This window comes from Lysobacterales bacterium (genome assembly GCA_014946745.1).
In the GTDB taxonomy this organism is placed as follows: domain Bacteria; phylum Pseudomonadota; class Gammaproteobacteria; order Xanthomonadales; family Xanthomonadaceae; genus Aquimonas.
Genome location: JADCRD010000001.1, coordinates 1953353 through 2068695 on the forward strand (window position 1 = coordinate 1953353; position 115343 = coordinate 2068695).

Here is a 115343-nt window from a genome sequence, read left to right on the forward strand (position 1 = left end):
GCGGTGCGGGCCTTCAGCTCGCGCTGTTGAGCGGCTACACCCATCAGCCCGGGCGGGCCATGCCGCTGATCATCAACGATGGCAGCGACCCGGTCGCGGGCAGCTTCGCCAACTTGCCCGAAGGAGGAGAGCTGAGCATCGGCGCGCTTTCCTTCCGCATCCGCTATGCGGCCATCAGCGGAAACGATGTGGCGCTTTTCGCGCTCGATCCCTCGACCACCGTCAGTCTGTCTCCCGTCGGCGGCGCACCCAATGAAGGTGAGGCAGTGACCTTGACGGCAACGGTTACGGGCACGGCCCCCAGCGGAACGGTCCGCTTCACCGACGGTGGCATTGGCATCGCCGGCTGCAGCGAGCGTCCACTCTCGAACAACGGCGGCTCCGCCTCCGCGAGCTGCGTGACCAGCGCACTGCCCGGCGGCACACGCAGTCTTCGGGCGCATTACATCGGCGACAACGCGAACCCGGCGCGCGACTCCATGCCTATTGCTGTGGTCGTGAACGCGAGTCCCAGCCTGACCGCTGCTGCATCAGTGGACATGCTGGAGGACACGGTGGGCGGGCCCCTGGAAATCGAAGTCGGCGACGTCGAGTCCGGAGCCGCGTCGGTGGGACTCGCTGCGCGCTCCGCGGATCCAGCCTTGATCAGCGATGCCGCCCTGAAGGCAGGCCTCGGCGGCGCAGACGCCAGCCGGCTGCTGGTTCTCGTTCCGAACGCCGATGCGCACGGCAGTACCAATCTTGAACTGCTGGCAACCGACCCTGCTGGCGCACGCCGAAGCGCGACGGTCACGCTGAACGTGCTCGCAGTCAACGATCCGCCCGACTTCGCATTGGGCGGCAATCCCTCGCATCCCAGCGGAACGAGCGGCATCAGGCAACGACCGGGCTTTCTGACGCAGCTCACTCCGGGGCCATTGGAGGCCGAGCAGAGCGTCGCGCTGACGGTTGTCGAGCTGCTGGACCCGGCCACCGTGGTGTCGGATGTCTCCCTGAGTCCGGACGGCACGCTGCATTACCGTCTCAGCGGCAATGCCGGCAGCGCCCGACTGGAGGCACTCGCGATCGACACGGGCGGAACCGCCAACGGCGGTCGTGATCGCACAGCGCGCGCTTTCCGCATCGTCGTGGGCGACGGCTCGGACCTGCAGGTCAATATCGAACGCCTCCAACCGGATCCGGGCGCGAACAGGCGCACTTACCGCGTCCTCGTGCGCAACAATGGCCCGGTGGATCTGGCCGCTGTAACGCTGCGCGCCGTTGCGACGTCGGGGCTGTTGGAACTGGACTGGACGTGCACGGGCAGTTGCCCGGCGCAGGGTGGGTCGGGGTCACCGACACTCATGAGCGGCCTCGCAGCCGGCGCTCAGGCGGAGATCCTTCTGCGCGGCCGGGTCGACCTCACGTCGGCCTTCGTCCAGATCGAGGCGAGTGCAACGGCCGCTCCAGGTTCGGTCGTTCTCAATCCCGAGGACGACCGCGCAATCTTCAGCGAGGCCGCGGGCGAAGCCGGCGTGCTTCGCGACGGCTTCGAACCCCGCTGAGTCCAGGGAAAGCAAGAACGGGGTCGGTCAAGAACGGGGTCAGGTTCACTTACCCGGTCGCGTTCCTTGATCTGGCCGGCCGATGCGCCGGCCGCACGCTGGCGAAGCGCTGGGTCTTGGCTTCGACCATCGCACGAAAGTCGTCGCGGCCGTAGGCGCGTTGTTGCTGCAGGTAGAGCCGGATCGCGGCCAGGTCTTCGTCGCTGATCGCCTCGGCGAGCAGGGCGCGATAGTGGTCTGCACCGATCGCTTGCTGGAAGGGGTGCGGGGTCAGCAGCGGATCCTCGCGGAGCCCGCACAGGCCCGCGCAGCTCGACCACGGGAATGCGGTAGGGTCGTCCGTCATGCGCGCGCGGACCGGGTTCGGGTCGATGTAGCGGCTGCAGCGTAGAAAATTGTGTTCGCTATCGACCAGGCAGGCCTTGTACCGACCTTCCCAGAGCGTTCCGCTGCGTGCGTGGCACGCGTTGAACTGCCCGATATAGCGCCGGCCGAGCTGTTGCGTCAGGCAACCTGTGGCGAGAGCGCCGTCGCAGCCGGATGGCGTCTGCCGCGCAGGCTCCACGCTCGCGGTGGTGGCTGGGCGCGTTGTGGAGCGCCTGCAGCTTGAGGCCGATCAGTCCCTCGGCACCCACAACACGCACCCGGCCCAGCGGCGAACCGCGTGCTTCCGCACGACTCAGCAGGTCGGCGAAGAGCAGGCGGCGCGCGTAGAGAAAGGTCAAAGCCTTCATCACCGAGGTTGCAGTTCGACGAGCCGCGGCGGCGGGACCGCTCAGCGCCTATTCGAAGCCATTCGATGCATGGGGCCAGGCCCAGCGCGCTTTCACGCGAACCCAGCGACTCGACTGCAAGCCAAGCGCTGCTACGAGGCCAGACCAGCCGGTCTTCTCATGTTTCCCTTGGCCTGGTGAGCCCTCCGATCGAGTTCTCGCGTGTACATGGCCAGGTGCTGCCATGTGGGGCAGCCGAGCGCTCGCTGGGACGTCGGCCATGCCAACAGAACGCCTTCAGCGTCGCCACCGGGGCCGTGCGCGCATGTCCAGACCGGTGCTCGTGAGCACTGCGCCACGCGCCATCGATGCTTCGGATTCGACGTGCCGGTCGGGAGGGCTGCTCGCAGCCGCCGCGCTGGTCGCGCTGATCATCGCGGGGCTATCCCCGCCAAGCGCGGCGCAGTCGAGCGCGAGCTATCAGATGCCGCGCCAGTCGATCGACGGCGGCGCGGCACGGTCGACCAGCGCGAGCTATGCGCTTAACGGCTCCATCGGCCAGCCCGATGCCGGCGCGACGAGCAGCAGCGCCAGCTACACGCTCAGCGGTGCGTTCCATCGGAACGCTGCTGCACCGCTGCCCGATGCGCTGTTCGCAAACGGGTTCGAGTCGCCGTAAGCGCGGCGAGTCGCCCATCCCATCAGTCGGAGAACGCAGCATGGCTATCCATCGACACCTGGTTCGCACGCTCCTCGCGGCGGGCCTGATCATCGGCAGCAACGACCTGCTGTATGCCCAGGCACTGACCCCCGCCTTCACCTACCAGGGCGAGCTGCGACTCAGCACGGGGCCCGCCACCGGCAACTACGACATGCAGTTCCGGCTCTACAACGCGGAAGCGGGTGGCTCGCAGCTTGGCGCCACGGTCTCTGCGACCAGCGTGTCCGCGACCGGCGGCCTGTTCGCGGTGCCGCTGGACTTCGGGCCGGCGCAGTTCGCCGGAGATCGGCAGTGGCTGGAGATCGCGATCCGCCCGGCCGGCGGCAGTGCCTACGAGACCTTGAGCCCACGCACCGAAATGACGGCAGCCCCCTATGCCTGGGGTGCAGCGGTGGCGCTGGCCAACGCGGTCACGACGACCAGCATCGTCGACGGCACGATCGGCTCGGCGGACATCAACACCGCGCAGGTGCAGGCGCGGGTGGCGTCGAGTTGTCCGAGCGGACAGTCGATCCGGCAGGTCAATGCCAATGGCACGGTCACCTGCGAATCCGCGGGCGCGGGGCCGGTGGGACCGCAGGGGCCTGCAGGCCCGCAAGGGCCGATTGGCAACACGGGCGCTGCGGGGGCTACAGGTGCGACAGGACCGCAGGGGCCGGCGGGGTCAGCGGACGCCTGGGGTCGCTTGGGCAATGCAGGCACCAGCGCGTCCAACTTCATCGGCACCACCGACGCGCAGCCTTTCGTGGTGCGCACGGCCAATGCCCGCAGCCTGCGAATTGAACCGTCCAGCATCACCTTCGTCGGCTTCCCGATCACCACCAACACGATTGCCGGGTCCAGTTTCAACCTGGTCAACGCCGGCGTTCGCGGCGCCACCATCGCCGGCGGCGGGGTGCCGGGTGGCGACACGGACCCTGATTTGACCTCCGAGAATCCGAATCGCGTCAGGGACCACTACGGCACGGTCAGTGGCGGCTATGGCAATGACGCCGGAGATGGCCTTGGCACGCCGGGCGATCGCGCCTTCGCGACCGTCGGCGGCGGTCGCAACAACAACGCCTTCGGCGCCGCCAGCACCGTCGGCGGCGGCACTGACAATACCGCCGGCGGCGCCAGCAGTATCGTGGGCGGTGGCGACGGCAACACCGCCAGCGGCTCCGAGAGTTCCGTGGGTGGCGGCACCAGCAACACCGCCAGCGGCATCACCAGCACCGTCGGTGGCGGCGGCCTTAACTTCGCGAGCGGCAACAGCAGTACTGTCGGCGGGGGACTCTTCAACGGCGCCAGCGGTGGACTCAGTACGGTTGGGGGCGGCACCGACAACGCCGCGCGCGGCTGGGCCAGCACCGTAAGCGGCGGAGATCGCAACTGCGCGGGAGGCGACTATTCGTGGGCAGGCGGGCGGGACGCGAAGGTCCGACCGGGGACCGAGGGGCCGGGCTGCGAGGGTGTTCCAAGATCAGGGACGATCGGTGACGCGGGCACCTTCGTCTGGGCCGATGGTACGGGTGGGAACTTCATCTCGACCGGTGAGAACCAATTCCTCGTGCGTGCAGCCGGCGGCGTTGCAGTTAACAGCAACGACCCGGCGGGCAACGCGCTGCGCGTCAACGGTACGCTACGGGTCGATACGCTCGGCAATGCAGGCGCCACTGCACTCTGCCGCAACCTTGGGGCCCAGGTCGCCACCTGCTCCTCCAGCGCCCGCTACAAGCGCGACATCGGCGATCTGGAGCTCGGCCTCGCGGCAGTGGTGCGCCTGCGCGCGGTCAGCTATCGCTGGAAGGACTCACTGGAAGCCGACATCGGCTTCGTCGCCGAGGAGATCGCCACGATCGACGAGCGCTTGATCACGCGTAACGCGAAGGGCGAGATCGAAGGCGTCAAGTACGACCGGCTGACCGCGGTGCTCGCGAATGCGGTGCAGGAACTCGCAGCACGCGACAGCCTGGCTGCGGAGCGACTCGGCCGCGTGGAGGCCGACAACGCAGCGCTGCGGGCAAGGCTGCAAGCCATCGAAGCGCGACTCGGCCTTACCGATTCGAGCGCCCACTGATCGCGGCCTGCCTGCAGACCCGCTTGACCGCTATGCCTGCATCAGGGTGCTTTCGATGGCCCGCGGCGGCGGGACAGTTCAGCGCCTATTCGAAGCCGTTGGCGAACAGCGCTGCCGAGCGCTGGAAGAGCGAGCACTTGCTGAACTCGGAGGTTCCCGACAGCGGCCCTGAGGGCGATGCACCCGAGAAGCGTGTTGCTGTCGCCAGCACGTAGCGCGGCTGGTCGAAGAAGGTGGGAGCGTTGGCACGGCTGATCGGAACCCCGCTGAACGAAACGCTGCCGTCACTGCCGCTGCTCGCGTTGGTGATCTGCACCGTGGTCGAGGTCAGCCGATAGCGCCCCTGGCCGGCCTCCGCGGCGATCAGATTGGGGCAAGTGTCGGCGGCGAAGAAATCCAGTCGATACCAGCCGTTGCGCGAGCTGTAGCTACCGCTGATCGTGCCAGCCCCTGCCCCTCCGGCTGCGGCTCCCAGCACCGGCGCATTGATGTTCTCGTTGCCCGCCTGCACCGGCAGGGTGATCGAGCTGTCGTTGTTGTTGGCGGTGAATCCGTCGTCGCCCAGATCAATGCCTTCGCCCGCGTTGCTGTAGATCGCGTTGGCGTAGAAGGGATTGCCCGCCGCGGCGACCACCGCGATGCCGTCCCCATCGTTATGGGCGATGTCGTTGTTGCGCACGGTGTTGCGGGACGCACCGTCGCGGATCAGCACGCCGTGCGCGCCATTGCCATTCGAATCGCAGGGCCCGAGCACGCACAGCGGCGGCAGTCCGATGGTGTTGTACTCGATGATGTTGCCGGTCGCCAGGCTGCCATCCAGCTCTATCGCGCTCTGCAGGTTGTTGGAGATCAGGTTGTTGCGGATGCGGTTGTTGAACCCGCGCACCACGATGCCGCGCTGATTGGACTCCGCGCCGGCGCCGCCCGGTGTGGTGCCGATGTAGTTGTTCTCGACCAGCACCTCGGAGGGCTGCACGCTGGCCGAGCCCGCAATCGAGATCGCCGCCACGGTGGCATCGGCGAACACGTTGCGGTCCGACAGCAGCGGCCCACCGATATGCACGCCAGTCATGTCGCGACCCACCTGCACGCCGTAGCCACTGGGATCCAGCACCGTGGCGCCCAGACTGCCGCCGAAGCGCGAGCCACTGACCGCGTGATCGCTGCCGCCCGAGAACGTGATGGCCGCGAGGTCGAAGCCGCTGAAGGCAAGGCCGTCGACACGCACGCTGGTGCCCGCGGCAACCCCCTGCGGCACCACCATCGCCGACAGGCTGCCCGAGCCGGAAAAGCCGTTCAGCACGATGCACACGCTGGCGTTGCTGCCGATCTCGCTGCTGTTCTTCACCGCGCCGGGCTGGCTGTAGCCGTTGATGTGCACCGGGCCGGTGATGTCGGGCAAGGTCCCGCTGAGGTTGATGATGTGCGGCCCGCAGGTGCTGCCGATCGCGAACTCGATGGTGTTCAAGTTGCTGGACGCGTTGGCATCCAGCAGGGCCTGCCGCAAAGAGCCCAGACCGCTGTTGTTGCTGTTGGTCACCGTCAAGGTCGTCGCGGTGCTGCCAATGGGCGACTCCAGCGCGCCGCGATCCGCAAGCGAACCGAAGATCCGCGCATCGCCCTTCAAGTCTCTGTCGCCCCAGCTGTTGGCGAGCAGCAAAGCGGAGTTGATCGAGCTGGAGCTGCCACCGAGCTCGTAGTCGCCGATGGCCGGGTTGACGAACTGCGGATCGCTGTTCAAGGTCGCGGTTGGCGCGGCCAGCATCGGCCGATTGTTCACCAGGGTTGCGTAGGTGCTGTGGGTGATTGCGGCGTTGATCGTCCCGCCGGCACTGACCCTGAGCACGATGTCGTCGCCCTGGTTGCCCCAGACGATGCTGTTCTCCATCACCAGACGCCAGTCGTCGGCCAGGGTATCGCCGACGCACAGGCCATCCCCCGAGCCGTTGGCAACGGTGAGCTGACGCAGCGCGACGTACTCGAGCTCCTCATCATCGATGATGCGCAGGGCACAGGAAGCAGCCGCGTCCGACACCATGACGTGTGCAGCGAAGACTTCCGAGGTGTCGAGGGTCAAGTGGGTTGAATCAAACCAGACTCTCGACAGGCTCACCGACTGGTCTGGCAGTGCGAAGTTGCCGATCGTGCTCAGATAGACGCCGCCTGGCGTGTCGCGGAACGTGAGGTTGTGGATTCCGATATCACCGTTGCCCTCGAAAGCGTTCCCCGCGTTCCATAGGTACACACCACCAGCGGGAAGCGTCAGCACGGTCAGGCGGGCATCGAGCACCTGCGACGCGCAGTTGGCCGTGTAGCCGCCCTTGATGACGAGATCATCGTCGGTGCTGCAGCGCGTCGCCTCGTCCAGACACGAGTTGGTGAGGTCGTAGGTGCCTTGCACCAGCCGAATCTCCACGTCCACTTCATCGGCGCGCGTGACCGCGGTGTTCAGCTCGGCGATGGTGTCGACACAACGCACCTCGGCGTTCGCAGCGAGCGCAGGCAAGAGAAGCGCGAGCACGGCAACAACCTGGCGCGGGTGGAAACAAGGAAGAACGTACATGGCGACTCCAGTGGAGGGATCCGGTCGACCGCGGAAGCGGCGCGCGGCCGTCGGTCACTCCTATGGAATGCCGCACACTGGCAAAACCGAACCGGCGCCGGCACGCGAGCGGATACTCACGGGCAGCATCGTCAGCATCGTCAGCCGCGTCAGCAGCGAGGCTTGGGCCGGAAGACGGGCACTGAACCGCTGAACCCCCCTCCCCGCCTAGACGCGGACAGGCGCTTCGCGGGGATCACCAATCCAGTTGGATCCCCGCTCTCGCAGCCACGAAGAACCCGCTTTTCTTCAAGAGCACGCGACGCGCCGCGCGGGACTGTAAAGCTCTCTCAAGACGCAGAAGGCCTGCGACGCTGTTCGTCGTCTCACCAAGCCCGGCTGCGTGTCGGAGCGAGCTTGCTCGGGACGCGCAGGCTTTGCGCAGGGCGCAGGCTGAGGCGGTCTCTTCGCGGCGGCACACGGGCCCGGCGCCCAGCAGCAGTACTGCCAGGGCTGCGCGCAGAGGCCATGCGTGGATGCGGCGCGGCCCCGGGCGCTGTCGGCATGGCGGCGGGCTCTGCGGCGGGCCATTGGCCTTGGCCGTTCGGCGAGGCCTGACAGCCAGCGTATACGCGGGCTGCTGCATGCCAATCGGGGGGCGGGCGCAAGGGCGAATGCCGGCGCCATGAGCCAGCTTTTGCCCAACCGCGCAACACAGCCAGATCGAACGAAATTCCCGCTTGCGATTCGCCGCTCGGACAGGAAGAATCGCGCCGCGCCGATTGGGGGATCGGCGCGCGAGTCATCGGCGCTGAGCCCTCTGTTGCGTTCCCCTTACTGCCCTACCCCGCCCGAATCCCTCGTGCGGGCAATTCTTTACGAGTGAGTATTTCCATGCGATTGAGCGCCCGCGTCACCACACTGCTTCTGCTCAGCCTGGCCCTGTTGGGTGGCTGTGTTTCCGCCCCCAAGAGCCGGCCCTTCAACGCGGCGGCGCATGCTGATCTGACGCATGTTGAGGTGCTGCCCATGCGGCAAACGGCGCTTGACGTGTACATCGTGAACAACCCCGGAGCCAGCTTCGGTCTGATCGGCGGGCTGATCGCAGAAGCACACCTAGCCTCGCGCCGGAGCTGGCTGAAGGAGCAGATCGAGGCCAAGCAGTTCGACCACGTTGAAACCTTCCGCACTGCGTTCGCCGAGGCAATGGCGCGCGAGGGCTACACGCTGAGCTGGCCCAACGGGAACGTGGAGGCTGCGAAGCCGAAGATCGCGCGAAACATCTGGGGCGTCCGCAAGGCCTACCCCGCCCCCAGCGAGCCCGCCGCACAGGCGCTGCTGGACGTGAACTTCGGGTTTGTGGGATTGGCCTCTGCCGGTTCCAGCGACGGCGCCCCCTACCGCCCCACCGTCGTGCTGACCGCGCGCCTGATGGATGCCAGCGGCAAGACCGAGCTGTTCCAGGAAGTGATCACCTACAACAACGTGTTTCCCAACACGGGCAACACCGTGCTGATCACCCCGGACCCGGCCTATGCCTATCCCGATTTCGATGCGCTGAAGGCCGCTGGTACCGCTCCAATCGACGGCCTGGACCAGGCCTTCCGCCGCGTCGCTGAACGCTTGGCACAGCTGCTCAGCCGCTCATGAGGCGCGCGCATCCTGCGCTGGCCTGCGCAAGCCTGCTGCTGTTGGCGGGCTGCGCTGCCAAAGCACCCAAGCCGCCTGCCGAACCGCCGCCGTGGACGGCCTCCGGGCCGTGCGTATCCTCGCTGACTGAGCTGACAGCCACGGCCCTGGCGCCGAACAGGCGGGGGCTGTGGCACGGCGATTTCCGCGACGCCGCGGCCTGCATGAAGCGGGACGACGCCGCCGAGCCGGTGCTGCTGCTGCAGTTGGACGAGAGCAGTGCGCAGCAGGAACTCGACCTGTTCCTGCACATCGGCAAGGAACATCTGCTGGGGGCATCCGTGAGTGTGCTCGATGCTTCCCGCCAGCCGCTGCGCCGCTACGCCTTCGACGACTTCACTGGCCGCGGCCAGCACTTCTCGCTGCGGCTGTTCCCGCAGGCCGACAGCAGCGCGGGCTACCTGCTGATCGAGATCGACCGCGAGGCGTATGGCAGCGACATCGATCGCATCAGCGGTCAGCGCGTGCAGTCAATGTGGATGGCCGCCGGCTACATGGGCACGATCGCTGATGGCATTGAAGTGCAGCAGCGCATCGCCATTCGGGACACGGGCCAACTCAGCCTGCACCCGGTGATCGAAGCACCGCCCGAAGAGAACAACAAACGTCGGGGGCGTTGAGACCGAACGGCGCGACGCGATGGCGCCGCGCGGGGCGAAAGCCGGCAGACGCCTGCCGACCCTCCGTCTGCCTCAAGAAGCCCTCGCATCGTCGACCTCTGCTGCCCCGCCGTGGCCTGCGCGTCCGCGCGGTGTCGAGGCCGTGGAGCCGGAACGTGGTTCTAGCGTCAGAGCTCCCGTCAAGCGGACAAGCAATCTCTGAAACCTCCGACCGCTTGAACTGAGCGCTCGGCCGGGTGTCATCCCGCCGAGCGCGTCAGGGGGTACTGCCTCGGCAGCACCGAGGCACGGTTGTGGCCGCGATACCGGATACGGGAGACCGCATCGGCCTTCATGCGGCTCCGCAGGCCTCGCCGCGGCTGCGGCCCAGGGCTGCAGTCGCGGCAAGACCATGATGAAAACGATCACGCCCAAAGCAAGTCAGGGAGAAGGGCGCGAAGCCCGGAACACGCGAGCCGCTTGGGTTCCCCTGTTGACGCGAGGGGAGCGTCTGCGAGCCCAGCTCTGGCCGGACGTGTGGCGGCGTCCGCTGCACCACGCCAAGTGCAAGCGCTACCGATTCGGAGCACGGCGCGGGCGGCGCCGAAGCTCAGTACCAGATCGCCGTCTGCAGCCCAGCGCTATCGACAGCCGGCAGCGAGGGCAACGAGCCCGCGCGGCCAGCGGCGATGCGCTCGGCACTCCAGAGCGCGGCCAGCGCGTCGGCCAGATCGACACGCGCTGCCAGACGACCCGGCCTCGAGGCGACCACATCTTGGACGGCGGCAAGCGCGACGTGTTCGCCGAGCAGCGCAACGCAACAGCCGTGACCTTCGTGGGTGGGGTGCATGTCTGCGGCCGCTTCCCTCGTGGAACGACTGGGTAGCAACTCGCGTGTCCAACCCTGAGGATTCCGGCGCCAGTCGGTGGGACGGTCGGCTCTCTGGTGTCACTTAGCTGATCGGTGGCGTGCGTCTGGTCGTCAGCATGCTCGCCATCTAGCTGTTCAACGACACACAGTTGTGAGCCATTTCCTTCATCGAGGAGTCATTTCATGCCCGTTCAAGCCCTGCCGGTCATGTACACGCAGAGCGGTCAGACCATCGAGATCTCGACCAACACACCACTGATCACGCAAATCGATTCGTTGCTCAAGTCGGGTCTTGACCTGAAATCTGCGATCGAGCAACTGATGCGGGCTTGTGGTCTTCTCAAGGGAAAGGTTGCGGATGAGTTGCGAGCTCACATCCTCGGCATTCCCGAAATTCGCATCGCTCTGGAGCGATTGCAAGGGCTCGGACTGATTGTTCAAGACGCCAGCGAACAGCATGTGGCACTGACCCGCCTGAGCGCTGCGACCAAGCCGTTCACCCTGCTGCTTGAGGCGAGCGGCGGGAAACTGATCAACCCAGGCCAAGCGGTCATCGGCTTGAAGGGCAAAGCCGAGCTCGCCCTAATCACCACCGCCCGCAGCCCTGCTGAGGCAGCCGATCTCAAGCTGCCGATCGCCGCATCAGACGTGCTGCACAGTTGCCAGCTCGGCGGCAACCTGTCCCTCAAGGGCAGCATCGCGCCCAGCGCGCTCAGCCGCGGAGCGGGGGCCAGCCTCGGTCTGAGCGCCGAAGCTCGACTGGGCCTCAGCTGGCATTTCCAGCGTCACGCCGACGATACCGTGCTGAACTCGCTGGTGTATGCAGCGCTAGACGTCGGGCAAGGCGCGCGTCCCTGGGACTTGGAGGACGTGATGCGCGTGCTGGATGAACCCAGCGAGGCCAATGCCCATCTTGATGCGCTGAAGGCGATCGACGTGCTTGCCGAGCGAAGTCTCGGCTTCAGTGCGGGTATCGGGATCAAGCGCGGCTTTAGCAAAGCCTGGACTGCGAGAGGTGCCAGCGGTCCGCAAGAGATCAGCGCAGCTGCCAGTCTCGGGGTTGGGCTGCGCGTCGGCTTGCGGCGCAAGGGGCTCTACCTGTTGCGTCTGCGAAAACAGGGCGGCGATGTGATCCTCGATCTCGACGCAATGCAACAGTTCGAGCGTTCTCGCGGCCTTGATCTGGGCCTGGATATCGGAATCAGCGGTGTCGATGCGTTGGCGACTGGCTGGATCAACAAGCTGCTGCCCGAGCCGACGAAGGACTTCGAAGGACTGATCGAGCAGTGGTCGCAGCCTGGCACCTTGCTCAAGGCCAAGATAGACGACGAACTGCGCCTTCGCTTCAGCCAAGCCCTGCAGCCGCTGGTGCCGCTGCTGACCGGCGACGTCAGCGCACAGGACGTTGCAGCGAATGAGGTCGAGCGCCTTTTCAATCATTGGGAAGAGGCGCTCAACACCCGGATCGCCTTCATCGGAAGCTCCTCGGCGGCGATCCTTGATCAGCTGCTGGAAGAAGCAAGGGAAGCCTTTGGCGAACACTACGCCCTGGTCGAAGCCGCTTTGCAGGAGCAGATCGGCGTGGTTGCCGCATGCATCGACGCGTTGCAGGCCGAGCTGCAGACTTCGATCGATGGCGTAGTCGACGCGCTCAAAGCCAAGGCCGAAGCTGCCTTGCTAATTGCGCTCAAGCCACTGGCGAAAATCGGTGAACGGATCGACCAGCTTGCGAAGAACCTTGACACCTCGGCCGCGCCGCTTGCGGCGGCGATCAAACGTCTGCTCGCGCGCTACGAAAGCCTGCGGAAGGCGCTGCTGGACGGCGCCAAGCAGGCGGTCAGGCTGAAGCTGGGACTTGCATTCAACGGCACGGTAGAAATGAGCCGGGGCGAAGAGCGAGCGCTGAGCCTTCGCTTCAGTCGCATCTCGGACACTACAAAGCGCTGGTTCAGCGACATCATGCTGGGGCGTGTCGAGATCGATATCGACGAGCTGCAGAAAGCGGCGCACGCCTCGCGTGGCGCATTTTCCTTGGAGTCTGGCAGTTTCGTAGCCCTGGCGGCGCGGGCGAGCAGCGCTTCGCTGACCCTCGACGCATTCGGCGTGCCGTTTGGTGATGAGCGCCTGCTCTCCAGCGCCGTGCGCATTGAAGTCGATCTCGCTGGACGGATCAGCTTGCTCGCCCTGGGGGCCAGTGGTAGCGACGAGTCATGGACCGCCAAGGAATCGCGTGCAGCCCGCTTCTCGGCCGACTTCGATTCGGTGACGACGCTGCAGGCTCCCGGGCTGGGCATGATCAGTCTCAGCTTTGAGCTGACAGACAATCGCCTCAAGCCAAAGGAACTGACACAGTTCTTCGCAGGTTTCGTTGAAGCTGGCGTACTGCCGCCAGCCGTTGCCGAGCGGGCTCGGATGCAGCTTGGCGAAGGGGCGGTGAGCAACGTCCAACTTGGCGTGAGCCTCCCGCGCTTGGCCAAGGCCTTGCGCGGCGCGGCGGGCAAAACACGTGAGTCGCTACAACGCGAAGCGTGGGAGAACTGCATCCGCTTCATGCGCCCCCGCGCCGATATCGCGCGCTTGATCAAGCTCGATCCAGAGCGGGCGTATCGCAAAGTGGTGGCCATCCGCCGCAACGGCGACGCTGTGCCCTTGGCGAAGGAGTTCCTCATCGAAGTCGGTGGCAGCATCAGCGGCAACGCGCCCAAGCATTTGGCGAGGGAGCTGCTGACTCTCCACCAAGCCATCAACGCCATCCCCGACGCGCTGGCCGCGCTCAGCGAGATCACGCGAATCGCCGCAGAGTTGAGCAGCGAGGTGGTCAGCGACGAACGCGCACGCGCCGCCCGCGATGCGCTGGATGAAGTGCTTTATCGCGCCAATCGTGCCTTGTCACCAGTCATCGACATAAACGACGGCATCTACGGACTTTTCAGCGAGCGCCTGGCTGACGTGGCTGTCGCCCTGCTCGCCTCGCTGAACCACTTTGCCGGTGGGGGCGGGCTCGGCGCCGCACCGGCACTGCGCCACTTTGCTCTGGATGCCAGCGGCAAGCGCGTCTTTGGACCACCAGTACTGATCGGCTGAGCGCCGCATCCTTGCCCTCGTCGCGTCATTGCCGGCGCGACGAGGGCAATGCGCTCGCGCAGCATGGAATCGCATGACGAACGCGTGACTCGCTTCATGTGCCGAACCTGGAAGGCAAGCTTCCGCCCATCTCACCTTCCCTCCTGACCTGAATCTCCCGACCTTCGCCGGTTTCCCCAACGGAGGACCTGCTGATGGACCGTCCGGAGGCATGACCGTGGCGAGCGAATGTGCGTCCGCAGATGTGCAGCGGATTGACCCAGGCGGCGTACTGATGTCCGTGGGGGGGGCATCCCGCGGCGGGAGCTCGCAAGTTAGCGGCGGCGGATGTGGATGCAGGAGGTGTCGCCGCTACGGCTGGTGCCGATCGCGCTGAGGGCGGGAGCTGATGCTAGCTCTGGCTCTAGCGCTGTACAGCCGACCGACATCGTCTTCGGCGAGGCCGTGTGGCGGAGCGGTACTTGGCCTCATCTTCGTTGCCATGCGCGCTCTGCCTTGTCACCCGCGCCTCAAGAAACACGATCTCGCGGTGGAAGTCGAACTAGCGGCGCTGACCGCTGCTGAAGGTGCCTGCGCACTTCAGCACCGTTGGCTCGATGCCGATGCGGACCCGCGAGAGTACGTGGGAGACGGGTGAGACGAGCAAGCTGCCGCGGTCGTCGAAGTTGATGACGTCGCGGTCGAACGGGTGGTCGGCATCCGGTCTGAGCTGCAGGCCGTTCTCGCCGTCGAGGCGCTCTTCGTTGCTGGCGTCGCGACAGGATTTGCAGTGGCTGGCGATGAGGTGTTCGAGTCGGTCGACGCCAACGCGGGATACCGGGTCGGGGGCAACCTACTTCCTCCGTCGTACCGCGTGGCCGTGCCACTCAGCCTGATCTGCCCCTCGGTTCTTGGGACCGTCCGTCTCCGCGCTGATCTGGCCGCGCGATTACGCGATCCAAAGCGCATCCCGCACCACCACCTGCCAGGCGCCTTCCGGCGTGCGCATGAGCAGGTAGATCAACCCTCGACCGCAGGTTCCGCCGCAAGTGTGCTCTACGAGGACGACCGCCCAGGTGCCATCCTCGGAGAGGACGGGAAGCGACGTCCGCACATAGCCGGCCGTGCCTGGGAAGGCGCGATAGAACTCCGGCCACCACCCGCGCCCCTCCCCGAACACGGCATCGATCGCCGCTTGAGGCGTGAAGCGCACGTACGGGCCCGTGACCTCGGGCAGCGTGCTTGGCTGACGGTTGGCCTGTGACAGCGCCAGGCGCAGGGCGCGCGGAATCCGGAAGTCGGCGCCCGGCAAAGTCAGCGCTTCGTCCGAGAGCATCGTGGGGCACCCCGCTGCGTCCGCCTCCCAGATGGTGCCTGCGCACATCTCCACCGTGCGATCAGACAGCAGCACAGGCCAGCGACGCCGCATGCCGCCTTGAGCAATGTCGTCCTCTGGAGAGAGCGGCGCAGGCTCGAATCGCTCGTGCTCCAACACGGCCTGCACGATGGCGACGGTGTCTGCCGCGCGCGCAAGCCTTGGGCTCGGAGGCTCGATCAGGTGAGTACGCAGTTGATCTGCCGCCCACGCCTTCAGCAGATCACCGAAAACCCACACGCCAAAGAACGCGCTCAGACTGACGAAGATCAGAATGACTCGGCGGGCACGCACGGCATCGAGAGAGGTCAGCATCATCAAGCTCAGTCCTGAAGCATCGGGTTGGATGTTCGCCCGTAGGATGCAGGCCGAGAATGAGGCGCTTCAACCGCCACCCGCAAAGCGAAGCACATCGTTCTCGTGCTGTTCGCGCTGCTGCCTGTTCGGTCGCGGCTCAAGAAACGCATGCTCGCGGTGGCAGTCGAGCTAGCGGCGCTGATCGGTGTTGAACGCGCGCGCACTTCAGCGTCGTTGGGTTGAGGCCCATGCGGAGGAGTGACCAGCAGGCTCCGCCGCGCCAGAGCATCGGCTACCCTGGCAGCGTTCACGAAGGGAGCCCGGGCGTGCCCGAAGGTCAAGACTGGTTGCGGGAAGAAGTCGAAGCCTGCGTCGCCGACTATCTCCGCATGCTCACGTTGGAGCTCAATGGGCAGCGCTACAGCAAGGCCGACCACGCGCGGCGACTGCTCGCGCAGCTTGACGGGCGCAGCCGCGCTTCGGTCGAGTTCAAGCACTGCAATATCAGCGCGGTGATGCTGGCACTGGACTACCCGTATATCCCGGGATACAAGCCGCGCGGCAACTTCTAGGCCCTTCTGGTCGACGTCGTGGAGGCGCAACTGCAGAGTGCCCCCGCGCTTCAGGAAGCAGCGCAGGCGGCGGTGCTGCGTCCTGCCGCGGCGGCCATGCTGGAGTCGCCCGAATCCGTCTGGGTTCCACCGCCGCGCGCACAGCGCATCGCCGAAGTGCCACCTGCCTATGCGCCGCGCTTCCTTGCGGCGCGGCGCGACTACATCGCGCAGGAATCGCGCAACCGGTCCCTGGGGCGCGCCGGCGAGCTGTTTGTCGCCGAACTCGAAGCCCGTCGCCTGCATGCGGCGGGCCAGCCTCGGCTTGCCGATCGCGTCGAGCACGTGGCCGCGACGCGCGGCGATGGCCTGGGCTACGACGTGCTCTCCTTCGAGGAAGGTGGACGCGAACGGCTGATCGAGGTCAAGACCACGGCCTTCGGCGAGCTCACCCCGTTCTACGTGAGCCGCAACGAGGTCACGCGTTCGGAGGCCGACGCGGCCCACTACCATCTGTACCGCCTGTTCGACTTCCGCGACCGCCCGCGGCTGTTTGATCTGCCCGGAAGCATCCGCTCACGCTGCGATCTTGAGGCGGTGACCTTCCTTGCGCGGATTGCCTGACGAACCCGACAGGGAGCAGAGTCACCGTCGGCTTGCAGAGCTGACCAAGCTCAGTCTGCGCGAGGTCGGAAGAGCCGACTCGCACCCGTGCCTTAAAGCTACAGCCTGAACTCAAGCCACGCGCGCACTGAGCGTTGCGGCCACTCCGGACACAGCGCTTCCACCACCTCCATCAGATCCAGCCAGGCGGCGACGGGGTCTTGCGGTGCAGCCGCCGTGCTCTGCGGCAACACATCCGCACCCGAGAAGTGCGCAAGGCCCGCGGGTTCAGTCGAAGTCGGCAAGCAGTTCATCCAGAAGCGCCTCGCGTTCGAACAGCTGGAAGTAGCGCCGCACCTCGGTCAGGTCCAGCTGCCCGCGGTTGGCGCGCAGCAGCTGCCGGATGTCATCGAGGTCGCGGTGGCGGCTGGGGTCGTTGTGCAGCGCCTACAGCTTGAAGCCGATCAGGCCTTCCGCACTGACCACGCGCATGCGCCCCAGCGGCGTCTCACGTGGGTGCGCACGTCGCAGCAGGTCGGCGGCGACCGGACGGTGCGCGTACAGCAGGTCAAACCCCTCATCACCTCGCACGTAGTTCGCCGCGTCCGCGCTGCGGTGCACGCAGCGGTAGCCGAGCGTCAGCAGCAGCCCGTGCACGCGATCCGCATCCACCGCCGCGACGAGAAAGTCGACGTCACGCGTTGCGCGGATGACCTTGTGCACCGCCAGCGCGAGGCCGTCGATCAAGGCAGGCGGCGTCTCCAGTTCGGAGAACACCGGCAGCACCTGCTGGATTTGCTCGGCGAGTCGAGACATGGGGAACCGAGCGGTCGACGGCGAAGGCGCCCTACCCTGCGCACGGACCGGCGGCCTGCGGGGATTCGCGCGAACGCACGCGCAGCGGCCTGTGACGGTGGGCGGACCCACCGAAGACTAGCGGCTTTGGTGTGTGCGTTCCACGCGGGCGATGCCCACGGCATCCGGCGCTTTCGGCGCGTCGAAAACGGACACCCACCTCGGCCTCGAAAGCGACGAACGTCTCAAACATGCTCCAAATCTAACCCTGAGCCTGCGCTCGCCCGAGCCTTCCATCCGGCACATCGGTCGGCCTGATCAAGGAGCGCGACGCGGTAAGTGAACCTGACCCCTTTCTTGCTTACCGGCTTGCCTCCCACACCCGCCCCAAAACCGTACCGTTCTTCTCCGCCAGAAACACCTCGACCGCGAGAACCTGGTAGGTGGGGTCGTCGCTGGCGTCGAAGTTGTCCAGATCGGGGAGCTTCCAGCCGTTGGCTTCCCAGGCTTTCACGTGGTCAGCAAAAACGATCGTGTGATCGACACCCAGCGGCATCTGCGCTTGGGGCGTGCTCCAGTACTGGTAGAAGGTCTCGGTGCTGTTGATGGAGGGCTTCTGCCTACGCACGGTGCGCCAGGTGGTGTACTCCACGCCGTTGCTCACGAAGGAAACGCCCTGCTCGCCGCCCTGGGCTGGCGTGCGGACCCAGCGCTGGATGACGTAGTACTCGACCAGGTGGGCGGGGTCAGCCGGATCCATGTCTTTGTCGTAGCCCCAGCCATACAGGGTCACGTAGCTGGCGCCTGCGTCCTCGTCCAGGCGGTAGCCAATGACACGATCACGCTCGCCATGCTCCCAGCCTGCACCGCCGACGTAGTTGTAGTCGCCACCGACCCAGTCGATCTTGAAGCGGCCCTGCGCGTCCAGCGTCAGCGAGGCTTCGCCGCCGTCCTTCCAGTGGGTGAAGAACAGATCGCCCACGTGGCCCGTCGCATGGCTCTGTGTGAGCTGCGCCTCGCCGGCAAAGCGCTGGGTGTAGGCCTTGAACTTGGTGATCGGCAAAGTGCCCTGCGCTGCGTCGGCGGCCTGCGGAGGCGGCACATCAGCGCCCCCTGCCGAGGCGCAGCCGGCACTGCACAGGATCAGGACGGACGTCAGCAGGGAAGTCGCGAGGCAGTAGTTCATGAGGAGACGTCGCACACCTTTGGTTTCCGCACGGGATGGCCGCCCGTAGCATCCGCCAAAGGACGATCATTCGGGAAGGTGCGCATTGACCGGAACCGGGGTCGGAAACGGGGTCAGGTTCACTCCCGAAAGCCCCGCGCGCCGCACTACTACGCCATCGCCAGCGTTCTGCCCATGCAGCGACGCCACCGCTGCAGTGATGCTGTGCGCACGGCCCGCCAACCTCGACTCAACCTGCCAGGCATTCCGCAGCACATCGTGCAGCGGGGCAATAATCGTCTTCCCTGCGTCCTGGACGACACGGATCGCACCCGCTGTCGCCAACTGCTGCCGGAGGCGCTGCTCGCCACGGGCTGCACGCTGCACGCTGCACGCTGCACGCTGCACGCCAATGTACTGATGGACAACCACGTCTACCTGTTGGCGACGCCACCCGAAGTGGGTGCCACAGGTCGCCTGATGCGGCCTACGCGCGCATCCGCTGCTGAGCCCGCACCCCGTTCAGCACTCGCTCGATTCGGCTCACTACCGCGCCATGCTGGCTGAGACGATCAGCGACGAAGCACCTGGCAGCAATCCGGCTCTACCTGCGACAAGAGCGCGCCTACGGCCGCGATGACTTTCCAGCAATGGTCGAAGCCAAGACCCAGCGCTTCGCCAGCGTGCGGCCGGCGCATCGGCCGGCCAAACCAATCAACGCCAACGGGCCAGCGAACCTGAGCTTGCGTTCTTGGCCCCGTTCTTGCCAAGCTCGACCCGGCATCGAGCTTGCACTTTCCTGCCAGGCTCAGCCGTCGGATTGTCCGGCGATTTTCGTCGGATCAAAGCTGGTCGATTCGAGGTGCACTGCGAGTCTGTCGAGCAGGGCGGCGGGGTCGTCCCAGCCCTGTCCGCGAACCCGGAGACTGTTGATCGAGCGCAAGGCTTGCAGCCAGTCCGGATAGTTCGCGCGATCGAACCAGCGCGCAAGGACGAGCAGTCCAAAGGCCTCGACCATCGACGGGTCGCGACCGGTTTCAAGGCGCCAGCGCAAGCGATCGCCAAGCAGTCTCTCAGCGAGCGCGCGCGGCGTGCCGAGTCGATCAAGCACCGGCAGCTCGCGGTCTATCACATGATCGCCGTAAGCGGAAAACCAGCGCGCCAGAGGCTCGCGCGTACGCCAGATCGGAAAGGCTGAATGGCCGAAAGCCTTGCCGCCCTCACCAATCAAGTCCTCGCTGTAGAGCCAGAAGGCATCCACACGCCCACCCATGGGCGTCTGGAGCGCCTTGGAATAGCGCGCGAACTCGGCCGCCAAGGGCGGCACCCATTGCGCGGTGATCTCCGGTACGTACAGTGCCCAGCGGCCATCGGTGGCCACGCCCTCGTTGCGGTGGGTGGCGGTGACCTGAAGGTTCTGGATGACCCGATCAACATGGCGCATCACGCCGCGCTGGCCGATGCCTTCCTCGTTAGGCTCTCGAGGGCGAAATCCAAAGGGAGCGAGGCGTCTCTGCAGCGCTTGCTGCAGCGGTCTCACGACAGCGGCGGTCTGATCCCAGGTGATCAGCGCCGAGCGCGCGATCGCAGGAACAGCCATCGGTGGCGGCGCGCTCTGCGTGCCGAGGCGATCGACCACCAAGCGATCCGGCCGGTATAGGCGCCCCGTCTGCGGGTCGAGCATGTGCAGCCCATGCAGCGCCACCGACTCGGCAATCAGGCCGAGCAGTCCAATCTCCAGCATCTGCACGTTGGGCGAAAAGCTGTAGACCGCGCTCTCGAAGCGCTCTGAGAGGCCGAAGGGCCAAGCGTTGTCGGGGCGGTCGGCATGAGGATCGTCTTCGCTCAGGTCCGGGCAGTTCAACACCATGCCCCCTTGGAACGACTGGTAGCGGCCGATCAGATGCCCCCGCGGTTTCTCCGAGGCCGCTCGGTCGACGAGCGCCTCGGCCTCGGCCACGGAACCCACCGGATCATCGGAAAAGAAGAGATGAAGGACGTACGGCATGGCGGCGGTGCTTGGTCGGAGAGGGGCCGCAGGAACGATAGCGGAAACCAGGTCAGGTCCACTCCCGACAGCCCCGCGCGCCGAACTCCTACGCCATCGCCAGCGTTCTGCCCAGGCAGCGACGCCACCGCTGGAGTGATGCTGTGCACACGGCCCTCCAACCTCGACTCGACCTGCCAGGCATTCCGCAGCACATCGTGCAGCGGGGCAATACTCGTCTTCCCTGCTTCCTCGACGACACGGATCGCGCCTGCTGTCGCCAACTGCTGCTGGAGGCGCTGCTCGCCACAGGCTGCACGCTGCACGCCTATGTACGGATGGACAACCACGTCCACCTGTTGGCGACGCCACCCGAAGTGGGTGCGAAAGGTCGCCTGATGCAACAGCTTGGCCGACGCTACGTCGGACAGTTCAACACGCGGCACGCACGCACCGGCACGCTCTGGGAGGGTTGGCACAAGGCATGTCGGGTCGATAGCGAAGACTACCTTCTGCGCTGCAGCCGCCACATCGACCAGAACCCGGTCCGCGCCCGCATGACGGACGATCCTGCTGCCTACCCGTGGTCGAGTTGCGCGGGCCTTTGCGGCCTGCGCGCGCATCCGCTGCTGACCCCGCACCCCGTCCAGCACGCGCTCGGTGCAGATCACTACCGCGCCATGCTCGCTGAGACGATCAGCGACGAAGACCTGGCCGCGATCCGGCTCTACCTGCAGCAACAACGCGCCTACGGCCGCGACGACTTTCAAGCGATGGTCGAAGCCAAGACCCAGCGCTTCGCCGGCGCGCGGCCGGCGCATCGGCCGGCCAGATCAAGAACGCCACCAGGTAAGAGAACCTGAAGACTCATCGCGCCGCCCCCGACTGCTGACAGGACAGTCCAAGGTGCGGAACCTAGCTGGCTCATGTCCAGCAGCAGTAGGAGGCGGCGATGACACTGTACGCAGCGATTGATCTTCATTCCAACAACGGGGTGCTGTCCGTCATCGACGAGCAGGACGAAGTGGTGTTCGAGCGACGTTTGCCGAACAGCTTGGAGCACGTGCTGCAGGCGCTTGGGCCCTTCCTCAATGCGCTGAAGGCGCTGGCGGTGGAGTCGACCTACAACTGGTACTGGCTGGTCGATGGCCTGATGGATGCCGGCGTTGATGTTCGTCTGGTGAACACGGCCGCGATTCCGCAGTACGCAGGCCTGAAGCATGGCAATGACCACACGGATGCGCGGCATCTTGCCCATCTGCTGCGCCTGAACCTGCTGCCCGAGGGCTACATCTACCCGCGTGAGCGACGCGGCGTGCGCGATCTGCTGCGACGACGCTTTCTGCTGGTTCGCCAGAGCGTGACGCTGACCAATTCGCTGCAGAGTGCGTGGTCGCGGCGTATGGGCCACGGCATCCGCACCAACGACCTGCGGCAGCTGACCGGCGAGGCGATCGAGAGCACGTTCATGGACGTTCATGAGCGCCTGGCGGTGCTGTCAGAACTCAAGCTGTTGCAGTGTTTGCACAGCCAGGTCGACCAGATGGAACGCTGGGTGCTGGAGTCGATCCGTTGCACGCCCGAACTGCAAGCGCTGCGCAGCGTGCCGGGTATCGGTGTTGTGCTCGGTAGCACCATCCTCCTGGAGACGGGCGAGATCTCACGCTTCGAAAGCGTCGGCGACTACGCCTCGTACTGCCGCATGGTCGAGAGCACGCGGCTCTCCAACGGCAAGAAGAAGGGCAGCGGCAACGCCAAGTGCGGCAACCGCTACCTGAGCTGGGCGTGGATCGAAGCCGCGAACTTCGCGATCCGCTTCAGCCCCGAGATCCGCCGCTGGTTCGATCGCAAGGCGAGCAAGAAGCCGCGCCCGGTGGCGATCAAATCCGTGGCCCACAAGCTGGCACGCGCCGGCTACCACCTGATCAAAGACGGAGGCCACTTCGATGTGAAGCGGGCGTTCGGCTAAGCACACCGGCGGCGCCTGAGGTCGGAACATGGGGTTGGTTTGCAACCACCAGATCTGAATGATCCAGGCGTCGTCGGACCCGATTCAAAGGCAGGGGCCGCCTGCCCGGCGAGCCAACGAAGGGTTGGACGCGCACCGCGCGAACCACGTTACCTGTGCAGCCAAAACCGGCCACATGGACGCCAGGGCAGAACCGATGAGTGTTTGGGGCAGCGATGCCTGGGGCTCCCGAAGGAGCCTAGATCCAAAATGGTGACTGGTGCGGCCAAGAGCCGCAGCCACACGTGAACACAGGCGGGGACGGTCAAGCCAAGAGCGGGTCAGCAGGAATAGAGAGAAGCCCGGGAAGCGGGAGGAGTTTTGTCAGCCCTGTTGACACGGGCGGCGCAATGGTGACCCCTTTCTTACACTTGTTGGTCGCCGGACCCTCATATTAGACATGCTCCCTACTTCGCCTCTACCTTCCAAACTCTCGAAGAAGAGCGCGGGGCCCGGCACCCTCGCCTGCATGTGGCGACGGTACACACCCAGTAGTCGGGACGAAGCGGGCCGGAGTAGGCAGGACGGGCTCAGGTGGGGGAACAACGACGTTGGGCTCCCTCAGGAGCCTAAACGCTCCAGTGCGCTGCCCGAAAAACTGATTCCCAATTGAAGCGGCAAGAACCTCTGCCAACAACGAAGGAACTGCGTTTCCCAACAGACGGGTAGCCTCTCGATAGCTGCAGTCAAATTGAATGTCGTCGGGGAAGGACTGCAGTCGCTTCATCTCATCAACGGAAAGCCGCCGGTTCTCCCAATGGAATGGACCGCAAGCAGACCCGGGACTGGCAGATAGAGTCCAAGATGCTCGTGCTTTCGCAAGTTTGAGCAAGAAACTCCAGTAGCGCGTGCGCCAGCCAAATATCGGAAGCCCACCGCCACGCGACGTATGCCACAAATAGTTCTGCCCCTCGGGGATTGTTGGGAGCAAATCGGCCCATCTGCCCCCAACGGACAAGTCATCTGAACCTTGATACGGCAAATCGGTGAATGCCGCCCATGCGCTAACGTGAGGTCTTTCCACGGAACCATGAGTCGCGAGCGGAAACTCAAACTTATGCCCCGCACGATGAGCAACGATGAACACACGTTTACGACTCTGGGGGACCCCGTAGTCCGCGGCATCCAAAAGCCCAACCACGGGTACGTAATTGGACCGGCAAGAACGATTAATTGCGTTGAATCTTGTGAGAATTCTCTGCAGGCCTTCATCCTTTCCTTTGAACGCGAGCCCAGGCACATTCTCAATCAGCACGACTTGCGGCAAGAGGTCTTCTACTACGTTGAACAAGCCATCAATTGTACCTGCGCGGGCGTCTTTGAGCCTCGCAGCATCGCCAGTAACCCAGTAACCGGCTTTTGAAAACGGTTGACAAGGCGGCCCGGCAACAACCATATCAACCTGACCAGTTCGCAGACCGGAAAACTTCTTAATCTTCTGCCCCGTCCAAAGAGAGACGTCACCCTCGCTCGGAACCGTCCAATCACGATTCTTTCTCAAGACTCGCTGACATATTGGGTCGAAGTCAAGTGCAAATCGGGTAGAGAAGCCCGCACACTCGAACCCATAATCGATACCGCCAGCGCCGGAAAACAGACTAACCAGGTTCACTTCAAAGCACCGCCTGGCGAACTACAGGCCCTCCTACTGTGATCATGCGGCCACCTCTTGTAGTGTTGTTTCGATCCATGTCGCGATTTCTTCCGCAAAATCGGACGGAAGCCGGCTTCGCTCGGTACCACGAAGTAGCCTTGGCCGATCCAGAAGCACACCAGCTTCCGCACTTGTTTCATGCCATTCTTCATCCGGGGGAAAAACGCCAGGAACAGCAAACGCGGTAATGGGAGCTGCAGCCCAATGAATGTATTGCTTCCAGGAGGTCAGCGGAATACCGCTTGTCTTGCCACGCCAGTTTTCCCCTATAGCGCATTGCAACAGACCAACGACCTGACTCGATCGACCGTCATGGGGCAACCAGAAAACCACATCGACACCCCTATCCTTATACTTCGCCGCAGGTGATTCAACAAATCTTTCGTTTAGCTTCTCACAGAGGACTCTTAACCGATCGGCAATTGCAACCGGCGTATCGGGCAGAACGGGCCACCCGAAGCAATAACTTTGCGCACCGAAGACTCCCTGTACAGCGAAAGTCGTGAACCGCTCAAAAAGCTTGGCGTTAATGGAAGCACTGCGAGTACCGAAGAGAGCGAAAAGCAGCAATGCCTTGTACTCCAATGGAGAATCCCCCTCAAGCCTCCGAACCAAGCTTGATGAGACTTCGTAGTATGGAGTCGAATACAGACTCTCACGCCGACGAAGTTCCAACATTACTGAACTGATAAACGCCTCTGGCGGCTCATTCCCCTGGAGCGCTTCAATCGTGTTGGATATCAGACTCTTTGAGACAACATCTTCCTCTCCGCTCGCGAGAACCAACTCAACCCAATCTGCCACATCATAAATGGAATCGAGGCTTGGCAACTCAATCACGAGACGGCTCCAAGGTTCTTGCAAGATTCGCGACTGAGCTTGCCAACTTCTTGACTTGAGCCTTTACATCATCAGTTGCGTGCCGATGAGCGACCGCAAGTGCGTTTTCCACACTGCGATTAGCTCTAGCCAATGCACGAAGAACCAATTGCTCTTCGCCGTTTGTGTACTCGTAGGCATCCTGCAGGGGTCGACCACTTCTCAATGCTGAGGTGGCCTCTTCGCTTGCCAAGACTGGCGCGAGATAGTTCGTAATGTCGCGAGACTCTCGAATTATTGGTATCGATCTATTGGATTCCCCAAACATCCACCTTAGGAGTTCCCCGAGCCGCTCGAGTTTGTCATCTGCAATCGGACTTAGAACATTCTCCACCTTAGACGCCGCGGGCAGGCCGAGATACTGGCGTACCGGCCTCTGGTTCAGACCCAGAAGCAAGAATGAGAAATTGTCCTTTGCGAGGCTAATGTCGTAATCCAACTCCACTGCAGCCTGATTGAGAGCAGAGAAAGCGACGGCACTCTGGCGAATAGCCCTGTTTCTATCGCCCAACTCCCGCTCAACCTCTTGGACTGTCCCTCCAGAATTAAGCAGATTCCAGATGTACCGAGCCTTGGCATACGAATCCCATTTCCGGGTACCGGTGATGTGCCGAACACCGAGATAGGGGACAACTTCCGAACGCGTCGGATAAATAATTACTGGAAGAACTGCCAGATCACTAGCAACAGCGCCATCGATGCTAAGGTTCGTCAGCCTCAACCGCTGACGCAAAGAAGCATCAGTTAGGATCTTGGCGGCGGTGAGCCGACGGTTCCCTTCTGCGACCACGAACGTGCGATGCGGCTCTGCAAGAGCGTCTTCCAGCCGCTGGCGATCCTTATGCAGCGGGTTTGAATATGCCGCGAGGTCTACAGCTGAGACTGGCTCAGATGGGAACGCGACTAACGGCTCTTCATCGAAATAACCGTTCTGGCCCATCGAGTGCAAGAGTTCGTCAACGTCGAAGCTCTCATAGAGAACTTCAATCAGTTTTTGTTCCGACTGCCCCACCGCCTCATCCGGCAGTCTAGGATTATTAGGATCTAGCGTGAGGCGACCAATCTCTACATCGAGTAGAGGGCGCTTTTTTCCGCCGCCGGGAATTTCGTTAACGGGCATCGTTATTGACCTTCGTGATGACCAAACTACATATTCCGCCGATACTCCCCACCCACCTCATACAGCGAATGGCTGATCTGCCCAAGGCTGTGGGTCTTCACCGCTTCGATCAGCGCGGCGAACAGGTTTTCGCGCTTGCGGGCGGTGGATTGGAGGTAGGCCAGGGCTGAGGCTGGTTGCCCCCTCTCCCCCTGCCCCTCTCCCACGAGGGGAGAGGGGAGAACGGCGGCGTTGCGGTTCTCCTGGTAGCTGCGCACGTTGGCGATCTGCTGGCCCTTTTCTTCTTCGGTGCTGCGGATCAGTTCGATGGTGGTGGTGATCTCGCCGCCGTGGTCCTTGCCGAGGTAGGTGTTGACGCCCACCAGGGGCAGGCTGCCGTCGTGCTTCTTGTGTTCGTAGTACAGGCTTTCTTCCTGGATCTTGCCGCGCTGGTACATGGTGTCCATGGCGCCCAGCACGCCGCCGCGCTCGCTGATGGCTTCGAACTCCTTGTAGACGGCCTCTTCCACCAGGTCGGTGAGCTGGTCGACCACGAAGCTGCCCTGCCAGGGGTTCTCATTGAAGTTCAGCCCCAGCTCTTTGTTGATGATCATCTGGATGGCCACGGCGCGGCGCACGCTCTCTTCGGTCGGCGTGGTGATGGCCTCGTCGTAGGCATTGGTGTGCAGGCTGTTGCAGTTGTCAAACAGGGCGTACAGGGCCTGCAGCGTGGTGCGGATGTCGTTGAACTGGATCTCCTGCGCGTGCAGTGATCGGCCTGAGGTCTGGATGTGGTACTTCAGCATCTGGCTGCGCTCGTTGGCGCCGTAGCGCTCGCGCATGGCGCGGGCCCAGATGCGGCGGGCCACGCGGCCGATGACGGTGTACTCCGGGTCCATGCCGTTGCTGAAGAAGAAGCTTAGGTTGGGCGCGAAGTCGTCGATCTTCATGCCGCGCGCGAGGTAGTACTCGACAATCGTAAAGCCATTACTGAGCGTGAAGGCCAGCTGCGAGATCGGGTTCGCCCCGGCCTCGGCGATGTGGTAGCCGGAGATGCTCACCGAATAGAAGTTGCGCACCCGTCGGTCGACGAAGTACTGCTGGATGTCGCCCATCATCCGCAGCGCGAACTCGGTGCTGAAGATGCAGGTGTTCTGCGCCTGGTCCTCTTTCAGGATGTCGGCCTGCACGGTGCCTCGCACGGTGCTGAGCGTCTCGGCCTTGATGCGGGCGTAGGTTTCCGCGTCCAGCACCTGGTCGCCGGTGACGCCCAGCAAGCCCAGGCCGAGGCCGTTGTTGCCTTCGGGCAGGCCGCCGGAATACACCGGGCGCATGCGACCTTCGTAGAGCTTGGCGATGGTCTTCTGTGCTTCGGCCCATCGAGCTTCGTCGGCCTTCAGGTACTTCTCCACCTGCTGGTCGATGGCGGTGTTCATGAACATCGCGAGGATGATCGGCGCGGGGCCGTTGATGGTCATGCTCACGCTGGTGGTGGGCGCGCACAGGTCGAAGCCGGAGTACAGCTTCTTCATGTCGTCCAGAGTTGCGATGGACACACCGCTGTTGCCGATCTTGCCGTAGATGTCCGGGCGCTCGGCCGGGTCTTCGCCGTACAGGGTGACGCTGTCGAAGGCGGTGGACAGGCGTGCGGCCGGCTGGCCGAGGCTCAGGTAATGGAAGCGGCGGTTGGTGCGCTCCGGCGTGCCCTCGCCCGCGAACATGCGGATGGGGTCTTCGCCGCTGCGGCGGTAGGGGTAGACGCCGCCGGTGTAGGGGTAGTGGCCGGGCAGGTTTTCCTTGCCCAGGAACACCAGCAGCTCGCCCCAGCTCTTCCACTTGGGTGCGGCGATCTTCGGGATCTTCTGGTGGCTCAGCGATTCGCGGTAGTTCTCGACGCGGATGACCTTGTCGCGAACGGTGTATTCGTTGAACTCGTCGGTGACGGACTTGAGCCGCTCGGGCCAGGCGCGGAGCAGCTTCAAGTTCTCGCTGCTGAGGGATTGGACGGCGTCGTTGTAGCGCTGGCGGAGGGTTAGGAGGGTGCGGTCGGGCTCAATGCGAGCCCCTCCCCCAATGGGGGAGGGGTTGGGGAGAGGGTTCGGGTGTTGGACGGTCTCTGGGCTTGCCGGACCCTCTCCCCCAACCCCAACCTTCGCTTCGCTCGGGCTCAGCGCGCCATGAGCTCCCACCGGGAGCTCATCAGCGGCACGCTTCGCTCCATTGGGAGAGGCGAGCAAAGCAGAGGCGTCGTACAGCTCCAACGGCCTCGGCAGCAGCGGGTCCTCCAGCTCGCGCAGCGCCTCGTACACGCTCTGCGCGCGGCTGGCGATTTCGCTCTGCTTTTCGATGCCGTGGTTGATCGCCCTGCCCTGCTCGGCGATCTCCGCCAGATAGCGGATGCGTGCGCCGGGGATCAGCACGGTGGCGCGGGGTTCCTTGAGGCTGACATCCACCTTCGGATGGAAGTCGCAGCGCGAGCTCGCCGCACCCTGCTCTGCCACTCCCGACTCCCGAGCAACGAATCCCATCTTTGCCGCCAACAGGCGGCAAAGATTCGCAAACATCCAGCTCACGCCCGGGTCGTTGAACTGCGAGGCAATCGTCGGGTAGACGGGCACCTCTTCATCCGGCATCTGGAAGGCCACGCGGTTGCGCTTCCACTGCTTGCGCACGTCGCGCAGGGCGTCTTCGGCGCCGCGGCGGTCAAATTTGTTCAAGATCACCAGCTCGGCGAAGTCGAGCATGTCGATCTTCTCGAGTTGGCTGGCCGCGCCATAGTCGCTGGTCATCACGTAGACCGGGAAGTCGACCAGGTCGACGATCTCGGAATCGCTCTGGCCGATGCCGGCGGTCTCCACCAGCACGAGGTCGTAGCTCAGGCCGCGCAGGAAGGCGATGCAGTCCTTCAGCACGGCATTGGTGGCGACGTGCTGACGGCGCGTGGCCATCGAGCGCATGAACACGCGCTTCGAGCGCAGCGAGTTCATGCGGATGCGGTCGCCCAAGAGTGCACCACCGGTGCGGCGGCGCGTGGGGTCGACCGAGATCACCGCGATGCGCATCGCCGGGAAGTGCTGCAGGAAGCGGTTGATGATCTCGTCGGTGACCGAGCTCTTGCCCGCACCGCCGGTGCCGGTGAGGCCGACCACCGGGGTCTTGCCGCCGGCCAGCTGCCAGCCCTTGCGCAGGGCGGCCAGCTCGGCCTCGGGGATGGCGCCTTCTTCAATCGCGGAGAGCATGCGGCCGACGGCGATCTCGTCGTCCGGTGTCACCGCGGCGGGCTTCTGCGTGCTCAGCCTGGCTTTGGTCGTGCGGGCGACCAGGTCTTCGATCATGCCGACCAGGCCCATCGCCATGCCGTCGTTCGGGTGGTAGATGCGCTCCACGCCGTAGGCCTGCAGCTCGGCGATTTCCTCAGGCGTGATGGTGCCGCCGCCGCCGCCGAACACGCGGATGTGGCTGGCGCCGCGTTCTTTCAGCATGTCCACCATGTACTTGAAGTACTCGGTGTGGCCGCCCTGGTAGCTGCTGAGCGCGATGCCGTCGGCGTCTTCCTGCAGGGCCGCGCGCACCACGTCCTCGACCGAGCGGTTGTGCCCGAGGTGGATGACTTCAGCGCCCTGCGACTGGATCAGCCGGCGCATCACATTGATGGCGGCGTCGTGGCCGTCGAACAGGCTGGCGGCGGTGACGAAGCGCAAGGGCGATGCGGCGGACGCGCTGTCGTCGGCGGGCAAGCGGCTGGCGGGAGTGCTCATCGGGGGGCCTCGATGCGGGGTTCGCGAAGCCCGCCATTGTACGCGGGCGGCTGTGAGGCACCCCTGCCGAGCGTTGACTTGCCGGCCTTTGCACCCTGCGCAGAGGTACGGGCTTTCAGCCGACGCGAACGCGGGTGGGAACCCCACCGACACAAACACCCCGCGATGGGCGGCACATCGTCGCGATGCGCCGCCCATCCACACTCACATGACGGTGCAGCTGTAGGTCCAGCCGTCGTTGGCGCAGTACCAGGTTTCGGTCAGCAGCCAGCCGTCGGGGTAGCAGGTGAATACAAAACGGACACCGTTGCCGTTGGCATCCATGTTCTCGGTGGCGGTCACCGCGCCCTGATTCTCCGGCCCGCAGGCATAGGGGGGCTCGAAGGGGTTGGCCTGAGCGGCACCGCCGACGCCAGCGGCAAGAACGAGGGAAGCAACGGTCAACACGAGGGATTTCATGAGCGAGATCTCCAAGGAATGGGATGGGCGGGCGGCGATGTGTGCCTCCGACGCGGGCAGTCGCGTCGGAGCCCAGAACCTTCGTGGCTTTCTCAAGTGCGGGCAAGCTGTCATATCTGACAATGCCCGCGGCCCACTGACACGCCTGGAACAAGGCTGAAGTTTCAGCCTTGCCCTACAGCCATCTGGGCAGCACGAAGGCCAGGGCCAGCGCTGCCGGCAAGGCCTGGATGAAGTAGATCTTCCGGCTCGCCGTCGCCCCGCCGTACAGGCCCGCGACCAGTACGCAGGCCAGGAAGAACACCTGCACATCCAAGCCAGCGTCGCCCTGCCACAGGCCCCAGAACAGGCCCGCGGCCAGAAAGCCGTTGTACAGCCCCTGGTTGGCGGCCAGCACCTTGGTCGCAGCGGCCTTCTCGGCGCTCATGCCGAAGGCGCGGCGCCCGCGCGGCGTGTCCCAAAGAAACATCTCCAGCACGAGGATGTAGACGTGCAGCAGGGCGATCAGCCCGACCAATGTGGTTCCGACCCATTGCATTGCGCTCTCCCTTCCTGCGTGGACACTGCAGGGATGATCGCCGATCGCGTTGCCTGCGTGTCATGGCGAAAGCGATCCCGCGCGTCACGCCGGGGCTTCGTATCCATCGTAGGGCTGCCCTGGGCGACACTGTCGCCTCCCGCCAGCCCGTGAATCCGACGAGACGCGCATGAGCACAGCACTGCCGATCACCGCCCCTCGCCCGCCCGAGGATCGCCTGCACCTGATGGACGCCCTGCGCGGCTTTGCGCTGCTCGGGATCCTGCTGATGAACATCGAGTTCTTCAACCGCTCGGTGCACGACTTCATGAGCGGCATCGACACCTCGCCCGGCGCCGCGGGCACCGCCGCGTGGCTCGTCTACGTGTTCGTGCAGGGCAAGTTCTGGGTGCTGTTCTCGCTGCTGTTCGGCATGGGCTTCGCGCTGATGCAGGATCGCCTCGAGGGCTCGGGCCGCCCGTTCGGTTGGCTGTACTTCCGACGCACGCTCGCACTGATGGCCTTCGGGCTGCTGCACATCGTGCTGCTGTGGCCGGGCGACATCCTGTTCGCCTACAGCCTCACCGCGCTGATGCTGATGGCCTTTCTGCAGGTGCGCGGGGTGGCGGTGCTGGTCACGGGGCTGGGCCTGTACTTCGGCGTCTCGGCCCTGTGGGTGCTGCTGGGCTGGGCCATGGGCTTCATGCCCGAGGAGGCGAAGGCGCAGATGGCGGCCGAAATGGGCGATTCGGTCGCGCTGGGGGCGGCCTCCGATCGCCTCTATGCCATCGGCAGCTACCTTGAAGTCAGCCTGCACCGCGCCGAGGAGTACTTCACCGTGATGCTGCAGACGGTGCTGATGTTCCAGGTGCCGATGGCCTTGGGCGTGTTCCTGCTCGGCGCCTGGCTGCTGCGCTCGGGTCGCATCCAGAACGCGCAGAACCATCGGCGCTTCTGGTGGCTGACCCTGGTCATCGGCGCCCTGCTCGGCGCCGTGTTCATCCGCGCCAGCCTTGCCGTGGGCGTGAGCTTCGACCTCGAGACCGGCCTGGGCGAGGCGCTGCTCGCCGCAGGCCTGATGAGCCTGGGCAGCTTGCCGCTGTCGATGGCCTACCTCGCCGCGTTCGTGCTGCTGTTCCAGACCGGCCTCGGCGCGCGCGCGCTCAGCGTGCTGGCGCCCGCTGGCCGCATGGCGCTGACCAACTACCTGCTGCAGTCCCTGGTCTGCAGCCTGCTGTTCTACGGCTACGGCCTGGGCTGGTACGGCGAGGTCGATCGCTGGGGCCAGGTGCAGATCGCCCTGTGTCTCTTTGCGGCCCAGGTCGCTGTGTCGCCGCTGTGGCTGCGCTACTTCCGCTATGGCCCCTTGGAATGGCTGTGGCGCGGACTCACGTACGGGCACCTGCCACCCTTACGACGGATCTGAGAATGCCGCCATCGACGCTTTTCCGGGTGTTCGCGCGAGCGCTTCTGCTGCTGTTGACGGGGATGGGCGTGCTCGTCGCGCCGGAGAGTCGAGCGCAGTTCGCAGACCCCGACTACCGCGCCGCCCTGCTGGAACTGGGACAGCGCGACCAAACGTTTCGAACCGGCCTGCAGAGCTGCAACGCAGGGCGGACCGAGGACGCTCGCGCCTGCGGGCAGCGCATGCGCGCCGGCGATGTCGAGAACATGGCCCGATTGCACGCGCTGCAATGGCAGCACGGTTGGCCGCTGACGAGTCGCGTGGGCGAGGACGCGGCGTTCAACGCCTTCCTGGTGATCCAACACGCGCATCCCGGCATCCAGGCCGCGGCCCTGCCCGCGGTGAGCTTGAGCGTTCTGCAAGGCGAGCTGAGGCCCGCCGCGCTCGCTCTGCTGACGGATCGCGTGCGGGTGCGTGCAGGCTTGCCGCAGCTCTACGGCACGCAGTCGTTCAGGATGTCGCAGTGGTCGGTCTGGCTCCGCGCGCCGGTTCATGCGCCGGAGCAGCTCAACGAGCGGCGGCGCGCACTCGGGCTGCCGCCGCTGCGCTGAAGCTCGACCCACACCGCTGCCAACGCGCGGCCACGGCACCTGCCCCGCGCTTGAGCCCGCAAACGCGGGCTGGGCGACACGCACCAGCGGCAGCGCGCGACGATCCGCAAGCTCGCGGCATGGATACGGCGATGCCGCGGGCACGGCGGCGCGCCGGGGGCCCGTCGATTCCAGAGCGCTGCAAACGCGTCTCGCCCGCCGGCAACGGAGCCCGGCGATACACCTGCCTGGGCCCTACGCTGTCGTGGAGCGGCGGCGCAAAACTTGCAGAGCGGCTGCGTCGACGCGGACAGGGGACGGACGGTCGTGCAGCGGCCCTCCAAACACGAGACGGTGATTTCAACGCGAATGAGCCACTGGCGCTCGGGCGTCGGTCGGCGCTTGGCCTTGAACGTGGTGCTGTTCAGCCTGCTGGTGGCCGTTTGTTTGTCCGCGCTGCAGGGCTTTGTCGAGCGGCGCGCCGAGCTGCGCCTGCTGGAGACCCGCGTCGCCGAGATCATGGACAGCTCCGGCAATGCGCTGGCCCTGGCGGTGTGGAATCTCGATCGCGATCAAGTCGAGCTGCTGCTCAAGGGCATCGCTTCGCTGCCGGACGTGATGCGAGTAGAGCTGGAACAGGGCGATGCGGGCTGGTTCGGTGACGGCCGGCCGATCGAGATCGGCGTCGCCACCGACGACAAGGCGCTGCACTGGGATCGCTCCATCCAGTACGAGCGCGACGGCAGCTCGCGGCTGCTGGCGCGGCTTCGGATCAGCTTCGATCTGGCGGCCATCGAGGAGCGACTGCTGGAGCGGGCACTGCGCGGCATGGCGGCCCAGGTGGCGCTGTCGCTGCTGATCGCCGCCTTTCTGCTGTGGGTGGTGAATCAGACGGTGACTCGGCACCTGGTGCGCCTGGCCGAGCTGGCGGGCAGCTACGACCTGCGAAGCGCGCCGACCAGCTTCGACATCGGCCGCCCGCGGCGCGGGCCTGAGGACGAGCTGGATCGGGTGGTCAGCGCGTTGGAGGGCATGCGCCGCAATCTGGAGGAGGCCTATCGCGATCTGGCCCTGGTGAACCAGACCCTGGTGAGTGACATGACCGCGCGCAAAGAGGCCGAGCGCGCTGCCGCCCACATGGCGCGCCACGATGCCCTGACCGGCCTGCCCAACCGTCGTCTGTTGATCGAGCGGCTGCAGGTGGCCTTGGATGTCTCGGAGTCGACCCACCAGCAGGGCGCCCTGCTCTTCATCGATCTCGACAACTTCAAGCAGCTCAACGACGCTCGCGGCCACTCGATCGGTGATGCCGTCCTGATCGAGATCGCGCATCGCTTGAGCGCGCACCTGCCGGAAGGAGCCACCGTCGCGCGCATGGGTGGCGACGAGTTCCTCGTGCTGCTGACCGGGCTGGACGAACAGGCCAGCCTGTCGGCCTTGCGCGCCTCCGCTGAAGCCCAACGCGTCAAGCTGCGCATCGCCGAACCGGTGGCCCTCGGCGGCGAGCTGTTCCGGCTGCGGGCGAGCATCGGCATCGCGCTGTTTCCCTCCGACGGCAGCGACATCGAGAGCCTGATCCGACACGCCGACAGCGCGATGTACCAGGCCAAGTCTGAAGGCCGCAACCAGGTGCGGCTGTTCCAGCCCAGCCTGGTCTCGCAGGTCGAGCAGCGCCACGCGATGGAATCCGATCTCAGGGAAGCGCTCGAACTGGGGCAGTTCCAGCTGCACTACCAGCCGATCGTCGATGCGCAGAAGCAGCTGGTCGGCGCCGAAGCTCTGCTGCGCTGGACTCACCCCAGGCGCGGGCGTGTCCCGCCGGGGGAATTCATCCCGCTGTGCGAAGAGTCGGGTCTGATCGTCGACGTGGGCAACTGGGTGATCGGCGAAGCCGTCTCGCACCTGGTGCGCTGGCGGCAGCTGGGCCTGCTGGCGGACGACCAGTACCTCAGCATCAACATCAGCCCGCGCCAGTTCCGCCAGAGCGACTTTGTCGAGCTGCTGGCGCAGCGCCTGGAGGCCGCCGGCGTCGCTCCCGGCCAACTGGCGCTGGAGATCACCGAGGGCTCGGTGATCGGTGACTCCGACGAGGCCCTGCTGAACCTGCAGCGGCTGCGTGCCGCCGGCTTCCGTCTGCTGATCGATGACTTCGGCGTGGGCTACTCATCGCTGTCGTACCTCAAGCGACTGCCGGTGCACGGCATCAAGATCGATCAGAGCTTCGTGCGCGATATCAGCACAGACCCCAGCGACGCCGCCCTGGTGCAGTCGCTGATCGCCATTGGCACCCACTTCCATCTCGGTGTGATCGCGGAAGGCGTGGAGTCGGAAGCGCACTTCGCCCCGCTCCGGGAGATGGGCTGCGGCCATTTCCAGGGCTACTTCTTCGGTCGACCGCAGGCGACGGAGGAGTTCGAAGCGACTTGGCTCGCTTGCAGCCGACAGCGCGTTTAGGCGCGCCGAGCCCCGAGCGACCCGCCCTGACCGCGCTGCGCGCGCCTTGAACCCGTCGAACCCTCACTCGCTGCAGGCGGCACCCTGCGCCGCGCGGCTGGCGGCCAACGACAGCACGCGCAAAGCGGATCGCTTCGCCCATGCGCTCTGGTGAGCGCGGGCCGTCGGCTGCTGGCCCGACAACGCGCCGACGGCACAGACCTTGCCTGTCAGATCTTGCAGGGTGGTACCAGAGAGGCGCGCACGACGGCAGGGCCACGGCCGCGCATCACGAGCGAAGCATCAGGGGTATGCGGCTTACTGGGGGCTCGACATGCGCAGTGTTCTAAACCGCCTGGCGGTCCGCATGGGCATCGCGACGCTGGCTGTGTTTCTGCTGGTGTTCGGACTGGCCAGCGTGTATAGCTCACGCAGCATCCGCGCCGAGTTCGAAGAGCGCAACGCGCAGCAGCTGCAGGCGCTGGAGCAGCGCCTGGCGCTCACCCTGGTCGAGCCGCTCTGGAACCTCGACATCGAATTCGCTCGCCAGATCACCTCGGTCGAACTCAGCGACCCGGCCCTGGTATCGCTGAAGCTGGAGGACGCCGGCGGCCAGGCTCTGTTCGAGCTCTCCAACCCTGAGGCCGACCCGGGACAGAACACCGAGACGCGGAGCATCGAGATCAAGCGCGAAGGCGAGCCGATTGGCCGCGTCGTGCTTCAGGTCGGCGATGGGCCGATGCAGATCGAGCTGCGCAACCAGGCCCGCGAGGACCTGCTCAAGCTGGGTGCGGTCGGATTCTCGATCGCCATCGCTCTGCTCGCGCTGCTGAGCCGCTTGGTGACGGGGCCGGTCAGCCGGATGGTCAAGTTGCTCACAACGCTGTCCGACCCCGGTTCGAGCAGCGCTGCACGTCGCGATGCCGATCAACGCGTGCGTGCGCTGCAGCAGCGCTATGCGCGCTCGCACTCGGAGATCGGCCAGCTGGCGCGCGCCCTGGGCGGCTTCGTCGAGCTGTTCGCACGGTCGAAAGCGGCCGCTGAGGCCGCGCAGCGCGCCGAGCAAGGCCTGCGCTGCGCCGGTGCGCCGCTGCTTCTGGTCGATGTGAGTGGCCGCGTGCTGCTGGCCTCGGAGGCGATGCGTCGCTACCTGACCCAGCATCCGCCGGTGGCCACGATCCTCGGTTTGGACCCGGTGAGCGTCGACAACGCGGTGCTCGCGCCCGACCGCACGGTTCTGCCCTTGCCGGCGATCTCCGAGCTTGCTGGGGATCATGCGGTCGATGCGGACTTGGGAGGACGGGTGGGCGAGATCACCCTGAGCCCGGTCCGCGACAGCAGCGGCGAACGCATCGGCGCCCTGCTGCAGTGGCGCGATCTCACCGAAGCGCGCCAGCGCGCCGCGCAGGAGCAGCGTCTGGCCGGCGATGTGGCGCGGGTGGTGGCCGAAGCGCGCGCGGGCAACCTGAGCGCCCGCATCGAGACGCGCGACAGCGGGTTCGTCGGCGCGCTTGCCGATGGGGTCAACGGCCTGCTCGATGGCATCTCGGAAACCTTCCGACAGATCGAGCGGCTGCACCAGGCGCTCGCCGAGGGCCAGCTGTACGCGCGCATCGAAGCTCGCCACTGGACCGGCGCCTTCGCCAGCCTGCGCGACAACGCCAATGCCGCGCTGATCAGCCTCAACACCCTCGTGACGACGCTGCGCGACCGCGTCGGCGACTCGGCCGGCCGCGCCAGCGAGATTCGCCACGCCACCCTGGACCTGGCCGCTGCCATCGAACGCCAGGCGGCTTCGCTCGAACAGACCGCCGCGAGCATGCGCGAGATCAACGAAGGCGTAAGCGAAACCGCGGGCCGCGCTTCCGAGGCCGCGCAGCAGTCGAGCCGCGCCGACCAGGCTGCGGTGCAGAGTGCGCGTCTGCTCGGCGATGTGCTCGGCCGGATGGGCGGGCTGCGCAGCACCAGCGAACGCATGCGCGAGATCACCCAGCTCATCGACGGCATCGCCTTTCAAACCAATCTGCTCGCGCTCAACGCGGCGGTGGAGGCCGCACGTGCCGGCGAGGCGGGACGTGGCTTTGCCGTCGTCGCCAGCGAAGTGCGCGAGCTGGCCAACAAGACCTCGGGCAACGCTGGCGACATCCGCCGGATGCTGGAGCACAACGACAGCAGCATCCGCGAGATCTCCGGCCTGACCGAGCAAACCCACCGGGCCATCGGGGACCTGGTCAACGCGATCAGCGCGACCCGCGCGCTGGCTGAGGACATCGCAAAGTCGACGCGAACGCAGACCCAGAGCGTGAGTCAGGTCGACGCGGTGATCCAGGACCTCGACCAGATCACCCAGCAGAACGCGGGCGTGGCCGAGCGCACCTCCACCGCAGCGGCGAGCATCGACACCTCTGCACAGACCGCGCAGCGCCTGCTGGACGAGTTCTACACCCGCCCGCCCGCGGAAAGCCGCTGAAGCACGCCCCCAACCCTGCCCGATCCGGGTACTGCTGGAGTGAAGCCGATGAGCATGTTGCGAAGCTTTGTGTTGGCACTTGTGCTCTCTGCCGTGAGCGCGCAGGCGTGGTCGCAGGACAAGGTCATCCGCCTGACCAGCCTGGACTGGCCGCCCTACTCCGGCGAGAAGCTCGATCAGCAGGGCGCCAGCGTTGCGGTGGCGCGCGCCGCCGCCGAAGCCATGGGCTACACGCTGGAAGTGCGCTTCCTTCCGTGGGCACGCGCCGTGGCGGTGGCTTCGGATGCGAGCAGCGGCGTGGTCGGCTATTTCCCCGAGTACCACTCTGAAGATGTCGCGGCCCGCTTTCTGCTCTCGGATCCCATCGGCTCGGGCCCGCTCGGCTTCGCCGAGCGACGCAGTGCGCCGGTGGCCTGGAGCAGCCTGGCCGACCTCAAGGCCGTGGCCATCGGCACCGTACGCGACTACGTCAACACCGCCGAGTTCGATGGCATGGCCGCCGCCGGCGAGCTCAAGGTCGAGCCCGTCAACGACGATGCGACCAATCTGCGCAAGGTTGCAGGCGGGCGGCTGCCGCTGGCGGTGATCGACCGCAACGTCATGGGCTACCTGCTGGCGAATGATCCCGGCTTGAAGGCCCAGGCCAGTGCGCTGCAGTTCAACGCGCGCCTGCTTGAGGACAAGCAGCTCTACATCGCGTTCCAACGGACGCCTGCCGGCCAGGAGGCCGCGCGGGTCGTCAACGAAGGGCTGAAGAAGATCGACCCCGCTGCCATCGCCGCACCATTCTTCGACTGAAGCCAAGGGAGGCTTGAACCATGCGCCACGTTCCGCTCGCACTCGCCCTCTGCCTCGCTGCCGCGCCCGCCAGCGCCAACAGCCTGAGCAGTACCTTCACGCTGGCCAGCGACTACCTGTTCGACGGCATCAGCCAGACCCAGAACGATCCCGCCTTCCAGGCCAGTCTCGATTACGGGATCGCGGGCTTCTATGCCGGCCTCTGGACCTCCAACGTCGATTTCGGACCCGGCGATCCTGCCGACCAGGAGATCGACATCTACGGCGGCTACGGCCAGAGCTACGACAGCGGCTGGGGCTGGACCGCGGGCTTTGCGCGCTACACCTACACCGGGGCGCCCTCGGGCTACGACTACACCGAGTGGACCGCCGGCCTGACCCTGCCCACCAGCACCACGCTGGCGGTCTGGGTCGCCGACGACGATGTGCTGGGCGGCGAAGCCTGGCGCGCCAAGGCCAAGCACAGCTTCGCGCTGCCCGGCGAGGTCTCGCTGGATCTCGAAGCCACCCGCACCGAGTACGACAACGACGGCTTCGGCGACTTCAATCACTACCAGGTCGGGGTCTCGCGCAGCTTCGGCCGCGTCAAGGCGTATCTGGGCTATGCCGACACCAACCTGCCCGCCGGCTCGCGGGTGGCCGCGAACGGCGATTCGCTGGTGGACGGTCGCGTGCTGCTGAGCTTGGCGACCACGGTGACCTGGTTCGAGTAGTCGGAGCGCCGCTTGCTGCGGCAGGCGAACGCATCGGATAGTGCGGGGCTGCGGTGCGAGACGCCGCAGCCCCACTTTCTGTCCGGTTCACCGCATGTCTGCCATCGAGTCGAATCCGAGCGAGCCCGCTGCACCCGGCCCAGGCGACCCGCTCGCCCAGCCGTTCACCCTGCCCTGCGGCGTCGTCCTCAAGAACCGCCTGTGCAAGACCGCGATGACCGAAGGCCTCGGCGATGCGCAGCTGCGCGCGACGCCCGAGCACGCGCGCCTGTACGCGGCCTGGGGCGCCGGCGGTGCGGCCCTCAACATCACCGGCAATGTGATGGTCGACCGCTTCGTGATCGAGCGGCCAGGCAATGTGGCGATCGACATCACCCACCCTCCCAGCGTCGATGCGGAAGCCCGGGCGCGCTTGCGCACCTGGGCCGAAGCGGGCACCCGCGACGGCGCCGAGCTGTGGATGCAGATCAGCCACGCGGGGCGTCAGTCGCCGCGCTATGCGACCCGCCAGCCCGTCGGGCCCTCCGCCGTCACGCTGGATCTGCTCGGCAGCTACAAGACCCCGCGCGCGCTCGAAGAGCACGAGATTCTCGACATCGTCCAGCGCTTCGGCGCGGCGGCGAAGATCGCTCAGGACTGCGGCTTCACCGGCGTGCAGGTGCATGGCGCGCACGGCTATCTCATCAGCAGCTTCCTGTCGCCGGTAACCAATCGCCGCGAGGACCGCTGGGGGGGCTCGGTCGAAAACCGCGCGCGCCTGCTGATCGAGTGCGTGCGAGCGGTGCGCGCACAGGTGGGCGCGGGCTTTCCGCTCTCGGTGAAGCTGAACTCCGACGACTTCCGCAAAGGCGGCTTCAGCCACGCCGACTGTCTCAAGGTGGTCGAGCTGCTCAACGCCGAAAGCATCGACCTGCTGGAAATCTCCGGGGGCACCTATGAGCAGCCGCGCCTGCTCGGCGTGGAAGGCCGCAGCGAGGATGCAGTGCAGGTGCGCAGCAGTACGCGCGTGCGCGAGGCGTACTTCCTGGAGTACGCCGAGGCCATCCGTCGCGTGGCGACGATGCCGCTGATGGTGACTGGCGGGTTTCGCACCCGCGAGGGCATGGCGGCGGCACTCGCTTCCGGCGCGCTCGATGTGATCGGCATCGCTCGCCCCTTCTGCACCCACCCGGCGTGCGCGCGTGAGCTGCTCAGCCATCGCATCGACCGCCTGCCGGCCTTCGAGCAGCAGCTGCATCTGGCGCCGCGCGGCTGGGCGTCGCCGGCCAGCCCGATCCTGCTGATGAAGATGATCAATGTGCTCGGCGCGCAGGGCTGGTACTACCAGCAGATGGACCGCATCGCCCGCGGCCGGCCGGTGGACCTCGAACGCGGCATGCTGCGCAGCTTCCTGCGCTACTGGTGGGACGATCTCGGACGGGCGCTGCGCCTCAAGCGTTGAGGCGCGGGCGGCGGGAGCGGGGGCGCCGAGGCACTTGTGCTCTTCAGGCTCGCGTATCGAGCAAGCCGCCCAGCAGCTCGTCCTGGGCCTTCAGCACTTTGACGTTGGCGGCAAAGGCCTGGCGCGCTTCGATCGAATAGACGAGGTCGGTGCTGAGGCCATCGCCGCTCTGCGGCTCGGCATCGCGCAGCAGACGAGCGCTGACGCCGCCCCCGGGCTGCTCTCGGCTGTCGACCTGGAAGCGCCGGAAATCGGTGCTCTCGCGGTTGGCGATGTTGCTGGCCGCCGCGGTCAGCCGGGTTTGCGCGGCGGCCATGCCGGAGCGGGCAATGCTGGCGATATCGCTCATGCGGTCCTCGCGGGACGAAACCTGGACGCCAGCCTAGCGGCCGATCGCCCCCAAAACTTGAGGGCGATCGGCAGTTCGTGACTACGGGGTGGCTTCAAAGCCGTTTGCGAACACAGCCACCGGGTTGCTGCGGATGCCGTTCAAGCGGTTGAGCGTATTGCCCACGATGGCGTAGAGCTCACCGTCCTCGCCTTCACCAAAGCTGGTGAGGCCCGAGCCCAGGTCCTGCATCTCGCTGGCCGGATGGGCGAAGCCGGTCTGCGTCGGCTGCGCCACCCAGATGAAGGCGCTGCAGTAGTCGCCGTAGTAGTAGCGCCCCTGGGCCGCCAGCACCGGCCCGCGGTAGCGGAAGCCGCCGGTGACCGAACACTGCGGCGAGGTGCGCGCGTAGTCCAGCGCGGGCTCGGTGAAGGCCACGACAGGCGCGCCGCAGTTGGCGTGCAGCACGATGCCCTCGCGGCAGCGCCAGCCGTAGTTGCGTCCGCCCGCGCCTGCGGGTTCGAAGTTGATCTCCTCGCGCGCGCCCTGCCCCACGTCGCCCATCCAGAGATCGCCGGTCTCGCGATCGAAGCTGAAGCGCCAGGGGTTACGCACGCCGTAGGACCAGACCTCGTCGCAGGCCGCAGCCAAGGTACCCGTCAGGCCGGGATTGCCCGTCGGGACGCCGTAGACGGCCGGATGTGCGGTGCGCGGACGACCACAGAGCTGCCCGCTGCCCACGGCGGTGGTGGTGTCGACGTCCATCCGCAGGAACTTGCCGAGCAGCGCGCGGGAATCGGCATTGCCGCCGTTGGCGGTGAAGTTGGCGTCGACCGCACAGTCGCCGCTGCCGTTGAGATTGGCCGGCGCCAGCACCTGGCCGCGATCGCAGGGGTCGCCGCCGCTGCCGCCGTCGCCCAGCCCGAAGTAGAGGTAACCGTCAGGCCCGAAGGCGATGTGGCCACCGTTGTGGTTGCTGAAGTCCTGGTCGGCGCGCATCACCACGGTGCAAGTGGCAAGGTCCTGCGTGCTCAGCACATCGGCTGCGGGGTTTGAGGCCGTGTAGCGCAGCAGCATGGTGTCGCCATTGGCATCGGTGATGCTGATGAAGACGCGGCCGTTGCTGGCGAACTCAGGATGGAAGGCCACGCCCAGCAGACCGCGTTCGCCGCCGCTGGTGAAGCCGACCGTGGTCGGGCTGGAGTCGCCCGGGTAGGTGCACTGCAGGCTGGGATTGCTGACCCCCACATTGAGATAGGGCGTGGCCAGCAAAGCCCCGTTGCGAACCACGCGCAGCGCGCCAGTCTGCTGATTGACGAACAATCGCCCGCTGCCGTCCCCGGCGTGGGTGAGCCCGATGGGACCGCCGAAGCCGGTCAAGAAGCTCTCGAAGCGCGGCGGGTCGGGCACCACCTGCGCGAAAGCCAGGGCCGGAGCGAACAGCAAAGCGAGGGGTAAGCAGCGCGACATAGCGTTGAGGCCTTCAGTCAGGACGCGGCGCACGAGGTGCGCCGCGCGTAGCGGTGGCCCTTGCGGGGCGTGGATGGGGGAAACGCGTCAATGCCGTCGAGGCCCGCGGCACACGGCCGCACTCAAGCCATGAAGCCGAGGTTGGGCCCTTCGATGGCAACCAGGTTGCCGCTCATGTGCTGCAGGTTCGGGAAGATGGTCGAACGATCGACATCCGACAGCCCATACCAGCGCGCCAGCGTCGCCGCGTACTGGTCCGCGGACAGCGTCGGAATGACCTGGCCCCAGCCGGCATCGTCCGGATTGCTGGCCGAAGCCGCAAGACTGGGGAAGCGCCCGTAGAAGCGACCGCCCTGCACCGCTCCGCCAAACACGAGATGGTGCCCGCCCCAACCGTGATCGGTGCCGTCGCCATTGATCGACAGCGTGCGGCCGAACTCCGAAGCGGTGAAGGTGGTAACAGAGCTGCCCAGGCTCATCGCCGGGTTGTCCAGCACCTGGTAGAAGGCCATCACCGCCTGCGACAGCTGACGCAGCAGGCCCGGGTGATCTTCCAGCTGGCGATCGTGCGTATCGAAGCCGCCGAGACCGGCGTAGAACAGCTGCCGGCTCATCTGCAGGGTGTCGCGGGCGCGGATCATCCGCGCCACCATCAGCAGCTGCGCCGCCAGCCGCGGCAGCTCGGGCAGGCTGCTCGGGTTCCAGGTCAGGCCAAAGGCATCCCAGAACGGCCGGAACAGCACATCGTTGGCGGGCACGGTCGCCAGCGCTGCGACCACCTGGTCGGTTGTCTGCAGGGTGCGCCGGGTCTTCTGCGCGTAGGCACGCTCGAACGCGTGGGTCTGCGACTGATCGAGCAGCGCGTTGAAGGCGAGACAGCGACGGCGGTTCCAGCCTTGGCCGCCGTCGGCGCAGTTGGCCGCGCCGGTCTGGATGAAGCTGACCTGCTCCACCCCCTGCGAGGACATGAAGTAGGGCGCCACCTGCACGCCGGTCTGGAACACGTTGTCGCCGTCCAGCGACACGTTCATCGACAGCACCTGGTTGCTGTTGCTGGCGGCAAAGATGTCGGCAAGCCGACCGCCCCAGCCGGTGCGATCGGCCGCATCGGCCCGCGGGGTCTGCCAGAGCACGGTCTGGTCGGAGTGCGAGAACAGCTGCGCGGGGCGCGGCGTGCCGGCCTGCTGGTACAGGGCCTTGCTCATCGGTCGCACCAGCGGGCCCACGTTGGCGACGATGGCTGCGCGCCCGGCGTTGAACATCTGCTGGGTGCCGCTCATCTGCGGATGCAGACCGAACTGGCCGCCGCCCAGGGGCGCCACCGAGGGGTTCAAGGCCAGCAGCTGGTTCTGCGGCACGGCCAGCCCGCCGCGGCGCGCGGAGTAGACGCTGTAGTTGGAATCGCGCGGGACGACCATGTTGAAGCAGTCGTTGCCGCCGTGGAGGTAGATGCACACCAGCGCGCGGTAGTCGTTGCCGAGCAGCTTGGGCATGGCCGCCTGCGCCAGCTCCAGCTTGCCCAGCATCGATCCGAAGGCCGCGCTGGCGGCCGTGGCGCGCAGCGCGCGGTGGAGGAATTCGCGTCGATCGTTCCGGCTCATCTCACTTCTCCACCACGTACTCAGGCGAGGTCAGGATCAGCCACAGGGCATCCTGCACGCGCGCGCGCCGCTGATCGTTGTTGCTGCTGCCCATGCCATTCAAGTGGTTGACCAGCACAGTGCGCATCTGGCTGCTCATCCGCCCGCCCATGAACAGCAGGTTGTAGCGGTCGACCAGCGCGCCCGCATCGTGCGCGATCTGCATATCGCGATTGAGGTCCACCTTGACCGGGTCCCAGGTGCCGGTGTTCGAGCCCTGCCATGCCCAGAAGATCTTGGCGCCGATCTCGTTCGTCATGCGGGTGATGTAGGTGTCGGTGGTGATCTGGAACTCCGGCGCGAACAGGCCCAGCGAGGCGAGTTCGCCCGGCAGCTGGTAGTTCGGCAGGAAGAAGTTGAACACCGTGGGCGAGCTCAGCACCGACTGCGCGCCGTACTGGTCGGGCCATTCGCGGATGGCGCCGTCGCTTGACCGTGCGTCGAGTGCGCGCCAGAGCTGGGTCACGCGCAGCAGAGGTTCGCGCAGCTTGCCGGCATTCGCCTGGGAAGGGTTGCGTGCTTCGGGGTCGAGCAGGATGGCGCGCAGCACGGCCTGCAGATCGCCGCGGACGCCGCTGCCATTGTTGTTGAACACGGTGGCGACGCGCGCGACGTAGGCCGGCGAGGGGTTGCTGGTGGTGAACCGCTGGATCAGCAGACGGCTGAAGAACGGGCCGACGTTCGGATGGTTGAACACGTTGTCCAGCGCCGCCGCCATGTTGGCCCGCGCCTGCCCACCCGCCGCCAGCACGCCGCCCGGCAGGCTCACACCCGGATAGCTCAGCAGCTGCTTGGTGCCGCTGGAGGCGTGGTACACCGAACCGAACGAGGTGCCTTCTCCCCACGGCCGCATGGGTTGACGCCAACCCTGCTGCAGACGCCAGTCGGTGCTGCCCGGGCCCGGCGCGCAGTACAGCCAATCCCACCAGTTGAAGTTGCCGGCGGTATCGCCGGCGACCGGCGGGTTGCAGGTCGACCAGTTCCAGCCGGTGAAAACGTGCGCGAAACCGCGGATCGTGTCCTGCGTGTAGGTGGGAATCGGCTGCACGCCCGGCGTGCCGGCGTCGCCATCCATCACCGTGCCGTTGAGGTTCAGACGCACCAGGCCGACGCTGAACAGCTGCATGATTTCGCGCGCATAGTTCTCGTCGGGGCGGATGTTGGCCGCCTCATCGGGCTTGCGGTTCTTGAACATCGACAGGTAGTGACCCATCACCGGATGCAGGGTGACGTTCTCCAGCAGAGTTCGGTAGTTGCCGAAGGCGTTCTGGCTGAGCATGTCGTGGTAGTGCGCCAGCGCGTTCGGGTTGCCCTCAACCGCGCCGTTCTGATCGGACACCACGAAGATCTGCGAAAGCGCGAACGCCATACGCTGGCGCAGCTGATCGTCGCGGTAAAGCACGTTGCGGAACCAGATATCGGTGCGCTTGTCCTGCCAGACCACGCTGGGGTCGATCGCCATCAGGCTGTCGAGGTGAGGCAGCTGCAGCGAAGCCGCGCGACCGAACTGCTCGTTGAGCCAAGGCGTGTAGCCCATGCCGCGCAGGCGGGTGATCTCGCTCAGGGTCGGGCCGAAGGTCGCCTGGCTGAGGAACCGCGAGGCCTCGGCTTCGCTGATGGGCGCCTCGGGCTGTGGATCGAAGCCGTCGCGAAAGATGACCTGGCCCTGGGCAGGCGCGGCAAATCCGCAGAGCAGAGCGAGCGCCGCAAGCGGCCGGGCGAGAGGGAGGCTGGAGAGAGGGATCATGGCCGGTTCCGGAACCGCGCAGGGTTTTGCAAACAATCGCAAACGAGCCTGCTAGGCTTCCGTGCGTCAAATCACGAAAGCCTGCTACCGCTCATCGGCTGGATTCCTCATGCCCGCACTGCCCCTCGCTTGGCGCTCCGCGCGCGCCGCTTCGACGCTGGAAGCAAGGCCCCCCTCGCCGCCGTGTGCGCGGCTACCCAGGCGGCTGTCCACCTGGACGAGCGCCCTCGTGCTTGCCGCGGCGTGCCTGCTGCCGCTCTCCGCCTTCGGCAATTCGCAGGGCTCGCCGATCTGCGAAGTGAATTCTTTGCCGCTGGTGCCCATGAGCCCAACGCTGGCCAACCCGCCGCCGCAGGGCTGGACTCTGCAAGCGCCGCCGCGCCACTTCCCCGGTCGGCCCGTCCAGCTGCGACTGCAGCACCCTGATCCGATGCGACGCGCACGCGGCGTGCTGATCTGGGCCAAGGCCAGCGCCACGCTGGGCGCAGGCGCCTTCGCCTTGCCCGCCAACGGTCGCTGGGCCTACATCCCGGCTCCGGCCGACTGCGGCACCTGGGCGCTCTCGCACACCGACAGCCAACCCAAAACGCTGGATCAGCTCGCGTTCGAATGGACGGGCGACCCGGGCACCGGCGCCATTCTGCGGGCGTTCGTGATTGAGGACTGCAGCCATCCCGCAGGCTGCCGGGATCAGCAGGCATTGACCCCGATCGTCTTCATCGAGGCCGGCGTCTTCGCAGATGGATTCGAGCCCTGAGCCGCTCCCACTGGCTCGGATACGAAGCGCTGCGCAGTCGCCTGGATCAGGCTCAATAGCGAAGCGCGGCGTGCAGCACGGTCAGCGCCAGGCGCTCCCGGCCGCCCAGCTCCGCGAGCTCGATCAGCACACTCGCACCGGCGACCTGCGCGCCGCTGCGCGCGACGAGACGCTGAGCGGCCTGTAGGGTTCCGCCAGTGGCGAGCACGTCATCGACGATCACCACCTCGGCGCCCGAGCACAGTGCATCCGCGCGCAGTTCGAGGCTGTCGCTGCCGTACTCCAGGCTGTAGGACTCGCTCAGCACCGGGCCGGGCAGCTTGCCCGGCTTGCGAATGGGAACGAAGCCGCAGCCCAGCGACTGGGCCATGGCTGCAGCGAAGATGAATCCGCGCGACTCGATGCCGCAGAACAGCTGCGGCGGCCGATGGCGCCAAGGCGACAGCAGGGCGTCGACCGCCGCACGAAAGCCTTGTGCATCCGCCAACAGCGGCGTGATGTCGCGAAACAGGATGCCCGGCTTGGGAAAGTCCGGCACCGGCCGGATCAAGGATTCGATCAGGGCAGACGTGCTCATGCGGGTTCCTGCGCAGGTGCCGGCGCACGAGCGCGCTGGCTGCCAATGAAAATGCCGAGCGCCGACAGCAGCAGGCCGGCCCAGTCGAGGCCATCGGTGGCGCGATTGAAGAGCACCACGTCGACGCCAAAGGCCAGCAGCGGCTGCAGCAGCAGAAGCAGGCCCACCATCGAAGCGTCCAGCCGCGGCAGGGCGTACGAAATCAGCAGCCAGCCCAGCACCTGGCCGAACAGGGCGAGCCCGATCAGGGCACCCCAGGTCTTCAGATTGGGAATGACGAAGCTGTGGCCTTCGACGGCGCCCGCAGCGCCCAGCATCAGCGCGCAGACCAGTGAGCACCAGCACAGCAGATACATCGGGCTCGCACTGGGCTCGCGCTGCTGGATGCGACGGAAACTCAGCATGTAGACCGCGTACATGAAGGCGGTGAACACGCCCAGCCAGACGCCCCACTGGAAGCCGGTGCCGACATCGGTCCAACTGCGCCCGACCAGCAGCCACAGCCCAGCAAAGGCCAGCCCCACACCGATCAGGAAGCGCGGCCCCAGCCGCTCGCGATAGAACAGCACGCCGGCGAGCGCCATGAAGAACACCTGCAGGTTGCCGATCAGGGTCGCCAGACCCGGGCCGACCAGATGGATGCTGCGGTGCCAGGCCATCAGGTCGGCCGCGAACGCCGCGGCCGGAATCGACAGCGCCAGCAGCAGGGTCGTGCGCGGCCGCCATGGCGCATTCACCGCGCGCAGCAGCAACAGCAGCATGAGCCCGCCGAAAAACATCCGGTAGAACGCCGACACCGTGGGGGCGACATCGGCGACGCGTACGAATGCGCTGGTGCTGCTGATCAGCACCGCCCCCAGCAGCATCGCCAGCACCGGGCTGCGCTCGCGCTGCGGGCTCATCGCCGCGAGCGCCGCGGCGGATTGGCTTGAACTCACTTGAGCGCTTCGTATTTGGGCAGACGCTGCGGCTCGGCGACGCCCGCTGCGATCCAGGCCTTCAAGGCCGGCAGAGCCAGCATGGCCTCGGAGTAGGCGCGGCTGATCTCGCTGAGCTCGACCCCGTAGCCACGGAAGCGGATCAGCACCGGCGCGAACATCGCGTCGACAATCCCGAACTCACCGCAGAGGAAATCGCCCTGCCCCGCCGAGGCCGCGCGCAGCTGCGCCCACAGCGCCTGCACGCGATCGATATCGGCCTGGGCCTCGGCATTCCAGCGGTAAGCGTTGGGCTGGCGATCGCAGTTCATGGGCAGCTGCCCGCGCAGCGCAGCGAAGCCGGAGTGCATCTCGCAGGCCGCCGAGCGCGCCAGCGCGCGCAGGCCGGGCTCCTGCGGCCAACCGCGGCCGCCCAGCCAGGTCTCGTTGGCGTACTCGCAGATCGCCAGCGAATCCCAGATCACCCGGCCCTGGTCGTGCAGCACCGGCACGCGCCGGCTCGGCGAGGCCTTGGCGACCTCGGCGGCGAACTCGGGCGTATCCAGCAGCAGCACGCGTTCGGCGAAATCGACGCCGAAGTGACTCAGCAGCAGCCAGGGACGCAGAGACCAGCTGCTGTAGTTCTTGTTGCCGATGTAGAGGACGGGCTGGCTCATGGCGAAGGCTCACCTGGGGAGGATGGAAGGGGACGACAGGCACGCGGACGCAGCGGTCGGGCCGCGTATATTCGCGCATCGCCACGCGCCTGGGAGTGCCATTCGATGTTCAAGCCGAAAACGCTGATCCTTGCCTTCATTGCAGGTTTCCTTGCCACCCTGTTCTTCCACCAGGGTGGGCTGTGGCTGCTGCATCTCGCCGGCAAGGTCGCCGTTGCGCCCTGGAACCTGACGCCCGTGCCACCGCTCGGCGTACCCGCAGTGCTCTCGCTGGCGTTCTGGGGCGGGCTCTGGGGCATCCTGCTGTGGGCGCTGGTTCGCCGCGTCAAGGGTGCGCGCTTCTGGATGCTCTCCATCGTCCTGGGCGCCGCCCTGCCCAGCCTGGTCGCGTGGTTCGTCGTGTTCCCGATCAAGGGCATTCCCGTGACCCAGACACTCGTGATCGGCGCCCTGCTCCTGAACGGCCTCTGGGGCCTCGGCGTGGCGGTGTACATGCGCTTGTTCAGGGCTTGAGGGCTGGGATTGGGGATTGGGGATTCGCAAGAGCCAAGAGCCAAGAGCAAGCAGCGAAGCTCGCCGGCTCCACGATCACTTCGCACAGCAAGTCGGCGCTCTTCACTAATCCCGAATCCCCAATCCCGAATCCCGGCTCCTGAATACGTATGCATGGGATTGTTATGCTGCGTTGCACAGGCCTAGGCTGCGTGCCGCGGTGATGCGACGAGGCAGTCCGAAGCTCTGACACCCCTGGGGGTGATCGGGCCGCTGCTCCGTCCTTGCCGCGCCGGTCGATCCACGACACACGCGCAATAGACGCGTTGATCGCTCCGGAACGTCGTCGGCGACCGCATGGTGCGGAGCTCGACAGCCCATGCAGCACCCAACACTCTCTGGGGAGGGAGTCAGCCATGAACCGTTCAACGACGGGTGCTTTCGCGCACCCGCAGCAGCCTCGTTTTGTCCGCCGTCTGGCGGAGCGTCTGCAGTCCCGCCTGAGCCAGACAGTGCGCGGCGCGCTTGCCGCCCTGCCCGGGCTTGTCGCTCTGGGGGCACTCTCGACGGCCAGTGCACCGGCCCAGGCCGACGTCATCCTGCACGCTTTCAACTGGAGCTATGACACGGTCGAAGCGCGCGCCGCCGAGATCCAGTCGCTCGGCTACAAGGCGGTGCTGGTGGTACCGCCACTGAAGTCGGAAGGCCCGGCCTGGTGGGCACGCTATCAGCCGCAAGACTACCGAACCATCGACCATCCGCTGGGCAACAAGCAGAGCTTCGAGCGGATGTCGAATGCGCTACGCGCGCGCGGCATCCGGGTCTATGCCGACATCCTGCTGAACCACATGGCCAACGAGTCGGCACAGCGCTCCGACCTCAACTACCCCGGCCAGCGCGTGCTGAACACCTATGCGTCCAACACGACCTACTGGAACAACCAGCGTCTGTTCGGCGACCTGCGCTTCAACTTCCTGTCGCAGTGGGATTTCGGCTCGGCCAACTGCATCAACAACTACAACGACGTCTGGCAGGTACAGAACTGGCGTCTGTGCGGCGGCAACGGCGATGCCGGCCTGCCCGACCTGCTCGGCAACAGCTATGTGATCGGGCAGCAGCGCAGCTACCTCACCGCGCTGAAGGGACTCGGCGTCACCGGCTTCCGCATCGACGCCGCAAAGCACATGCCGCTGTCGCACATCAACGCTGTGCTCACCCCCGAGATCAAGCAGGGCGTGCACGTGTTCGGTGAAGTCATCACCAACGGCGGCGCCGGCGACGGCGAGCACGACAACTTTCTCGTCCCCTACTTGAGCGGCACCGACCACGCGGCCTACGACTTCCCGCTGTTCGGCAGCATCCGCAATGCCTTCCGCTTCGGCGGCAGCATGAACGCACTGGTGAACCCGCAGGCCGTGGGCCAAGCCCTGCCGAGTGCGCGCGCGGTCACGTTCACGGTCACCCACGACATTCCGAACAACGGGATGTTTCGCGGGCTGATCCTCGACCCCACGGACGAGACCCTGGCCTACGCCTACGTGCTGGGCCGCGACGGCGGCAGCCCGCTGCTCTACTCGGACAACAACGAGAGCGGCGACAACCGCTGGGTCAACGCTTACCGCCGAGGCGATCTCGCCGCGATGATCCGCTTCCACAACGCCACCCAGAGCAGCGACATGCAGGTGCTGTCCCACAGCGACTGCCATCTGCTGTTCCGCCGCGGCAACCGCGGCATCGTCGGCATCAACAAATGCGGCAGCACGGTCAACACCACCATCAACATGAACAACAGCGTGCTCTGGTGGTTCGCCAACTACCGTGATGTTCTTGATGCGAACAGCGTGGTCAACATCGGCAGCAGCAGCTACACCTTCAGCCTGCCGGCGCGCAGGGCGAGGATGTGGTTGAGGTGAGAGCGGGGATTGGGGATTGGGGATTGGGGATTGTCGCTCGATGCAAAGCCTTCGCGAGCGGCAATGCCCGGATTCCTGCGCGCGCTGTGAGGGACCTGGCTCTGAGCCCCTCTCCCTGTGGGAGAGGGGTTGGGGTGAGGGTCCGTTCGTAGCGAAGGCTCCAATCCGAACAGGTACTCCGGGCTCGCTGATCGTCCCGTCTCAACATCGCACTGAGCGGCGCCGACGGGGTGTGAGATGCACAACGCGGGCATTCGCGGGGCAGCAGCTGCACGAAGTTCCCGGACCCTCTCTCCAACCCCTTCCCTTCGCTTCTCTCGGGCTCTCGGCGCCGGCGCCTGCCACGGGCAGCCGCCGATCGGCGCCGAGCCGCTCCACAGGGACAGGGGCTATCGCGCCGAACACCCTCGATGCCGCGCCCCTTCCAACCGAAGATCGCAAGAGCTAGCAGGCACCGGATGCCTGAGCGCACTTATCAGGAATCATTCATGCCCATCCTCCTAGCACCCCGTATGCACCGCTCAGTCGCCACCCTCGCCGCCGCCCTCGGCCTGGCTCTCGTCACCGCCACTGGACTGCACGCCCAGAGCTCGCAGCCCGAGCGCGTGACCCTGGTCGGCAGCCTCCAGCAGGCGGTCGGCTGCAGCGAAAACTGGTCGCCGCCCTGCGCGGCATCGCATTTGGCCTTCGATGAAGAGGACGGCGTCTGGCAGTCCCGCTTCCAGCTGCCCGCCGGCGGCTACGAGTACAAGGTCGCGCTCAACGGCAGCTGGGACAGCAACTTCGGCGCGGGTGGTGCGCCCGGCGGCGGCAATATCGCGCTGAACCTCACAAGCTCCGCTGCCCTGAAGTTCTACTTCCGCAGCGGAACAAACTTCATCACCGAGCCGGTGAGTTCGCTGATCCCCGTCGCGGTCGGGAGCTTCCAGCGCGCGATCGGTTGCAGCAGCGACTGGGACCCCACCTGCCTGCGCGCCTGGATGGAGGACCCCGAGCGCGACGGCGTCTATCGCACCACTGCAGCGCTGCCCGCCGGCAGCTTCGAAGCCAAGGTGGCGATGAACGAATCCTGGGATCTGAACTACGGCGCCGGCGGCGTGCAGGGTGGACCCAACCTCGGGTTCGAGGTGCGTCAGGCCTGTGCCCTGCAGGAGTTCCGTTTCGATGGCCTGAGCAACCAGCTCACGATCGCCCCAGCGCCGGCCGCGGCGCAGCCGTCCAGCGTCACCATCGCCGGCAGCCTGCAGCAGGCGCTCGGCTGCAGCGACAACTGGTCGCCCGCCTGCACCGCCTCGCGCCTCACCTACTCTGCCAGCAGCGATGTCTGGCGCGGCGAGTTCCTGCTGCCGGCCGGCAGCTACGAGTACAAGGCCGCCCTCAACGGCAGCTGGGACGTGAACTACGGCGCCGGTGCCGCAGCGGGCGGCGCCAACATCGCGCTGAACGCCGACGGTCAAGCCCTGCGCTTCTACTTCTCCAACCGCACCAAGTGGGTCACTGACAGCCGCAACACGCCGATCGCGGTGGCCGTCGGCAGCTTCCAGAGCGAGCTGGGCTGCAGCGCCGATTGGCAGCCGGAATGTCTCGCCGCCTGGCTGCAGGATCCGGACAACGATGGCTTCGCCACCTTCGAGGCCCGCTTGCCGGCGGGCAGCTACGAAGCCAAGGTCGCGATCAACGAGAGCTGGGGCGAGAACTACGGCGCAGGTGGCGCGCCCGGCGGCGCCAATATCGCCTTCGAGGTCGCCGAAGGCTGCGGGCTGACGTATTTCAGCTTTGATCGCGCCAGCAAGGTTCTCAGCATCTCCAGCAGCGCTGTGGCGCCGCGCGGCAACCTTGCGGAGTCGCGCGCGCACTTCATCGACGCGCGCACGCTGGCCTGGAATGGCGGCAGCGATGACGCGCGCTTCGCCCTGCACTACAGCGCCGACGCCAGCCTCCGCTTGACGGGCGCAGGCGTCGAAGGCGGCAGCAGCGCGGCGCTTGCGCTGGTGCCCGGTGGCCTCACTGCCGAGCAGCGCGCGCGCTGGCCGCATCTGGCGAGCTACCGTGCCCTGCGCCTGCCGGAGCTGCCGCGGGCGGAGCTTGCGCAGATCCTGCGCGGGCAGATCGCGCTAGCCGCACGCAGCGCCGCGGATGCCCCGCTGGATGCCACCGGCGTGCAGATCCCCGGCGTGCTGGATGCGCTCTACAGCACCGATCGCCCGCTGGGCCCGGTGATCACCAGCAACGCCGTCAACCTCCACCTGTGGGCACCCAGCGCGCGCCGGGTTGAGCTGCTGCGCTTTGCGAGCAGCGACGCCAGCGCTACGCCGACGCGGCACGCGATGACCTTCGATGCGGCCAGCGGCGTGTGGAGCGTCAGTGGCCCGCGCGACTGGAACCGCCAGTTCTATCTGTTCGAAGTCGAGGTCTACGCTCCGACCACCCGCCGCATCGAGGTCAATCGCGTCACCGATCCCTACAGCCTCAGCCTTTCGGTCGACAGCGCGCTGTCGCAGATCGTCGATCTCGACGAGGCCGCGCTGATGCCGCCGCTGTTCAAGCTCACGCCCAAGCCGGAGCTGCGCGCGCACGAAGACACGATGCTCTATGAACTGCACGTGCGCGATTTCAGCTGGACCGATGAGGCCGTACCTGCGGCCCAGCGCGGCACCTTCGCGGCCTTCGCGCATCCGGCCTCGAACGGCATGCAGCATCTGCGCAGGCTGGCCAAGGCCGGCTTCAGCCATGTGCATCTGCTGCCGGCGTTTGATCAGGCCAACATCCCGGAGCGACGCCAGGATCAGCAGTCGGTGCCGTTTGCCCAGCTGGAGGCGCTGCCGCCCAGCTCGGACCAGCAGCAGGTGCTGACCGGCGCCATCCGCGATGCCGACGGCTTCAACTGGGGCTACGACCCCTGGCACTACACCGTGCCCGAGGGCAGCTACTCCAGCGACCCCAACGGCCCGGCGCGCATCCGCGAGTTCCGGCAGATGGTGCAGGCACTGAACCTGTCCGGCCTTCGCGTGGTGATGGACGTGGTCTACAACCACACCAATGCCGCCGGCCAGAATGCGAAGTCGGTGCTGGACCGCGTGGTGCCCGGCTACTACCACCGCCTGAACAACGCCGGCTACGTCGAGCAGAGCAGCTGCTGCCCCAACACCGCCAGCGAGCACGCGATGATGGAGCGGCTGATGATCGACTCGGTGCTGACCTGGGCGCGCGCCTACCGCGTCGACGGTTTCCGCTTCGATCTGATGGCCCACCACAGCCGCGACAATCTGCTGAAGCTGCGCGCCGCGCTCGACCGGCTGACGCTGGCGCGCGACGGCGTGGATGGCCGCAGCATCCTCCTCTACGGCGAGGGCTGGAACTTCGGCGAGGTCGCCAACAACGCGCGCTTCATCCAGGCCTCGCAGGCCAACCTGGCCGGTACCGGTATCGGCACCTTCAGCGATCGTTCGCGCGATGCGATCCGCGGCGGCAATCCCTTCGGCGACATCCGCGAGCAGGGCCTGATCTCGGGTCTGGCGCTGGCGCCGAACGGTTTCCAGGGCGGTGGTGCTGGCGAGTTTGCACAGCTGCTCTATCTGAGTGATCTGGCGCGGATTGGTCTTGCCGGCGATCTGGCCGACTTCGAGTTCACGAATGCGCAGGGCCAGCGCGTGCGCGCCGACCAGGTCGACTACTTCGGACAGCGTGCGGGCTACACGGGCGACCCGGCCGAACACATCAAGTACATCGAAGCGCACGACAACGAAACCCTGTTCGACGTGCTGCAGCTGAAGCTCGCCAGCACCACCCCGCTCGACGAGCGCGTGCGGGTGCAGAACCTCGGCCACAGCCTGATGCTGCTGGGCCAGGGCATTCCCTTCTTCCACGCCGGGCAGGAGATCCTGCGCTCGAAATCAGGCGACCGCGACAGCTACAACAGCGGCGACTGGTTCAACGCGATCGACTGGACGCGCAACCGGCACGGCTGGAGTCGCGGCCTGCCGCCGGCCGAGAAGAACGAGGGCGTGTGGCCGCTGCTGCGTCCGCTCCTGGCCGATGTCAGCCGCCGACCGCAGCGCGCGCAGCTCGACGCCGCGCTACGGCATGTCACCGAGATGAGCCAGGTCCGCATGGGTTCTCGCCTGTTCCGCCTGCGCAGCGGCGAGCAGGTCAAGCGACACCTGCGTTTCCACAACACCGGGCCGCAGCAGCTGCCGGGGCTGATCGCCTTCGAACTGGCCGACGAGGCGGGCGCGGTGGAGCGTCGCTGGAAGCGCATCCTAGGGCTGGTCAACGTGCGGCCGGAATCCGCGACGCTGCAGCTGCCTGAGCATGCGGCGCGGACGCTGCAGCTGCATCCGCAGCTGCGCCGCTCAGCCGATGCGCGCACGCGCGCCAGCACCGCCGCCGCCGGGCGCTTCGAAGTGGCCGCGCGTACCACGGCGGTGTTTGTCGAGGCACGCTCGGCGCTGGAGCAGCTCGTCCTGCTGCGTGGCGATGTGACCGCCGCGCGCGACAGCGGTGCGATCCGCGCGCCGCGCGTGCAGGCCCTGCTGAACCTGCTCGACAGTGCCGGGCAGCACCTGGAGGGCGGCCGCGAGACTTCGGCCCGGCTCACCCTGCTTGCCTTCAATGGCATCGTGATCGCAGCCAGCCTCGTCGGCGATATCGAGGCCGCCACCGCGCGCGCACTGATCGAGCATGCGGGAGTGCTGATCGAGACGATCTGAGCCCTGCGGTCGGTGGACCGGGGCGGATTGGAGGCCACGGTGGGTCAAGACCCACCCTATGGGCTCGCTGGTAGAGCTTCATGGTGGGTCAAGACCCACCTTATGGGCTCGCTGGTGGAGCTCCATAGGGTGGGTCTTGACCCACCGCTGCCTCAGCCTTCGTTCCAGTACTTGCGCAGCGTCGTCTCGATCAGCGCCGCATCGACGCGCTCGCCCTTGGCCACGCGTTCGGCCAGGGCGAAGCTCGGCGCGAAGCGCGGTGCACCGTCGAGCGTGCCCTTCAGATGCAGGCCCTGCGGGCGCCACAGCGCGCTGTCGAACAGCGCGCGCACCTGCGCCCAATAGCCTTGGGTCTTCTGCCAGTACTCACGACCGGCGCTGAAGTCGTGATCGTCGATGCGACGGTAGGTGTTGAGGCCCTGCTCGCGCACCAGCGGACGGATGCGGCCCTCGCCGTCGTCGATCAGCTTGGTGTTGATCTGCTCATGCGCCCAGCCGTTCGCGGTCAGCACATGGCGGTTGATCGCGCCCATCAGCTGGTAGTCCTCGCGCGTCGTGTACTCGCGGCGCGGCAACGGCCGCCAGCCGTAGTCGGACTCCCACACCGTTTCGCCGTCACTGTGGCGCCAGTGGCCCAAGCCGCCGTAGCGCGGCGCATCGTCGACTTCGTAGACCGTCTGCGACCACGCGCTGCGTGCGCGCTCGGCATCGACCGCTTCGGGCACCCAGCGCTGGTCGCCGCGATAGCGCAGCACCTGGACCGGCTGGTACTGCCAGTCCTGGCGCCAGTGCTTGATCACCTGGCGATCGTCCTCGTCGCCCATCACCAGGATGTGCTGCAGCGAGATGAAGTCGCCGCGATCCTCGATCACTTCGACCAGCTCGAACGCACCAGAGCGCTCGGCCTTGACGGGCACGTAGCCGGGCTCGAAAGCGACGGTCTCCCGAAACGTGAAGTTGACCCGGAACTCGCCGGCCATGGCGAGGATGGCGCGCCGATCGTTCTCGAAGCCGGCGTGGCGAACAGGTTCCGGCTTGGCCGCGCTGCTCGCGATGGCGGGTGCCGAGCGCGAGGCACGCGTCTCGATGCCTGCGCAGCCGCTGAGCATCAGGGCCGTGAAAACACACAGCAGTGCGCTCGACGCGCGTCGGAAGAAGTGACTGCAAGGATTCATCGATGACTCCCGGTCGGTGCGCGCGGCGAGCGCGCGATGGAGGAAAGCGAAGACCTTGCGCCCGAACCCACCTCGTCGATGAAGACGTCGGTGCGGACGCTGTCTCCGCAGGAAGGCAAGTCGATCCGCAGGCTCAAGGCCTGTGGAGAGCGCAGACCTCGTCATGCGCTCAGCGCTGACAGGGCCCGCAGCGGCAGCGCGCGCTCCAGGCGTCGGCGCTGCGCTCGCCGCAGGGCGACATCGCCGCCCAGGGCTCGAAGCGCAGACGCCCGTTCCAGCGCAGGAACCGACCCACGCGCGCGCGCCACAGCAGCCGCGCCAGCCACGGCGGTCGGCACAGGGGTTCCGCCGCCGCAGTGCGCACGGGCAGACGCTGGGTGAGCCGCTCCCAGGCGAGGAAGTCGCTGTCCGGCAGCAGGCAAAGCTGCAGCGCGGCCTGCCCCTCCAGGTCGTACAGGCGCAGGGCTTCGCGCGGGCCATCGGAATCGACCTCACTGATCGCCTGCGCGCGACTCCAGGCGAGCAGAGGCAGCGCGTCCTCGCGCAGCCGCTCGGCGTCCTCGCGTCGATGCAGACAGACCACCGGACCGAGAGCGATCAGGCTGGACTCCCAGTCGGCCAATCGCAGCGCGGCCGCGTTCAGCGCGTCGGCTTCGAACGCGCTGGCCTCTGCGTTATCGGATGCGTCGAACATGGTAGGTCTCCGTGCGCCCGCAGGCGCGCAATGCAAGTTCGCTAGAAGCTCAGCTCGATCTGTGCGCTGAGGTAACGACCCGGCGCGGTGTAGCGATCGAGCACCGTGCTGCTGGCCGCGATCTGCGGTACCGCCGCCCAGTCCCAGTACCGGCGATCGGCCAGATTGAAGACGCCGAGGTTCAGGCGCGCATGCCCGGCGAACTCCAATTCGTAGAGCAGATCGAACACCCCGTAGCCGGGCGCAGCGAAGGCGGGCGTTGCGCCGCCCGTCGCGGCGACGGTGCCCGCTTCCCGCTTGCGATCCGCGCCGCGCAGCGCCAGCTCCACCGAGCTGCGCGCACCGCTCCAGCGCAAGCCCAGCACGCCGCTCAGCGGGTCCACCGAGCTGAGCGGCCGATCCGCCGTGGTGTCTCGGCCTTTGGCGTGCGCCGCGGCAAAGCGCAGCTCGACGTTCTCAAGCGAGGGCCAGACGCTGCCCAGGGCCCAGCCGCCCTTCAGCTCGAGGCCGTGGATGCGCGCGCGCGAAACGTTCTGCGACTGGAACACCAGCAGGCCAGTCGCGGGGTCGACGCCCACGCTGCGCAAGGATTCAATGAAGTCGCGGTAGCGGTTGGCGTAGCCCGACAGGGTCCACCAGAAGTCGGCATCGTGCCGGCGCAGGCCCAGTTCGATGCCGTCCGAGGTCTCGGGCTTCAGGTCCGGATTCGGGATCGCCGTGTAGCCGAACTGCAGATTGGTGAAGCCGAGATTGACGTCGTTGTAGGGCGGCGAACGGAAGCCCCGCGCATAGCCGGCGAAGGCGCTGTAGCGCTCGCCCAGGCGACGCACCGCGCCGAACTTCGGCGACACCGAGGTCTCGCGCACGTCCGCCAGCGCCACACCCGGATTGTCGGCCGCGAAGATCGGATCGCGCTCGGGGTCGAGCGCGTAGTGGTCGATGCGCAGTCCAGGGATGAAACGCCAGGCCGCGTCCGCCGTTTCGATCTCGTCCTGCAGGTAGAGCCCCGCCGCGGTGGTGCGTGTGACTGGAAAATCGCGCACCGGAAACGCATCGGGCGAGATCGTGGTGCTGACCGCACCCGTGAGCCGGTTGATGCTGCGGCCATCGCGCTTCTGGCGAATGTCGCTCAGGCTCAGGTCCACTCCCCAGGTGACGCGGTGCCGCAAGCGGCCCACAGCGAAGGCCTTGTGGGCGGTGAACTCGGCGCCGTGCACGCGCTGGTCGAAGTTGAACTCGCGCTCGCGGCGGGTCGGGTTGATGGGTCCGCTCGCAGCGAGGCTGACGCGCTCCTCGAAAGTGCGCTGGGTGGTCTCGCTGTCCTGCCGATAGACCTGCCAGCGCAAGCTGTCGGCCACTGCGCTGTCGAGGTCGCTCCAGGCATGGCGCAGGCTGAGCCGAGCGCGGGTCTGGCGATCATCGCCCTGCAGGTCGAGCACGCGCACGGGCAGGCCCAAGCCTGATGTGGTGGTACGTGCGCTGCGCACGTCGGTGAGGGCGCGCGCCTCGTTGCCCTCGACCGTCAGCGTCCAGCGCTGGTCGGCGTCTGGGGCGAAGCCGAGCTTGGCGAGCAGGCTGCTCTGCGCGGTGTCCTGCGGATTGGAGCGGGTGCGCGCGGCGCCATCGCTGCGGTCTTCGCCCTGATTGCGCGGCTCGCGACCCTCGCGACGATTCAGCACGGCGAGGCCCGACCAGCGTTCTCCCACAAAGGCCGCGGAGCTGCCGCCGAAGGCACCGGAGTCCTCGCCCGAGGTGCCCATGCGCAGTGCGATGCCGCGGGTTTCGCCAGGGCGCACCAGGTCTTCGGCATCGACGGTCTGCAGCGCGACGACGCCGCCCAGCGCATCCGAGCCATACAGCGAGGAGCCGGGGCCGCGCACGATCTCGATGGCCTTCAGCGTGGCCGGATCGATGCTGATCCGCCCGGCGCTGGAGAAGCTGCCGATAGCGAAGGCATCGGACACGGCAATGCCATCGGTCTCGATCAGCACGCGGTTGCCTTCGAGTCCGCGAATGCGGACATCGCCGAGGCCGAAGCGGCCGAAGCTCGACCGCACCGACACGCCGGGCTCGTAGCGCACGGCGTCGCGCAGGTTCATCGCCAGCTCGCGCTGCAGCTGGGCGCGATCGATCGCGCTGATCACGCTGGGCAGGCTGGCCACTGCGGCCTCGGTCAGGGTCGCGGAGACGACCACGCGATCCAGACGATCGAAGGAGGCGTCATCGGCCTCCAGGGTCGCGCCGGGAACTGCCTCTGAGGGCAGAGGGAGGGTGAGTGAGAGCAGCGCAAGCGCCACCGCGCGGCTCAGCGCGGAAGCAGGGAGCGAAAGCAAACGCGGGGTGGACATCCGGACTCCGAAAGTTCAACGGTCGGAGCTGGCTTACGCGTGTCGCGCTGGCTGGCGTACTGGGGGGTGTATTGAGGTGCGCTGATGAGCGCGCGGATGACGGGCGGGCGCGCCGCGCCTCACGGCGCGGGCGCTCTCGACCCGCCTTACTTGGTGAGAATCAGCTTGTCGTTCTGGGTCAGTCGCAGGCGGTACTCGTGCTCGCCGTGGCGAATCACCAGCTCACGCCGACCGCGCAGCAGCGCGTGGCTGTCGATCACCTCGCGCTGGACGGCGTGCAGGGTGCTTCGAAACGGCAGGGCCGCAGCGCTGGCATCGATCTCGTGGCTGGCGTGGACATCGGAAACAGCGGGGTTCAAGGTCATCGCAGATCTCCCGGTGCGGCGTGAAGGACGCCGTGGCTGCGGATGATAATGATTCGCGTTTGCTAGTCAAGCGCTGCGCCTACCGCTCGATACGGCGGACCTTCGCACGCAGTGCGCCTTGCGCAGGCACCCGCGCCGCGGCCGGCGCCCTGAGCGGGTGTCGCACGCGCATCTGCTTTGGCGCTGGAGGGTTCAACGAGGGCGAGGCTGATCAGACCATCCAGGCCTTGATCCGTGGTCGCGAATCCGGACCCGCACCGGACTCGCGACGTCTCAGCCACCCCTGGATGGAGTTGTTCGGGCCTTGCCCAAGTTCACACGCAGAGACAACAGATGCACGTCGGCGGTCTGCGGAGCCTTCCCGCCGCTCGCGCCAGCCGCTACCATCTCGACCCCATCCATCGCGATAGAGCGATACATGCCTGCCCTGCCCTCGCTGTCCTTCGAGTTCTTCCCGCCCAAGACCGACGAGCAGCGCGGCCAGCTCGATCGAACCGCCGAGAAACTCAAGGAGTACGCGCCGCGCTTCGTGTCGGTCACCTTCGGCGCCGGCGGCTCAACGCTCGCCTACACCGCCGACACCGTGCGCCGTCTGCACGCGGAGCACGGCCTCGACGCCGCGCCCCATCTCTCCTGCATGGGCGGCACCCGCGACGAGATCCGCGACCTGCTCGCCCAGTACCGCGCCGTGGGCTGCCGGCGAATCGTCGCCCTGCGCGGGGACCTGCCCTCGGGCATGGCCCGGCCCGGCGACTTCCGCTACGCCAGCGAGCTGGTCGAGTTCATTCGCGCGGAAACCGGCGACCATTTCCACATCGAAGTCGCGGCGTACCCGGAAGTGCATCCGCAGGCCGATGACGCGCACAGCGACCTGCGCCACTTCTGTACCAAGGTGCGGGCCGGCGCCAACTCCGCGATCACCCAGTACTTCTACAACGCCGACGCCTACTTCGCCTTTGTGGATGCGGTCCGTCGCGAGGGCATCGACATCCCGATCGTGCCGGGCATCATGCCGATCTCGAACTACAGCCAACTGAAGCGCTTTTCGGACATGTGCGGCGCCGAGATTCCCCGCTGGATGGCCAAGCGTCTGCAGGCCTATGGCGACGACGCGGCCGCGCTGCGCGAATTCGGCGCCGACGCGGTGGCCCAGCTGTGCCGGCGTCTGATCGATGGCGGCGCGCCGGAGCTGCACTTCTACTCGCTCAATCTGTCGAAGCCGACGCTGGCGGTGCTGGAGCGCTTGAACTGACAGCCCGAAGGCGCGGGCATCAGTCCGGGCTGACGGCATCCTCTTCGAAATCCGGCCGCGGCGAAGCCGCTGCCAGCGCTTCCCCCTGCAGATAGTCGACGCCCGCCGCCCACAGCTCACTGACGGCGCCAACTGCCGCGACTTCATCCACAAGCCACTCGCGGCCGGACACCTGCCAGGCCGATACCGCCGCACCCAGCTCCGCCGCGGCCAGCCCAAAAAGCACGGAGTGCGCCACGCGCAGGAGCTGGATCGGCCGCTTGCACAGCGCCGACAGCTGGATGAGATCCCAGTGCTGCACGCGGCAGCCCAGCCGCCAACCGCCGTCGATCAGACGCTGCAGCGTTGCCTCCATTCCCTCAGCCAGCACCTGCTGCGCATCCAGCTCAAGCCGCAGCTCCGCCGTGGCGTCGGGTCGACGACGCGCTTCGGCTTCCAACCAGGCCAGCTGACGCGCGTCAATGCTGGCCAGATCGACCGGCACCAGCAGCGAACACGAGGCGCCGCGACGCTGCTGCTCGGCCAAGGTCTCGAAGGCATGGAACAGACAGATGCGATCGAGCACGGCGAGCTGCCCCATTTCGCGCGCGATCGAAAGGTACTCGCGCCGCGGATAGCCCTGCAGCGGCGCGCGCAGATCGCGGAGCCGGGCATTCAGCGCATAGGCACTGCGTTCGCCGCGCAGGCGCAGCAGCGGTTGGAACTCGAAGCGCAGGCTGCCGCCGCGAGCGAGGTCCTGCAGCGCGTGGCGAATGACCAGCACGCGCTCCGGCGGCAGCGCGTCGGGGTCGTTGGAGAGCACGCCCTCCGCACGATTGCCGCCCAGCTGGCTGGCGATGCTGACCGCGGCAAAAGCGCTGGCGATCCAGCGCTCGGCATCGGCATCGGCCTGCTGACGAGGCGGTGCCGCGAAGCCGATGGCCACGCTCAGCCGCAGCGCCTGATCGCCGAGCACGAAGGGCTCAGCCGCCACCGCGTCCAGCAGCTGCTGCAGCAGGGCGCGCACGGCGTCCGCTTCCGCACGTTCGGTCAGCAGACCGAAGCCCAGTTCCTCCCACAGGCAATAGACATCGCCGGCGCCCAGCGTGGCCTCGATACGCGCGGCCAGCGCGCGCTCCAGCGCGTGGGTGCCCCCAAGCCCCAGCTGCTCGCGCAGCGCCGCCGCACCGTCCACGCGCAGCGCAGACAGCACGCGCCACTCGGTCGCAGCCGTGGACTGGCGCTGGCGCAGGCGCTGCAGGAACTCGCCGCGGCGAAGCCTGGGCCCGGTGGGCAATGGATCGTCTTCGTTACGTTCGGCGTAGGTGCGCGCGCGCTTGATGCGGCTGCGCACGGCAGCGATCAGCACGCGCGGCCGCACCGGCTTGGTCAGAAAATCGTCGACGCCGAGGCGCAGGGCGTTGTAGCGGGCCTGCGGGCGCTCCTCGCCGGACAGCACCACAATCTGCAGCTGGTGGGCGGCTTCGGCGCGCAGGCGGCGGGTGATCGCCAGGCCATCGACGCCCGGCATGTACAGATCGACCAGCACCAGATCGGGCCGCCAGTCGCGCGCGCGCTGCAGCGCTGCTTCGGCATCCGCGAACGTCTCCACCTGCATGCCGACACGCCGCAACACCGTGCCCGCAAACAGCCGCGCCTCGGGGTCGTCGTCGATCAGCAGAACGCGGAACGGCGAGCGATCGAGCCCGCGCATCCAGTCGCGCAGACGGTGGGCCACCGCCCGCGCGTTGGGCTCTTCAAGAAACAGATCGGCGCCGGCCAGCTCGGCAGGCAAGCGCTGATCGCGCCCGCCCAGAACGATCAGCTGCACCGCCGACAGGCGCGCATCCTGGACGCTCAGCCGATCCAAGGCTTCAGCGGTCGCCGCCACCGCCTGCGCGCGCGTCAGCACAATGTCCGGCAGGTCCTGTTTCAGCGACTCCAGCCAGCTTTCGATCGATTCAACAGTGCGGCAGCGCCACCCGAACGGGGTGAATGCAGCGCTGAGTGACTGCGCGGCGGCCGCCGGCAGCGCGAACACATCGACGACGTACGCGGGCGATCCATGGCTCATGAAGGCGGAGTCCAAACGGCAAGATTCAGGGTCGCGCCCAGTCGCGGAGAGTTTGGAAGGCGCGATCCACCGCCAGGATGTCGAAGGCGCAGTGGCCTTCGCCATCGGGCGGCTGGACGTGCACGCGCTCGCTGCGGCCGGCGGACGCGGCCAGTTCGACATAGCGCGAGGCAAAAGGCTCGGGCACGATCGGATCGTAGACGTTCGACTGGATCACCACAGGCGCATCCGGCTTGCCCTGCAGCTCGAAGTTCTGGCGCAGATAGGCGGCTGCGACCGGGTTGGCCGCGTAGCGGCGCACGCGGCTGTCAATGTCGGGCACATCGATGCGCTCTGCGTAGCGCACGTCGCGGTTGTCGAGCGGGAAACCACCGCTGCGCGGAATCAGCTCGCTTAGCACGATATAGCGCAGCAGCAGCGCGCCGGCGAGGTCCTCGCGACGGATGCCGAAGGCCTGGCCGATCTGTTCGGCCAGCTCGCGATTGCGCAGCAGCGCGCGCTCGATCAGCGCCTCATCGAGCGCCGGCGGCGCAGCCGGATCGGCCAGGCCGCCCGAGAACTCGCCGAACAGGCCGGGCAACAGCGCCTCGGCCACCACCAAAGGCGCCAGCACGCCGTCGCGCATCGTCTCTTCAGCCGGGGCGTTGACCCCGCACAGCGACAGCCCACCCGCATACGCCTCACCGTGGCGCTCAAGCGTCGCCAGCACGAGATGCCCGCCCATCGACTGGCCGATCAGCCAAGTGTGCTTCACGCCCGGCAGCTGCCGCAGGACGTGCTGTCGCAGACGCTCGTTGTCTTCCATGGCCTCGGCCACCGCCCAGCCCTGCGTGCGATAGGCGCTGCGCGCGACCGCGAAGCCCTTGGCCAGCAGCCAGCGGTCGAAGTCGTCCTGCAGCAGCGGAAAGCTGCGCGGCGTGCCGCTCGGCTCGTAGCCGTGCAGGTAGAGCACCAGCTCGCCATTCCAGTCGGCGGGCACTTCGAAGCGATAGGCCGCACCGCCCAAGGTGCCGGTCGCCTCGCCCGGAATCGACAGATTGCCGGCCGGCAAAGGCGTCGGCTCGGGGGCAGCGGCGGGGCGGCGATCGCCGCCTGCCGCGCAGGCCGCAAGGCCCAGAACCGCGAGGCCCAGCAGCAGCCGCGAAAGCCGGCGACCGGTGCCGGCAAAAAGTCGATGCTCGAAGGGCTGAGGCATGAAGGCTCCGGGCGCGGGGAAATGGTGGTGCATCGTCAGCCAACGGCGGCGCTTTCGCCAGCCCTGAACGATCAGGCGAGCGAACACCGAGGAGGACAGGACCGCCTGCGCTCGGCCTCAGCGGCCGGCCACGCCGTGGCGCCAGGCCCAGACGGCGGCCTGGGTGCGGTCAGCCAGCTGCAGCTTGCCGAGCAGATTGCCGACGTGGGTCTTGACCGTGGCTTCGCCGATCTGCAGACGCTCGGCAATCGCCGTATTCGACAGACCGTCCGCCAAGAGCAGCAGCACGTCGCGCTCGCGCGCGCTGAGCCCGGCGAGCGGCGAAGGCAGATCCGCATCGACGCGTGCACCGGGCGTCGCAGACCCTGCGCACAGCTGCGGCAGCGCCGCGGCCAGCCGGGGGTGCAGCACGCGCTCGTCGCGAGCCACGCGCCAGAGGCTGTCCAGCAGCTCATCGCCGCCGATCTCCTTCAGCTGATAGCCCAGTGCCCCGGCCTCGAAGGCGGGCGCTACGTCGTCACTTGCCAGATTCGAGGTCAGCACCAGCACCCGCGTCTGCGGGCTGGCGCTGCGGATGCCGCGCGTGGCGGCCAGCCCGCCGCCGTCCGGCATCACCCAATCCACCACCGCCACGTCCGGACGATGGCGCGCGGCCTGTTCCACTGCCGAGGCGGCGCCCGCGGCCTCGGCGCAGACCACGATGTCAGGCTGCAGCTCCAGATAGGCGCGCAGACCCTGTCGGACCACGGCGTGGTCATCCACCAGCAGAACCTTCAGCATCGCTCGCCTCTCACGCCGCGCCTCCATGGAGACGAAGGCGCGTGCCCTCGCCTGGCCGACTGTCGATCTCGAGCCGGGCGCCGATTCCGCGGGCGCGGGCCTGCATGCTGTCCAGCCCCATGCCACGCCCTTCGCCGATCACGAAGCCGCGACCGTTGTCCTCGATGCGCATGTCGAAACCTGCAGCGTCCCACGTCAACGCGATGCGGACCTCGCTGGCGGCGGCGTGGCGCCAGATGTTGGAAGCGGCCTCGTCGAACACGCGCAGGGCGGTCTCCGCGACCTCCACCGACAGCGGGCAGCGCGTCGGCAGCGCGCGCTCACAGCGCAGGCCGCTGCGCCGCGCAAAGTCGTCGATGCGCCGGGCAAGCTCCGGGACGAGGTCCATGCGTGCCGACAGCGCCGCGTCGGGCTCCGCACCAGTGCGGCGCTCGTGCAGCAGCTGGGCAAGCTCGGCCTGGATCTCGGCCACCAGGGTCTGCGCGTCGGCGAGGCAACGCGCGGCCTTCAGCGAGCCCGCACTGTCGCGGGCAGCGGCCAGCTGCAGCGCCAGCGCGAAGGCCTTCTGCTTGACCGTATCGTGCAAGTCGCGGGCGAGGCGCTGGCGCTCCTCCAGGCTGGCCAGCGAGGCTCGCGCATCGACCATGGCCTGCACATCGAGCGCCATGCGATCCAGCGCCCGCGACAGGCGCCCCAGCTCGTCGCCGCTGCGATCATCCAGCACCATCCCGAAGTCACCGCGCGCCCATGCGCCGGCGGCGTCGGCCATGCGCGAGACCCGCTGCAGGACGCGCCATCGCAGAAACGCGGCCGAGCCCAGCAGGAACACCAGCAGGTAGGCCACAGCCAGCCGCCACTCGAAGCTGAGCGTCTCCAGCGAGGCCCGCCACGGGCTGGGCACCGCGAGTTCAAGCACGAGTTCGGCCTCGCCGCCAGGCGCCGCAAAGGCCTGACGCCAGTGCCGTCGCACCCAGGACGGGCCCAGGCTGGGCGCAGCGCCTGCCTGCACTGGCGCTGCGTTCGGCAGCCGCAGCGCAGCTTCAAACGGATGCGGCGTCAGCTCAAGCAGGACGAAGGCAGCCGAGGTTCCCAGGCTCTCGCGCGGCCGCTCCAGGCGCAGCACCAGGTTCTCAAGACGCAGACGCAGACGCTCGGCGTCGAGCTCATCCGGCTGCCGCAACTCGCGCGCGAGCACTCGGGCCTCCTGCGCCAGCAGTGCATCGACGCGGCCATCGTCGAGCTGCTGCAGCATGTGCTCGAACTTCCAGCCGAACACCACGCGCTCGATCAGCAGCAGGGCCGGCAGCGACAGCAGCACATAGAACAGCGCCAGCTGCAGACGAAGTCCGTTCACGAGCACTCTCTTCCCCCGTGTGCATCAAGACGCCCCAGCGGCGCGCCGGCCGGAGGCGCGCAAGCATAGCCGCTCGCGTGTGCCGGAGCCCGTGCTCCACCTTGCGGTGGATGTGCGGCTGTCGGTGGGCTCCTACACTCGCCGCCCGATTCCTGAGCACCGCGATCCCCATGCAGCCCAAAGTTCTGCCTCGCTGTCTGCTTGTCGGCTTCACTCTGTTGAGCCTGTCCTGCCTGAGTCAGGCGAAGCCTGCTGTCGGGACGGTTTCAACCGCGGACGCGGGCGGCAGCGCGGACGCCGGCCTGCCGAGCCGCGCGGACAGCGAGACTCTGGATGGCATCGAGGTCGTCGCCCGCGGCACCGCGGCCGACGTGCCCGATACGCTGACCACGGATGTCATCGCCTGGCGCGAGGCCCCCGGTGCGCCGGTGGATGTGCAGGACCTGCTGGTGCGCATCCCCGGCGTCGGCGCCACCGGCCAGAACGGCGCCTTCGAGACCTTCTCGATCCGCGGCAGCGGCGGCAACGGCATCCTCGTGCTGCTGGGCGGCATGCCGATCACCGCGCAGCGGCGCGCCGGCGTGCCGATCTCGTTCGTCGAGCCCGCCCTGCTTGGCGCGCTCAGCGTCACCCGTGGCCCGTCGACAGTGCACTTCGGGCCGGGTGCGCTGGGCGGCGCGATTGCGATCGAGCCGCAGTGGTTCGACGGCAGCGAGCTGACCGGCGGCTACGCCACGGCCGGCAGCGAAAGCCTGCTCGTCGCCGGCCACGGCAGCGAGGCGCTGTCGATCGGTCTGGCCCGGCGTCGCGCCGGCGACAGCGAGGCGGCCGACGGCACGCCGCTCAACACCAGCTATCTGCGCGACAGCGCCAGTCTGCAGTGGCAGCGCGGCTTCGGCGATCTGCAGCTGGAGGCCCTGCTGCTGCCCTCGCGGACCACGGATATCGGCAAGTCCAACAGCCGCTTCCCACAGCGCGACTCGACCTACCCCGAGGACCGCCACACCGTCGCCAGCCTGCACCTGCGCCACGCCAACGGCTTCGACCTGCGCCTGTCGGGGCATGACCAATCCCTGCTGACCTACAACCAGCGCCCCGGTGCGGCGGACACCTGGGCCTACATCGAGAGCCGCGACTACGGTCTCACCGCACAGCACAGCTGGCAGCGCGACGCGCTGGCCTTCAACGCCGGCCTCGAATACCTCGGCCGCCGCAGCGTCAACGGCTTCGACGCGCGGCAGACGCTGGCCAACCGCACGTTCAGCCTGCGCGACGCGCGCGAGGACACCTGGTCGGCCTTCGGCATCGCCGACTGGACTGTGAGCAACGCGCTGAAGCTCGAAGCCGGCGCGCGCACCAGCCGCGTGCGCCAGGCGCAGCGCGGCGCGCGCTCGCAGGACAGCGACCGCGCCTTCAACCTCGGCGGCGTGTGGTCGCTGAGTCCACAGCAGCAGCTGAGCCTCAACCTGGCGTCGGGCTACCGCTTCGCCACGCTGGAGGAGCGCTTCTTCAGCGGCGTCACCGCCCAGGGCGAAATCGTGGGCAATCCCAGCCTGGGCTCGGAGCACTCGCTCGGCCTCGATCTTGGCTATGGCCTGCGGGTAAACGACTGGCGCCTGCAGGCGCATCTGTGGCGTACCGATGTCGACGATCTGATCCAGCTCTTCCAGGTGGCCTCGGGCGTGAACGGCTACACCAATGTCGGCGAAGCCACACTCCATGGCTTCGAGCTGAGCCTCGGCTGGCAGGCCGCCGAGACGCTGAGCCTCGAGGCCAGCACCGCGGTGGTGCGCAGCAAGAACGCGCTCAGCGGCCAGCCCCTGTACGGCGCGCCGCCGCTGACCTTCACCCTCGATGCGCGCTACGCACTCGGCCCGGGCACGCTGGGCCTCGTGTACCAGCATCGCGCGCGCATGCGCCGTCCCGGCTTCGAAGAGGTCGAACGCGCCTCCGTCGATCTCGTGGACCTCGACTACAGCCTCGCACTCGGCGAGCGCTGGCAGCTGCAGGTGTACGCCCGCAATGCGCTGGATCGCAACTACGTGGCGACGGCAGACGAGCTCTCGGCGCTGGCGCCGGAGCGCAGCCTGGGCGTCAATCTGCGCTGGTCGCTGTACTGAGCGACGACCGGGACCGACGCTCCGCCAGCCGCTTTCCAACCCGCTTGCTGCGCCCTCGACGCCCAGCGCTAAGGGCGCGGCAAGCGCGGCGAGTCGCGCGGAGCCCGCGCCCCCGGGCGGCCACGGCGGGCCCTGCGCAGGCTGCTAGGCTGCTGCGCAATCCAGTCCGCCCGCCCGCCGCCCATGCGCCCTCGCCCTTCCCTGTCATTGCGCTGCCTGCTCGCCCTCGGCTTCGGCGTCGGCGCGGCGCTGGCAAACGCGCAGAACGCCAGCACCGCGGGCACCGCCAGCGCGCCGGAGCCCACCCTGCAGCACTTGAGCCTGGTCTGGGAGTACAGCGGGGACGCCAACGGCAACGGCGCGGTAGCCATGCGCTTCCGCCCGTTGGGCAGCACGAGCTGGCGCCAAGGCCTGCCGCTGCGGCGCGTGCCGGCCGGCAGCAATGCCGGCTTCAGCTGGACGAACCGCCACGCCGGCAGCGTGTTCGGGCTGCAGCCCGGCACCGACTACGAGATCGAGCTGAGCCTGGTCGATCCTGACGGCGGCAGCGCCACCCGCGTGCTGAGCGCGCGCACCCGCAGCGCGCCGACGCCCGGCAGCGGCAGCGTGCGCACGGCCACCCCGGCAACGCTGTCGAGCGTGCTGGCGCTGGCGCAGCCCGGTGACATCGTCGAGCTGGGCGCTGGCAGCTACGCCGGCTTCAGCCTGCAGCGCGACGGTGCGGCGGGCCAGGCGCTGACCCTGCGCGGCCTGCCGGGCGCGCAGATCAACGGCGAGCTCGGTCTGTTCTCGCGCCGGCACGTGATCCTGCAGGCGCTGACGGTCAATGGGCGCATCCGCTTCAACGGCTCCGAGGACATCGCGATCGTCGACAGCACGGTCAACGCCTCGGCGACTGAATTCAACGGCGACGGCATCGTCTGCTTCACCCGCTGCGCGCGCGCCTACATCGCCGGCAACACGGTCAACGGCACCACCGTCTGGCAGGAGAGCGCCTTCGGCGTCAGCGGCAACAACCGCGGCGAAGGCATCGTGGTCAACGGCCCGGGGCATGTGATCCGCAGCAACCGCGTGCGCGGGTTCCGCGACGGGATCTCCTTCATGGAGGACAGCGCGGCGGTCGACCAGTACAGCATCGATGTGCTCGACAACCGCATCAGCGAATCGGCCGACGACGGCATCGAAGCCGACTTCTGTCTGCACAACTGCCGGCAGGTCGGCAACGTGCTGACCAACAGCTTCATCGCGTTTTCCTCGCAGCCGGCGCTGGGCGGGCCGAACTACTTCGTCCGCAATATCGCCTGGAACGTGGCCCACGTGCCCTTCAAGCTGTATCGCAGCAGCCGCGGCGACGTGCTGCTGCACAACACCGTGGTCAAGACCGGCGACGGCTTCAACGCCTCGCCCGGCGTGCCCATCGCCTATGCCTACGCGCGCAACAACCTGTTCGTGGGCGGCGAGCCGGGCAGCTGGAACGGCTACGCCAGCGGCTCGGGGCGCGTGCTCGACCTCGTCGACCTGCAGAGCGCCACCAGCAGCTTCAACTTCAATGGCTACGGCAGCACGCGCAGCGACTTCCGCGGGCGTCTCGGTGCGGTCAGCTTCGGCAGCCTCGCCGAGTTGCGCAGCCTGAGCAGCGAGACCCAGGCCCAGCGGGTCGACATGGCGGTGTTCGCGACCGCACCAGCGTTTCCGCAGAACCCGCTGACCCAGTACGCCGAGGCGGATCTGCGCCTCGCCAATGACCTGCGCGCGGTGGATGCCGGCGAGACGCTGCCCAACATCAACGACGACTACAGCGGCGGCGCGCCGGACCTGGGGGCCATCGAGCGCGCAAGTGCCAGCACCGGGCTGTTCTGCGACGGCTTCGAACCCGCCGTGTGCGGCAAACCCTGATCCTTCGCGTCGCTCGCCGAAGCGCCGCCAAAGCCCGCGGCTTGGGAGCGTCTCAGACCCGCACCGCGGGCCAGGTGTCTCGATGAAACGTGGATTGGCCGGCTCGCGTTGTGTGTAGGAGCCTGCTTGCAGGCGACCGCAGCCTCCGCTCTGTGCTGGCCCCGCGGGTCGCGAGCACGCTCGCTCCTACACACTGCCGGCCTTCGTGGGACGACGAACGGGTCGCAAGCGTTCTGCTTCTTGTGACGCAAGAAAGAGACCTGCCGCGCCCCGGGATCACGGAGTACAGTGCGCGGCACCGGGCATTCGCAGGCAACGCCTGCGCGGGGGCGCTCATGACTCTGGGGCAGGTGATCCACCTTCTACGCTGGGCCGCCGCCGTGGCGCTGCTGCTGGGCGGCGGCGTCATCGCTCTGTTCGCCGCGCTTCTCTTGAGCGACGGCATTCCGCGTACCGAAGGCTCGCCGGCGGGCACGATCATCGCGGCGATTCTGATGTCCGCCCTTCTGGCCGCGCCGATCCTGCTCATTGCCGGCGCTGCGATGGCGTTTCGACTCTCGCGGCTGCCCTGGCCGCGTCCACAGGCGCGAGCGGTTGCGCTGACCGTAGCGGCCGCACCGCGCGGCGAATTCTGGCTCCAGCACCCCGATGGCGCCCAGCTCGGCGCGCTGTTCAACGCCGGCCGCGCGGTGCTGCTCTGGGATCCGGGCAGCGGTCACGCGGCCGCATGCAGCCAGGGCCCGCGTGCCGCCGAGGGAGCGCTGATGCATCCCTTCGTCGATGCGCAGCACCGGCTGCTGCAGCTGCCCTACAGCCTGACCCTGCCGGAGCTGCTGGCACAGCGCGAGCAAGCGCAGTTCGAACGCACGGGGCAGCGCTCGGACGCGCTCGACTGGATTCCCTTGGACGGCGCCCTGGAGCGCCGCGAGGACGCCTGGGAACTCGTCGCCAGCGCGCTGCCCCGGGCTTCCGCCTGAGCCTGCGGCAGGCCTCAAGCTGCAGCCGGGGGCAGCGCGCGCTTCAAGCGCCAGTCGAGCAGCAGAAAGCCGAAGGGCAGCACCGAGCACAGCAGCGACAGCAGCCACAGCCACAGCGACCAGCGCTGCAGATGGCTGACCACCAGCGAGAACGCCACATAGGCCATCCACAGCAGGCCATGCGCCATGCCGACGGGCCAGACGAAGTCCACGCCGAACTGGTAGCGCGCCGGCATGGCGATGAACAGCAGGGTGATCAGGGACAGCCCTTCGACCAGGCTCAGCAGACGGAAACTCTTCAGCACGGCAACTCCGGAATCAGATCGGCAGACGCGGGCCGCGCAGGCTAAACGCTGCCGGCGCGCCTGCGCAGCGACGGCGTTCGCAGAGGCTGAAGTCGGCGGCCGCGGCTCGTCCTGCCGAGCGGATCAGTCTTCGTCGGGCCACTGCCGGAACACGACGCAGACGGTGGTCTTGTCCAGCATCGCGAACTCCAGCGCGCCCCAGGGCCGCAGCTGCACCTGCGGCAGGTTCGGATGCAGACGCTCCGGCGCGCGCGCGGACAGCTCGGCGTGCACGGCGTGGATGTCATCGGTCTCGATCGCCAGTTCGGGCCGATCCAGCGCCGCGAGCTCTGGGCTCTGCATCAGATAGGCCTTGGCGCCGTCGCGCTCGACCACGGCCAGGGTGTCGTCACTCCAGGCCAGCTCGAAGCCCAGCACATCGACAAAGAACTCCAGCCCCTCGTCGAGACGGCTGTAGAAGATTTTGGGGATCAGATTCTTGAACACGGACCCGCCTCGCTCCGCCGCTGCGCGATGGCGGACAGGATACGGCGCCACGCCGTCAAGGCGACGGCGCAGCGCAGAAGAACTGGCTGCCCATGGCCTCGTAGTCGGCAAGTGTCTCCATTCCCAGCGCAGCCCTGCGGGCTTCGAGTGTCTCCGGCTCGACGCTGGGGAAGGCGCGCCAGCGCCCGCCTTCGCAGCCGCCCTGCGTGCCGTACACCTGCAGCCGGCCCTCCGCCCGTTCGAGGCGATCGACCAGGTAACCGACATGGCTCGGCAAGGCCTCGCCCTCGGCGACGCGCGCCTCGATCTGCGCCAGGGCGAAGCGCTGGAATTCGCGATCGGTGTCGGCATGCTGGGCGACCATCCAGGCCGCTCCCGCCGCCTCCGCGCCCACTTCCGACCTGCGCGGCCAGCCGTGCTTCGCGACCAGCGCCTTCAGTTCAGTCACCATCGCTTCGAGCTTCTCGACCCTCGGCCCCTCCTCGCGATTCATCTCGGACTGATCGCGCGCGCCCAGCTCCAGCAGCTGACGTCGCAGCTCAGCATCGGCCTGCGCAGCGCTGGCACACAGCGCCAGCAGCAGGCCCGCCAGAACGACTTTCAGTTGCGGATACCTCATTTCTGCCCTCGGCCTCCCGCCTCTGAACCGCTCATTTGCGTGCGGACCCGTCGCCACTGTCCTGCACCGGCACACCCGCCGAACCCGCGAGGATGCCGCCGTCGATCGAGAACTCGGCGCCGGTGATGTAGCCCGAGGCGTCGGATGCGAGCAGCACGGCGACCGCGGCGACCTCTTCCGGCGTACCGAAGCGGCGCAGGGGCGTGTCCTGCACGAACATCGCCATGTTGGCCTCGCGCTCCGGGCCCTGGCCCAGCATCGGCTCCCACATCGGGGTGAGGATGGCCGCGGGGTGCAGCGAGTTGCAGCGGATCTTGAGCCCCTGCTGGGCGCAGTACAGCGCCACGCTCTTGCTGTGGTTGCGCACCGCCGCCTTGCTCGACGCATAGGCGGCGGCCGCAGGAATGCCTACCAGGCCCGAGCGCGAGGAGAGATTGATGATCGAGCCCTGCCCGCTGGCGCGCATGGCGCGGATCGCGTGCTTGCAGCCGAGGAACACGCCGTCGAGGTTGGTGGCGTGGACATGGCGCCAATCGGCCAGGGTGGCGTGTTCTGGATCATGGGCGACCACGCCGGTTTCGAAGCCGGTGATGCCCGCGTTGTTGACCAGCACATCGAGTCGGTCGCGGCTGCGCAGCACCTCGGCCAGAACGTGCTGCCACTGAAGCTCATCGCGAACATCGAGCGGCAGGAAGCAGGCGCGGTCGGACAGCGAGCGCGCCACGCTTTCGCCCGCCTGCGCGTCGATATCGGTGACGACCACGAACGCGCCTTCGGCGACGAAGGCGCGCGCGATGGCCTCACCGATCCCGCGACCCGCGCCGGTGACCAGGGCGACTTTGTGCTGAAGCTGCATGTTTTCCTCCGGCATCTCAGAACGCTCGCCTGCGAACTCGCCGGCGGCTGCATGCGGCTCAGGGCCGGTTGTCGCGCTCCAGCCTCAGCTCGCCTTTGCCGCAGGCGCCGACCGGGCGCCAACCGCGCGCTTCGTAGAAGACGCGTGCGCGCGAATCGGCATCGGTCGTCAACCACAGCCGATCGCAGGGCAGCGTGGCGTACCACTCAAGCATGGCTGCGTGCAGTCGCGAGCCTACGCCCTGCCCTTCGGCCTCGGGCCGCACGAACAGGGCCCAGACGTTACCGGTGACCAGACCGATCGCAAAGCCGAGCAGCCGGCCCTGATGCTCGATCACCCAGCCCTGGCCCGTCTCCGTGATTGAGCGCAGCAGCTCCTCGTCAGAGATGCGACCGGGCGTCAGCGTGTTCTCGCGGACGGCGTAGCGGATCTCCCACAGCTGTTCGAGGTCGTGCGCGTGGGCGAGGCGGAGGTGCAGGGGTGTCCTTGGCATGATCGGGCCTACGATGGGCGACGCCTCAGCGCCGCATGAACCGCATGGTCCAGTTGGTCTCCCAGCTCAGCCCGCCGTCCGCCGAGAAGGCCTGCTCCCAGTGCGGGTGCCCCCCTGCGTTCACCCGCCAGCGGAAGCGCACGCGAATCGGCCGGTCGCCCAGCACATCATCGGCATAGAACTCGCCCACACCGTCGCGAAAGCCCCCGATCACAGGCACATCCAAGCGATGCGGGGCGCGCCCATCGAGCCACCAGATGGCCCACTGCCGCGTCTGCGGATCGAAGGAGCGGAAGGCCGCGGCGCGAACCTCGCCCTCGGGAAAGCCCAGCAGGTTGTCCTCGACATTGCCCAAGCCGCCGAGGATGGCGCGGGTGCTGGCGGTGCCCTCGAACTCGGTCCAGTCGGTGCAGCCGCACAGCCGCTCGTTCAAGCGCCGGTGCGCCACCGTCCAATCGCCGAGGATGAAGTCGAAATCACGGGCGTCGCCGGCGCTGGGAAGATCGGCCATGAAGCTCTCCTGTGGGGTGGCAGCGATGCGTCACGCGGTGAACGAAGCCTACTGCACCGAGGCGGAGGAGGCGGAAGCGGGTGGCCGGGGACTCAGCACGCCCTCGCGCAGCTCAAGCACGGCGATACCCTCGCACTGGCAGCCCTCTGGCCCATAGTCCGAGGGCTCTCCGTCGCACTCGCAGATCTGGCCGGACAGCCACAGCTCCGGCTGTCCATTGCCGTCGACATCACTGACAGCCGACAGCACGCCGGATTCGTACATGAACGCGTGCGGCGAGAGATCGAGCTCGCGCACTCTGTCCTGCTCCAGCACCAGGGTCAGTGGGTACTCGAGGTAGGCGTGGAAGCGCGGATCGTCCTGAGCCAGCCTTGGCGGAAAGCAGGTATGGGTGAGGATGCGCGCAGCCTCCGCAGCCGCGCCGCGGTAGAGCTTGACGGCCCCGGCCGGGCAATGACGGGCCCGCACGAGTGACTCCACCTGGGCCAGAACCTCGGGCGCGAGCTGTTCGCTGAGTTCCGCAAGCGAGCCCGCGTCGATGACCGCGTAGCGCACGTCAGGCTCAGGCAGCTGGGTCGCGCGGTCGCTTGCCTGCAGCCCGGGCGATAGCAGCGTCATTGCAAGCCAGACCAGGGGCGACAAAGGAGAGAAGCGCACTTTCTTGCATGCCCCGATGAGCCGATGTCCAGCGCGCCGGCGATGCGCGAGCTTAGCCGATAGCCAAGCCCACAGACTCGGTGGCGCCGGGGTTGACCTGCCAAGCCGGGCCCCGATGCAGGCAACACCCACGCCTAGCGCCGCAGCCGCGCGAGGCCCAGCGTCAGCCAGGCGAGGATCAAGGTGCTGCCGCCGATGGGTGCCAGTCGCGTGGGCCAGCCGAACAGCGCTGCGCCGATCAGGCTGCCGCAGAACAGCAGCATGCCCGCGGCGAGTGCGCTGAGCGCCGCCTGCTCAAGGCGACGCTCAGCGCGGGGGCCCAGCACCAGCAGGGCCAGCCCGTGCAGGAACAGATACAGCGCGGCGGTCTGCAGCCAGCTCTGGGCTTGGCCGCTGGCGGCGTGACTGGCGTAGGCGCCCAGGCCGACGGCGGCTGCGCAGGCGACACCGCCGAGGGCGCCCAGCAGGGGGTTCAGGAGTCCTGCGGGCGCCCTCTCCATCTCAGCCCTTCGGCTTCAGATAGGCGTCCATGCCGCGACGCAGGTTGTCCGCCTTGAAGCTTGGGATCTTGAACAACCAGCCTTCGGTGGCGCGCTGCAATCTGGCGACTTCGTCCTGCACGGCTTTCAGGCGCTCGGCGCGATCCGCCTCGGGGTCACTGACGGCCTTCGGTGGTTCAGGCAGTTCGGCGGCGCTGGCGGTCGCAGCGGCTTCGGCAGGGGCGCTGTCGCCCTCGCCCTCGGCCTTGGCATCGGCGACCTTCGCGGCGTCGGCTGTCGCGGCCTCCTGCGCGGCCTTGAGCGCCTGCTCATGCGCCATCGCCTCGCGCGCCTGCTCGCCCTGGATGCGCTCCGCGGCGGCCTGCTCATCCAGGCTGACCTCGAAGCTCGCCCAGGTCTCGGCGCCCTGCGTGTGGGCCTTGACCGCAACCAGCACGCCCTCGCGGGTGCGGAAGCTGGCCGTGGTCGTCTGGGCGTCCTCCGCCGGCGCGTAGCCCTCGGCACGACGCACGTCATCAATGCTCAGGCCCGCAAGGAAACCGGCCGTGGCATCGCTGACGAAGGCACTGGCGGGCTCGCGGCCGTCGGGCAGGTTGGCCACGCGGAAGTCGCCTTCGCCGCCGCTGTTGGCTTCGATCCGCACGGGGCCGCCTTCCGGTGGCTGCACCTCGACGCCCGTGATGCGATTGGCGGCGATGTCCATCAGGTCGCGCTGCAGCCAGTCGCTGGCGGTCTTTTCGGCCGCAAGGTTGCGGTCGACCAGCCAGCTCTGCGCCTCGCCCTGCAGGCGCACGAAGGTGCCGGCACCGCGGCTGTTGTTCTGACCCAGGATCACCGCCAACTCCTGAGAGCCGGCGCCGGCGATGCGCAGCAGCACATTGCTGGCGCCTTCGGCGTCGACGTCCTGCACGCCGAGCACGGGATACGAGGCCTCGACAGCGGTCTTGGCCTCCATGCGCTGGGCCTGGGCAAGGTTCAGCAGCAGCTCGCGCAGCTTGCCCACATCGGCGGCATAGCCCTGTTTCTCTTCCACGCCCCAGCCGGCGTCACCGCGCTTCAGGGTGATGGTCTCGCCTCCCGCCGCCTGCACGACCACCTGGTTGACCTCGTTCAAGCCGGCCTCCAGGCCCGGTGCCAGCGGCCCGGCCACCGGCGCTTCCTCGGCCGGTTTGCGCGACTCCGAGAGATAGACGGCGATGCCCATCAGAACCACGGCGACCACGCCCAGACCGAGTATCTGCTTCTGCTTCATACCTTGCCCTCCTGACGGCGGCGACGCGCGCGGCTGAACGCGAAGGCCACCGCCACCACGGTCAGCAGCAGGGGCACGCCGGCGATGTTGATGACCTTGAGCTGGGTGCCGAGACGCGAGATGTCCTGGTCGAGGTCGCGTCGCACCTGGCGCAGCTCCTTGCGGATGCGCAGCTTCTCGTCCTGGAAGCGCTTGATCGCCGCCTGCTGCTCAACAGACAGCAGCTGGCCGCCATCATTGGCGCTGCGCTGCGACTGCAGCTCGGTGAGCTGGCGCTCGGTCTCGGTCAGCTGCGTCTGCAGCTCCTGCTCCTTGGCGCGGAAGCGGTCGTCGGCCTGACGCTTCAGGGCTTCGACGCGGGTGAACGGACGCGCCGAGGTGCTGCGCGCGCGCACGCCGATCAGATCGCTGCTGCCGACCAGGTTGTCGACCGCATTGATCACGAGGTCGCCGTTCTTAGCGAAGGCGTTCATCACCCGCTCGCCGAAGAACTGCTGCGTCTGCACCCAGAGGCGATCGGTCAAGAGGTCGGTGTCGGCGAACAGCAGGATGCTGGCCTGCTCGATCTCGGCGCGATGGCCTTCGCCGCTGCGCTCGGGAAACGCGGTCTTGAGCGGCCCGGTGAGTCGACCGGCGATCACGAAGGCCTCGGTCGCGTTGGGCGTGAAGCCGTTGAACAGCTCACGCGGCTCAGGCAGGAAGCGCACCCGCTCGACGCCTGTGGTCGAGGACGACAGCGAGCTCTGGATCAAAGGCTCCAGCTTCAGCGTGCTGTCGTCGCGCAGCACGAAGTGGCCGGCGGTGGACAGGTTCACCGCGTCGAGCTGGGCGGTGACGATGTCCTGCTGGTTCATCTGCTCGCGGCCCACGCCCAGCACAGCCAGATGGCGCTGCGGCGGCTGGTCGGGGCGGGTCTGCAGCTCCAGCGCGGTCTCGGCGTCGAGCACGACCTTCTGCGGGTCGTAGCTGATGCCCCAGGCCTGGAACAGCTTGGGCAGGTCGGAGGCCTTCTCCGCCATCATGTTGGACATCGGGTCGGCCGCCTCACCGGAGACTTCCGCCTCGGCATGCGGATCGACGAAGGCCAGCAGGCGGCCGCCGCGCAGCACGAACTGGTCGATGGCGTAGAGCGTGTCGTCGGACAGGTTCTTCGGGTGCACCAGCAGCAGCAGCTCGATGTCCTCGGGGATGCTCGCGACCGTGGACTCGAGCGTGCGCAGCTCGAACAGCTCGCCCAGCTCGTCGTTGATCACCCAGCCCGGCGTCATGCCGCCGCGCGCGGGGTCGAAGCCGCCGCCTAGGTTCAGGCCGCTCAGCACGCCGACCTTGGGCTTGGCCGGGCCGGACAGGCCGCTGATCAGCTTGGCGACGTCGTACTCGAGGAAGGTTTCCTTGTCGGGCTGGAAGAACGGAATCGCCATCTGGCCGTCCAGGGCATTGCTGCCGACGAGGCCGAAGAACAGCGTCTCGGCGCCGCCGCCCAGCGGCACGGCCTGCAGGCCGGCGGCGGTGGCGCGGTCCTCGTCCTCGCTGAAGGGCTGCGGGTCGATCACTTCCAGGCGCAGCTTGCCCGGTGCGACGGCGACCATTTCCTCCAGCAACTCGCGCACGCGCTCGGCATAGGTGCGCAGGGCCGGATAGTTCGCTGCCGCGCGATCGGAGAAGTAGAACTGCAGGTTCACCGGCTCCTCGATCTTGCCGATCAGGGCGCGGGTGCCGTCCGACAGGGTGTAGAGGCGATCCTGGGTGAGATCCACACGGGCGCCGCGGAACAGCACGCCGGTGAGCATCACAAGAGCGATGAAGAGCACGGCCAGCACCACGAGCGTGGAGCCGGTCAGTGCGCGTCGATTGAGCACAGACATGGGGTGGACTCCTTGGTGGGTTCAGTCGGCTTTCTTGAGGTCGATGACCACGGCGCTGGCCAGCAGCCAGAACACGATCGTCAACACGAAGAACAGCAGGTCGCGCAGGTCGATGACGCCGCGCGAGATCGCGTTGAAGTGGGTCAGGAAGCTCAGGCCGGCGACCGCATCCACCAGCACCGCCGGCAGCAGGGCGCGGAAGAAGTCGAGCACCAGCGGAAAGCCCGCGAGCAGCAGCAGGAAGCAGACCACCACGGTGAGGATGAAGGCGATCACCTGGTTGCGCGTGGCCGCCGACAGGCAGGCGCCGATGGCGAGAAAGCCGCCGGCCATGAGCAGGCTGCCGACGTAGCTGGCAAAGATCACGCCATTGTCGGGGTCACCGAGATAGTTCACGGTGATCCACATCGGGAAGGTCAGGAACAGCGCGATGCCGACGAAGGCCCAGGCCGCGAGGAACTTGCCCAGCACCGCCTGCCACATGGTCACCGGCAGGGTCAGCAGCAGCTCGATGCTGCCGCTCTTGCGCTCCTCGCTCCACAGCCGCATCGACACGGCCGGCACCAGGAACAGATACAGCCAGGGATGGAAGCTGAAGAACGGCTGCAGGTCCGCCTGGCCGCGCTCGTAGAGGCCGCCCAGGTAGAACGTGAGCGCCCCGGCCAGCGCCAGGAAGATAACGATGAAGACGTAGGCCACTGGCGTGGCGAAATAGCCCGCCAGCTCGCGGCGGGCGATGGCGAAGGTCGGATTGCTCATGTGCGGGCCTCCGGCGTCGGCGAGGACTGCGTGGTGATCTGGCGGAAGACTTCATCGAGGCGACCGCGCTCCAGGGCCATCTCGCTGACGCTGACGTTCTGCGCGCGCAGGAAGTCGTTGATGCGATCGAGGATGCGCTCGCCGCGGCGCGGGAAGGCGGTGATGCGGCCATCCTGCGGATCGATCTCGACTGCGGCCACGCCCTCGATGCGGGCCAGGCCATCCTTCAGCGCCACCGGGTTAGCTGCGGTGAGCGACACCGCCTGGTGGTAGCGCGAGCGGGCTTCAAGCTCGTCGGGGGTCGCGTCGGCGAGCACGCGGCCGCGGGCGATCACGATGGCGCGCGAGCAGACCGCGTGCACCTCTTCGAGGATATGGGTCGAGATGATGATGGTGCGGTCGCGCGCCATCGACTGGATCAGGCTGCGCACCTCGTGCTTCTGGTTCGGATCGAGGCCGTCGGTGGGCTCGTCGAGGATCAGCGCCTTGGGGTCATGCAGGATGGCCTGGGCCAGGCCGACGCGGCGCTTGAAGCCCTTGGAGAGCGTGTCGATCGGCTGGTTGAGCACTTTGCCCAGCTGCAGCCGCCCGACCACTTCATCAATGCGCCGACGGGTGTCGGCGGCCGACATACCGCGCACCTCGGCGACGAACTTCAGAAAGCCCAGCGGGCTCATCTCGCCGTAGCTCGGCGCGCCCTCGGGCAGATAGCCCAGGGCGCGCTTAGCTGCGACCGCATCGTCGGCCACATCGTGGCCACACACCGTAGCGCTGCCGGCTGTCGGGGCCAGGAAGCCCGCGATCATCTTCATCGTGGTCGACTTGCCGGCACCGTTGGGGCCGAGAAAGCCGAGCACCTGACCGGGCTCGACGCGGAAACTCACGCCGTCGACCGCGGTGAAGTCGCCGTAGCGCTTGCACAACTCTCGCGTTTCGATCATTGGATGTCGTCCTGATTCGTGTGATGTGGGGCGAATCCGCCTGCTGCGCGGACGGTGATCTGTGTACACATCCGCGCGGCCCCGCGAATACCGCGCTGGCGGCAGAAAGTTCCCCGACGTCGGCGGCGTCGAACACAAACGAAGACGGGCGCGGAGTTGACTCCGCGCCCGTCCCGTGGAAGTGACCGACGGCTGTCGGCCACCGCGATTTCAGCGGATCGGCCAGTAGACCTTGAAGGTCGAGTCCTCGGCTGCGGTCTCGGTGATCTCGGTGAGGTATTCCTCATAGCCGCGGTCATGCACGTTCAGCCCGTGGGTGGCGGCGTAGGCGCGCAGCATGTCGCGGATCAGCGGCAGCGAGGCCGGGTGACCGGCGTAGTCGGTCATGACCACGCGACCGCCGTAGGTCACGCCAGACACGATGCCTTCGGGCAGGTTCAGGCCTTCCAGCGGTGCCACCGCAACAGCGGGAGCTGCGGGTGCCGCAGCGGCGCCGGGCGCTGCCGGGGCTTCCGCAGCGGGGGCTTCCGCTGCCGGCGCCTCGGCCGCAGCCGTCGCTTCGGCAGCAGCAGCGGCAGGATCCGGCTTGCGCACCGGGATGGCGACCTCGAAGGTGTACTTCTTGTCGGCGAACTCGACGGTGATCAGACGCGCCGGGCCGGCGGCCTCCAGCCCATTGCTGGCGATGGCCGCGCGGATCTTGCGGATCGAAGCGTCGAGTTCCTCTTCGACGGCCGTGATATTGCGATCCGCGCTGGTCGCAAGGATGAGTGCGGTCTGCGACTGCACTTCGCTCTCCTGAACATCGACCATCGGGTTGTCGTAGTTGAAGTTCGGGATGGTGGCCAGCAGGCCCGTCAGGTTGGTCAGGCCCAGACGCATGTCGTCGCCGACGGTTCGGTCGATGTACAGACCCGCGTAGCGGCCGAACAGATTCCAGCCGTAGTCGACGTCGTACTCCCAGTTGATGTCCACGGTCTTGCCGCGGTCGTCCAGAGTGAACACGTAGGTCTTGTTGGTGCCGTAAGCCGGGCTCTCGGCGGCCCACTCGATGCGCTCGTCCTGCACCGACTCGGTGACCTTGAGCGAACCCGTGCCGATCTTGGGGTTGTCGCTCTCGTATCGCAGCACGGCGCCCAGGCCACGCGGCTCGCCTTCCATCGTGTAGCGGATGGCTGGATCGTGCATCCGCTTCGGATGCCACTCGTCAAAGCGCTGGAAGCCATTCAGCAGGTCGTAGACGAGGCGCACCGGACGGTTGGTCTCGACGCTGTGGCGGACGTAGCGATGGCTGGGAAGGAACACACCAACCAGCACGAACAGCACTGCGACCAGCAGCAGCGCGATCACGAATTCGATCAGACGGGTCATTCAGGGTCTCCGGGAATGGACCTGCATCGTGGTGCCGGCGCGCCGGACTCCCTCCACACGGATGCAAGGCCGCGAAGAATAGCCCGAACCGAGCCCGCGCGGCCAGCCACGGTTCAGGCTGCCACAAGACTTCGCAATGCGGAAACAGGGCATCGCGAACGTCTCCTCGCGGATTCCTGTCAGTGCGTCTCGCAGAGTCGCTGTGTGGCTCGCAGCGGGTGGGAAATCCCGGCCGTCAAGGCGAGCCACGAGACTGCACTTTGGCACCGGAGCGCGCCGCGTTAAGTCGCGGGAATCCGACGAGCCAATGTCCGCCAAACCCGCGCAGCGCGCTGTTGATCTGCAGGTCGGGGCGACGCCAGCGGCAGGCGCTGGGCGCTCTCAGTCGTCACCCTTGGCAACGGGCCGCTGACGGTCGCCGCACCACTCGCTCCAGGAGCCGGCGTAGATACTGGCGCCAGACAGGCCCGCGTGCTCCATGGCCAGCAGGTTGTGGCAGGCGGTGACGCCCGAGCCACACATCAACACGGCGTCGCCCGGAGACCGCCCGCCCAGCAGCCTTTCGAACTCGGCGTGCAGCTCGGACGCCGGCTTGAACAGCCCCTCCGCGCTCAGGTTCTCGATGTAGGGCCGGTTGAGCGCGCCGGGGATGTGTCCCGCCACCGGGTCCAGCGGCTCGACCTCGCCGCGGAAACGCTCGCGCGCCCGCGCGTCGATCAGCACGGTGCCGGCATTGGCGAGCCGCGCTGCCAGCACCGCGGTGCTCACCACCTGGCGCACGTCAAAGCGGGCGCGGTACTGGCCGCTGCGCGGACGCGGGCTGCCGGACTCCATTCGGCCACCGATTCGCATCCAGGCGTCAAGCCCGCCGTCCAGCACGGCGACGCGTCGATGGCCCAGCAGGCGCAAGAGCCACCACAGGCGCGCTGCCATCGCGCCATCCCGACTGTCGTAGGCCACGACCTGGTGCTGCGGGGTCACCCCCCAGCGCGCCAGAGCCGCACAGAACCGATCGGCTTCAGGCAGCGGATGACGGCCGCGGCCTCGCTTCGACATTTCGGAAAGATCGCGTTCGAGATGCGCATAGACGGCACCGGGCACATGCCCCAGCGCGAAAGCACGCTCGCCAGCCGCCGGCTCGCGCAGATCGAATCGGCAGTCGACGATCGCCAGCAGCGGGGACTCAAAGTCGGCGCGCAGTTGTTCGGCGCTGATGAGACTGTTCCAGTCCATGGCATCGCCGCCCTTGCGCGGCCTCATCGTTGCGGATCTCAGCACCATACCGCTCCTGGCGCCGGATCGGCTAGCAGGATGCTGAAAATCAGCACTCGCGCTCGCCACTAGAGCAAGCGGCCAGGTGATGGGCGCGGGGTCGAGCCTGACTCGCTTCGGCGCGGCATCGGCCCAGGATGCGGGCGGGCGGATCCAAAGCACGCTTCGAGGGCGCGCTGTTCACTTCCGGAGAAGGTCACCCCTTCGTCCCCAGCACAATGCAGAAGAGATCAGCGCCGCTTTGGGAGCTTGCACTCCACTGAGACGTCGCGCGGATCGCGCCCATCAGACAGCGCTCAGGCGCTCGCGCAGGTTGATCAGCATCGCCGCCGTGGCGCCCCAGATGCGCTGACCGGCGTAGTCGAAGCGCCAGGTCTGCCGCGAGCGACCTGCCAGTTCCCCGCGCTCAGTGCGCAGGTTGGCGGGGTCCATCAGGAAATCCAGCGGCACTTCGAACACCTCGGCCACCTCCCCGGGTTCGGGCCGGGAAACATGCAGCGGCGAGACGCGGGCGACTACCGGCAGCACGAGGAAGCCGGTGAACGTCGGCAAGCGGTCGATGAATCCGAGCGGGTCCACATGCGCGGGATCGAGTGCGATCTCCTCCTGCGCTTCGCGGATCGCGGTCGCCAGCAGGCCCGGATCGCGCGGGTCCTGACGCCCGCCGGGGAAGGCCACTTGGCCCGGATGATGGGCCAGCGCCTCGGTGCGACGGGTCAGGATCACCCGGCTGCCCTCGCCGCGGTCGACCAGCCCGAGCAGGACCGCGGCAGGCCGCAGGCGCTCCAGCGGCGGAATCAGGTCACGCAGATCCTCAGGCACCTTGGGGGGCGCAGTGGGCGGCGCCGCAAGCGCGTACAGGGCTCCCCGGATGCGGGCATCCAGAACCTCAGCGGGCGCCCGCCATTCAGACACAGCCGCTGCGTTCCGCGCGCTCCGGCAGGGCGATCTCCATCAGGTACTGCCGCTGCACCGGGCTGAAAGAAAGCCAGCCGGCAATCTCGGCCGTCGTGCGATGGCAACCCGAGCAAAGACCATCGGAGCCAAGCTCGCAGACGCCAACACAGGGGCTCAGAACAGGCAAAGAAGTGGAACTCACGGGGGACTCGGCGTGTACGGGAGCAAGGCGAACTGGCGCCAGAAACAACAGGGGAGCGCGGGTGACCCCGACGCTCCCCATCGATCCAGGCATCGTCGCGGGCAAGGCCTCGAAGGCATCGCCTCGACGGACTCGGATTACTTGATGCTGATCAGCTTGACGTCGAACACGACCGCCTGACCAGGGCCGACCGGCGAGCGCGGATTGTCGCCGTAGCCTTGATCGGGCGGCAGGAACACTTCCCAACGCGAACCGACCTTCATCATCGGCAGCACTTCGCGCAGACCGGGCAGCGGAGCCTCGGAGACCTTCATGGTGACGGCCTCATTACCCGTGTAGGTGCTGGCGAACTCCTGGCCGGTGGACAGCGATCCGCGGAAATGGATCTGCACTTCGCTGGCCGCAGTCGGCTGCGCGCCGGTGCCTTCCTCGATCACCCGGTACTGGATGCCCGAGGCGAGGTTCTGGATGCCCTGCTTGGCGCGGTTCTGCGTCAGGAACTGCTCGCTCTTCGCTTTGTTCTCGGCGGCTACGCGCTCGAACTCGGTGCGCGCCTGCTCAAGCATCTGGGTCTGCATCTTCTCCACGGCGGCGCGCATCTCTTCCGGCGGCACGCTCGGATCGCGCTTGGCAAACCCTTCCTGCACGCCGCGGACGACGGTGCTCACATCGAGATCGACGCCACGCTCGGCCATTTCGCGGCCCAGCTGGTAACCGATCGCGTAGCTCAGCTTGCCCTTCTCCGAGGAGGTGTCCTGTGCCTGCACGGCACCCATGCCAAACACAGCCACGGACACGACCAACCAGCGCAACTTCATGCAGAACCTCCTGGGTGTACCGCCAGCCCCTTGGCCGCGGTGGAAAGCGCACAAGCATACCCGTGTGCAGCGGGGTCCGCCATTAAGGCCGCGGAGGGGTCAATTGAGCTCAATCCTCATCGCCCCAGCGCGGCGTCTTCGACTGCAACTTGGGTGGTGAAGTTCGCGGCGGGAGAGACGCCAGAACCGCCAAGCCATCGCGAGTCGCCGCGACATCGTGCACGCGCAGGATCGCAGCACCGCGTTGAGCGGCCAGCACCGCAGCCACCACGGATCCCACCAGGCGCCCCTCAAGCGGTCGCCCGGTGATCGCACCGACCATCGACTTGCGCGAAACGCCGACCACCAACGGCGGCAGTCCGGAACTCAGCGTCGACAGCGCGCCCATCAGCTCGACGTTGTGCTGCAGCGTTTTGCCGAAGCCAAAGCCCGGATCGACCAGCAGTCGCGAACGCACGATGCCGGCAAGCTCGCAGACGAACACGCGATCGGCGAGGAAGCGCTGCACTTCCGCGACCACATCGCCGTACTGCGGATCCGCCTGCATGCTGCCAGGCTCGCCCTGCATGTGCATCAGACACACCGGCACTCCGAGATCGGCGGCAGCCGCCAGCGCGCCCTCCCGACGCAAGCCCCAGACGTCGTTGATCAAACCGGCCCCCGCGCCCACCGCGGCGCGCATGACCTCGGGCTTGGAGGTGTCGATCGATATCGGCACCGGGCTCGCCGCCGCCAGCCGCTCGATCAGGGGCAGCACGCGGTCGATCTCCTCCTGGGCGCTCACCGCCGCCGCGCCGGGACGCGTGGATTCGCCCCCCACGTCGATGATGTCAGCGCCGTCTTCCACCATCTGCAGCGCGGCGCGGAGTGCGCCATCGCCGTCCGCAAGTCGACCGCCGTCGAAGAACGAGTCCGGTGTCAGATTCAGCACGCCCATGATGCGCGGTCGATCCAGCAGCAGCGGACGACCGCCGCAATCGAGGCGGGGAGCCAAGTCAACGCTGTTGAACATGAACACATCCTCGAAGGCCGGAAACACGAACGCCCGCGCGGACGCGGGCGTTCGGAGATAGGCAGGGGCAACTCAGGTTTGTGCGGCGGCACCACCCAAGGCGCCGGCGGCGGGACCCGAGCTGTCGCGCGGCGGGGTGCTGGACGAGTCGGTCTTGGACCAGTCGCTGGGCGGCGGCGGCTGACGGCCTTCCATGATCGCGTCAATCTGCTTGGCGTCGATGGTTTCGTAAGTCAGCAGGGTGTCCGCCATGACATGGAGCTTGTCGATGTTCTCGGTGAGGATCTTGCGCGTGCGCTCGTAGGCACGATCCAGGATGCCGCGAACGACCTCGTCGATCTTGCGCGCGGTGTCGTCCGAGACGTTCTTGTGCTGAGTCACCGAGCGGCCGAGGAACACCTCATCCTCCTGCTCGCCGTAGGCGACGGGCCCCAGTTCGTCGGACAAGCCCCACTTCGTGACCATGTTGCGGGCCATCTTGGTGGCGCGCTCGATGTCGTTGGACGCACCGGTCGTGACCTTGTCGGCACCAAAAATAAGCTCTTCAGCGACGCGGCCGCCGTACAGCGAGCACAACTGGCTCTCAATGGCGACGCGGTTGTAGCTGTAGCGGTCCTGCTCGGGCAGATACATGGTCACGCCCAGCGCGCGGCCGCGCGGGATGATCGTCACCTTGTAGACGGGATCGTGATCGGGCACCACGCGTCCGACGATGGCGTGGCCGGCCTCGTGGTACGCGGTGAGCTTCTTCTCGGCCTCGCTCATGGCCATCGAGCGGCGCTCGGCGCCCATCAGAATCTTGTCGCGGGCCTTGTCGAAATGGGTCATGCGCACTTCGCGGGCGTTTTCGCGCGCAGCGAACAGAGCCGCTTCGTTGACCAGATTGGCGAGATCGGCGCCGGAGAAGCCCGGCGTGCCGCGCGCGACCACCGAGGGATCGACGTCGGCCGCGGCCGGCACCTTGCGCATGTGCACCTTGAGGATCTGCTCCCGGCCGCGCACATCGGGCAGCGGTACCACCACCTGGCGATCGAAGCGGCCCGGACGCAGCAGGGCGGGGTCGAGCACGTCGGGGCGGTTGGTCGCGGCGATGACGATGATGCCCTCGCTGCCCTCGAAGCCATCCATCTCGACCAGAAGCTGGTTCAGGGTCTGCTCGCGCTCGTCATGACCGCCGCCGAGACCCGCACCGCGGTGGCGGCCGACCGCGTCGATCTCGTCGATGAAGATGATGCAGGGCGCATGCTTCTTGGCCTGTTCGAACATGTCGCGGACCCGCGAGGCACCCACGCCGACAAACATCTCGACGAAGTCGGAGCCCGAGATCGAGAAGAACGGCACCTTGGCTTCGCCGGCAATGGCCTTGGCCAGCAGGGTCTTGCCGGTGCCAGGCGAACCCACCATCAGCACGCCGCGCGGGATGTGGCCGCCGAGCTTCTGGAACTTGCCTGGATCACGCAGGAACTCGACCAGCTCGGACACTTCTTCCTTGGCTTCATCACAGCCGGCGACATCGGCGAAGGTGATCTTGACCTGATCCTCGCCCTGCAGCTTGGCGCGCGAGCGGCCGAAGCTCATCGCACCGCGGCCGCCGGAGCCGGCCTGCAGCTGACGCATGAAGAAGATGAAGATGCCGATGAAGATGATGTAGGGCAGGATCGAGAGCAGCACCGTGCCGAGGCCGGGGCCCGAAGGCGGCGTGCCACGCGTCTCGACCCCGTACTTGATCATGTCGGAGACGAAGTAAGCATCGCCCGGATCGAACGTCGTGAAGCGCGAACCGTCCTTGCGCTCAACGTGGATGGTCACCCGATCCTCGCCGCGCACCGCCTTCGCGATCTCGCCGTTCTCGACCTGCTCGATGAAGCGGTCGTAGCTCACCGCCTCATTGCCGCCGGCGCGCGGGGTGAAGCTCTGGAACACCGCCATCAGCACGACGGCGATGACCACCCAGAGCAGCAGATTCTTGGCAAGGTCGTTCATTCTTTGGCCTCTTTGGCGCCGCCCCGTTTGCCGGTCGCGAGCGCATATACCTCGGGAGAGCGGTTGCGCGACGCCTTCGGCTTGCGGATCTGCACCTTCGCGTAGCGCTGGCGCAAATCTTTTAGGAAGGCGTCGGACCCCTGCCCCTGGAACACTTTGATCAGCAAGGTACCACCGCTGCGCAGGTGCTGATCGGCGAAATCGCGGGCGAGTTCGCAGAGATGCAGGCTGCGCGGCTGGTCGACTGCAGCAACTCCGCTCATATTGGGGGCCATGTCGGAGAGCACAAGGTCCGCCACCTGGCCGCCCAGCGCGGCTTTGAGCCGGGACAGTGGCTCCGGCTCTCTGAAATCGCCGTGAATGAACTCGACGCCCGCCAGCGAAGGCATGTCCAGAATGTCGAGCGCGATCACCCGGCCGCGTTCGCCCAGCTCGCGACGGACCAGCTGGGACCAGCCCCCGGGCGCGGCACCGAGGTCGACCACCAGCATGCCGGGCCTGAGCAGCTGATCCCGCTCAAGCAGCTCCTCCAGCTTGTAGACAGCGCGCGAGCGCATCCCCTCGCTCTGGGCGCGCTTGACGTAGGGATCGGCGAAATGTTCGGCCAGCCAGCGCCGGCTGCTCTTGCTGCGGTTCATCGAAGCCGGACCCGGCGGCAGTGGGATCGCTGTAAAGGCTGCATGATACCCTGAGCGGCCTTTTTCCGATGTCTGACCATGTTCCAGCAGCTCAGCAACTCCCAGCAGCGCTATCTGCGCGGACTTTCCCATGGACTGAAGCCGGTGATCATGATCGGCGGCAAGGGTCTGACGGAGGCCGTGCTGGCCGAGCTCGATCTGGCGCTGGAGCACCACGAGCTGGTGAAGGTCAAGATCGCCGCCGAAGACCGCGATGCCCGCGACGAGATCGTCGCCGAGCTGGTCATGCGCTCCAAGACCAACCTCGTCCAGCGCATCGGCAACATCGCAACGCTGTTCCGTCGCTCGAAGGAACGACCGCAGATCAGCCTGCCGCGCTGACGCCCGCGCTTTGCCGACTGCGCCTGCACGCGCGTCGTGCTCGCATGCAAAGCCCCAGTCCCCGACGCCCAGAGCGCCGCATGCCTCTCGCTGAAGACCGCCAGGAAGGCCTCTACACCATCCGCTGGGTGTCCGCGGAGGCGATCCGCATCGACGATGCGGAATTCAGCCGCAGCCTGCTGCTCCTGCCCGATCAGGTGCATCGCGATCTCGATGTGCAATCGCTGGATGCAATCGACGAAGCCCTGGTGAAGCGCATTCTGGACCTGGCTCCGCAAGTGCTCATTCTGGGCACAGGTCAGCGTCAGGTGTTCCCGCCGCCGCGCTTGATGGCTGCCTTTCTCAGTCGCGGGGTCGGCATCGAAGCCATGGACAATGCCGCCGCAGCGCGCACTTACAACCTGCTCGCGCTGGAAGGCCGCCGAGTGGCAGGCCTGTTCCTCATGGGGCAAGGCTGAACGAGTCGCGCACACCGGTCGAGTCGGATTGATCCGGCCAGCGCCGCCCGAAACCTGCCTCAGCCGCCCGCCTGTTCAAGGCGCGCGCGCAGCGAGGGAATTTCGACGTGGTTCGGCTCCAGCTCGGCTGCGCGCTCCAGCGCCTGGCGAGCCGAAGCGAGCTCGCCGCGCCCGAGCCGCTCATTGGCCAAGCCCAGATAGGCCACTGCCAAACGCTGGCGCATCAAGGGCAGCTCCGCGGACGCGGGTGCCACGACCTGCAGACCTTCCAGATAGCGCAGCGCATCGTTCGGCCGACTGGCCGCGAGTGATGCATCGAAACGCTGTCGTGCCTGCGTGGGAAGGCCCTGCAGGAGGCTGCGAGCACGCGGGTCCGACGGCGAAAGCGCCAGTGCGGCGCGCAGGCTGTCGTAGGCGCTTTCGCCCGGCGGCTGCAGCAGGCGCCCCTCGGCGATGGCCGCTTCGGCGTCGGCGACCAGTGCGTTGACGCGCGCCGGATCGACGGTTTGTCCTTCCGCGACCCGCGCATAGTTCTGACGGGCCTCCTCCATGCGCTCGCGGGCGCGATCGAGCCCAGCCGGAGGCGGCACCAGCAGCGCCGCGGCATCAAGGGCCGACTCGGCCGCTTCGAAATCGAAGTCTGCGCTGGCGGTCTCGGCGCGCCGCAGCAGCTCGCGCCCCAGTCGCCTCAGACCTTCACTGGCTTCGGCAAGGTCGGGATCGAGCGCCAGCGCTTCGCGGTACGCATCCTGCGCACTGCGTCCGACCGGCGTGGTCAGCTGACCGCGTGCGACCCGCTCGCGCGCCTGCTGCAGCAGCGCCGCAATGCGCTCGGCGCGGCCCTTGCGTCCCTCGGCCAAAGCCGCTCGCAGTTCGGGAAGTTCCAGATGGCCGGGGTCAGCCTGCGCCACGACGGCAAGTCGGCGCTCGGCCTCTGCGAATGCCGCCGCTTCGAGATCGCTGCGCGCGGCCGCAATCAGGGGCGCCAGGGCTGCCCGCAACCCCGCTCGCGCAATGGGATTCTCCGGCGCAAGAGCCAAGGCCTGCTGGTAGAGGGCGATCGCCCCGACGCCCGGCTCTTCGATGCGCCCCGCCGAGAGGGCTGCCGCAGCCGCCTCGATCCGCTGCGCCAAAGCTTCCTCGCCGGCAGCCTGCCCCTGCTGGGCCTCAAGCTGACGGGCCAAAGCCGCAACGTCTTCGCTGCCCGCGCCCAGCTCGCGTGCCCACTCCAGCTCGCGGCGCGCAGCGGTCGCGTCGCCCGCTTCGATGCGGGCGCGAGCGGCTTCCAGGTGGGCGCGACCCACGCGACGCAAACCCTCGCGCGCGGCCTCATGATCGGGCTCGGCCGCGAGAATCGCGTTGTACAGGCTGCGCGCCCCCGGGCCATCGGCATCGTCCTGCAGGCGCCCCGCCGTGAGCGCGGCTTCCGCCCGCGCGAGCTGCTCGCCGCGATCGGAACCGCTCCACAGCTCGCGCAGCGGCGCCTCGAACACCAGCACCAGCAAAAGGGCTGCAAGCGGCAGCAGCAGCCAGGGCCAGCGCCGCGGCGTGGTCGGCTTCGCCGAAGCGGCAGAGCGCCGACGCGGTTGCTCGCCAGTGGTGATGCCTTCCATGCGCCCCAGCGAGGGGCCGTCCGAGGGCTTCGAAGCGCGCACAGCGCGCGCTTCGGGCGGCGTGACCACGGTGGGCGAGACGTCGGCGACCGCCGCCGGAGCACGTCGGCCTCGCGGGCTCGCGGGCTCAGGCAGCTCGGGCCGCAGATGGGCGATCGCCTCCAGCGCCGCGATCAACTCCGCGCCGGTCTGGAAGCGTTGCGCCGGGTCCTTGGCGAGCAGACGCTCGAACAGCGGCTGAAGCTCGACAAGCGCCATCGGCAGCTGCGGCAGCGGGGCAGTGATGTGCATGATGCCGACCGCGACCGAATCATCGGCCTGGTAGGGCACCTCGCCCAGCAGCAGCTGGTAGAACACCACGCCCAGGCTGTACAGGTCGGCGCGGCCGTCCAGCGGCTGACCGCGGGCCTGTTCGGGGCTCATGTAGTGCGGCGTGCCGATGATCGCCCCCGTGCGCGTCATGCGCATCGAATCACCGGCGCGGGCGATGCCGAAATCGGTCAGCACCGCACTGCCGTCCTCGCGCAGCAGGATGTTGTCGGGCTTGATGTCCCGATGCACCACGCCGCGCTTGTGTGCGTAGTCGAGCGCGCTGGCGATCTCCCGCACCACCCGCAGGGCAAAGGCGAAGTCGCGCCGCGGCCCGCGACGGGCCATCACCGGCCCACCGGGCAGGTGCTCCATCGCCATGTAGTGGTGCTCACCGTGCTGCGCCACGTCGTAGACGTGAACAACGTTCGGATGCCGCAGGCTGGCGGCGATGCGCGCCTCGCGCAGGAAGCGCTCGCCGAACTCCTCGTCGCCCAGCAAGGTGCCGGACATGATCTTGAGAGCGACCTCGCGCTGCACCGATTCCTGCAGAGCCAGATACACCGTCGACATGCCGCCGCGCCCGATGGGGCGGTCGATGCGGTAGCCGGGAATCTCGATCACAAAGGGCAGGCCGGGGCGCGTAGGCAAACGGCGGACAGCATAGCAACTCCCCTGCCCCGTTCGGCCGCGGGAAAGCGGCTTGCAGCCCACCGGACTTTGCACCACCCTACGCCGCCGCGCCCGCCGGCGGCCCCAAGCTTCCCGTGACCGACTCCCCCGACGATCGCCTCAACGATTTCCTCGCACCCGGCTTCAGCGCCGATGAGCTGCCCGGGCTGGCCCTGCTGCTGCGCGGCCGCGAGCTGCTGCGTGCGTTCTCGGCCCTGTTCCACGGCGGCGAAGGCGGCGTGCTGGCGCGGCTGCTGGTGCTGCGCGCGCTGGGCTCGCGTATCGACCCGCCCGACATCAGCCCGGCCGAAGTGCGCGAGCAGCTGTGCTACATCGATGCCGTCAAGCTCGACACCATCCTCGGTCGCCTGAAGGACCACGATCTTGTGGTCTGGGAGACCGAGATCCAGCGCTACCGGGTCAGCCCGCTCGGCCGCAAAACGCTCGCCGCGCTGTCCACCCTGCTGGAGTTCGAAGCCTTCGACCACGACGGCGTCGGCTATCTGACGGCCCAGATCGCGGCCAGCCAGGCCGTCGGCGTGGTGCCCGCCGACGAGCTCTCGCACCTGCTCTCGCGCCTGACCGAGCTGCGCGACGACTTCGACCGCGCCGTGCTGTCCGGTTCCGAGTATCGCATCCGTGCAGCGTCAGCCCGGCTCGACCAGGCCTGGCAGTGGGTCGAACGCGGCACGGACGTGGTGCGCAAGATCACCGCGGATCCGGACCTCGATCTCGACCCCAGCACCCATCGCCTGGCGCAAGCGGTCGGCCGCGCGCAGTCGGCGCTGCTGCGCCAGGCCAGCGTGTTCGCCCGCGCGCTGAACCAGATCGACCGCGACCGCATCCATCTCGGCCAGTCGGGCCTGTCCTCGTCCGACCTCGTCGGCTGGCTGCGCGACCAGAGCGCCGAGCGACTGGGCGAATTCGCCGAGGAACTGTGGACCGCCCCGCCGCGCCCGGCCTTCATCCAGGACCAGATCGCGCTGGACGTGGCAGAGTTCGAGCTGGTCGATCGCGAGCGCGCGGCGCAGCTGGTCTCGACCCTGCCCGATGGCGCCAAGGCGCCGCGCACCGACGCGCTGCCGATCGACACCGAAGACACCAGCCGCCTGCAGCGCTGGCGCGACGAACTGGGCGAGGTGCGGCGCGAGACCGCGCTGTCCAAGCTCGTGCCCAGCGAAGACTACGCCGCCAGCGCCTATCGCCTGTCCCTGCTCGGCCTGCTCGGCGATCCGGAATCGGCCGCACTCGACGGCCCGGCGGCGGACATCGCCCGGCTTTCGCTGCGCGTCACTTTCAGCAACGACAAGATCGACCTGCGCGGGCGCGGCGGCATCGCCCTGATGAGCGCGGGTGACGTGCGGCCGCTCGTGGCCCCCGCGGAGGAATGATGCAGGACCCTGTTGCCACCTTGATCGCGCGCTTGCTCGCACAGCGCTGGCTGCCGCGCGAGGACGAACTGGCGCGCCGCGCCCTGCTGGACGAACCCTTTCGTGCCGACCTCGACAAGCGTCTGGAGGCCGCGGGGCTGGTGCTGCGTGAGCATCCCTACGCCGCGAACATGGGCGTGGCGCTGGCGCGCGCGCAGGAGAAGGCGATCTTCGCTGCAGACCAGGGCTGGCTGTCGAACCAGCTGCAGCTCGACCGCAACGCCATGGCGCTGCTGGTGGTGCTGTGGGCGCTGATCATCCTGCCCAAGCGCCAGCGCCAGGTGGAACGCCAGGACGCCGACTCCGCCAGCGCCCAGCAGGCGCAGATGTTCGCGGAAGAAAAGCCCATCCCGGTGCATGCCGGCGTGTCGCCGACGCTGAGCGAACGCACCCTGATCGCCGACTTCGCCGACAAGCTCGGCGGCAAGATGGCGGTCAACGTCAACCTCGGCGTGCTCGCGCGCCACGGCTTCATCCAGCGCCGCGCCGGCGAGCTGAGCGAGGGCCCGCTGCTGGATCTCGCCTTCGACTACGAGCGCACCAGCCGACGCATTCTGGATGGCGCACTGGCCGACATCCTGAGCCCGGCCGCGCGCGCCGAACGCGCGATCCGCCTCGCCGAGGCGCCGTTGCCTTCGACCGACGACGAGGAGATCCCGCTGCACGATGCCGACGCAGTTGACGCCGGCTGGAACGCGCCGCTGGCGATGGATGCCGGCACCGACAGCAGCCCGCAGGGAGCCTGAGGCCATGTTCGAATTTCGCGAGCTCGAAGTCGTCCACTGGGACTACTGGGAGCGCTTCAGCCTGCCCATGGATGCCCACATCATCACCGTGGTCGGTCCCAACGGCTCGGGCAAGACCACCCTGCTCGATGCCCTGCGCACCCTGCTGACGATCGACTGCGCCGGCAACCGCGACTTCAAGAGCTATCTGCGCCACAACGGCAAGCCCTTTGCCTGGCTGCGCGCGGTGGTCGGCAACACGCCGGGCCCGACCGGCGCGCGGCCCTTCTTTCCGGTGATGGACAGCCAGGCCACCCTGTTCTGCCGCATCCAGAAGAAAGGCGGCGAGTGGACTCGGCAGTTCGCCATCCTCGCCGGCGCGGCCAGCATCGAAGACGCCGACCAGCGCGGCGAGTGGATCGGCCTGCGCGACTACCGCATCCGCCTCGAAGCCGCCGGTCTGTCCGGCGCGATCCGCCGTGTGCTCACCCTGGAACAGGGCGCAACCGACAAGCTCTGCCAGCTCTCGCCGCGCGCCCTGCTCGATCTGGTCTTCGACGTGTTCGGCGACAAGGCCACGCTGGACGACTACCAGCGCGCGCGCAACGAGCAGGAAGAAGCCGAACGCGAGCTGGCCTCGCTCAACCATCAGCTGAATCTGCTCGGCGTCAGCCTGCAGGCGGCGGAAGGCCGCGCGCGCGCCTACGGCGAATGGCAGGCGCTCAAGCGCGAGCGCCAGGACCTGATGATCGACGTGCTGCCGCGGGTCGAGCTGGCCGAGCAGCTGGCGGTGATCCGCAACGCGCGGCCGCAGCTGGCGGTGCAGCGGCGCAAGGCCCGCGAGCTGCTGGCCGAGCGCAGCGAGCTGGTGCACCTGATTGCCGAGTGCGACGAGGGCGAGCTGCGCCTGCGCGCCGAGCAGGGCGCGGCCGACGAATCGCGCCAGGCGGCGATGAAGGCGCTGGAGCGCGCGCGCGCGGCGCATACCGCCAACTCGGTGGTGCTGCAGCAGCGCGATCGCCTCAACGCGCAGCTGGAGACGCAGGACCAGGTCGACGTGCGCGCGCTCAGCGAAGAAGCGCAGGGCCTGCGCGCCAAGGCCGGCGCCTTGGGCAGCGAAGAGCAGTCGACCCATCGCGAGCTGGAATCGCTGAAGAGCCGCCTGCAGGCCTGGCGCAGCGGCCGTCGCTACGTGCCCGAGTTCGAAAGCCAGTTCCGCGCCGAACTCGATCGCGCCGGAATCGCCCACCGCATGCTCAGCGAGATCGTCGAGATCACCGATCCGGCCTGGCAGGCGGCAGTGGAAGGCGTGCTGGCCGGCTATCGCCACGTCGTGCTGCTCGAAGAAGCGAAGGACCGCGAAGCGGCCTGGGCCATCGGTGAGCGCCTGCGCTACAAGCACTTCGTGGTCGCCGACCGCGCACCGGTCGGCAAGGCCGCGCCCGGCAGCCTGCTGGACGTGGTCGAGTTCACCGCCCTGCCGCCGGAGTGGCTGCCGCGTCAGCTGGAGCGCATCCAGCGCGTCGACGAGGTCAAGCACGGCGCCCACCTGCCGCGCGAGCAGGAGTGGATCACGCCGGCGGGCTACTACAAGGAGCGTCGCGGCGGCCGCCATCTGGGCGTCGACGACAGCTACTTCGGCACCGCCGCGCGCGAGCGCCAGCTGCGCGAGGGCGAATCGCGGCTTGCCGAGCTGGAATCACGCCTGCTGGAGCTGGTCGACGAGCGCCGCGGACTGAGCCAGCGCATCAACGAGATCGAAGCCCAGTTGAAGGGCAGCCAGGCGGGAGCGCAGCTGACGGCGCGCGCCGAAGAGTTCGCCGAGGCCGAAAGCCAGCGCGAGCTGCTGGAAGCCGCCGTGCTGCGCGCCGCCGAAACCTTCGCCGCCGCCGAGTCGGCGTTTGCCGGGGCGCAGCAGCGCCGACAGCAGAACTCGCGAGAGCGCGACCGTCTGGATGCCGAGTTGAAGCAGGAGGAGCGCCAGCGCAGCGAGGCCGAGCGCAACCTGCTGGGCGCGCGTCAGGAGCAGCTGCTGCGCCTGCTGGCCTTTCGCAAGAAGCGCGCCGGCATTCCCTTCGAGAAGCGCACGTTGGCGGCACTCGCCGAACTGCGCGAAGCCTACGAGACGCCGCAAGCGGTGCGTCGCGAAGTGGATCGTCTCGAAGCGCGCCTGCGCGAAGGCCACTGGGAAACCGACGACAACGTGCTCGGCCTGCGCGACAAGCTGGCCGACGACCATCTGGCGCTGAAGACCGACCTCGAACGCCGCGGTGCGCACGCCGAGCGCGCCCGCAAGAGCACCGAGGAAGCGCGCGGCGCCTACTTGAGCGTGCTGCGCGCCACCCTGCGCCAGTACGCCCGCAACCTGCGCCACCTGGCCGAGCTGGCCGGCATTGGCGTCGAGGTCGACCTGCCCGAGTTCGGCCGCGACGATCTGGCGCTGGCGCAGTCCGGCCTGATCGTGCGCTTCGAGTTCGACAAGAAGGGCTGGATCGGCATGGACGACGGCGAGGCCTCAGGCGGGCAGCAGGTGATGAAATCCCTGCTGCTGCTGGTGGCCCTGATGCGCGACGAGCACCGCCCAGGCGGCTTCGTGTTCATCGACGAGCCCTTCGCCCATCTCGACATCTTCAACATCGACAAGGTCAGTGCCTTCTTGAAGGCCACCCGTGCGCAGTACGTGCTGACCACGCCGGTGACCCACAACATCAACGTCTTCCAGCCCTCCGAGCTCACGCTGGTCACCAGCAAGCGCCGGCCCGGCAGCCCTTGGGCACAGCCGGTGGCAGTGCTGCGCAGGGCGGACGAGGGCGAGGCGGCGGCGTAAGATTCGGCCGCCGCGGGCCGCGCGGCAGCAGGGAGAACCCGGATGGCACGCACGGTGCGCGAGATCGTTCAAGGGCTGGCGCGCGGCATCGGCGCCACGGTCGCGGGCGTGCTCGCCGCGGGGCTCACCATCGCAGGGGTCGAGTGGCTCGGGCATCGCCTGTATCCGCCGCCTGTGGGTTTGCAGGCGAACGATCTGCAGGCCCTTGCGGCGCATGTCGCCGCGATGCCGATCGGCGCGCTGCTCTTCGTGCTGCTGGCCTGGCTGCTCGGGGTCTTCCTCGGCGGCCTGGTCGCCGCCTTCCTCGCCGGCCGCCGCCATCGTCTGTATGCGGGCGTGGTCGTCGCGGTGATCCTGCTCGGCGCCATCGCCAACTTCGCGATGATTCCGCACCCCGCCTGGTTCATGGCCCTGACCGTGCTTGTCCTGCCGCTGGCGGGCTTCGCGGCCGCCGGTCTGGCGACCGCCCGTTCGACCGCCGCAGCGGTCTGAACGCCGCCGCAGGCTTCGAGCGCGCTCCGCGCTGTGGCAGTCTTCGTGACCCGACCGCAGCCGAGAGAACACCGCGCGTGAACCCGATCGATGTCGCCCAGCATCAGCTCGATGCCTACAACGCCCACGACCTGCAGCGCTTTCTGGAGGTCTACGCCGAGGATGTCGAGGTCTGGCGCATGCCGGCCACGGAGCCCAGCCTGCGCGGCCGGGCAGCGCTCGGCGAGTTCTATGCGAACGAGCGCTTCCACCTGCCGGCCCTGCACGCCGAGCTGGTCAACCGCATCGCCGTCGGCGACACCGTGGTCGACCACGAGCGCGTCAGCGGCCTGCGCGAGCAGCCCTTCGAGGTCGTTGCGGTCTATCGCATCAGCGGCGGCCTGATCCGCTGCGTGTGGTTCCACAGCTGAGCATGTGGACGGAGCTGCTGCGCGACGTCGGCCGCCTGCTGACGTTCCGGCGCATGGGCCCGGGCGTGCGCACGCATGCCGATGCCTATCTGGGCTTCGGTTTGGCCATGACCTGGCTGGCCGGCATCGGCCGCTACTGGGACAACCCGCGGGCCGAGCTGTGGCAGATCGCCGGGTTGGGCTCGTTGGCCTACGTGTTCTCGTTGGCCCTGGTGTTGTGGCTGCTGATCCTGCCGCTGCGCGCGCGGCGCTGGAGCTACCGCAACGTGCTGCTGTTCGTCTGCCTGACCTCACCGCCCGCCCTGCTCTACGCGATTCCGGTGGAGCGCTTCATGAGCGGCGAGGTAGCGCTGGCAGCCAATGCCTGGTTCCTCGGCATCGTCGCCAGCTGGCGGGTGGCCCTGCTGCTGGTGTTCCTGAAGCGCGATGCCGGGCTGCGGGCGTGGGAGGCGATCGTCGCCTGCCTGCTGCCGTTGGCCCTGATCGTGGTTTCGCTGGCCCTGCTCAATCTCGAACACGTGGTGTTCAACCTGATGAGCGGCATCCGCGCCGAAGACCGCAGCGTCAACGATGCGGCCTACCTGGTGGTGCTCACGCTGTCCTACTTCTCGTTCCTGGCTTCGCCGCTGCTGGCGATTGCCTACCTGTGGCTGGTGTTCCGTCGGCGCCAGGGGCTGGCCCGTCCGCAGTAGGCCGCTGCGCGGCCCGCGCCTCTCAACGTCGAAAGCGAGGCCAGAAAGTGCTTGACAGCCCCCGGCTTCGCCGCTCCTGCAAGGGTTCCGGGCGATCTCATCGAGCGCAGGTTGTGCACAGCGCAAATCGCCGCTCTGTCAAGCGACAGTTTCCGGACTCGGGCATCTCAGCTGACTTCAAGAGATTATCGCAACTCATTGATTTATATTGCTAATCTTGCTTTGGTCAGATTTTCGCCAGCGTCCAGCAAGCCCTTGATGCACAGGGCTTTGCGCAGGTCCGCCCCGAACCCATGCACACACTTATCCACAGGCGATGTGGATATCGAAACGCGCGCGTCGCCGACCTCCGACAGGCGCTGCTGAGCACCAGCGCGGGACCTGAGCAAGACCAGGCGGCAGCGCCTGAACCCCAAAGGCTCACAGGGTGGGCACCGGCCCACCGAAGCGGACCAGCGCCGGCAGTGCCATTGCCGGGACCGGGGCAAACGTCGAGCTCATGGCGTGCCGGGCCCAGCCTATGCAGATTTCGTTTGCGGCCCGATGCGGGCGGGGTTTTGATGCGCAACGAATGCCCACGCGCGTGGCGGCACTCCGTACCATGCAGGCCCCGCCATCGAGACCCTGCCGATGCATTCCACCGCGCTTGACCAGGCCGACCCGCTCTCCCGCTTCCGCGAGCGCTTCCACATCCCGCGTCACGGCGAAGGCGAGCTGGCCTACTTCGTCGGCAACTCGCTGGGCCTGCAGTCGAAGGACGCCGAGGCCGCCGTGCTCGGTGAGCTCGCGGTCTGGCGCGAGCGGGCGGTGGAAGGCCACTTCAAGGGCGAGCGGCCGTGGCTGCGCTATCTCGAATCGATGACTGCACCGCTGGCCGAACTGGTCGGCGCGCAGCCGATCGAAGTCGCAGCGATGAACACGCTGACCGTCAACCTCCATCTGCTGATGGTCAGCTTCTACCGGCCCACGCCGGAGCGCCCGGCGATCCTGATCGAAGCCGGCGCGTTTCCTTCCGACTGGCAGGCGGTGGAGTCGCAGATCCGCTTCCACGGCTTCGATCCGGCCGACTGCCTGATCGAGGTTCAGCCGGATGAGCCGGGCGGGACGATTTCGATGGCGGAGATCGCGCGCGCGATCGAGCAGCACGGCCCGCGCTTGGCCCTGGTGCTGTGGCCGGGCATCCAGTACCGCACCGGCCAGGCCTTCGATCTGAAGGAGATCGCGCGTCTCGCCAAGGCGCAGGGCGCGGCAGTGGGCTTCGACTGCGCGCATGCGGCGGGCAACCTGCCGCTGGCCCTGCACGACACAGGCGCCGACTTCGCCACCTGGTGTCACTACAAGTACGTCAACGCCGGCCCCGGCGCGGTCAGCGGCATCTTCGTGCACGAGCGCCATGCCCACGACAGCACCCTGCCCCGTCTGACCGGCTGGTACGGGCACAAGCTCGCAACGCGCTTCCAGATGGCGTCAAGCTTTGATCCGACGCCGGGCGCAGAAGGTTGGGTGATGAGCAACCCGCCGATCCTCGCACTCGCCCCGGTGCGCGCCTCACTGGAACTCTTTCGCGAAGCCGGCGGCATGGCCGCGCTGCGCGAGCGCTCGCTGCGGCTGACGGGCTATCTGGAGTCGCTGATCGAGAGCGAGCTGTCGAACGTGCTCGAAGTGCTGACGCCGAAGCAGCCGGAACGCCGAGGTGCGCAGCTCTCCCTGCGCGTGCGCGGCGGGCGCGCCCAGGGCCGCGCGCTGTTCGAGTACCTGGCCGCCCACGGCGTGCTCGGCGACTGGCGTGAGCCGGACGTGATCCGCATCAGCCCGGCGCCGCTGTACAACCGCTTCGCCGAGATCCGCCGCTTCGCCGACACCGTGCTGGCCTGGAGCGCGTCTCAAGGCTGAGCCGCGACGCGCGCGGAATCGGCGCCTCAGCCGGGCGTCGGCCGCGTGCCCGCGAGCATGCGCCGCAGCAGGGCCGCCAACGTGATCACCGCGAGGAAGGCTCCGTAGCCAACCACGGTGGCGAGTATCTGCGGCCACATCGATCCAATGCTGTCGTCCGCATGCGCCAGCGCCCAGGGCCCGGCGATGGCGGCCGCCGCGATCGACGCCGCGATGGCGGCAAGATCAAACACCCGCCCCAGCCAGGGCGCGGGCTTGCGGCGCAGGCGCCAGTACACCACCAGGATCACCAGATACCAGGGCAGGAACAGGATCAGGGCCAGGTTCTCGGCAATGTTCGGGGACACGCGGATCTCCTCTGTCAGTGGCGGACCATGCCGCCCAGTTCGCGCACTTCGTCCGGCGTGACCGGGCGCGGGCTGCTGCCCCAGCGCTCGCGCACATCGTTGACAAGGGCGGCGATCTCGCGCGCATTCAGGCGATGCGCCGAGGGCGGCATGCTGTGCGGGCGCGGATTGAGCGGCGTGCTCGGGGCGATGGCGCCGAGCGAGATCAGCTTGACCAGATTGACGGGATCGCTGCCGACGACCGCCGCCGAATCCACCAGCGCGGGATAGCGGCCCGACTCGCCGCGACCGTCCTCGCCGTGGCAATCGGCGCAGCGCTGCGCGTACAGGGCGCGGCCTTCGCGCAGGTGCTCGCCGGTCGCCCGCAGCCGGTGCCTGGACGCCTCAGCCAGCGGCAGCGCCGGCAGGCTGCGCAGATAGGTTTCGATGCCCTGCGCATCGGCCTCGCTCAGATAGCGGGTGCTGGCCGCGATCACGTCGGCCATGGCGCCATAGCCAGCGCGATCGTGCGCGGTACCACCGCGCAGATAGATGGCGATCGTGCCGGGCGCGAAGCGTCCCTCCAGCGAGCCCTCGTGCAGCGGCGGCGCATACCAGCCCGAAATACGGCTGCCGCCCAGTTCGGCATCCGCCGCCAGCGAGGCGAAGCGCCCGCGCCGGCCGTGGCACATCGCGCAGTGGCCAATCCCGTTGACCAGCGCGCGGCCGCGCTGCCAGCCCTCATCCATGCCGTCTACGGGTTGCAGTTCGACGGGGCGGTGGTAAAGCAGGCGCCAGGCCAGCAGTGCGCCCGGCAGATTGGCAGGGAACGCCATCACCGCCTCAGGCTGCGCGCGCCGCACCGGACTGAGCTGGCCGAGATAGGCGAACAGCGCTTCAATGTCCTGCCCGGGCAACTGCGCGAAGTTGGCGTACGGGAAAACCGGTGAAGCGATCCCATTGCGGCTGACGCCGTGGCGCATCGCATGTTCGAACTCGGCCAGCGACCACTCGCCGATGCCGAACTGGGGATCCGGCGTGAGATTGCTGGAATAGACCGTGCCGTAGTCGCTGCTGAAGGCGCGCCCGCCGGCGTAGGCCTCGCCACCCGAAGCGGTATGGCAGCCGGCGCAGTTGCCGATGCGCGCCAGATACGCGCCGCGCTCGACCAGGGCGGAATCGGTCGGCACCACCCGCGTCTGGCTCTCAGGCACGCGGAACGGCGCGAGCCCGCCCTGCTGGACCAGGCCGTAGAGGGCCAGGCTCAACAGCAGCATGAGCAGCGGCGCGAGCACCGCGGCCGCCGGCAGCCAGCGCGGGATGCGGCGGCTCATGGCGATGCCCCCGAAGATGCCGACGCTTCCGCGGGCGCGCGCGAAGGATTCGAGCCGCAGGCCTTGGGCAGCGCCAGGCTGCCGGCCGGCGCCGGCCGGCGCGGCTCGCTGTGGCCCTGCACGGCCAGCCATTCGGCAATCGCGCGGATCTCGGCCGGCGTCAGCGCCTTCGCGATGTCGGCCATGCAGTCCGGCGCGACCGCGGTGCGCACGCCGGTGCGCCAGGCGCCGAACTGGGCGACCACATACTCCGCCGGCAGTCCGACCAGGGCCGGTACGCCGGGCTCCACGCCCACGAGATCAGCGCCGTGACAGGCGCCGCAGGCAGGCAGGCCGCGCGCCGCATCGCCCTCCGCCACCAGCTGTCTCGCGATCGCATCGCCCGGGCGCTCTGCTTGCGCCGCCAACGTCTCGGCGGGTGCGGTCTTCGGCGGCAGTGCCGCATAGAACTCGCCGATCTCGCGCAGGTAGGCATCGTCGAGATGGCGCACCAGCCAAGCCATCTGGACATGCTGGCGACCGCCGTCGCGGAATCCGCGCAGCTGCTCGTACAGGTAGTGCGCGGGCTTGCCGGCGAGGTGCGGAGCGTACTCGCTGCCTTCGGCGCCCTCGCCCTGCGCGCCATGGCAGGTCGCGCAGGCCGCAAGGCGCGGCGCGAGTTCAGCGCTTTCGGCAGCGGCACCCGTCTGTGCGAACGAGACGCTGCTGGCCAGCAGCCACATCAGAGCCAGCCGCGGGGCAGGCAAGGCGCGAAGACGGAATTCGGGCAGGCGTGCACGAAGCGGCGGACACCGCACTTCAGGCAATGGATTCATCCGCGAATTCTGCAACGCAGGCCGTGAGGCGGCCAGCGCCGAAGGTCCCGGATGGATCGCGCGTCGTGGCTGCTCGCGGCTTCACCAGCAGCCGCGGCCATCGCGCCGCTGCTCGGCGGTGTCCCGGGAGAGCCGATCCAGGTCGCGATGCAGGCGCACGCGCTCGGCGGGCTGCAGCCCACCGCTGTCGCGGAAGCGCTGCTCGCGAGATTCGATGCGATCGCCGCGCGCGTCGAGGCGGCGCGCCTCGCAGTGGGTGAGATCGCCGCGCGCGGCGCCGCGTTCGATGCGCGTCTGCTGAAGGTCCTGGCGCGCTTCGATGCCGCGACCCTGCGCGAGTGCGGGCGCAGCGATGCTCAGGAGAGCGATGAGGGCTAGAGCGCGGGCGCTGATCGTGGAGACGTTTGAAGAATGCATGGCGGGCTCCGAGGGACAGGTGGGGTGTCGCTTGCGGCGACACTCCACACAACGCCTCGGCGGCTCGCGCGTGGACGTGTGCAACGCCTCCCGTTGCTGCGCGTTCAGCCGAGCCGGCAACCCGGAGCACGCGGATCGTGCGCTTGCCGGCTTGATGCGCGAGCGCGCCGGGCAGGACGCGCGCCGCGGCTGAATGCCCCCGCCCTGCTCTACTCGGCCTCGGGCCGCATGTAGGGGAAGAGCAGCACATCGCGGATCGAGGCGCAGTTGGTCAGCAGCATCACCAGGCGGTCGATGCCGATGCCGAGGCCACCCGTAGGCGCCATGCCGTACTCCAGTGCGCGGATGTAGTCGGCATCGAAGTGCATGGCCTCGTCGTCGCCGCCCTCCTTCTGCTCGACCTGGGCGCGGAAACGCGCGGCCTGGTCCTCAGCGTCGTTGAGCTCCGAAAAGCCATTCGCGATCTCGCGCCCGTTGATGAACAGCTCGAAGCGCTCGGTGATGCCGGGCTCGCTGTCGCTCTCGCGGGCCAGGGGGCTGACCTCGACCGGATGGTGGGTGATGAAGGTCGGCTGGATCAGCTGGCCTTCGACGGTCTTCTCGAAGATCTCCAGCAGCAGCTTGCCCCAGCCGTAGCCCTTCTTGACCGAGATTTTCAGGCGCGCGCAGTGCGCGGCCAGCGCCTCGCGGTCGCGGCAGTCGGCGGCGCTGATCTCCGGGTTGAAGTGACGCACCGCTTCGTCCATGCGCCAGCGGCGGAAGTCGGGGCCGAGATCAATGCTCGCGCCTTCCCACTCGCGCACCGGCGTGCCGAACACCTCGACCGCGCAGTGGCGGATCACCTGCTCGGTCAGGTCCATGATCTCGTGGTACGTGGCGTAGGCCTCGTACAGCTCGAGCATCGTGAACTCGGGGTTGTGGCGAGTGCTGACGCCTTCGTTGCGGAAGTTGCGGTTGATCTCGTAGACCCGCTCCAGCCCGCCGACCACGAGGCGCTTCAGGTACAGCTCGGGCGCGACGCGCAGGTAGAGCTGCAGGTCGAGCGCGTTGTGGTGGGTAGTGAAAGGCTTGGCCGTGGCGCCGCCGGGGATGTAATGCATCATCGGCGTTTCCACTTCCAGGAAACGCCGCGCGTCCAGCCAGCTGCGCATGGCGCGGATGATCTTCGAGCGCTGCACGAAGACCTCGCGCGCCTCCGGGTTCACGATCAGGTCGACATAGCGCTGACGGTAGCGCTGTTCGACATCCGTCATGCCGTGGAACTTGTCGGGCAGCGGGCGCAGCGCCTTGGTCAGCAGACGCAGCGACTTCACTTCGACCGAGAGCTCGCCGGTGCGGGTGCGGGTCAAGCCGCCGCTGACGCCGACGATGTCGCCGATGTCCATGCCCTTGAAGGCGGCATAGCTCTCTTCGCCGATCCCATCACGGGTCAGGTAGAGCTGGATGCGGCCGGACTCGTCCTGGATCTGCGCGAAGCTGGCCTTGCCCATCACGCGCTTGGCCAGCAGGCGACCGCCGAGCTGCACCGTGCGGCCGGCTTCGGCCAGGGCGTCTGCGCTGAAGCGCTCGGCGTCGGCGTACTCGGCCTGCAGGTCGCCCGCAAAGTGCTCGCGACGGAAGTCATTCGGAAACGCCGGCCCCGCCTCACGCAGCGCTTTCAGTTTGCTGCGGCGCTCAGCGATCAGGAAGTTCTCGTCGGTAGCAGGCGCGGCGTTGGGCTGGGTGGTCATTGGGGGCCGGGATTGGGGATTGGGGATTGGGGATTCGAAAGCCAGGCAATCGAACTGCGAGGCTTACGCGCCAAGGGAAGCGACCGGGACTAGGGCGCAGGAGCAGGAATTCGCAATCCCCAATCCCTAATCCCCAATCCCCGCCTCTCAAACCGCATCCAAACGCTTGGAGCCCGCCTCAAGGCCCGACTTCAAGCTGGCCTCGACGAATTCGTCGAGGTCGCCGTCCAGCACCTTCTGCGTGTCGCTGCGTTCGATGCCGGTGCGCAGGTCCTTGATGCGGCTCTGGTCGAGCACGTAGTTGCGGATCTGGCTGCCCCAGCCGATGTCGGACTTGGACGCTTCGACCAGGTCTTTCTCCGCGTTGCGCTTCTGGATTTCAAGCTCGTAAAGCTTGGCGGCCAGCATTTTCATGGCGCGGTCGCGGTTGGCGTGCTGGCTGCGCTCGGTCTGGCAGGCCACCACGATGCCGCTGGGCACGTGGGTGATGCGCACCGCCGATTCGGTCTTGTTGACGTGCTGGCCGCCGGCGCCGGACGAGCGGTACACGTCGGTCTTCAAGTCGGCCGGATTGATCTCGATGTCGATGTTGTCGTCGACCTCGGGGCTGACGAAGACCGACGTGAAGCTCGTATGGCGACGGTTGTCGGAGTCGAAGGGCGACTTGCGCACCAGGCGGTGGACGCCGGTCTCGGTCTTCAGCCAGCCGTAGGCGAAGTCGCCCTCGACGCGGAAGGTGGCCGACTTGATGCCGGCGACTTCGCCACCGCTCACTTCCAGCAGCTCGGTCTTCCAACCGCGCGACTCGGCCCAGCGCAGGTACATGCGCAGCAGCATTTCGGCCCAGTCCTGGGCCTCGGTGCCGCCGGCGCCGGCCTGGATGTCGACGAAGGCGTTGGCCGAATCCATCTTGCCGGAGAACATGCGCTGGAACTCCAGCTTCTCGACGGCGGCGGTGTGCTTGGCGACGTCGGCGACCACCGAGTTGAAGGTGTCTTCGTCGCTTTCCATCTCGGCGAGGTCCAGAAACTCGCCGGCGTCTTTCAGCGCGTTCTGCAAGCCGCGGATGCCGACCACGACCTTCTCCAGCTGGGCGCGCTCGCGGCCGAGCTGCTGGGCGTTCTCGGGCTTGTTCCAGACGTCCGGGCTTTCCAGCTCGCGGGTCACTTCCTCAAGACGGTCGACCTTGCGGTCGTAGTCAAAGAAACCCCCGAAGCAGGGACAGCCGCTGCGAGAGGTCGGCGATCTGGTTGCGGACGGGATTGACTTCGAACATGCGGGCACCTGCGGCAGCAGCGCGGAAAAAAGACCGCGGAGTGTAGCAGAGCGCCTCGGCCCGACCGAACCGGCGCACGCGTCCGAAGCTTGGGCATCGCTTGGCCTCGAAGCGCCACGGCCACCGTCAGTGCGCGCGCGAAGCGCTCAGGGCTCGAAGCCTGAGCGGAACAGCACGCCGCCCGGCATCGGCTGGATGCTCACGCCCATGCCGTTGTTCTGCGGGTTGGGGTCGGGTGTGGCGGAACTGGCGGTCACTTCCACGGTGTCGCCGTTGGCCGTGCCCGGGAACTCGGTCCAGCAGTCGATGAAGGCGCCCACGCCCAGGCTGGCCTGCAGGCCGGAGGGCGTGCAGCCCTGAGTCGCCCCCGCCGGCAGACGGGTAAAGCTGCAGCTGGCGTTCTGCGCCGCATTGGGCCCGTCGTTCTGGCAGCGCGCCACCACCCGCCGGTTGAGCGGGCTGGTCGGCGTGGTGGTGTTGATGGACGCGATGCGCATGTCGGCCGAACCACCGCCGCCCACCGCAGGATGCACTTCCAGATTGAGCTGCGGATACGCCCAACTGCTCAGGCCGTCGCCCTGCATCGAGTAGGTCGGCGCACGGAACAGGCTGGCTGGGCTGAAGCGGTCGAGCGTCATCGTGCTCACCACCGGCACCAGAAACTCATAGGCGGCATAGCTGCCCATCGGCCAGGCTTCGCCGCTGCTCTGCGCATCGCGGCGTGGGATAAGCAGACCGGAACCCGTGGCACCGTTGGTCAGGCTGCGCAAAGGCAGCGCGGCGCTGGACGGCTGCGGGCAACCAGCGATGCGCAGATTGGCGCCGAAGCTGGTGTCGTTGAGCGCCTGGCTGGTGAACTCGAAGAACTGGCTGCCGCCGCTCATGGGCCGGTAGAAACAGCGCAGCGGAACGGCAGGATCGGCCACCACGCTGACACCTGCCGGCAGCTGCAGATGCGGGAACATCAGGCGCCCCACCGGCGGCGAGGCGATCGCCGACAGGTAGACGCTCAGGTAGAAGCGCTGCCCCACGGTCGGCTGCGGCGGGCTGCTGATGTACGCCTGCGAAACGAAGTAGCCGGTGCCGTTGGACTGGAAGTTGCCCAGCTGATCGATCAGCGGCGTGTAAACGAGGGATCCGGAGCGCCATTGGGTGGTCTGGGCGAGCGCCTGCCCGGCACCGCCCGCGAGCAGGAGGGCGGCCAGCAGGGCGCGCAGCGCGCTGCGCGGGAGACTCGAACGGGAACCGGAAATCTGCGTAGTCATGCGATGTCGTCCTGGCCGGCGCCTCCGGCCTCGGATGGGATGACGACATTCGGCGCGCGGACGTATCACGCGCGCAGCGCGGCTCAGGCTGGCAGGAGGTGACGCACGTAAAGCCGCAGTTCGGGGGCGCCGCGGTAATCGTCGCTGCCGAGCTGGTAGGCCAGATGGACCTGGCGCGGCGGCGGGCTGCCGGTCCAACCGCCGAAGTACACCGCCGACAGCGGGATGCGGCTGTCCGGATGGCGCAGCGAGAAGCGCAGATGCCGCTCGCCCATCAGGCGCCAGTCCAGCACCTCGAAGACACCGTCGAACACCGGCTCGGGAAAGGCCTGTCCGAAGGGGCCGGCCTCGCGCAGGGTCTCGGCGAGGCCCAGCTCGAACTCGCCCGCCGCAAGCTCACCGTCGGTCAGCAGCACCGGCGCCAGCAGCGCAGGGTCGATGCGGCGCTCCACGGTCGCGGCGAACACGCGGCAGAAGCGTTCGACCTCGACATCCGCCAACGACAGGCCGGCGGCCATCGCGTGGCCGCCGAATCGCAGCATCAGGCCCGGATGCTGGGCATCGATCTCGGCCAGGCAGTCGCGCAGGTGGAAGCCGGCGATCGAACGCCCGGAGCCCTTCCACTCGCGGCCTTCTTCATCGCCGGGCGCCAGCGCGAACACCGGGCGGTGCAGGCGCTCCTTGAGCTTGGAAGCGACCAGCCCGACCACACCGGCGTGCCAGCCCGCATCGGCGAGGGCCACGCCAGCGCTGACGTGGGCCTGCGCGCTGAAATCCGCGCGCAGCACCGCCGCCTCGGCCTGCTCGACCATCTGCTGCTGCAGCTCGCGGCGTTCGGCGTTGAGCGCGTGCAGGCGCTGCGCCAACGCGAATGCCGTGGTCTCGTCGTCGCTCAACAGGCATTCGATGCCGACGGCCATGTCCTCCAGGCGACCCGCGGCGTTGATGCGCGGCCCGAGGACGAAGCCAAAGTCGGTGGCTGAGGCGCGGCTCGGGTCCCGACCTGCCACGCGATACAGCGCGCGCACGCCGGCGCAGGCCCTGCCCGCGCGGATGCGCTTCAGCCCGGCCTGCACCAGCAGGCGGTTGTTGCGATCCAGCGGCACCAGATCCGCCACCGTGCCCAGCGCCACCAGATCCAGCAGCTGGGCGAGATCGGGCTCCCCGCCGGCGAAGGCCAAGCCCTCGCGCAGCCGCGCACGCAGTGCGAGCAGGAGGTAGAAGACGACACCGACACCGGCCAGCGCCTTGCTCGGAAACTCGCAGCCGGGGACATTCGGATTCACCAGCGCATCGGCAGGAGGCAGGCTGTCGCCGGGCAGATGATGGTCGGTGACGATGACACGCACGCCGCGCGCATGCGCCGCCGCGATTCCCGCATGCGCGGCCACGCCGTTGTCGACGGTGAGGATCAGATCGGGCGCAGGCTCGAGCTCGGCCACCAGGGCGGGCGACAGGCCATAGCCGTGCAGAAAGCGATTCGGAACGCGATACCCGACCCGCCGGAAGCCCAGCAGGCGCAGGCCGCGCACCGCGACCGCACTGCCAGTGGCGCCATCGGCATCGAAATCGCCGACCACCAGCACCGACTGATCGCTCGCGCGCGCTGAGATCAAGAGATCGACCGCCGCTTCCAAGCCCGCCAGCTGCGGCGCCAGCAGCCCGGTCAGGCGCAGGTCAAGCTCATCAGGCGACTGCACGCCGCGCGCGGCATAGACGCGACGCAGCACGGGGTGAAGGCCTGGAAAATCGAGCAGCGGCGAGCGCGGCACGCTGCGTCGTTCGATGCGCATGCGCGCTACTCGAAGCTCGTGGCGGGTCGCTTCCAGAGGCGCAGACCGTGGCTGCGTCGATAGTTCCAGGCGTGACCGTCAGCGAAGTCGACGGTCAGGCTTGACAGCTTGCCCTTGCCGACGCGCTCCAGCAGCGGCTCGAACACGGCCGACTCCAGTGCTTCCAGGCTGCGCGCACCGCGCAGATCGATGGCGCAGTCTTCGAGCTGCTGGGGCAGCACATCGCTCTCGATGCGCTCGATGCTGATGCCCGAAAGCTGCGCCAAGGCGCAGGCCAGAGGCTCGGAGGCATACAGGGCGCCGACGCCGGACACCACTTGCTGCGGCAGCGCTCCCCCGCCCCACACCCAGAGCGCGTTGGCCGGCGTACGTCCGGCGGCCACACGCGCCTGGTTGATCGGATGGTTGTGCAGGATGACCTGCGCCTCGGTCAACAGCGCCCGCCAGCGCCGTCCCTCGTCGCCGTAGGGGAGATGCGCGCCATAGTCGTCGCCCAGCGCGTCCTCGGGCGTCGAAAACGCAGGCAGCCGATGGCCCAGCTCGACCCGCAGATACCAGCGCGTGGCCGTCGGCGCCGTCAGCGGCATGCCGAAGTCACCGAACAGCGGCTGCAGCGCCTGCGCCAGCGCCTCGGCTTCTTCCGGCTTGAGGCCCAGCTCGCCCACGGCCATCAGCCGCACGCCGCTCATTTCCGGCTGCAGGAAGGCAGGATCCGCCCGCAGCCACTGACTGCCGGCAGCATCGCCACAGTCGAGGTGGCGCGAGAGCGCCGCCGCCGGCAGACCGAGCGGGGTGATGTCGAACAGCCGCGCCAGCTGACCCAGCTCGCCCGACTCGCCGTCTTCCAGCGCATCGCCCCGACCGATCAGCTTCTGCAGGGAAGGCGCCTGCGTGAGATCGCCGCGCAGCCTGGCGCGGGCCGGAAGCAGAAGGATGCAGCCGCTGCCGCTCATCCGTCGTAGCGCACGCTGATGATGTCGTAGCTGCGCTCGCCGCTGGGGGCAGCGATGGTGACCGAGTCACCCTCGTTCTTGCCGATCAGCGCACGCGCAATGGGAGCCGAGACCGAGATCAGACCCTGCTTGATGTCGGCTTCGAGGTCGCCAACGATCTGGTAGGTGACTTCCTCGTCGGTCTCGCTGTCGGCCAGCTCAACGATGGCGCCGAACACCACCTTGCTGCCGGCCGCGAGCTTGGAGACATCAATGACCTGGGCGTGCGAGAGCACGGATTCCAGCTCCTTGATGCGGCCTTCGATGAAGCCCTGCTGCTCGCGCGCGGCGTGGTACTCGGCGTTCTCCTTGAGGTCGCCGTGGGCGCGGGCCTCGGCGATGGCTGCGATCACCTCGGGGCGCTTCACCGACTTCAGATGTTCAAGTTCCTCGCGCAGACGCTGGGATCCTTTCAGCGTGAGGGGGGCTCTCATGCATTCAGCTCCTCGTGCAGCTCCTGCAGCGACAGCACGTCGCCCGAGCCGCGGAACTCCAGCGAGTGCAGCAGAGCACGCGCGCCGGAGATGGTGGTGGAATAAGTGACCCGATGCTGCAGCGCCTCACGGCGGATCGAGAACGAATCCGCGATCGCCTGGCGGCCCTCGGTGGTGTTGACGATATACACGATTTCGCCGTTCTTGATGAGGTCGACCACGTGCGGACGGCCCTCCGCCACTTTGTTGACCACGGCGCAATCGAAGCCTTTGTCGCGCAGGAAGCTCGCCGTACCGGCAGTCGCAATCAGGCTGAAACCCTGCTTCACCAGCAGCTCGGCGACCGGCAGCAGGCGCTGCTTGTCGGGGTCGCGCACCGACACGAAGGCCTTGCCCGGCGGCGGCACCTTGATGCTGGCGGCTTCCTGCGCACGCGCGAAGGCGGCGCCGAAGCTGCGGCCCACGCCCATGACCTCGCCGGTGGAGCGCATCTCCGGGCCGAGAATGGGGTCGACGTTCTGGAACTTGGCGAACGGAAAGATCGCCTCTTTCACCGACCAGTAGTCGGGCACGATCTCGTCGGTCGCGCCCTGCTGCGGCAGACTCTGGCCGACCATGCAGCGCGCGGCGATCTTGGCCAGCGGACGTCCCGTGGCCTTGGACACGAAGGGCACAGTGCGCGAAGCGCGCGGGTTCACTTCAAGGATGTAGACCGTTCCACCGCCCTCGCCGTCCGGCAGCACGGCGAACTGGGTGTTCATCAGGCCGATCACCTTCAGCTCGCGGGCCATCGCCGCGACCTGCTCGCGAAGCTGGTCCTGCAGCGCCTTCGACAGCGAATAGGGCGGCAGCGAGCAGGAGGAGTCACCCGAGTGCACGCCGGCCTCTTCGATGTGCTCCATGATGCCGCCGATCAGCACATTGCCCTCGGCATCCGCCACCACGTCGACGTCGATCTCGACGGCGTTGTCGAGGAAGCGGTCGAGCAGCACCGGCGACTCGTTGGAGACGCTGACCGCATCGCGGATATAGCGCGAAAGGTCGGCGTCGGAGTAGACGACTTCCATCGCGCGACCGCCCAGCACATAGCTCGGGCGCACCACCAGCGGGTAGCCGATTTCCTGGGCGATCAGCAGCGCCTGCTCAGGCGTGCGCGCCGTGCGGTTCGGCGGCTGGTTCAAGCCCAGCTTGACGATCATCTGCTGGAAGCGCTCGCGGTCTTCTGCAAGATCGATCGAGTCCGGACTGGTGCCGATGATCGGCACCCCGGCTTCCTCAAGCGCGCGGGCGAGCTTCAGCGGGGTCTGCCCGCCGTACTGCACGATCACGCCCTTGGGCTTCTCTTTCTCGACGATCTCCAGCACGTCTTCCAGCGTGAGCGGCTCGAAGTACAGGCGGTCGGAGGTGTCGTAGTCGGTCGAGACCGTCTCCGGGTTGCAGTTGACCATGATGGTCTCGAAGCCGTCCTCGCGCAGGGCGAGCGCGGCGTGCACGCAGCAGTAGTCGAACTCGATGCCCTGACCGATGCGGTTCGGCCCGCCGCCCAGCACCATGATCTTGTTGCGGTCGGTCGGCTCGGCCTCGCACTCGTCCTCGTAGGTCGAGTACAGGTAGGCCGTGCTGGTGGCGAACTCGGCGGCGCAGCTGTCAACGCGCTTGAACACCGGACGCACGCCGAACGCATGGCGCAGGGCGCGGACGGCCTTTTCGTCGGTGCCGAGCAGTTTAGCCAGGCGCATGTCGGAGAAACCCAGTCGCTTCAGCGCGCGCAGGCGGGTCGCGTCGAGCGCGGCCAGCCCGCCGGCCGTGACTTCGTTCTCGGTGCGGATCAGGTGCTCGATCTGGCGCAGGAACCAGGGGTCGATGCCGGACAGCGCATGCACCTCGTCGACCTGCAGGCCGTGACGGAAGGCGTCGCCCACGTAGAACAGACGATCCGGGCCGGGCTCGCGCAGCTGGCGGCGCAGCTCCAGATGGCCGTCGGCGTCGAGCTGGGCCGGCAGCATCGGGTCGAAACCGGTGCGGCCGGTTTCGAGGCCGCGCAGGGCCTTCTGCAGCGACTCCGACTGCGAGCGCCCCATGGCCATCACCTCGCCCACCGACTTCATCTGGGTGGTGAGGCGTGAGTCGGCGGCCGGGAACTTTTCGAAGGCGAACCGAGGGATCTTGGTGACCACGTAGTCGATGCTGGGCTCAAAGCTGGCCGGGGTGGCACCGCCGGTGATCTCGTTGCGCAGCTCGTCCAGCGTGTAGCCCACCGCCAGCTTGGCCGCCACCTTGGCGATCGGAAAGCCGGTGGCCTTCGACGCCAGCGCCGACGAACGCGAGACGCGCGGGTTCATCTCGATGACGACCACGCGGCCGTTCTTCGGATTGATGCCGAACTGAACGTTGGAGCCACCGGTATCGACGCCGATCTTGCGCAACACCGCGATCGACGCATCGCGCAGGCGCTGGTACTCCTTGTCGGTCAGCGTCTGCGCCGGCGCCACGGTGATCGAGTCACCCGTATGCACGCCCATGGCGTCGATGTTCTCGATCGAGCAGACGATGATGCAGTTGTCCGCGCGATCGCGGACCACCTCCATCTCGTACTCCTTCCAGCCCAGCACGGATTCTTCGACCAGCACCTCGTGGACGGGAGAAAGCTCAAGGCCGCGTTTGACGATCTCCTCGAACTCCTCGCGGTTGTAGGCGATGCCGCCGCCGCTGCCGCCCAAGGTGAAGCTCGGCCGGATGATGGTCGGATAGCCGACTTTGGCCTGGATCTCGACCGCCTGCTCGAAGCTGCGCGCCACCGCAGCCTTGGGGCATTCCAGGCCGATCTCGCCCATGGCAACGCGGAACAGCTCGCGGTCCTCGGCCATGCGGATGGCCTCTCTGGACGCACCGATCAGCTCAACGCCGTACTTTTCCAGCGTGCCGGCATCGGCCATGTCGAGCGCGCAGTTGAGCGCGGTTTGCCCGCCCATGGTGGGCAGCAGGGCGCAGGGCTTTTCCTTGGCGATGATCTTCTCGACCGTGGCCGGGTTGATCGGCTCGATGTAGACCGCATCCGCCGTATCGGGGTCGGTCATGATCGTCGCCGGGTTGGAGTTGACCAGCACCACGCGGAAGCCTTCCGCCTTCAGCGCCTTGCAGGCCTGCGCGCCCGAGTAGTCGAACTCACAGGCCTGGCCGATGACGATCGGGCCAGCGCCGATGATGAGGATGGTCTTGAGATCAGTTCGCTTGGGCATCGGTCAGGTCGGGTGAGGAATCGGGTTGAATGGCGGCAGCATCGAGCACGCGCACGGACTGCACGGTCTCAACTGGAACAGTGAGATCAAAACCGCCCTGCGACGGCGCCAGGCGCAGCACCAGGCGTGCCTGCGCATGGCTGATCAAC

Annotated in this window: 92 protein-coding genes and 2 pseudogenes (2 of these 94 running past the window's edge); 33 read left to right on the forward strand and 61 right to left on the reverse strand. The window is 67.5% G+C overall.

The genetic code is table 11. The features are described 5' to 3' along the window. Positions 1-1544: the 3' portion of an Ig-like domain repeat protein gene (locus H4O13_07525; protein MBE5315236.1), read on the forward strand. Its footprint begins 1525 nt before the window's first position; 1544 of the gene's 3069 nt are visible here — the last part of the coding sequence; the start codon falls outside the window, past its left edge; its stop codon occupies positions 1542-1544. Positions 1545-1593: 49 nt separating this feature from the next. Here H4O13_07525 and H4O13_07530 read toward each other — a convergent pair whose 3' ends face one another. Then, entirely contained in the window at positions 1594-1959 is a 366-nt protein-coding gene (locus H4O13_07530; GenBank protein MBE5315237.1) for a transposase, read from the reverse strand. Between the two features lie 641 nt (positions 1960-2600). On the opposite strand from H4O13_07530, the gene H4O13_07535 reads away from it, so the two are divergent. Further along, positions 2601-2936, forward strand: coding sequence for a hypothetical protein (locus H4O13_07535; GenBank protein MBE5315238.1), 336 nt, complete (start codon positions 2601-2603; stop codon positions 2934-2936). Between the two features lie 40 nt (positions 2937-2976). Then, positions 2977-5037, forward strand: a complete 2061-nt coding sequence (locus tag H4O13_07540) for a tail fiber domain-containing protein (GenBank protein ID MBE5315239.1) — start codon at positions 2977-2979, stop codon at positions 5035-5037. An 85-nt stretch (positions 5038-5122) separates the two neighbouring features. Here H4O13_07540 and H4O13_07545 read toward each other — a convergent pair whose 3' ends face one another. Then, complete coding sequence (locus tag H4O13_07545) at positions 5123-7600, reverse strand: right-handed parallel beta-helix repeat-containing protein (protein MBE5315240.1); 2478 nt, start codon at positions 7598-7600, stop codon at positions 5123-5125. An 873-nt stretch (positions 7601-8473) separates the two neighbouring features. Between H4O13_07545 and H4O13_07550 the strand changes: the two genes are divergently transcribed. Continuing rightward, complete coding sequence (locus tag H4O13_07550; protein ID MBE5315241.1) at positions 8474-9229, forward strand: hypothetical protein; 756 nt, start codon at positions 8474-8476, stop codon at positions 9227-9229. Between the two features lie 203 nt (positions 9230-9432). Beyond that, a complete protein-coding gene (locus H4O13_07555) occupies positions 9433-9888 on the forward strand; it encodes a hypothetical protein (protein MBE5315242.1) in 456 nt (151 codons plus the stop codon). Positions 9889-10477: 589 nt separating this feature from the next. Here the strand turns inward: H4O13_07555 and H4O13_07560 are convergent. After that, positions 10478-10717: a DUF429 domain-containing protein gene (locus H4O13_07560; GenBank protein ID MBE5315243.1), complete on the reverse strand. Its 240-nt coding sequence runs from the start codon at positions 10715-10717 to the stop codon at positions 10478-10480. Positions 10718-10921: 204 nt separating this feature from the next. Here H4O13_07560 and H4O13_07565 point away from each other — a divergent pair, with 204 nt between their 5' ends. Next, complete coding sequence (locus H4O13_07565; protein MBE5315244.1) at positions 10922-13822, forward strand: hypothetical protein; 2901 nt, start codon at positions 10922-10924, stop codon at positions 13820-13822. A 928-nt stretch (positions 13823-14750) separates the two neighbouring features. On the opposite strand, the gene H4O13_07570 is transcribed toward H4O13_07565, so the two are convergent. Then, positions 14751-15494, reverse strand: a complete 744-nt coding sequence (locus tag H4O13_07570) for a hypothetical protein (GenBank protein ID MBE5315245.1) — start codon at positions 15492-15494, stop codon at positions 14751-14753. Positions 15495-15862: 368 nt separating this feature from the next. Here H4O13_07570 and H4O13_07575 point away from each other — a divergent pair. Next, a pseudogene (locus H4O13_07575) lies at positions 15863-16648 on the forward strand (DUF3883 domain-containing protein). A gap of 98 nt (positions 16649-16746) precedes the next feature. Here H4O13_07575 and H4O13_07580 read toward each other — a convergent pair. The 4 genes from H4O13_07580 to H4O13_07595 all read right to left on the reverse strand — a co-directional run bounded on the left by H4O13_07580 (position 16747) and on the right by H4O13_07595 (position 20595). Continuing rightward, complete coding sequence (locus H4O13_07580) at positions 16747-16941, reverse strand: hypothetical protein (protein MBE5315246.1); 195 nt, start codon at positions 16939-16941, stop codon at positions 16747-16749. 133 nt (positions 16942-17074) lie between these two features. Continuing rightward, the gene (locus H4O13_07585) at positions 17075-17443 is read right to left on the reverse strand and encodes a nucleotidyltransferase family protein (GenBank protein ID MBE5315247.1); all 369 of its coding nucleotides are present in this window, start codon (positions 17441-17443) and stop codon (positions 17075-17077) included. 340 nt (positions 17444-17783) lie between these two features. Continuing rightward, on the reverse strand, positions 17784-18608 hold the full coding sequence (locus H4O13_07590) for a glycoside hydrolase family 11 protein (GenBank protein ID MBE5315248.1): 825 nt from the start codon (positions 18606-18608) through the stop codon (positions 17784-17786). A 787-nt stretch (positions 18609-19395) separates the two neighbouring features. Next, positions 19396-20595 carry a hypothetical protein gene (locus H4O13_07595; protein ID MBE5315249.1) on the reverse strand — a complete coding sequence of 400 codons (1200 nt, stop codon included), beginning with the start codon at positions 20593-20595 and terminating at the stop codon, positions 19396-19398. A 194-nt stretch (positions 20596-20789) separates the two neighbouring features. Here H4O13_07595 and H4O13_07600 point away from each other — a divergent pair, with 194 nt between their 5' ends. Then, entirely contained in the window at positions 20790-21437 is a 648-nt protein-coding gene (locus tag H4O13_07600; protein ID MBE5315250.1) for a transposase, read from the forward strand. An 89-nt stretch (positions 21438-21526) separates the two neighbouring features. After that, entirely contained in the window at positions 21527-22543 is a 1017-nt protein-coding gene (locus H4O13_07605; protein MBE5315251.1) for an IS110 family transposase, read from the forward strand. Positions 22544-23000: 457 nt separating this feature from the next. Here the strand turns inward: H4O13_07605 and H4O13_07610 are convergent, their stop codons facing one another. From H4O13_07610 to H4O13_07635, 6 genes are all read right to left on the reverse strand, one after another. Next, positions 23001-24194, reverse strand: a complete 1194-nt coding sequence (locus tag H4O13_07610) for a DNA cytosine methyltransferase (protein ID MBE5315252.1) — start codon at positions 24192-24194, stop codon at positions 23001-23003. Between the two features lie 42 nt (positions 24195-24236). Beyond that, positions 24237-25076: a hypothetical protein gene (locus tag H4O13_07615; protein MBE5315253.1), complete on the reverse strand. Its 840-nt coding sequence runs from the start codon at positions 25074-25076 to the stop codon at positions 24237-24239. Continuing rightward, a complete protein-coding gene (locus H4O13_07620) occupies positions 25069-26235 on the reverse strand; it encodes a hypothetical protein (protein ID MBE5315254.1) in 1167 nt (388 codons plus the stop codon). Before H4O13_07620 ends, H4O13_07615 begins: the two co-directional genes overlap by 8 nt. A gap of 26 nt (positions 26236-26261) precedes the next feature. Continuing rightward, positions 26262-29972 (reverse strand): methylmalonyl-CoA mutase family protein, encoded by a 3711-nt coding sequence (locus H4O13_07625; GenBank protein ID MBE5315255.1) that lies wholly within the window; start codon positions 29970-29972, stop codon positions 26262-26264. 204 nt (positions 29973-30176) lie between these two features. Continuing rightward, entirely contained in the window at positions 30177-30431 is a 255-nt protein-coding gene (locus H4O13_07630) for a hypothetical protein (GenBank protein MBE5315256.1), read from the reverse strand. A 175-nt stretch (positions 30432-30606) separates the two neighbouring features. Beyond that, on the reverse strand, positions 30607-30969 hold the full coding sequence (locus tag H4O13_07635) for a DUF1304 domain-containing protein (GenBank protein MBE5315257.1): 363 nt from the start codon (positions 30967-30969) through the stop codon (positions 30607-30609). A 169-nt stretch (positions 30970-31138) separates the two neighbouring features. On the opposite strand from H4O13_07635, the gene H4O13_07640 reads away from it, so the two are divergent. The 7 genes from H4O13_07640 (at position 31139) to H4O13_07670 (ending at position 40798) form a co-directional block, all read left to right on the forward strand. Then, entirely contained in the window at positions 31139-32374 is a 1236-nt protein-coding gene (locus H4O13_07640) for a DUF418 domain-containing protein (GenBank protein ID MBE5315258.1), read from the forward strand. Positions 32375-32376: 2 nt separating this feature from the next. Next, positions 32377-32964: a hypothetical protein gene (locus H4O13_07645; GenBank protein ID MBE5315259.1), complete on the forward strand. Its 588-nt coding sequence runs from the start codon at positions 32377-32379 to the stop codon at positions 32962-32964. A gap of 348 nt (positions 32965-33312) precedes the next feature. Then, positions 33313-35397, forward strand: a complete 2085-nt coding sequence (locus H4O13_07650; protein MBE5315260.1) for an EAL domain-containing protein — start codon at positions 33313-33315, stop codon at positions 35395-35397. A gap of 313 nt (positions 35398-35710) precedes the next feature. Further along, complete coding sequence (locus H4O13_07655) at positions 35711-37846, forward strand: PAS domain-containing protein (GenBank protein MBE5315261.1); 2136 nt, start codon at positions 35711-35713, stop codon at positions 37844-37846. A 54-nt stretch (positions 37847-37900) separates the two neighbouring features. Continuing rightward, positions 37901-38644, forward strand: a complete 744-nt coding sequence (locus tag H4O13_07660; GenBank protein ID MBE5315262.1) for a transporter substrate-binding domain-containing protein — start codon at positions 37901-37903, stop codon at positions 38642-38644. A gap of 20 nt (positions 38645-38664) precedes the next feature. Then, a complete protein-coding gene (locus tag H4O13_07665) occupies positions 38665-39357 on the forward strand; it encodes a hypothetical protein (GenBank protein ID MBE5315263.1) in 693 nt (230 codons plus the stop codon). Between the two features lie 94 nt (positions 39358-39451). Further along, positions 39452-40798 (forward strand): NADH:flavin oxidoreductase/NADH oxidase family protein, encoded by a 1347-nt coding sequence (locus H4O13_07670; GenBank protein ID MBE5315264.1) that lies wholly within the window; start codon positions 39452-39454, stop codon positions 40796-40798. 43 nt (positions 40799-40841) lie between these two features. Here H4O13_07670 and H4O13_07675 read toward each other — a convergent pair whose 3' ends face one another. From H4O13_07675 to H4O13_07690, 4 genes are all read right to left on the reverse strand, one after another. Then, entirely contained in the window at positions 40842-41147 is a 306-nt protein-coding gene (locus tag H4O13_07675; protein ID MBE5315265.1) for a flagellar basal body rod protein, read from the reverse strand. Positions 41148-41228: 81 nt separating this feature from the next. After that, positions 41229-42629: a PQQ-dependent sugar dehydrogenase gene (locus H4O13_07680; GenBank protein ID MBE5315266.1), complete on the reverse strand. Its 1401-nt coding sequence runs from the start codon at positions 42627-42629 to the stop codon at positions 41229-41231. An 89-nt stretch (positions 42630-42718) separates the two neighbouring features. Next, the gene (locus H4O13_07685) at positions 42719-44197 is read right to left on the reverse strand and encodes a DUF1501 domain-containing protein (GenBank protein MBE5315267.1); all 1479 of its coding nucleotides are present in this window, start codon (positions 44195-44197) and stop codon (positions 42719-42721) included. Position 44198: 1 nt separating this feature from the next. Then, entirely contained in the window at positions 44199-45983 is a 1785-nt protein-coding gene (locus H4O13_07690) for a DUF1800 domain-containing protein (GenBank protein MBE5315268.1), read from the reverse strand. Between the two features lie 229 nt (positions 45984-46212). On the opposite strand from H4O13_07690, the gene H4O13_07695 reads away from it, so the two are divergent. Continuing rightward, complete coding sequence (locus H4O13_07695) at positions 46213-46740, forward strand: hypothetical protein (GenBank protein ID MBE5315269.1); 528 nt, start codon at positions 46213-46215, stop codon at positions 46738-46740. A gap of 52 nt (positions 46741-46792) precedes the next feature. Here H4O13_07695 and H4O13_07700 read toward each other — a convergent pair whose 3' ends face one another. Genes H4O13_07700 through H4O13_07710 form a run of 3 tightly spaced genes read right to left on the reverse strand, consistent with a single transcriptional unit; the run spans position 46793 to position 48911 of the window. Continuing rightward, entirely contained in the window at positions 46793-47317 is a 525-nt protein-coding gene (locus tag H4O13_07700; GenBank protein ID MBE5315270.1) for an adenine phosphoribosyltransferase, read from the reverse strand. Next, on the reverse strand, positions 47314-48219 hold the full coding sequence (locus H4O13_07705) for a DMT family transporter (GenBank protein ID MBE5315271.1): 906 nt from the start codon (positions 48217-48219) through the stop codon (positions 47314-47316). The genes H4O13_07700 and H4O13_07705 overlap by 4 nt, the downstream gene beginning before the upstream one ends. Positions 48220-48251: 32 nt before the next feature. Further along, positions 48252-48911, reverse strand: a complete 660-nt coding sequence (locus H4O13_07710; GenBank protein MBE5315272.1) for a glutathione S-transferase family protein — start codon at positions 48909-48911, stop codon at positions 48252-48254. A gap of 105 nt (positions 48912-49016) precedes the next feature. Here H4O13_07710 and H4O13_07715 point away from each other — a divergent pair, with 105 nt between their 5' ends. The 3 genes from H4O13_07715 (at position 49017) to pulA (ending at position 56025) form a co-directional block, all read left to right on the forward strand. Beyond that, positions 49017-49424, forward strand: a complete 408-nt coding sequence (locus tag H4O13_07715) for a hypothetical protein (protein ID MBE5315273.1) — start codon at positions 49017-49019, stop codon at positions 49422-49424. Between the two features lie 395 nt (positions 49425-49819). Continuing rightward, positions 49820-51316, forward strand: a complete 1497-nt coding sequence (locus tag H4O13_07720; GenBank protein ID MBE5315274.1) for an alpha-amylase family protein — start codon at positions 49820-49822, stop codon at positions 51314-51316. A gap of 488 nt (positions 51317-51804) precedes the next feature. Then, positions 51805-56025 (forward strand): pullulanase-type alpha-1,6-glucosidase, encoded by a 4221-nt coding sequence (pulA, locus tag H4O13_07725; GenBank protein ID MBE5315275.1) that lies wholly within the window; start codon positions 51805-51807, stop codon positions 56023-56025. Between the two features lie 152 nt (positions 56026-56177). Here pulA and H4O13_07730 read toward each other — a convergent pair whose 3' ends face one another. The 4 genes from H4O13_07730 to H4O13_07745 form a co-directional block, all read right to left on the reverse strand. Beyond that, positions 56178-57080 (reverse strand): hypothetical protein, encoded by a 903-nt coding sequence (locus H4O13_07730; protein MBE5315276.1) that lies wholly within the window; start codon positions 57078-57080, stop codon positions 56178-56180. Positions 57081-57369: 289 nt separating this feature from the next. Next, complete coding sequence (locus H4O13_07735) at positions 57370-57894, reverse strand: hypothetical protein (protein MBE5315277.1); 525 nt, start codon at positions 57892-57894, stop codon at positions 57370-57372. Between the two features lie 41 nt (positions 57895-57935). Then, complete coding sequence (locus tag H4O13_07740; GenBank protein ID MBE5315278.1) at positions 57936-60242, reverse strand: TonB-dependent hemoglobin/transferrin/lactoferrin family receptor; 2307 nt, start codon at positions 60240-60242, stop codon at positions 57936-57938. Between the two features lie 146 nt (positions 60243-60388). Further along, positions 60389-60607 carry a hemin uptake protein HemP gene (locus H4O13_07745; protein ID MBE5315279.1) on the reverse strand — a complete coding sequence of 73 codons (219 nt, stop codon included), beginning with the start codon at positions 60605-60607 and terminating at the stop codon, positions 60389-60391. Positions 60608-61034: 427 nt separating this feature from the next. Between H4O13_07745 and metF the strand changes: the two genes are divergently transcribed. Next, entirely contained in the window at positions 61035-61859 is an 825-nt protein-coding gene (gene metF, locus H4O13_07750; protein ID MBE5315280.1) for a methylenetetrahydrofolate reductase [NAD(P)H], read from the forward strand. A gap of 19 nt (positions 61860-61878) precedes the next feature. Here the strand turns inward: metF and H4O13_07755 are convergent, their stop codons facing one another. The 4 genes from H4O13_07755 to H4O13_07770 all read right to left on the reverse strand — a co-directional run bounded on the left by H4O13_07755 (position 61879) and on the right by H4O13_07770 (position 67241). Further along, positions 61879-63912, reverse strand: a complete 2034-nt coding sequence (locus H4O13_07755) for a response regulator (protein ID MBE5315281.1) — start codon at positions 63910-63912, stop codon at positions 61879-61881. Positions 63913-63937: 25 nt separating this feature from the next. After that, entirely contained in the window at positions 63938-65107 is a 1170-nt protein-coding gene (locus tag H4O13_07760; protein MBE5315282.1) for a hypothetical protein, read from the reverse strand. Positions 65108-65224: 117 nt separating this feature from the next. Further along, complete coding sequence (locus H4O13_07765) at positions 65225-65887, reverse strand: response regulator transcription factor (protein MBE5315283.1); 663 nt, start codon at positions 65885-65887, stop codon at positions 65225-65227. A gap of 10 nt (positions 65888-65897) precedes the next feature. Beyond that, on the reverse strand, positions 65898-67241 hold the full coding sequence (locus H4O13_07770; protein ID MBE5315284.1) for a HAMP domain-containing protein: 1344 nt from the start codon (positions 67239-67241) through the stop codon (positions 65898-65900). A gap of 170 nt (positions 67242-67411) precedes the next feature. On the opposite strand from H4O13_07770, the gene H4O13_07775 reads away from it, so the two are divergent. The 3 genes from H4O13_07775 (at position 67412) to H4O13_07785 (ending at position 72234) form a co-directional block, all read left to right on the forward strand. Beyond that, positions 67412-69361, forward strand: a complete 1950-nt coding sequence (locus H4O13_07775; protein ID MBE5315285.1) for a TonB-dependent receptor — start codon at positions 67412-67414, stop codon at positions 69359-69361. Between the two features lie 183 nt (positions 69362-69544). Beyond that, complete coding sequence (locus H4O13_07780) at positions 69545-71257, forward strand: right-handed parallel beta-helix repeat-containing protein (GenBank protein MBE5315286.1); 1713 nt, start codon at positions 69545-69547, stop codon at positions 71255-71257. Positions 71258-71592: 335 nt separating this feature from the next. Continuing rightward, positions 71593-72234 (forward strand): hypothetical protein, encoded by a 642-nt coding sequence (locus H4O13_07785; GenBank protein ID MBE5315287.1) that lies wholly within the window; start codon positions 71593-71595, stop codon positions 72232-72234. Positions 72235-72248: 14 nt separating this feature from the next. Here the strand turns inward: H4O13_07785 and H4O13_07790 are convergent, their stop codons facing one another. The 19 genes and pseudogenes from H4O13_07790 to rlmE form a co-directional block, all read right to left on the reverse strand. Then, the gene (locus H4O13_07790; protein MBE5315288.1) at positions 72249-72536 is read right to left on the reverse strand and encodes a DUF3817 domain-containing protein; all 288 of its coding nucleotides are present in this window, start codon (positions 72534-72536) and stop codon (positions 72249-72251) included. 126 nt (positions 72537-72662) lie between these two features. After that, the gene (locus H4O13_07795) at positions 72663-73025 is read right to left on the reverse strand and encodes a hypothetical protein (GenBank protein ID MBE5315289.1); all 363 of its coding nucleotides are present in this window, start codon (positions 73023-73025) and stop codon (positions 72663-72665) included. Between the two features lie 55 nt (positions 73026-73080). Next, entirely contained in the window at positions 73081-73644 is a 564-nt protein-coding gene (locus tag H4O13_07800; protein MBE5315290.1) for a hypothetical protein, read from the reverse strand. 31 nt (positions 73645-73675) lie between these two features. Beyond that, on the reverse strand, positions 73676-74515 hold the full coding sequence (locus H4O13_07805; protein MBE5315291.1) for a glucose 1-dehydrogenase: 840 nt from the start codon (positions 74513-74515) through the stop codon (positions 73676-73678). Between the two features lie 43 nt (positions 74516-74558). Continuing rightward, positions 74559-74993: a GNAT family N-acetyltransferase gene (locus tag H4O13_07810; GenBank protein ID MBE5315292.1), complete on the reverse strand. Its 435-nt coding sequence runs from the start codon at positions 74991-74993 to the stop codon at positions 74559-74561. Between the two features lie 25 nt (positions 74994-75018). Next, positions 75019-75504 (reverse strand): DUF1579 domain-containing protein, encoded by a 486-nt coding sequence (locus tag H4O13_07815; GenBank protein MBE5315293.1) that lies wholly within the window; start codon positions 75502-75504, stop codon positions 75019-75021. A gap of 48 nt (positions 75505-75552) precedes the next feature. After that, entirely contained in the window at positions 75553-76122 is a 570-nt protein-coding gene (locus H4O13_07820) for a hypothetical protein (GenBank protein ID MBE5315294.1), read from the reverse strand. Positions 76123-76295: 173 nt separating this feature from the next. Next, positions 76296-76661, reverse strand: a complete 366-nt coding sequence (locus H4O13_07825) for a DUF423 domain-containing protein (GenBank protein MBE5315295.1) — start codon at positions 76659-76661, stop codon at positions 76296-76298. A 1-nt stretch (position 76662) separates the two neighbouring features. After that, complete coding sequence (locus tag H4O13_07830; GenBank protein ID MBE5315296.1) at positions 76663-77913, reverse strand: DUF4340 domain-containing protein; 1251 nt, start codon at positions 77911-77913, stop codon at positions 76663-76665. Continuing rightward, entirely contained in the window at positions 77910-79778 is a 1869-nt protein-coding gene (locus H4O13_07835; protein MBE5315297.1) for a Gldg family protein, read from the reverse strand. Before H4O13_07835 ends, H4O13_07830 begins: the two co-directional genes overlap by 4 nt. 21 nt (positions 79779-79799) lie before the next feature. Then, positions 79800-80537: an ABC transporter permease subunit gene (locus H4O13_07840; protein MBE5315298.1), complete on the reverse strand. Its 738-nt coding sequence runs from the start codon at positions 80535-80537 to the stop codon at positions 79800-79802. After that, the gene (locus H4O13_07845) at positions 80534-81478 is read right to left on the reverse strand and encodes an ABC transporter ATP-binding protein (GenBank protein ID MBE5315299.1); all 945 of its coding nucleotides are present in this window, start codon (positions 81476-81478) and stop codon (positions 80534-80536) included. The genes H4O13_07840 and H4O13_07845 overlap by 4 nt, the downstream gene beginning before the upstream one ends. A 210-nt stretch (positions 81479-81688) precedes the next feature. Continuing rightward, entirely contained in the window at positions 81689-82849 is a 1161-nt protein-coding gene (locus H4O13_07850) for an SRPBCC family protein (protein ID MBE5315300.1), read from the reverse strand. Between the two features lie 381 nt (positions 82850-83230). Continuing rightward, positions 83231-84082 carry a sulfurtransferase gene (locus tag H4O13_07855; GenBank protein ID MBE5315301.1) on the reverse strand — a complete coding sequence of 284 codons (852 nt, stop codon included), beginning with the start codon at positions 84080-84082 and terminating at the stop codon, positions 83231-83233. Positions 84083-84406: 324 nt separating this feature from the next. Next, positions 84407-85301 (reverse strand): annotated as a pseudogene (locus H4O13_07860) (DUF1289 domain-containing protein). A gap of 56 nt (positions 85302-85357) precedes the next feature. Continuing rightward, complete coding sequence (locus H4O13_07865) at positions 85358-86038, reverse strand: FKBP-type peptidyl-prolyl cis-trans isomerase (protein ID MBE5315302.1); 681 nt, start codon at positions 86036-86038, stop codon at positions 85358-85360. Positions 86039-86147: 109 nt separating this feature from the next. Next, on the reverse strand, positions 86148-87050 hold the full coding sequence (folP, locus tag H4O13_07870; protein MBE5315303.1) for a dihydropteroate synthase: 903 nt from the start codon (positions 87048-87050) through the stop codon (positions 86148-86150). Positions 87051-87122: 72 nt separating this feature from the next. Next, a complete protein-coding gene (gene ftsH, locus H4O13_07875) occupies positions 87123-89033 on the reverse strand; it encodes an ATP-dependent zinc metalloprotease FtsH (protein MBE5315304.1) in 1911 nt (636 codons plus the stop codon). Further along, positions 89030-89671, reverse strand: coding sequence for a 23S rRNA (uridine(2552)-2'-O)-methyltransferase RlmE (gene rlmE / locus H4O13_07880; GenBank protein ID MBE5315305.1), 642 nt, complete (start codon positions 89669-89671; stop codon positions 89030-89032). Before rlmE ends, ftsH begins: the two co-directional genes overlap by 4 nt. Before the next feature lie 78 nt (positions 89672-89749). Here rlmE and yhbY point away from each other — a divergent pair, with 78 nt between their 5' ends. Together yhbY and H4O13_07890 are read left to right on the forward strand one after the other, a co-directional pair. Beyond that, the gene (yhbY, locus tag H4O13_07885; GenBank protein MBE5315306.1) at positions 89750-90052 is read left to right on the forward strand and encodes a ribosome assembly RNA-binding protein YhbY; all 303 of its coding nucleotides are present in this window, start codon (positions 89750-89752) and stop codon (positions 90050-90052) included. An 80-nt stretch (positions 90053-90132) separates the two neighbouring features. Continuing rightward, positions 90133-90510, forward strand: a complete 378-nt coding sequence (locus tag H4O13_07890) for a hypothetical protein (protein ID MBE5315307.1) — start codon at positions 90133-90135, stop codon at positions 90508-90510. Positions 90511-90569: 59 nt separating this feature from the next. Here H4O13_07890 and H4O13_07895 read toward each other — a convergent pair whose 3' ends face one another. Then, positions 90570-93083 (reverse strand): protein kinase, encoded by a 2514-nt coding sequence (locus tag H4O13_07895; protein MBE5315308.1) that lies wholly within the window; start codon positions 93081-93083, stop codon positions 90570-90572. 116 nt (positions 93084-93199) lie between these two features. On the opposite strand from H4O13_07895, the gene H4O13_07900 reads away from it, so the two are divergent. The 7 genes from H4O13_07900 (at position 93200) to kynU (ending at position 101573) form a co-directional block, all read left to right on the forward strand. Then, positions 93200-94495 (forward strand): hypothetical protein, encoded by a 1296-nt coding sequence (locus tag H4O13_07900; protein MBE5315309.1) that lies wholly within the window; start codon positions 93200-93202, stop codon positions 94493-94495. Continuing rightward, a complete protein-coding gene (locus H4O13_07905) occupies positions 94495-95280 on the forward strand; it encodes a hypothetical protein (GenBank protein MBE5315310.1) in 786 nt (261 codons plus the stop codon). The genes H4O13_07900 and H4O13_07905 overlap by 1 nt, the downstream gene beginning before the upstream one ends. A 4-nt stretch (positions 95281-95284) precedes the next feature. After that, positions 95285-98086, forward strand: coding sequence for a hypothetical protein (locus tag H4O13_07910; GenBank protein MBE5315311.1), 2802 nt, complete (start codon positions 95285-95287; stop codon positions 98084-98086). Between the two features lie 42 nt (positions 98087-98128). Next, on the forward strand, positions 98129-98578 hold the full coding sequence (locus H4O13_07915) for a hypothetical protein (protein ID MBE5315312.1): 450 nt from the start codon (positions 98129-98131) through the stop codon (positions 98576-98578). A 77-nt stretch (positions 98579-98655) separates the two neighbouring features. After that, a complete protein-coding gene (locus H4O13_07920) occupies positions 98656-98988 on the forward strand; it encodes a nuclear transport factor 2 family protein (GenBank protein ID MBE5315313.1) in 333 nt (110 codons plus the stop codon). A gap of 2 nt (positions 98989-98990) precedes the next feature. Continuing rightward, positions 98991-99680: a hypothetical protein gene (locus tag H4O13_07925; GenBank protein MBE5315314.1), complete on the forward strand. Its 690-nt coding sequence runs from the start codon at positions 98991-98993 to the stop codon at positions 99678-99680. 630 nt (positions 99681-100310) lie between these two features. Next, positions 100311-101573 (forward strand): kynureninase, encoded by a 1263-nt coding sequence (gene kynU / locus H4O13_07930; GenBank protein ID MBE5315315.1) that lies wholly within the window; start codon positions 100311-100313, stop codon positions 101571-101573. A gap of 26 nt (positions 101574-101599) precedes the next feature. Here the strand turns inward: kynU and H4O13_07935 are convergent, their stop codons facing one another. The 12 genes from H4O13_07935 to H4O13_07990 form a co-directional block, all read right to left on the reverse strand. After that, positions 101600-101920, reverse strand: a complete 321-nt coding sequence (locus H4O13_07935) for a hypothetical protein (protein ID MBE5315316.1) — start codon at positions 101918-101920, stop codon at positions 101600-101602. Between the two features lie 14 nt (positions 101921-101934). Then, positions 101935-103233, reverse strand: a complete 1299-nt coding sequence (locus H4O13_07940; protein MBE5315317.1) for a c-type cytochrome — start codon at positions 103231-103233, stop codon at positions 101935-101937. Continuing rightward, entirely contained in the window at positions 103230-103955 is a 726-nt protein-coding gene (locus tag H4O13_07945) for a c-type cytochrome (protein ID MBE5315318.1), read from the reverse strand. The genes H4O13_07940 and H4O13_07945 overlap by 4 nt, the downstream gene beginning before the upstream one ends. A 174-nt stretch (positions 103956-104129) precedes the next feature. Further along, positions 104130-104465 carry a hypothetical protein gene (locus tag H4O13_07950; GenBank protein ID MBE5315319.1) on the reverse strand — a complete coding sequence of 112 codons (336 nt, stop codon included), beginning with the start codon at positions 104463-104465 and terminating at the stop codon, positions 104130-104132. A gap of 209 nt (positions 104466-104674) precedes the next feature. Continuing rightward, positions 104675-106195, reverse strand: coding sequence for a lysine--tRNA ligase (gene lysS, locus H4O13_07955; protein MBE5315320.1), 1521 nt, complete (start codon positions 106193-106195; stop codon positions 104675-104677). 147 nt (positions 106196-106342) lie between these two features. Beyond that, positions 106343-107471 (reverse strand): peptide chain release factor 2 gene (gene prfB / locus H4O13_07960; GenBank protein MBE5315321.1). Its coding sequence is split into 2 segments (ribosomal slippage): positions 106343-107395 and positions 107397-107471, totalling 1128 coding nucleotides; the frame shifts between segments, so codons are not numbered across the junction. Positions 107472-107617: 146 nt separating this feature from the next. Continuing rightward, entirely contained in the window at positions 107618-108736 is a 1119-nt protein-coding gene (locus tag H4O13_07965) for a hypothetical protein (GenBank protein MBE5315322.1), read from the reverse strand. Between the two features lie 83 nt (positions 108737-108819). Beyond that, positions 108820-110529, reverse strand: coding sequence for a single-stranded-DNA-specific exonuclease RecJ (gene recJ, locus H4O13_07970; protein ID MBE5315323.1), 1710 nt, complete (start codon positions 110527-110529; stop codon positions 108820-108822). A 5-nt stretch (positions 110530-110534) separates the two neighbouring features. Beyond that, on the reverse strand, positions 110535-111482 hold the full coding sequence (locus H4O13_07975) for a phosphoglycerate mutase (GenBank protein MBE5315324.1): 948 nt from the start codon (positions 111480-111482) through the stop codon (positions 110535-110537). Then, a complete protein-coding gene (gene greA / locus H4O13_07980; protein MBE5315325.1) occupies positions 111479-111955 on the reverse strand; it encodes a transcription elongation factor GreA in 477 nt (158 codons plus the stop codon). Before greA ends, H4O13_07975 begins: the two co-directional genes overlap by 4 nt. After that, entirely contained in the window at positions 111952-115194 is a 3243-nt protein-coding gene (carB, locus tag H4O13_07985) for a carbamoyl-phosphate synthase large subunit (protein MBE5315326.1), read from the reverse strand. The genes greA and carB overlap by 4 nt, the downstream gene beginning before the upstream one ends. After that, a protein-coding gene (locus H4O13_07990) for a hypothetical protein (protein MBE5315327.1) crosses the window boundary here: on the reverse strand, positions 115178-115343 show its 3' end. Its footprint extends 1271 nt past the window's final position; the window shows 166 of its 1437 coding nt (coding positions 1272-1437); its start codon lies beyond the right edge, outside the window; it ends in the stop codon at positions 115178-115180. The genes carB and H4O13_07990 overlap by 17 nt, the downstream gene beginning before the upstream one ends.

Coding starts and splice junctions, on each gene's coding strand:
- H4O13_07540 (MBE5315239.1), top strand. CDS start 2,977: ATGGCTATCCATCGACACCTGGTTCGCACGCTCCTCGCGGCGGGCCTG.
- H4O13_07545 (MBE5315240.1), bottom strand. CDS start 7,600: ATGTACGTTCTTCCTTGTTTCCACCCGCGCCAGGTTGTTGCCGTGCTC.
- H4O13_07550 (MBE5315241.1), top strand. CDS start 8,474: ATGCGATTGAGCGCCCGCGTCACCACACTGCTTCTGCTCAGCCTGGCC.
- H4O13_07555 (MBE5315242.1), top strand. CDS start 9,433: ATGAAGCGGGACGACGCCGCCGAGCCGGTGCTGCTGCTGCAGTTGGAC.
- H4O13_07560 (MBE5315243.1), bottom strand. CDS start 10,717: ATGCACCCCACCCACGAAGGTCACGGCTGTTGCGTTGCGCTGCTCGGC.
- H4O13_07565 (MBE5315244.1), top strand. CDS start 10,922: ATGCCCGTTCAAGCCCTGCCGGTCATGTACACGCAGAGCGGTCAGACC.
- H4O13_07570 (MBE5315245.1), bottom strand. CDS start 15,494: ATGATGCTGACCTCTCTCGATGCCGTGCGTGCCCGCCGAGTCATTCTG.
- H4O13_07580 (MBE5315246.1), bottom strand. CDS start 16,941: ATGAACTGCTTGCCGACTTCGACTGAACCCGCGGGCCTTGCGCACTTC.
- H4O13_07585 (MBE5315247.1), bottom strand. CDS start 17,443: ATGTCTCGACTCGCCGAGCAAATCCAGCAGGTGCTGCCGGTGTTCTCC.
- H4O13_07590 (MBE5315248.1), bottom strand. CDS start 18,608: ATGAACTACTGCCTCGCGACTTCCCTGCTGACGTCCGTCCTGATCCTG.
- H4O13_07595 (MBE5315249.1), bottom strand. CDS start 20,595: ATGCCGTACGTCCTTCATCTCTTCTTTTCCGATGATCCGGTGGGTTCC.
- H4O13_07605 (MBE5315251.1), top strand. CDS start 21,527: ATGACACTGTACGCAGCGATTGATCTTCATTCCAACAACGGGGTGCTG.
- H4O13_07620 (MBE5315254.1), bottom strand. CDS start 26,235: ATGCCCGTTAACGAAATTCCCGGCGGCGGAAAAAAGCGCCCTCTACTC.
- H4O13_07625 (MBE5315255.1), bottom strand. CDS start 29,972: ATGAGCACTCCCGCCAGCCGCTTGCCCGCCGACGACAGCGCGTCCGCC.
- H4O13_07630 (MBE5315256.1), bottom strand. CDS start 30,431: ATGAAATCCCTCGTGTTGACCGTTGCTTCCCTCGTTCTTGCCGCTGGC.
- H4O13_07635 (MBE5315257.1), bottom strand. CDS start 30,969: ATGCAATGGGTCGGAACCACATTGGTCGGGCTGATCGCCCTGCTGCAC.
- H4O13_07640 (MBE5315258.1), top strand. CDS start 31,139: ATGAGCACAGCACTGCCGATCACCGCCCCTCGCCCGCCCGAGGATCGC.
- H4O13_07645 (MBE5315259.1), top strand. CDS start 32,377: ATGCCGCCATCGACGCTTTTCCGGGTGTTCGCGCGAGCGCTTCTGCTG.
- H4O13_07650 (MBE5315260.1), top strand. CDS start 33,313: ATGAGCCACTGGCGCTCGGGCGTCGGTCGGCGCTTGGCCTTGAACGTG.
- H4O13_07655 (MBE5315261.1), top strand. CDS start 35,711: ATGCGCAGTGTTCTAAACCGCCTGGCGGTCCGCATGGGCATCGCGACG.
- H4O13_07660 (MBE5315262.1), top strand. CDS start 37,901: ATGTTGCGAAGCTTTGTGTTGGCACTTGTGCTCTCTGCCGTGAGCGCG.
- H4O13_07665 (MBE5315263.1), top strand. CDS start 38,665: ATGCGCCACGTTCCGCTCGCACTCGCCCTCTGCCTCGCTGCCGCGCCC.
- H4O13_07670 (MBE5315264.1), top strand. CDS start 39,452: ATGTCTGCCATCGAGTCGAATCCGAGCGAGCCCGCTGCACCCGGCCCA.
- H4O13_07675 (MBE5315265.1), bottom strand. CDS start 41,147: ATGAGCGATATCGCCAGCATTGCCCGCTCCGGCATGGCCGCCGCGCAA.
- H4O13_07685 (MBE5315267.1), bottom strand. CDS start 44,197: ATGAGCCGGAACGATCGACGCGAATTCCTCCACCGCGCGCTGCGCGCC.
- H4O13_07690 (MBE5315268.1), bottom strand. CDS start 45,983: ATGATCCCTCTCTCCAGCCTCCCTCTCGCCCGGCCGCTTGCGGCGCTC.
- H4O13_07700 (MBE5315270.1), bottom strand. CDS start 47,317: ATGAGCACGTCTGCCCTGATCGAATCCTTGATCCGGCCGGTGCCGGAC.
- H4O13_07705 (MBE5315271.1), bottom strand. CDS start 48,219: ATGAGCCCGCAGCGCGAGCGCAGCCCGGTGCTGGCGATGCTGCTGGGG.
- H4O13_07710 (MBE5315272.1), bottom strand. CDS start 48,911: ATGAGCCAGCCCGTCCTCTACATCGGCAACAAGAACTACAGCAGCTGG.
- H4O13_07715 (MBE5315273.1), top strand. CDS start 49,017: ATGTTCAAGCCGAAAACGCTGATCCTTGCCTTCATTGCAGGTTTCCTT.
- H4O13_07720 (MBE5315274.1), top strand. CDS start 49,820: ATGAACCGTTCAACGACGGGTGCTTTCGCGCACCCGCAGCAGCCTCGT.
- pulA (MBE5315275.1), top strand. CDS start 51,805: ATGCCCATCCTCCTAGCACCCCGTATGCACCGCTCAGTCGCCACCCTC.
- H4O13_07735 (MBE5315277.1), bottom strand. CDS start 57,894: ATGTTCGACGCATCCGATAACGCAGAGGCCAGCGCGTTCGAAGCCGAC.
- H4O13_07740 (MBE5315278.1), bottom strand. CDS start 60,242: ATGTCCACCCCGCGTTTGCTTTCGCTCCCTGCTTCCGCGCTGAGCCGC.
- H4O13_07745 (MBE5315279.1), bottom strand. CDS start 60,607: ATGACCTTGAACCCCGCTGTTTCCGATGTCCACGCCAGCCACGAGATC.
- H4O13_07755 (MBE5315281.1), bottom strand. CDS start 63,912: ATGAGCCATGGATCGCCCGCGTACGTCGTCGATGTGTTCGCGCTGCCG.
- H4O13_07760 (MBE5315282.1), bottom strand. CDS start 65,107: ATGCCTCAGCCCTTCGAGCATCGACTTTTTGCCGGCACCGGTCGCCGG.
- H4O13_07765 (MBE5315283.1), bottom strand. CDS start 65,887: ATGCTGAAGGTTCTGCTGGTGGATGACCACGCCGTGGTCCGACAGGGT.
- H4O13_07775 (MBE5315285.1), top strand. CDS start 67,412: ATGCAGCCCAAAGTTCTGCCTCGCTGTCTGCTTGTCGGCTTCACTCTG.
- H4O13_07780 (MBE5315286.1), top strand. CDS start 69,545: ATGCGCCCTCGCCCTTCCCTGTCATTGCGCTGCCTGCTCGCCCTCGGC.
- H4O13_07785 (MBE5315287.1), top strand. CDS start 71,593: ATGACTCTGGGGCAGGTGATCCACCTTCTACGCTGGGCCGCCGCCGTG.
- H4O13_07800 (MBE5315290.1), bottom strand. CDS start 73,644: ATGAGGTATCCGCAACTGAAAGTCGTTCTGGCGGGCCTGCTGCTGGCG.
- H4O13_07805 (MBE5315291.1), bottom strand. CDS start 74,515: ATGCCGGAGGAAAACATGCAGCTTCAGCACAAAGTCGCCCTGGTCACC.
- H4O13_07810 (MBE5315292.1), bottom strand. CDS start 74,993: ATGCCAAGGACACCCCTGCACCTCCGCCTCGCCCACGCGCACGACCTC.
- H4O13_07815 (MBE5315293.1), bottom strand. CDS start 75,504: ATGGCCGATCTTCCCAGCGCCGGCGACGCCCGTGATTTCGACTTCATC.
- H4O13_07820 (MBE5315294.1), bottom strand. CDS start 76,122: ATGACGCTGCTATCGCCCGGGCTGCAGGCAAGCGACCGCGCGACCCAG.
- H4O13_07825 (MBE5315295.1), bottom strand. CDS start 76,661: ATGGAGAGGGCGCCCGCAGGACTCCTGAACCCCCTGCTGGGCGCCCTC.
- H4O13_07830 (MBE5315296.1), bottom strand. CDS start 77,913: ATGAAGCAGAAGCAGATACTCGGTCTGGGCGTGGTCGCCGTGGTTCTG.
- H4O13_07835 (MBE5315297.1), bottom strand. CDS start 79,778: ATGTCTGTGCTCAATCGACGCGCACTGACCGGCTCCACGCTCGTGGTG.
- H4O13_07840 (MBE5315298.1), bottom strand. CDS start 80,537: ATGAGCAATCCGACCTTCGCCATCGCCCGCCGCGAGCTGGCGGGCTAT.
- H4O13_07845 (MBE5315299.1), bottom strand. CDS start 81,478: ATGATCGAAACGCGAGAGTTGTGCAAGCGCTACGGCGACTTCACCGCG.
- H4O13_07850 (MBE5315300.1), bottom strand. CDS start 82,849: ATGACCCGTCTGATCGAATTCGTGATCGCGCTGCTGCTGGTCGCAGTG.
- H4O13_07855 (MBE5315301.1), bottom strand. CDS start 84,082: ATGGACTGGAACAGTCTCATCAGCGCCGAACAACTGCGCGCCGACTTT.
- H4O13_07865 (MBE5315302.1), bottom strand. CDS start 86,038: ATGAAGTTGCGCTGGTTGGTCGTGTCCGTGGCTGTGTTTGGCATGGGT.
- folP (MBE5315303.1), bottom strand. CDS start 87,050: ATGTTCAACAGCGTTGACTTGGCTCCCCGCCTCGATTGCGGCGGTCGT.
- ftsH (MBE5315304.1), bottom strand. CDS start 89,033: ATGAACGACCTTGCCAAGAATCTGCTGCTCTGGGTGGTCATCGCCGTC.
- rlmE (MBE5315305.1), bottom strand. CDS start 89,671: ATGAACCGCAGCAAGAGCAGCCGGCGCTGGCTGGCCGAACATTTCGCC.
- yhbY (MBE5315306.1), top strand. CDS start 89,750: ATGTTCCAGCAGCTCAGCAACTCCCAGCAGCGCTATCTGCGCGGACTT.
- H4O13_07890 (MBE5315307.1), top strand. CDS start 90,133: ATGCCTCTCGCTGAAGACCGCCAGGAAGGCCTCTACACCATCCGCTGG.
- H4O13_07905 (MBE5315310.1), top strand. CDS start 94,495: ATGCAGGACCCTGTTGCCACCTTGATCGCGCGCTTGCTCGCACAGCGC.
- H4O13_07910 (MBE5315311.1), top strand. CDS start 95,285: ATGTTCGAATTTCGCGAGCTCGAAGTCGTCCACTGGGACTACTGGGAG.
- H4O13_07915 (MBE5315312.1), top strand. CDS start 98,129: ATGGCACGCACGGTGCGCGAGATCGTTCAAGGGCTGGCGCGCGGCATC.
- H4O13_07925 (MBE5315314.1), top strand. CDS start 98,991: ATGTGGACGGAGCTGCTGCGCGACGTCGGCCGCCTGCTGACGTTCCGG.
- kynU (MBE5315315.1), top strand. CDS start 100,311: ATGCATTCCACCGCGCTTGACCAGGCCGACCCGCTCTCCCGCTTCCGC.
- H4O13_07940 (MBE5315317.1), bottom strand. CDS start 103,233: ATGAGCCGCCGCATCCCGCGCTGGCTGCCGGCGGCCGCGGTGCTCGCG.
- H4O13_07945 (MBE5315318.1), bottom strand. CDS start 103,955: ATGTGGCTGCTGGCCAGCAGCGTCTCGTTCGCACAGACGGGTGCCGCT.
- H4O13_07950 (MBE5315319.1), bottom strand. CDS start 104,465: ATGCATTCTTCAAACGTCTCCACGATCAGCGCCCGCGCTCTAGCCCTC.
- lysS (MBE5315320.1), bottom strand. CDS start 106,195: ATGACCACCCAGCCCAACGCCGCGCCTGCTACCGACGAGAACTTCCTG.
- H4O13_07965 (MBE5315322.1), bottom strand. CDS start 108,736: ATGACTACGCAGATTTCCGGTTCCCGTTCGAGTCTCCCGCGCAGCGCG.
- recJ (MBE5315323.1), bottom strand. CDS start 110,529: ATGCGCATCGAACGACGCAGCGTGCCGCGCTCGCCGCTGCTCGATTTT.
- H4O13_07975 (MBE5315324.1), bottom strand. CDS start 111,482: ATGAGCGGCAGCGGCTGCATCCTTCTGCTTCCGGCCCGCGCCAGGCTG.
- greA (MBE5315325.1), bottom strand. CDS start 111,955: ATGAGAGCCCCCCTCACGCTGAAAGGATCCCAGCGTCTGCGCGAGGAA.
- carB (MBE5315326.1), bottom strand. CDS start 115,194: ATGCCCAAGCGAACTGATCTCAAGACCATCCTCATCATCGGCGCTGGC.